Origin of the sequence: Catenulispora subtropica (assembly GCF_039531675.1) — a bacterium.
In the GTDB taxonomy this organism is placed as follows: Bacteria; Actinomycetota; Actinomycetes; order Streptomycetales; family Catenulisporaceae; genus Catenulispora; species Catenulispora subtropica.
On the sequence record NZ_BAAAQM010000014.1, the window covers coordinates 1 to 114219 of the forward strand.

98 protein-coding genes and 1 tRNA gene (1 of these 99 only partly in view) are annotated in these 114219 nt (G+C 71.8%); 42 read left to right on the plus strand and 57 right to left on the minus strand.

Going from position 1 to position 114219, the window contains the following annotated elements:
• Positions 1–298: 298 nt before the first annotated feature.
• The 4 genes from ABD466_RS14145 to ABD466_RS14160 all read right to left on the minus strand — a co-directional run bounded on the left by ABD466_RS14145 (position 299) and on the right by ABD466_RS14160 (position 2922).
• Positions 299–1405 carry a hypothetical protein gene (locus ABD466_RS14145; protein WP_344657476.1) on the minus strand — a complete coding sequence of 369 codons (1107 nt, stop codon included), beginning with the start codon at positions 1403–1405 and terminating at the stop codon, positions 299–301.
• A 17-nt stretch (positions 1406–1422) separates the two neighbouring features.
• The gene (locus tag ABD466_RS14150) at positions 1423–1992 is read right to left on the minus strand and encodes a sigma-70 family RNA polymerase sigma factor (RefSeq protein WP_344657477.1); all 570 of its coding nucleotides are present in this window, start codon (positions 1990–1992) and stop codon (positions 1423–1425) included.
• 70 nt (positions 1993–2062) lie between these two features.
• Positions 2063–2548 carry a hypothetical protein gene (locus ABD466_RS14155; protein ID WP_344657478.1) on the minus strand — a complete coding sequence of 162 codons (486 nt, stop codon included), beginning with the start codon at positions 2546–2548 and terminating at the stop codon, positions 2063–2065.
• A gap of 110 nt (positions 2549–2658) precedes the next feature.
• Positions 2659–2922 carry a hypothetical protein gene (locus ABD466_RS14160; protein WP_344657479.1) on the minus strand — a complete coding sequence of 88 codons (264 nt, stop codon included), beginning with the start codon at positions 2920–2922 and terminating at the stop codon, positions 2659–2661.
• A gap of 51 nt (positions 2923–2973) precedes the next feature.
• Here ABD466_RS14160 and ABD466_RS14165 point away from each other — a divergent pair, with 51 nt between their 5' ends.
• A complete protein-coding gene (locus ABD466_RS14165; RefSeq protein WP_344657480.1) occupies positions 2974–4440 on the plus strand; it encodes an MFS transporter in 1467 nt (488 codons plus the stop codon).
• 83 nt (positions 4441–4523) lie between these two features.
• A complete protein-coding gene (gene recQ, locus ABD466_RS14170; protein ID WP_344657481.1) occupies positions 4524–6551 on the plus strand; it encodes a DNA helicase RecQ in 2028 nt (675 codons plus the stop codon).
• An 11-nt stretch (positions 6552–6562) separates the two neighbouring features.
• On the opposite strand, the gene ABD466_RS14175 is transcribed toward recQ, so the two are convergent.
• Both ABD466_RS14175 and ABD466_RS14180 read right to left on the minus strand, forming a co-directional pair.
• Positions 6563–8056 carry a glycoside hydrolase gene (locus ABD466_RS14175; protein ID WP_344657482.1) on the minus strand — a complete coding sequence of 498 codons (1494 nt, stop codon included), beginning with the start codon at positions 8054–8056 and terminating at the stop codon, positions 6563–6565.
• A 54-nt stretch (positions 8057–8110) separates the two neighbouring features.
• The gene (locus tag ABD466_RS14180; RefSeq protein WP_344657483.1) at positions 8111–8719 is read right to left on the minus strand and encodes a DUF3885 domain-containing protein; all 609 of its coding nucleotides are present in this window, start codon (positions 8717–8719) and stop codon (positions 8111–8113) included.
• A 145-nt stretch (positions 8720–8864) separates the two neighbouring features.
• Here ABD466_RS14180 and ABD466_RS14185 point away from each other — a divergent pair, with 145 nt between their 5' ends.
• From ABD466_RS14185 to ABD466_RS14195, 3 genes are read left to right on the plus strand one after another with little or no spacing between them, the layout of a single operon-like run.
• Entirely contained in the window at positions 8865–9932 is a 1068-nt protein-coding gene (locus tag ABD466_RS14185; RefSeq protein ID WP_344657484.1) for a hypothetical protein, read from the plus strand.
• 12 nt (positions 9933–9944) lie between these two features.
• On the plus strand, positions 9945–11819 hold the full coding sequence (locus ABD466_RS14190) for an HSP90 family protein (protein ID WP_344657485.1): 1875 nt from the start codon (positions 9945–9947) through the stop codon (positions 11817–11819).
• A complete protein-coding gene (locus tag ABD466_RS14195) occupies positions 11816–14887 on the plus strand; it encodes a hypothetical protein (protein ID WP_344657486.1) in 3072 nt (1023 codons plus the stop codon). Before ABD466_RS14190 ends, ABD466_RS14195 begins: the two co-directional genes overlap by 4 nt.
• A 94-nt stretch (positions 14888–14981) precedes the next feature.
• Here the strand turns inward: ABD466_RS14195 and ABD466_RS14200 are convergent, their stop codons facing one another.
• Positions 14982–17465, minus strand: coding sequence for an ABC transporter permease (locus ABD466_RS14200; protein ID WP_344657614.1), 2484 nt, complete (start codon positions 17463–17465; stop codon positions 14982–14984).
• Complete coding sequence (locus ABD466_RS14205) at positions 17465–18199, minus strand: ABC transporter ATP-binding protein (protein ID WP_344657487.1); 735 nt, start codon at positions 18197–18199, stop codon at positions 17465–17467. Before ABD466_RS14205 ends, ABD466_RS14200 begins: the two co-directional genes overlap by 1 nt.
• A gap of 86 nt (positions 18200–18285) precedes the next feature.
• Between ABD466_RS14205 and ABD466_RS14210 the strand changes: the two genes are divergently transcribed.
• Entirely contained in the window at positions 18286–18894 is a 609-nt protein-coding gene (locus ABD466_RS14210) for a response regulator transcription factor (RefSeq protein ID WP_344657488.1), read from the plus strand.
• 10 nt (positions 18895–18904) lie between these two features.
• On the opposite strand, the gene ABD466_RS14215 is transcribed toward ABD466_RS14210, so the two are convergent.
• Positions 18905–21055, minus strand: a complete 2151-nt coding sequence (locus tag ABD466_RS14215) for a sensor histidine kinase (RefSeq protein ID WP_344657489.1) — start codon at positions 21053–21055, stop codon at positions 18905–18907.
• A gap of 133 nt (positions 21056–21188) precedes the next feature.
• Here ABD466_RS14215 and ABD466_RS14220 point away from each other — a divergent pair, with 133 nt between their 5' ends.
• Positions 21189–22457, plus strand: coding sequence for an MFS transporter (locus tag ABD466_RS14220; RefSeq protein WP_344657490.1), 1269 nt, complete (start codon positions 21189–21191; stop codon positions 22455–22457).
• A gap of 130 nt (positions 22458–22587) precedes the next feature.
• A complete protein-coding gene (locus ABD466_RS14225; protein ID WP_344657491.1) occupies positions 22588–23436 on the plus strand; it encodes a hypothetical protein in 849 nt (282 codons plus the stop codon).
• Between the two features lie 137 nt (positions 23437–23573).
• Here ABD466_RS14225 and ABD466_RS14230 read toward each other — a convergent pair whose 3' ends face one another.
• From ABD466_RS14230 to ABD466_RS14250, 5 genes are all read right to left on the minus strand, one after another.
• Positions 23574–24635 carry a hypothetical protein gene (locus ABD466_RS14230; RefSeq protein WP_344657492.1) on the minus strand — a complete coding sequence of 354 codons (1062 nt, stop codon included), beginning with the start codon at positions 24633–24635 and terminating at the stop codon, positions 23574–23576.
• Between the two features lie 26 nt (positions 24636–24661).
• Positions 24662–25294, minus strand: a complete 633-nt coding sequence (locus ABD466_RS14235) for an RNA polymerase sigma factor (RefSeq protein WP_344657493.1) — start codon at positions 25292–25294, stop codon at positions 24662–24664.
• Positions 25295–25337: 43 nt separating this feature from the next.
• Positions 25338–26033, minus strand: a complete 696-nt coding sequence (locus tag ABD466_RS14240; protein WP_344657494.1) for an HD domain-containing protein — start codon at positions 26031–26033, stop codon at positions 25338–25340.
• 69 nt (positions 26034–26102) lie between these two features.
• A complete protein-coding gene (locus ABD466_RS14245) occupies positions 26103–26453 on the minus strand; it encodes a UBP-type zinc finger domain-containing protein (RefSeq protein ID WP_344657495.1) in 351 nt (116 codons plus the stop codon).
• 48 nt (positions 26454–26501) lie between these two features.
• Complete coding sequence (locus ABD466_RS14250) at positions 26502–27209, minus strand: Type 1 glutamine amidotransferase-like domain-containing protein (RefSeq protein ID WP_344657496.1); 708 nt, start codon at positions 27207–27209, stop codon at positions 26502–26504.
• A gap of 62 nt (positions 27210–27271) precedes the next feature.
• On the opposite strand from ABD466_RS14250, the gene ABD466_RS14255 reads away from it, so the two are divergent.
• Both ABD466_RS14255 and ABD466_RS14260 read left to right on the plus strand, forming a co-directional pair.
• Complete coding sequence (locus ABD466_RS14255) at positions 27272–27979, plus strand: cytochrome P450 family protein (protein ID WP_344657497.1); 708 nt, start codon at positions 27272–27274, stop codon at positions 27977–27979.
• A 63-nt stretch (positions 27980–28042) separates the two neighbouring features.
• Positions 28043–30568 carry an ATP-dependent Clp protease ATP-binding subunit gene (locus ABD466_RS14260; RefSeq protein ID WP_344657498.1) on the plus strand — a complete coding sequence of 842 codons (2526 nt, stop codon included), beginning with the start codon at positions 28043–28045 and terminating at the stop codon, positions 30566–30568.
• A gap of 10 nt (positions 30569–30578) precedes the next feature.
• Here the strand turns inward: ABD466_RS14260 and ABD466_RS14265 are convergent, their stop codons facing one another.
• Both ABD466_RS14265 and ABD466_RS14270 read right to left on the minus strand, forming a co-directional pair.
• A complete protein-coding gene (locus ABD466_RS14265; protein WP_344657499.1) occupies positions 30579–31265 on the minus strand; it encodes a response regulator in 687 nt (228 codons plus the stop codon).
• Entirely contained in the window at positions 31265–32542 is a 1278-nt protein-coding gene (locus ABD466_RS14270) for a sensor histidine kinase (RefSeq protein WP_344657500.1), read from the minus strand. The genes ABD466_RS14265 and ABD466_RS14270 overlap by 1 nt, the downstream gene beginning before the upstream one ends.
• A 172-nt stretch (positions 32543–32714) precedes the next feature.
• Between ABD466_RS14270 and ABD466_RS14275 the strand changes: the two genes are divergently transcribed.
• The 3 genes from ABD466_RS14275 to ABD466_RS14285 all read left to right on the plus strand — a co-directional run bounded on the left by ABD466_RS14275 (position 32715) and on the right by ABD466_RS14285 (position 37566).
• The gene (locus ABD466_RS14275) at positions 32715–33521 is read left to right on the plus strand and encodes an ABC transporter ATP-binding protein (RefSeq protein ID WP_344657501.1); all 807 of its coding nucleotides are present in this window, start codon (positions 32715–32717) and stop codon (positions 33519–33521) included.
• A 79-nt stretch (positions 33522–33600) separates the two neighbouring features.
• Positions 33601–36015 carry an ABC transporter permease gene (locus ABD466_RS14280; RefSeq protein WP_344657502.1) on the plus strand — a complete coding sequence of 805 codons (2415 nt, stop codon included), beginning with the start codon at positions 33601–33603 and terminating at the stop codon, positions 36013–36015.
• Positions 36016–36183: 168 nt separating this feature from the next.
• Complete coding sequence (locus tag ABD466_RS14285; protein WP_344657503.1) at positions 36184–37566, plus strand: L-serine ammonia-lyase; 1383 nt, start codon at positions 36184–36186, stop codon at positions 37564–37566.
• A 17-nt stretch (positions 37567–37583) separates the two neighbouring features.
• On the opposite strand, the gene ABD466_RS14290 is transcribed toward ABD466_RS14285, so the two are convergent.
• On the minus strand, positions 37584–38504 hold the full coding sequence (locus ABD466_RS14290) for a hypothetical protein (RefSeq protein WP_344657504.1): 921 nt from the start codon (positions 38502–38504) through the stop codon (positions 37584–37586).
• Positions 38501–39019, minus strand: a complete 519-nt coding sequence (locus tag ABD466_RS14295) for a SigE family RNA polymerase sigma factor (RefSeq protein WP_344657505.1) — start codon at positions 39017–39019, stop codon at positions 38501–38503. The genes ABD466_RS14290 and ABD466_RS14295 overlap by 4 nt, the downstream gene beginning before the upstream one ends.
• 131 nt (positions 39020–39150) lie before the next feature.
• Here ABD466_RS14295 and ABD466_RS14300 point away from each other — a divergent pair, with 131 nt between their 5' ends.
• Genes ABD466_RS14300 through ABD466_RS14310 form a run of 3 tightly spaced genes read left to right on the plus strand, consistent with a single transcriptional unit; the run spans position 39151 to position 41056 of the window.
• Entirely contained in the window at positions 39151–39510 is a 360-nt protein-coding gene (locus ABD466_RS14300; RefSeq protein WP_344657506.1) for a GntR family transcriptional regulator, read from the plus strand.
• On the plus strand, positions 39507–40364 hold the full coding sequence (locus tag ABD466_RS14305; RefSeq protein ID WP_344657507.1) for an ABC transporter ATP-binding protein: 858 nt from the start codon (positions 39507–39509) through the stop codon (positions 40362–40364). The genes ABD466_RS14300 and ABD466_RS14305 overlap by 4 nt, the downstream gene beginning before the upstream one ends.
• The gene (locus ABD466_RS14310) at positions 40361–41056 is read left to right on the plus strand and encodes a hypothetical protein (protein ID WP_344657508.1); all 696 of its coding nucleotides are present in this window, start codon (positions 40361–40363) and stop codon (positions 41054–41056) included. Before ABD466_RS14305 ends, ABD466_RS14310 begins: the two co-directional genes overlap by 4 nt.
• Positions 41057–41070: 14 nt before the next feature.
• Here ABD466_RS14310 and ABD466_RS14315 read toward each other — a convergent pair whose 3' ends face one another.
• Positions 41071–42999 (minus strand): neutral/alkaline non-lysosomal ceramidase N-terminal domain-containing protein, encoded by a 1929-nt coding sequence (locus tag ABD466_RS14315; RefSeq protein ID WP_344657509.1) that lies wholly within the window; start codon positions 42997–42999, stop codon positions 41071–41073.
• Positions 43000–43066: 67 nt separating this feature from the next.
• Here ABD466_RS14315 and arfB point away from each other — a divergent pair, with 67 nt between their 5' ends.
• The gene (arfB, locus tag ABD466_RS14320; RefSeq protein ID WP_344657510.1) at positions 43067–43561 is read left to right on the plus strand and encodes an alternative ribosome rescue aminoacyl-tRNA hydrolase ArfB; all 495 of its coding nucleotides are present in this window, start codon (positions 43067–43069) and stop codon (positions 43559–43561) included.
• Between the two features lie 117 nt (positions 43562–43678).
• On the opposite strand, the gene ABD466_RS14325 is transcribed toward arfB, so the two are convergent.
• Positions 43679–43960: a hypothetical protein gene (locus ABD466_RS14325; protein ID WP_344657511.1), complete on the minus strand. Its 282-nt coding sequence runs from the start codon at positions 43958–43960 to the stop codon at positions 43679–43681.
• A 10-nt stretch (positions 43961–43970) separates the two neighbouring features.
• The gene (gene mca / locus ABD466_RS14330) at positions 43971–44945 is read right to left on the minus strand and encodes a mycothiol conjugate amidase Mca (RefSeq protein WP_344657512.1); all 975 of its coding nucleotides are present in this window, start codon (positions 44943–44945) and stop codon (positions 43971–43973) included.
• A 99-nt stretch (positions 44946–45044) separates the two neighbouring features.
• Between mca and ABD466_RS14335 the strand changes: the two genes are divergently transcribed.
• Positions 45045–45440, plus strand: a complete 396-nt coding sequence (locus ABD466_RS14335; RefSeq protein WP_344657513.1) for a DUF4307 domain-containing protein — start codon at positions 45045–45047, stop codon at positions 45438–45440.
• A gap of 110 nt (positions 45441–45550) precedes the next feature.
• On the plus strand, positions 45551–46045 hold the full coding sequence (greA, locus tag ABD466_RS14340; RefSeq protein WP_344657514.1) for a transcription elongation factor GreA: 495 nt from the start codon (positions 45551–45553) through the stop codon (positions 46043–46045).
• Between the two features lie 62 nt (positions 46046–46107).
• Here greA and ABD466_RS14345 read toward each other — a convergent pair whose 3' ends face one another.
• The 4 genes from ABD466_RS14345 to ilvA form a co-directional block, all read right to left on the minus strand.
• Entirely contained in the window at positions 46108–48294 is a 2187-nt protein-coding gene (locus ABD466_RS14345; RefSeq protein ID WP_344657515.1) for a serine/threonine protein kinase, read from the minus strand.
• Positions 48295–48406: 112 nt separating this feature from the next.
• Complete coding sequence (locus ABD466_RS14350; RefSeq protein WP_344657516.1) at positions 48407–49264, minus strand: ABC transporter permease; 858 nt, start codon at positions 49262–49264, stop codon at positions 48407–48409.
• Positions 49261–50277, minus strand: a complete 1017-nt coding sequence (locus tag ABD466_RS14355; RefSeq protein ID WP_344657517.1) for an ATP-binding cassette domain-containing protein — start codon at positions 50275–50277, stop codon at positions 49261–49263. The genes ABD466_RS14350 and ABD466_RS14355 overlap by 4 nt, the downstream gene beginning before the upstream one ends.
• A 129-nt stretch (positions 50278–50406) precedes the next feature.
• Positions 50407–51627 (minus strand): threonine ammonia-lyase, encoded by a 1221-nt coding sequence (ilvA, locus tag ABD466_RS14360; protein WP_344657518.1) that lies wholly within the window; start codon positions 51625–51627, stop codon positions 50407–50409.
• Between the two features lie 133 nt (positions 51628–51760).
• Between ilvA and ABD466_RS14365 the strand changes: the two genes are divergently transcribed.
• Both ABD466_RS14365 and ABD466_RS14370 read left to right on the plus strand, forming a co-directional pair.
• Positions 51761–52258, plus strand: coding sequence for a MarR family winged helix-turn-helix transcriptional regulator (locus ABD466_RS14365; RefSeq protein WP_344657519.1), 498 nt, complete (start codon positions 51761–51763; stop codon positions 52256–52258).
• Complete coding sequence (locus ABD466_RS14370; RefSeq protein ID WP_344657520.1) at positions 52251–53906, plus strand: MDR family MFS transporter; 1656 nt, start codon at positions 52251–52253, stop codon at positions 53904–53906. Before ABD466_RS14365 ends, ABD466_RS14370 begins: the two co-directional genes overlap by 8 nt.
• Positions 53907–54003: 97 nt before the next feature.
• Here ABD466_RS14370 and ABD466_RS14375 read toward each other — a convergent pair whose 3' ends face one another.
• The 7 genes from ABD466_RS14375 to ABD466_RS14405 all read right to left on the minus strand — a co-directional run bounded on the left by ABD466_RS14375 (position 54004) and on the right by ABD466_RS14405 (position 62265).
• Positions 54004–54492: a DUF6985 domain-containing protein gene (locus ABD466_RS14375; RefSeq protein ID WP_344657521.1), complete on the minus strand. Its 489-nt coding sequence runs from the start codon at positions 54490–54492 to the stop codon at positions 54004–54006.
• A 47-nt stretch (positions 54493–54539) separates the two neighbouring features.
• Positions 54540–55091 carry a histidine phosphatase family protein gene (locus ABD466_RS14380; protein WP_344657522.1) on the minus strand — a complete coding sequence of 184 codons (552 nt, stop codon included), beginning with the start codon at positions 55089–55091 and terminating at the stop codon, positions 54540–54542.
• Between the two features lie 63 nt (positions 55092–55154).
• The gene (locus ABD466_RS14385) at positions 55155–56132 is read right to left on the minus strand and encodes an ROK family protein (protein ID WP_344657523.1); all 978 of its coding nucleotides are present in this window, start codon (positions 56130–56132) and stop codon (positions 55155–55157) included.
• A gap of 25 nt (positions 56133–56157) precedes the next feature.
• Positions 56158–59430, minus strand: coding sequence for a serine/threonine-protein kinase (locus ABD466_RS14390; RefSeq protein WP_344657524.1), 3273 nt, complete (start codon positions 59428–59430; stop codon positions 56158–56160).
• Positions 59431–59532: 102 nt separating this feature from the next.
• Positions 59533–60486 carry an EamA family transporter gene (locus ABD466_RS14395; RefSeq protein ID WP_344657525.1) on the minus strand — a complete coding sequence of 318 codons (954 nt, stop codon included), beginning with the start codon at positions 60484–60486 and terminating at the stop codon, positions 59533–59535.
• A 135-nt stretch (positions 60487–60621) separates the two neighbouring features.
• On the minus strand, positions 60622–61785 hold the full coding sequence (locus ABD466_RS14400; RefSeq protein ID WP_344657526.1) for a cystathionine gamma-synthase: 1164 nt from the start codon (positions 61783–61785) through the stop codon (positions 60622–60624).
• Positions 61786–61881: 96 nt separating this feature from the next.
• Entirely contained in the window at positions 61882–62265 is a 384-nt protein-coding gene (locus tag ABD466_RS14405) for a hypothetical protein (protein WP_344657527.1), read from the minus strand.
• A gap of 276 nt (positions 62266–62541) precedes the next feature.
• On the opposite strand from ABD466_RS14405, the gene ABD466_RS14410 reads away from it, so the two are divergent.
• Positions 62542–64020 carry a hypothetical protein gene (locus ABD466_RS14410; RefSeq protein ID WP_344657528.1) on the plus strand — a complete coding sequence of 493 codons (1479 nt, stop codon included), beginning with the start codon at positions 62542–62544 and terminating at the stop codon, positions 64018–64020.
• A gap of 275 nt (positions 64021–64295) precedes the next feature.
• On the plus strand, positions 64296–64784 hold the full coding sequence (locus ABD466_RS14415) for a hypothetical protein (protein WP_344657529.1): 489 nt from the start codon (positions 64296–64298) through the stop codon (positions 64782–64784).
• Between the two features lie 36 nt (positions 64785–64820).
• On the opposite strand, the gene ABD466_RS14420 is transcribed toward ABD466_RS14415, so the two are convergent.
• Positions 64821–65657 (minus strand): DUF72 domain-containing protein, encoded by an 837-nt coding sequence (locus tag ABD466_RS14420; protein WP_344657615.1) that lies wholly within the window; start codon positions 65655–65657, stop codon positions 64821–64823.
• Between the two features lie 274 nt (positions 65658–65931).
• On the opposite strand from ABD466_RS14420, the gene ABD466_RS14425 reads away from it, so the two are divergent.
• Entirely contained in the window at positions 65932–67146 is a 1215-nt protein-coding gene (locus ABD466_RS14425; RefSeq protein ID WP_344657530.1) for a mannosyltransferase family protein, read from the plus strand.
• Here the strand turns inward: ABD466_RS14425 and ABD466_RS14430 are convergent.
• The 3 genes from ABD466_RS14430 to ABD466_RS14440 all read right to left on the minus strand — a co-directional run bounded on the left by ABD466_RS14430 (position 67118) and on the right by ABD466_RS14440 (position 69947).
• Positions 67118–67486 (minus strand): DUF2784 domain-containing protein, encoded by a 369-nt coding sequence (locus ABD466_RS14430; RefSeq protein WP_344657531.1) that lies wholly within the window; start codon positions 67484–67486, stop codon positions 67118–67120. The two genes, ABD466_RS14425 and ABD466_RS14430, sit on opposite strands and share 29 nt — an antisense overlap.
• A 77-nt stretch (positions 67487–67563) precedes the next feature.
• On the minus strand, positions 67564–69558 hold the full coding sequence (locus ABD466_RS14435) for a hypothetical protein (protein ID WP_344657532.1): 1995 nt from the start codon (positions 69556–69558) through the stop codon (positions 67564–67566).
• A 74-nt stretch (positions 69559–69632) separates the two neighbouring features.
• Positions 69633–69947: a hypothetical protein gene (locus tag ABD466_RS14440; RefSeq protein WP_344657533.1), complete on the minus strand. Its 315-nt coding sequence runs from the start codon at positions 69945–69947 to the stop codon at positions 69633–69635.
• A gap of 110 nt (positions 69948–70057) precedes the next feature.
• On the opposite strand from ABD466_RS14440, the gene ABD466_RS14445 reads away from it, so the two are divergent.
• The 3 genes from ABD466_RS14445 to ABD466_RS14455 all read left to right on the plus strand — a co-directional run bounded on the left by ABD466_RS14445 (position 70058) and on the right by ABD466_RS14455 (position 72796).
• Positions 70058–70933, plus strand: a complete 876-nt coding sequence (locus ABD466_RS14445; RefSeq protein ID WP_344657534.1) for a YihY/virulence factor BrkB family protein — start codon at positions 70058–70060, stop codon at positions 70931–70933.
• A gap of 185 nt (positions 70934–71118) precedes the next feature.
• Positions 71119–72168: an alpha/beta hydrolase gene (locus ABD466_RS14450; protein ID WP_344657535.1), complete on the plus strand. Its 1050-nt coding sequence runs from the start codon at positions 71119–71121 to the stop codon at positions 72166–72168.
• A 16-nt stretch (positions 72169–72184) separates the two neighbouring features.
• On the plus strand, positions 72185–72796 hold the full coding sequence (locus tag ABD466_RS14455; protein ID WP_344657536.1) for a DUF1990 domain-containing protein: 612 nt from the start codon (positions 72185–72187) through the stop codon (positions 72794–72796).
• On the opposite strand, the gene ABD466_RS14460 is transcribed toward ABD466_RS14455, so the two are convergent.
• The gene (locus tag ABD466_RS14460; RefSeq protein ID WP_344657537.1) at positions 72797–74074 is read right to left on the minus strand and encodes a S8 family serine peptidase; all 1278 of its coding nucleotides are present in this window, start codon (positions 74072–74074) and stop codon (positions 72797–72799) included.
• A 109-nt stretch (positions 74075–74183) separates the two neighbouring features.
• On the opposite strand from ABD466_RS14460, the gene ABD466_RS14465 reads away from it, so the two are divergent.
• Positions 74184–74399 (plus strand): FmdB family zinc ribbon protein, encoded by a 216-nt coding sequence (locus ABD466_RS14465; RefSeq protein ID WP_344657538.1) that lies wholly within the window; start codon positions 74184–74186, stop codon positions 74397–74399.
• Between the two features lie 39 nt (positions 74400–74438).
• Here ABD466_RS14465 and pruA read toward each other — a convergent pair whose 3' ends face one another.
• Complete coding sequence (gene pruA, locus ABD466_RS14470; protein WP_344657539.1) at positions 74439–76070, minus strand: L-glutamate gamma-semialdehyde dehydrogenase; 1632 nt, start codon at positions 76068–76070, stop codon at positions 74439–74441.
• Between the two features lie 54 nt (positions 76071–76124).
• Positions 76125–77051, minus strand: a complete 927-nt coding sequence (locus ABD466_RS14475; RefSeq protein ID WP_344657540.1) for a proline dehydrogenase family protein — start codon at positions 77049–77051, stop codon at positions 76125–76127.
• 140 nt (positions 77052–77191) lie between these two features.
• Here ABD466_RS14475 and ABD466_RS14480 point away from each other — a divergent pair, with 140 nt between their 5' ends.
• Complete coding sequence (locus ABD466_RS14480) at positions 77192–78343, plus strand: PucR family transcriptional regulator (protein WP_344657541.1); 1152 nt, start codon at positions 77192–77194, stop codon at positions 78341–78343.
• A 2-nt stretch (positions 78344–78345) separates the two neighbouring features.
• Here the strand turns inward: ABD466_RS14480 and ABD466_RS14485 are convergent, their stop codons facing one another.
• Positions 78346–79731, minus strand: a complete 1386-nt coding sequence (locus ABD466_RS14485; protein ID WP_344657542.1) for a cystathionine beta-synthase — start codon at positions 79729–79731, stop codon at positions 78346–78348.
• Between the two features lie 153 nt (positions 79732–79884).
• Here ABD466_RS14485 and ABD466_RS14490 point away from each other — a divergent pair, with 153 nt between their 5' ends.
• Positions 79885–81000, plus strand: coding sequence for an SGNH/GDSL hydrolase family protein (locus ABD466_RS14490; RefSeq protein ID WP_344657543.1), 1116 nt, complete (start codon positions 79885–79887; stop codon positions 80998–81000).
• 63 nt (positions 81001–81063) lie between these two features.
• Here the strand turns inward: ABD466_RS14490 and ABD466_RS14495 are convergent.
• Positions 81064–81146 (minus strand) — tRNA-Leu (locus ABD466_RS14495).
• A 300-nt stretch (positions 81147–81446) separates the two neighbouring features.
• The gene (locus tag ABD466_RS14500; protein WP_344657544.1) at positions 81447–81677 is read right to left on the minus strand and encodes a DUF4287 domain-containing protein; all 231 of its coding nucleotides are present in this window, start codon (positions 81675–81677) and stop codon (positions 81447–81449) included.
• A 172-nt stretch (positions 81678–81849) separates the two neighbouring features.
• Between ABD466_RS14500 and ABD466_RS14505 the strand changes: the two genes are divergently transcribed.
• Complete coding sequence (locus tag ABD466_RS14505; protein ID WP_344657545.1) at positions 81850–82287, plus strand: hypothetical protein; 438 nt, start codon at positions 81850–81852, stop codon at positions 82285–82287.
• 41 nt (positions 82288–82328) lie between these two features.
• Here ABD466_RS14505 and ABD466_RS14510 read toward each other — a convergent pair whose 3' ends face one another.
• A complete protein-coding gene (locus ABD466_RS14510) occupies positions 82329–83546 on the minus strand; it encodes an acetyl-CoA C-acetyltransferase (RefSeq protein WP_344657546.1) in 1218 nt (405 codons plus the stop codon).
• Between the two features lie 273 nt (positions 83547–83819).
• On the opposite strand from ABD466_RS14510, the gene ABD466_RS14515 reads away from it, so the two are divergent.
• The 3 genes from ABD466_RS14515 to ABD466_RS14525 are packed head-to-tail and all read left to right on the plus strand — an operon-like array spanning position 83820 to position 86217.
• Entirely contained in the window at positions 83820–84338 is a 519-nt protein-coding gene (locus ABD466_RS14515) for a CcdC protein domain-containing protein (RefSeq protein WP_344657547.1), read from the plus strand.
• The gene (locus ABD466_RS14520) at positions 84326–85471 is read left to right on the plus strand and encodes a sensor histidine kinase (RefSeq protein ID WP_344657548.1); all 1146 of its coding nucleotides are present in this window, start codon (positions 84326–84328) and stop codon (positions 85469–85471) included. Before ABD466_RS14515 ends, ABD466_RS14520 begins: the two co-directional genes overlap by 13 nt.
• Positions 85472–85521: 50 nt before the next feature.
• A complete protein-coding gene (locus tag ABD466_RS14525; RefSeq protein ID WP_344657549.1) occupies positions 85522–86217 on the plus strand; it encodes a response regulator transcription factor in 696 nt (231 codons plus the stop codon).
• An 88-nt stretch (positions 86218–86305) separates the two neighbouring features.
• On the opposite strand, the gene ABD466_RS14530 is transcribed toward ABD466_RS14525, so the two are convergent.
• The 3 genes from ABD466_RS14530 to ABD466_RS14540 form a co-directional block, all read right to left on the minus strand.
• Entirely contained in the window at positions 86306–88252 is a 1947-nt protein-coding gene (locus ABD466_RS14530) for a cell wall-binding repeat-containing protein (RefSeq protein ID WP_344657550.1), read from the minus strand.
• 111 nt (positions 88253–88363) lie between these two features.
• Positions 88364–89008, minus strand: a complete 645-nt coding sequence (locus tag ABD466_RS14535; RefSeq protein ID WP_344657551.1) for a LuxR C-terminal-related transcriptional regulator — start codon at positions 89006–89008, stop codon at positions 88364–88366.
• Positions 88960–90252: a sensor histidine kinase gene (locus tag ABD466_RS14540; protein WP_344657552.1), complete on the minus strand. Its 1293-nt coding sequence runs from the start codon at positions 90250–90252 to the stop codon at positions 88960–88962. The genes ABD466_RS14535 and ABD466_RS14540 overlap by 49 nt, the downstream gene beginning before the upstream one ends.
• Before the next feature lie 134 nt (positions 90253–90386).
• Between ABD466_RS14540 and ABD466_RS14545 the strand changes: the two genes are divergently transcribed.
• Entirely contained in the window at positions 90387–92318 is a 1932-nt protein-coding gene (locus ABD466_RS14545; RefSeq protein WP_344657553.1) for a serine hydrolase domain-containing protein, read from the plus strand.
• A gap of 85 nt (positions 92319–92403) precedes the next feature.
• Here the strand turns inward: ABD466_RS14545 and ABD466_RS14550 are convergent, their stop codons facing one another.
• Genes ABD466_RS14550 through ABD466_RS14560 form a run of 3 tightly spaced genes read right to left on the minus strand, consistent with a single transcriptional unit; the run spans position 92404 to position 95253 of the window.
• Positions 92404–93291 (minus strand): sigma-70 family RNA polymerase sigma factor, encoded by an 888-nt coding sequence (locus tag ABD466_RS14550; RefSeq protein ID WP_344657554.1) that lies wholly within the window; start codon positions 93289–93291, stop codon positions 92404–92406.
• Positions 93292–93338: 47 nt separating this feature from the next.
• A complete protein-coding gene (locus ABD466_RS14555; RefSeq protein WP_344657555.1) occupies positions 93339–93938 on the minus strand; it encodes an NUDIX hydrolase in 600 nt (199 codons plus the stop codon).
• A gap of 4 nt (positions 93939–93942) precedes the next feature.
• The gene (locus tag ABD466_RS14560; RefSeq protein WP_344657556.1) at positions 93943–95253 is read right to left on the minus strand and encodes an MFS transporter; all 1311 of its coding nucleotides are present in this window, start codon (positions 95251–95253) and stop codon (positions 93943–93945) included.
• Positions 95254–95347: 94 nt separating this feature from the next.
• Here ABD466_RS14560 and ABD466_RS14565 point away from each other — a divergent pair, with 94 nt between their 5' ends.
• Positions 95348–95908, plus strand: a complete 561-nt coding sequence (locus tag ABD466_RS14565) for a CGNR zinc finger domain-containing protein (RefSeq protein ID WP_344657557.1) — start codon at positions 95348–95350, stop codon at positions 95906–95908.
• A gap of 117 nt (positions 95909–96025) precedes the next feature.
• Positions 96026–97411 (plus strand): NAD(P)/FAD-dependent oxidoreductase, encoded by a 1386-nt coding sequence (locus tag ABD466_RS14570; protein WP_344657558.1) that lies wholly within the window; start codon positions 96026–96028, stop codon positions 97409–97411.
• A 137-nt stretch (positions 97412–97548) separates the two neighbouring features.
• On the opposite strand, the gene ABD466_RS14575 is transcribed toward ABD466_RS14570, so the two are convergent.
• The 5 genes from ABD466_RS14575 to ABD466_RS14595 all read right to left on the minus strand — a co-directional run bounded on the left by ABD466_RS14575 (position 97549) and on the right by ABD466_RS14595 (position 104091).
• Positions 97549–99633, minus strand: coding sequence for a right-handed parallel beta-helix repeat-containing protein (locus tag ABD466_RS14575; protein ID WP_344657559.1), 2085 nt, complete (start codon positions 99631–99633; stop codon positions 97549–97551).
• 42 nt (positions 99634–99675) lie between these two features.
• Positions 99676–100584, minus strand: coding sequence for a carbohydrate ABC transporter permease (locus tag ABD466_RS14580; protein ID WP_344657560.1), 909 nt, complete (start codon positions 100582–100584; stop codon positions 99676–99678).
• 37 nt (positions 100585–100621) lie between these two features.
• The gene (locus tag ABD466_RS14585) at positions 100622–101578 is read right to left on the minus strand and encodes a carbohydrate ABC transporter permease (protein ID WP_344657561.1); all 957 of its coding nucleotides are present in this window, start codon (positions 101576–101578) and stop codon (positions 100622–100624) included.
• The gene (locus tag ABD466_RS14590) at positions 101560–102912 is read right to left on the minus strand and encodes an ABC transporter substrate-binding protein (RefSeq protein WP_344657562.1); all 1353 of its coding nucleotides are present in this window, start codon (positions 102910–102912) and stop codon (positions 101560–101562) included. The genes ABD466_RS14585 and ABD466_RS14590 overlap by 19 nt, the downstream gene beginning before the upstream one ends.
• A gap of 162 nt (positions 102913–103074) precedes the next feature.
• A complete protein-coding gene (locus tag ABD466_RS14595) occupies positions 103075–104091 on the minus strand; it encodes a hydroxyacid dehydrogenase (protein WP_344657563.1) in 1017 nt (338 codons plus the stop codon).
• Between the two features lie 192 nt (positions 104092–104283).
• Here ABD466_RS14595 and ABD466_RS14600 point away from each other — a divergent pair, with 192 nt between their 5' ends.
• Together ABD466_RS14600 and ABD466_RS14605 are read left to right on the plus strand one after the other, a co-directional pair.
• Entirely contained in the window at positions 104284–105354 is a 1071-nt protein-coding gene (locus tag ABD466_RS14600; RefSeq protein WP_344657564.1) for a substrate-binding domain-containing protein, read from the plus strand.
• A 38-nt stretch (positions 105355–105392) separates the two neighbouring features.
• Positions 105393–106181, plus strand: coding sequence for a GOLPH3/VPS74 family protein (locus ABD466_RS14605; protein ID WP_344657565.1), 789 nt, complete (start codon positions 105393–105395; stop codon positions 106179–106181).
• 216 nt (positions 106182–106397) lie between these two features.
• Here the strand turns inward: ABD466_RS14605 and ABD466_RS14610 are convergent, their stop codons facing one another.
• The gene (locus ABD466_RS14610) at positions 106398–107060 is read right to left on the minus strand and encodes an acyltransferase (protein WP_344657566.1); all 663 of its coding nucleotides are present in this window, start codon (positions 107058–107060) and stop codon (positions 106398–106400) included.
• A 241-nt stretch (positions 107061–107301) separates the two neighbouring features.
• On the opposite strand from ABD466_RS14610, the gene ABD466_RS14615 reads away from it, so the two are divergent.
• A complete protein-coding gene (locus ABD466_RS14615) occupies positions 107302–108345 on the plus strand; it encodes a rhomboid family intramembrane serine protease (protein ID WP_344657567.1) in 1044 nt (347 codons plus the stop codon).
• Entirely contained in the window at positions 108275–109117 is an 843-nt protein-coding gene (locus ABD466_RS14620; protein WP_344657568.1) for an NUDIX domain-containing protein, read from the plus strand. Before ABD466_RS14615 ends, ABD466_RS14620 begins: the two co-directional genes overlap by 71 nt.
• 86 nt (positions 109118–109203) lie before the next feature.
• Here ABD466_RS14620 and ABD466_RS14625 read toward each other — a convergent pair whose 3' ends face one another.
• On the minus strand, positions 109204–112191 hold the full coding sequence (locus ABD466_RS14625; protein ID WP_344657569.1) for an AfsR/SARP family transcriptional regulator: 2988 nt from the start codon (positions 112189–112191) through the stop codon (positions 109204–109206).
• Between the two features lie 101 nt (positions 112192–112292).
• Here ABD466_RS14625 and ABD466_RS14630 point away from each other — a divergent pair, with 101 nt between their 5' ends.
• On the plus strand, positions 112293–113015 hold the full coding sequence (locus ABD466_RS14630; RefSeq protein WP_344657570.1) for an MBL fold metallo-hydrolase: 723 nt from the start codon (positions 112293–112295) through the stop codon (positions 113013–113015).
• Positions 113016–113239: 224 nt separating this feature from the next.
• On the opposite strand, the gene ABD466_RS14635 is transcribed toward ABD466_RS14630, so the two are convergent.
• Positions 113240–114219, minus strand: partial view of a GH1 family beta-glucosidase gene (locus ABD466_RS14635; RefSeq protein ID WP_344657571.1) — the 3' portion only. 409 nt of this gene lie beyond the right edge of the window; the window shows 980 of its 1389 coding nt (coding positions 410–1389); its start codon lies off the right edge, out of view — the gene reads right to left on this strand; its stop codon occupies positions 113240–113242.

The window sequence follows — 114219 nt, forward strand, 5'->3', positions numbered from 1 at the left end:
GCCGCTTACCCAACTCCTTGATCCGGAACGGATCCCCCGGCGTCGGATCATGGTCGAGATCCAGAACGTCCCAGTCCGTCGGACGCGACATGCTCGCACTTCCCCCCGGCCAAACAGCTACGCAGCTACCTACAGGTATCCGATGGTTTATCGCACCGGCCCACTCAAGGCGCCTTCAGTGTACTTACCGCATCAGGCGGCGAACACGCACCCTCCCTTACGGCATACGAGTTAGCAGACTGATTCGGGGGGGTGCGGTCCGACCTTCAGGACGAGCAGTAGCCACGACGCGATCGTGTCAGTGCCCGGACAGCGCCTTCGCGACCTGCTGATAGAACGCGAGGAATCCCTGGGAACCGGTGAGCGCGAGCATCTGGTCCTTGGTGTAGGGGTTCGGGACGTCGCGGTTGCCCTGGTGCACGACGCCCGTGGCGAGGTCGAGCCACTGTCCGCCGCCGCCGTCGGTGTACGTGGTGCCCAGGACGTCACGTTCGCTGTGGCCGAGCAGGAAGAAGAACTCGTTGCCGTAGGGGTCGTTCGGGATGACGATCTCGATCACGCCGTTGGGGTAGGCGACGAAGTCGCCGGCGGTGCCGTCGGCCAGGGTCACGGCGCTGCAGGGCTTGCTGGTCGTGCCTCCGCTCTTGCCGTTCTCGCACTGGCCGGTGCCGGACTTGGTACCGCTGCCGTCGCCGGGGCCGTCCGCGAACCACAGCTTCATGACCCCGGTGGGCGTCTTCACCAGAAAGTTGTTCGGGTCGACATGGTTGCTCGGGTCCTTCGGGTCGTTGAGGATCGAGACCACCGTGGCGGCCAGTTCGGGGAGCTTGGTGCCGGGCGGTCGGACATTGATGTCGTGCATCCCGGTCATGAGCTGGTCGAGCTGAGGGCCGCCCGGCTGGAACGAGTGCTCCAGGACGACGGTGTCACCGGGGAGGAGCGCTCGCAGGGCGGTGAGATTGGCGACGCACTGCGCCTTCTGCTCGGCGACCGTGGGGTGGGCCTGGCCCGTCGGGGGCCCGCTGAAGTTGCCCTGGCAGTTCTCCTCGGGCGTCCCCGGATGGGCGAACGGGTCCGCGAGCGCTGGAATGGGCGCCACCGCCGACTTGGCCTCCGGCGTGTTCACCGCCGCGGGCGTCGTGTGCGCGCCCGGCGTCCTCGTGGCCGTCGGCGAGGCGGCACTGCTCTGCTCACCCCGGCTCGGCGCGGGGACGGCCGCGTAAGCCCCCGCCGCCAGCCCGACGATCGCCAGCGGTGCGGCAACGTACGTCACCCGCTCCCGCCGCCTGCGGGCCCGGGCCCCGGCCACGGCGTCGGGAACCATGTCCAGCAGGCCGGGCTCGTCGGTCAGCGTCGCGGAGAAGACCCCTCGGATCTGCGCCGGGGTGGTCGGGTCATCGGTCATCGGGTTCACCATCCGTCTCAGGCGGCCGGTCGTGCCGGCCGGATCAGTGGTCTGTCTTCAGAGGGCTCCGCGAAGCCGTCGAGGAGCGAGTCGCCGAGGATCTCGCGGAGCCTGGCCAGGGCTCGCGACGACTGGCTCTTGACGTTGCCCGTGGAACAGCCGAGTACGGCGGCCGTGGCCTCCACGCTCAGGTCCTCCCAGAACCGCAGCACCAGCACCGCACGGCCGCGCGGCGCGAGCTGGGCGAGGGCGGTCAGCAGCGTCAGCCGGAGTTCGGGTTGCGCCGACGGCGCCGCCGAGGAGCCGTTCGCGCCCTCGACCTGTCGAGTGAAGTCGAGGGCCCGCTCGGCATCCCGCTGGTACTTCTTGCGGTGCTGCAGATACGCGTGGACGAGCACCTTGTGCGCATACGCGTCCAGCGACTCGGCGCGCCGTGCCTTGTTCCAGTGGCGGCACAGGTTGAGCAGCGCGGTCTGCGTCAGGTCCTGGGCGTGGTGCCAGTCTCCGCACAGCAGGAACGCCAAGCGCCGGAGGTGGCCCTGCCGGGCCTGGGCGAACTCTGAGAACTCGTCGAACGCGTGCGTCACGTGAAAGTCTGAGCGCGCCGAAGGCCCCGAGGTTGCATCGCGCCGGGATACGGATCCGCGACCACCCCGCCTACCGCGAAACCGTGCACTCCCCCGTCCCGCAGGCCACCTGCGCTTCGCCCTTCGCCGCGCAGTACGCCTGCCCGCCGAGCCTGGTGACGCCGAAGTCGACGCTCACCCGCACGAACTCCGTCCCGCTCAGCCGGCCGAGAGCGTTCACGTCGGCGGCGCCCTGCGCCGGTACGTGCAGTGTCGCCGTGCCCACAGCGTTGGTGACCGCGCTCCCCAACGGCGTCCCCACCGACGAGGTCTGGCCGGGCGGGCGGCCCCAGCCCCAGAAGGCGAGGTTCGCCCCGGAGACGGGATGGCCGGAGGCCGTCAGCGTGGCGCTGACATCGAAGGCCGCCTTGGTGTCCGTCACGTGTGGCGGCACGACGTGGACCGAGGCCGCGCGGCATCCGGCCCCTGATGAGCACCCGCTGGGCAGCACGACCACCGCGGCGGCGACCGCTCCCGACGCCGCGACCGCCACGATCCGTCCGACGGCGTCGGTCATCCCGGTACCCCCAGAAGTCCGCCTCACCATCGTGGGCGGGTTGACAGGATCCTGACAACCTTAGTTATGCCGCCGGATGCCTGGTATCGCTCGTTCGGGTGATGGCCGCGTCAGGCGTGCGCCGGCCCGCCGGGACCGCTGCCATGGTGGTCGAGCAAGCGAATCAGAAGCCTGACGAGCTGTTCGCGTTCCGGCGCGGTGAGCGGTGTGAGCAGATCGTCCTGGAGGCCCTCGACCAGCGTTTCCAGGCGGCGCAGCTGCCGGCGGGCCCGGGCCGACGAGGCGGAGATTCTGGACCGCATGCCCGAGCCGTTCCGGATCGCGTACCGGGACCAGTCGCGGGACGCGTACCGGCGGACGGAGATGTGGCCCACGGACGGGAGCGGTTCGCGGTCCGGGAACGCGGGCTGAGAGAGGGGCCTGACATGTCGGCCTACGACGAGGCCAGCTTCGAGCCCACGCTCGAGACGTCCGCGTCCCCCGGTCTGCCCGCGCCGTCCGGTCTCGGCGTCGCGACGTTCGTCATCGCGCTCGCACGGTTCATGGTGGTCCTGGACGGCACCATCATGATCGTCGCCCTGCCGAGCGTCGGGCGGTCGTTGCACATGGCCGCGTCGGACCTGAACTGGGTGCTCAACGCCTATGCGCTGACGTTCGGCGGGCTGATGCTCGTCGCGGGACGGGTCGGCGATCTGTTCGGGCGCAAGCGCGTCTTCCGTGCGGGACTGGTCCTGTTCGGAACGGCGTCGCTTCTCGGTGGTCTGGCGCCGACCGGGACCGCGCTGGTCGTGTCGCGCGGCCTGCAAGGCATCGGCGCCGCCGTCGCCACCCCCGGTGCGTTGTCGCTGCTCGTCAGCACGTTCCCCGAGGGCGAGCGGCGGACGCGGGCGCTCGGGCTGTACGGCGCGGCGACCGGGATGGCCTCGGTCACGGGCCTGCTGGCAGGCGGTGTGCTCACCACGTACGCGAGCTGGCGCTGGGTGCTGTGGGTGAACGTTCCGCTGGTGGTCGTGATCCTGCCGGGGATCACCGCGCTCAGCGAGGGCGAGACCGAACGGACCTCCATCGACCTGCGCGGCGCGGTCTTCGCGACGTTCGGAGTCGGAGCGCTGATCCTCGCGGTCAACCGGGTGGCCGAAGACGGCTGGTCCGACGCGGTCGTGCTCGCCTGCCTGGCCGTCGCCGCGGCGCTGCTGGTCGAGTTCGTCTACGCGCAGCGGTCCAGTCCGGCGCCGATGATTCCCCGTGGTGTGCTGAACGAACCCGGACGGGCCGCCGCGAACGCCGTCACCGTTCTCACCGCGGCGGGGACGTTCGCCACGTTCTACTTCGTGACCCTGTACCTCCAGCAGGTCCGCGGATACTCGCCTCTGCGGACCGGGCTGATGTTCCTGCCGTTCGCCGTCGGCGCCGGGCTCGCCACCGGAGCGGTCGGACCGCAACTGCTCAAGCGGGCTTCGGAACGCGTGGCGCTCTCGCTCGGGCTGTTGCTGTCCGCCGCGGGGACGGGATGGTTCTGCACTCTGACACCGCACTCCGCCTTCCTGGCCGTCCTGATGCCGGCCTCGGCCCTCACCGGCGTCGGCATCGGTGTCACGGCGGTGGCCGGCACCGCGATCGGCGTGCGGGGTATCGACAGCTCCGAGGCCGGAATCGGCTCCGCGCTACTGACCGCGGGTGGGCAGGTCGGGGCCGCGCTGGGCGTCGCCGCGTTGGCCGGCGTCGCGGTGTGGCGAAGTGGGCACGCGGCGAACGGTGCGGATCCGGGTGGCGCGCTGACGCGGGGCTATGTCGCGGGGTTCGAGGTGGCGATCGGCCTCTACGCGGTGTGCCTGGTGATCACGCTGGTGGTCGTGCGGCCGATGGTGCAGGGACCGCGCGAGGCCGAGTAGCCGAGGGTGGCTGTCCGGTGGCGCGGCGGGCCCGATCCCCGGGATCCCACCGCGCCACCGGTCCACCTCCGTAGACTCGTCGCATGGCATCCCCCGAACCGTCCCATTCCGCGCTCGAAGCCGCTGAACCAGGCGAAGCCGGCGAGGTCCTGCGCCGGGTCTTCGGTTACTCCTCGTTCCGGGGCGCGCAGCGGGAGATCGTCGACCACGTGGTCGGGGGCGGCGACGCGCTGGTGCTGATGGCCACCGGTGGCGGGAAGTCGCTCTGCTACCAGATCCCCGCGCTCGTGCGACCGGGCACCGGGGTGGTGGTGTCGCCCCTGATCGCGCTGATGCAGGACCAGGTCGACGCGCTGAACGCGGTGGGCGTGCGGGCCGGCTTCCTGAACTCGACCCAGAATGCCGACGAGCGCCGGTTCGTGGAGACCATGTTCCTGTCCGGGGAGCTGGACCTGCTGTACCTGGCGCCCGAACGGCTGCGCTCGGAGTCGACGCTGCAACTGCTGGACCGCGGCAAGATCTCGCTGTTCGCCATCGACGAGGCGCACTGTGTGGCGCAGTGGGGCCACGACTTCCGGCCCGACTACCTCGCGCTCTCGATGCTGCACGAACGCTGGCCGGACGTTCCGCGGATCGCGCTGACGGCGACCGCCACCGAGGCCACGCACCGGGAGATCGCGGAGCGGCTGAACCTGGGGCGGGCCAAGCACTTCGTGGCCAGTTTCGACCGGCCGAACATCCAGTACCGGATCGTGCCGAAGGCCGAACCCAACCGGCAGTTGCTGGAGCTGCTGCGGACCGAGCACGCCGGGGACGCCGGGATCGTCTACTGCCTGTCGCGGGCCTCCACCGAGAAGACCGCGCAGTTCCTGGTGGACAACGGGATCCGCGCCCTGCCGTACCACGCGGGTCTGGACGCCGGGACGCGAGCCGCGGCGCAGGCCCGGTTCCTGCGCGAGGACGGTCTGGTGATGGTGGCCACCATCGCCTTCGGCATGGGGATCGACAAGCCGGACGTGCGCTTCGTCGCGCACCTGGACCTGCCCAAGTCCGTCGAGGGCTACTACCAGGAGACCGGGCGCGCCGGCCGGGACGGGCTGCCGTCGACCGCGTGGCTCGCGTACGGTCTGCAGGACGTGGTCCAGCAACGCAAGATGATCGCCGCTTCCGAAGGCGACGACTCCTACCGCCGCCAGCTCACCGCGCACCTGGACGCGATGCTCGCGCTCTGCGAGACGGTCGAATGCCGCCGCGTTCAGCTTCTGGCCTACTTCGGTCAGAAGGGCGAGCCCTGCGGCAACTGCGACACGTGCCTCAACCCGCCGCAGTCCTGGGACGGCACCGTGCCCGCGCAGAAGCTGCTGTCCACCGTCTACCGCCTGAAGTCCGAGCGCCGCCAGCGCTTCGGCGCCATGCAGTCCATCGACATCCTGCTCGGCAAGAAGACGCCGAAGGTCACCCAGTTCCGGCACGACGAGCTGAGCGTCTTCGGCATCGGCACCGACCTCACCGACGGCGAGTGGCGCGGCGTGGTCCGGCAGTTGCTCGCGCAGGGCCTGCTGATGGTCGAAGGCGACTACAGCACGCTGGCGCTCACGCCGGACAGCGGCGCGGTGTTGCGGGGCGACCGCAAGGTGATGCTGCGCCGCGAGCCGGAGAAGCCGGCCCGCGCGGCCAAGGCCCGTCAGCAGGCGGCCGCGGCCGCGGTCGCGGAACTGCCCGACGAGGCCAAGCCGCTGTTCGAGAAGCTGCGCGCCTGGCGGGGGGCGACGGCCAAGGAGCAGGGCGTTCCGGCCTACGTCGTGTTCCACGACGCGACGCTGCGGACGATCGCCTCGATGGTGCCGACGACGCTGGCCCAGCTGGGGACGATCAGCGGCGTCGGCGAGAACAAGCTGGCCAAGTACGGACAGGGGATCCTGGACACGTTGGCGGGAGAACCCCCAACAGGAACGCCCCACGCGGGAGCTCCCCAGGCGGAAGCATCCCAGGCGGGAGCACCCCAGGCGGCGGCCAAGCCATCCGTCCCCGAAGAGCTCCCGCTTCCTGAAGAGCCGCTGTTCGACGAGGAACCCCCGTACGAAGACGAGCCCCCGTACTACGAGGACTGACAAGCGCGGCGCTACAGGTAGACGCCCTCCACCTCGAACGACTGCACCGTGTTCGGCGAGAACCACGACCAGAACCGCTTGCCGTGCAGGTAGGTGTCGGCCCAGTACGTGTGCGCGTCACCGCCGCCGGTCTGCGTCGCCCAGCGCCCGACCAGGCCGTCCCCGCCGGATCCGGTCACCGTGCCGAACTTCGACAGGTCGAAGTTGATCCACTGGCCGGTGCCGTAGTTGGTGCAGACGATGACCAGCTTGTGGTTGGCCACGTCGTAAGCGGCGACGGTGTTGCCGTCGCCGCTGCCGATGATGCGCATCCCCGGGCGAATGTGCCGGGTGTACTGCGCCAGCACGTAGTACTTCGGGTTCACCGCGCCGGTGACCCCGGCCGCCTCGTCGCAGTCGATCAGCCCCCAGTTGCCGCCGTCGACCACCTGCCAGTAGCACCAGGCCGTGGGGTGCAGCCAGGTGAAGTCGAGGTTCAGGTTGCTCGCCAGGGACATGCCCGAGGGATCGTTTTCGCCGTATTCGGAGTTCCACAGCGTCTTGCCGGAGTTCCTCGCGGCCCAGTAGAGCAGGTCGCGCCGGCCGCCGCCGTACGAATAGCCGTGAGTATTGATCTTCCCGACGTCGGCCTTGGTGCCCGCGCTGAAGGCGTTCCACGTCGCCGTGGCGTCGTCGTAGTGGCACTCGTCGGACGCGGTCACCAGGGCGCCGAGGCCGCGGGCGTTCAGCTCGCCGCGCAGATGGCCGATGACGGTCTGCTGCGTCGAGACGTCGAAGTGGCAGCCCTCCTGCGCGCTCTCGTCGGCTTTCCACCAGTACCCCGACGGCTCGTTGAACGGCTCGACCGAGTGGAACTGGAAACCCCAGTTGTCCTGCGCGAACTTCGCGATCGTCGCGAGATACACGGCGTGCTGCTGGTAGTTCCACGACTGGAGGTTGTCGGAGGTCCCGTCCGCCGAGCCCGAGGGGTTGTGGTTGTAGCACATCCACCACATCGGCGAGTCGGAGAAGAGCTCGAATATGTTCGCCCCGCGGTCCCGGGCTTTCCACAGCATGTTCCGCTGAGGCGCGTCGGCATACCAGTTCCAGCTGGCGGAAGCCGGGTCGCTGGAATACCAGTCCAGCCAGTAACCCTCGATCTGCCGGGTAGCCGCCACGGCTTTGCCCTGGACCATGGTGGCGCCGCCGATGGAGTTCCAGCTGCAGGCGCCGGCGTTGTAGCGGACGATGTTCAGGCCGAGGCCCGGCAACGTGCCGCCGTTGTACGGGGCGTCCTTGAGGGAGAAGAAGATGTCGGCCAGGTCGTCCCGGTTTCCGAACGCCTTGCCCCACCAGGCCAGGGAGGTCCCCCAGCCTTCCCAGGTGCCCCAGGACGTGCCGGGGTCGATGGTTGTCGAAGAGTCGGCGTGCGCGGCGGTGGCGCCCAGCGCCGAGAACGAGGCGCCGGCTGCGGTGGCAGCGGTCGCGGCGAGGATGGTACGACGACGGAAAGTATGTTCGGCCACGAATGTCAGCCTACGGATTAACGGCTCGTCCGCCATACTTCCGGGGCAGGCTTTTCACATGCCCGAGGGGTGAACGGAAAGCCAGTCCGCGTGCCGGTCCCGCAGCACATTCCGCTCCACGGAATCCGCGAGCAGAACGTCGGCGCCGCCGTCGTACGGGTGGTACAGCCGCTCCAGTCCGCCGTCGGCGATCATGACGTTGGCCGTCCGCCACTGCGCGGCCGCGCTCAGCAGCCGATCCAGACTGCCGTCCCGCCACGGCGTGTACGCGGCGTACACGTGCGTGAAGGCGATGAACTCAGGATCCGTGCCCTCGGAGGACAGGAACGACCGCCAGCGCACGGCACCCGGGTTGATCCGGACGTCGAACCGGGTCCGCGGCGGCGGGTGCGGGGCACCGGAGAAGGTCGAGGTCAGGATGAACACCTCGCGGCCGGCGAACAGCTCGGTGAGCACCAGATAGTGCCGGTGCAGGACCGTCGCCCGCTCGAAGGCGTCGGTGGCGTACCGCTTCGAGCCCGGCAGGCTGTGGAAGCGCACCCAGCGCTCCGGGAACCGGGCCGGGAGTTCGTGCGCGACCGGCGCGCGGTCCCCGAACCGCTCCCGCCACACCGTCGACAGGGTCGCGGACACCGCCGATCCCCGCTGTGCCTCAGTGCTCACGACGGCCCCCTCCCACGACCAGGGCATGGATTCCTGACCTGCGGCGAAGCACCGAACCGGTTACCGCAGCGGCGCCCCTGTCGGCTACCGTAGCCCCTGCCGGGCCGTGAATCGCGCCGGACCGGTCCAACGGAGGGGATCCACTTTGTCGTCGAGTTTCCCGACGGTGGCGGTCGCCGTCATCGCCGTAGCGTCGGCCACCCGCGCGTTCTCGAAGAGCCGCACGGGACAACGGGGAGGTGGCGCCGGACGGGCCGGCACGGGGCCGGCCGCCGTGAAGCCGGTACCGATCGACCGCACCCACGGCGATCCCGAAGCGGCCGCCCTACGGCAGGCCGCGCAGAGCGCCGACTGGCCGGGCATGGAGGCGATCCTCCGGCCGGTGCGCGAACGCGGCGACTACGACCGCCTGACTTTCCTCGTCGCCGGCGTCGACGACCTCGCCGGCGACTTCCTGCTGAAGCTGCCCGAGCAGTTGCCGCAGGACCCGCTGGCGCTCACCGTGGCCGGCGCCCGGCACACCGCCTGGGCCTGGGAGGCCCGTTCCGAGTACCGGGCTTCGAAGGTGTCGGAGGAGCAGTTCCGCGTCTTCCACGACCGGCTCCGCGCCGCCGAGGACATCCTCTACACCGCCGCCGAACTCGACCCCGAGAACGCCGCGCCCTGGTACACGCTGTGCATCGTCAGCCGCGGACTCGAGCACGGTGCCGACGTCACCCGCCGCCGTTTCGACGCCGGCGTCCGCCGCGCCCCCGGCCACCTCGGGCTGCACGGCCAGATGTTGCAGCAGCTGTGCGCCAAGTGGGGCGGCTCGCACGAGGAGATGCACGCCTTCGCCCGCGAGGCGCTGGCCGGCGCGCCGCCCGGGAGCGGGCTCGGCGCCCTGGTCGCGGAGGCGCACCTGGAGCACTGGCTGGATCTGGAGCAGGGGCTTGACGACGCGTACATCCGGAGCGGCTCCGTGCTCGAGGAACTCCGAGCGGCCGCGGACGCCTCCGTCTTCCACCCCGCGTTCGCGCCGACGTCCACGCCGTACAACGCCCTCAACGCCTTCGCGATGGCGTTCTGGCTGGGCGGCGACAAGGACACGGCGGCACGGCTTTTCGAGCGGATCGGGGACCACGCCACCAGGTCCCCGTGGCAGTACCGGGGCGACCCGGGGAAGGCGTTCGCGGTGGCCCGGCAGGACTGCGTCAAGAAGCGGAAGAAGTAGAGGATCCCGACAGTGAGCACCGAACCCGGCCACACCTTCCAAGTCGACCTGCGCGGACTGGTCGACCTGCTCTCCCACCACCTCTACTCCTCCCCCAAAGTCTATCTGCGGGAGCTGATGCAGAACGCGGTCGACGCCATCACCGCGCGCCGCCTGCTCGACGCCTCCGCCCCGGCGCGCATCACCATCCGGACCGGCGTCGACGGCGGCATCCAGGTCGAGGACTCCGGCGTCGGTCTGACCGAGTCCGACGTGCACACGTTCCTGGCCACCATCGGGCGGTCGTCCAAGCGCGCCGAGGACGGCGGCCTGGACCTGTCGGCGGCCCGCCAGGACTTCATCGGCCAGTTCGGCATCGGACTGCTGGCGTGCTTCGTGGTCGCCGACGAGATCACCGTGGTCTCGCGCAGCGCCCGGGACGCGTCCGCGCCGGCCGTCGAGTGGCGCGGGCGCAGCGACGGCACGTACCGGATCAAGACCCTGCCGCCCGGCTCGGTGGCCGAGCCCGGCACCACCGTCACCCTGGTGCCGCGCGCCGACGGCAGCGAGTGGCTGGAGCCGGGCCGGGTGCTGCGGCTGGCCCGGCACTTCGGCTCGCTCCTGCGCTACGACGTCGAGGTCGTCGACAAGTTCGGCGACGCCGCGAAGGTCAACGACACCCCGCCGGTCTGGGACCGGCCGCACGGTTCGCCGCTGGCCCGGCGCCAGGCGCTGGCCGGGTACGCGAAGGCGCTGTTCGACTTCACGCCGCTGGACACCATCGACCTGGACATCCCGCTGGTCGGCCTGAAGGGCGTGGCGTTCGTGCTGCCCACGCCGGTGCACCCGACCAAGCACGCCGGGCACCGCGTGCACCTGAAGGGCATGCTGCTCTCGGACCAGGCGCAGGAGCTGGTGCCGGACTGGGCCTTCTTCGTGTCCTGCGTCGTCGACACCACCGGCCTGCGGCCGACCGCCTCGCGCGAGGCGCTGTACGAGGACGAGACGCTGGCCGCGGTGCGCGACGCGATCGGCGAGCGGATCCGGGAGTGGCTGGTCGGCCTGGCCGCCTCGGACCTGGGACTGCTGCGGCGCTTCCTGGACGTGCACCACCTGGCGGTGAAGGCGCTGGCGCGGTACGACGACCGGCTGCTGGCGCTGCTGCTGCCGTGGCTGCCCTTCGAGACCACGGACGGCAACGTCAGCCTGGACGAGTTCGCCCGCGCGCACCCGGTGGTGCTGGTGACGCAGAGCGTCGAGGAGTTCCGGCAGGTGGCGCCGATCGCCGCCTCGGCCGGGCTGGGCGTGGTCAACGGCGGCTACGTCTACGACCGCGAGCTGGTGCTGCGGCTGCCGGAGATCCGGCCCGGGGTCACGGTCGCGGACCTGGACCCGGAGACGGTCAGCGCGCACCTGGACACCGTGGACCCGGCGGCCGAGCTGGCCGCGGCGGCGTTCCTGGCCCGGGCCCGGGCGGTGTGCGACAAGTTCGACACCGACGTGGCGCTGCGCGCGTTCCAGCCGGTCGGCGTGCCGGCCATGCTGGTGGACAACCGCGAGGCCCGGCACGAGCGGCGGCGGGCCGAGCTGTCGGCGGACGCCGACGAGCTGTGGGCCGGGATCCTGGGCTCGCTGGGCTCCTCGGCGCCGCGCGCCCAGCTGATCGTGAACCATCTCAATCCCCTGATCCGCAGGATCGCGGACATCGGGGACGCCGCGCTGTCCGAGACCGCGATCGAGGCGCTGTACGGGCAGGCGCTGCTGCTGTCCCGGCGGCCGCTGCGGCCGGCCGACCACGCGCTGCTGAACCGGTCGTTCATCGGGCTGCTGGAGTTCGCGGCGCACGCCGCGGCGGGGACGACGGACCGGGCCGGGGATCCGGACACCGACATACGGGGGGACGTGTGAGCGGGTTCAGCACCCGGGAGGAGTTCTTCGGCGCGCTGCGGGAGAACCGCGACCGGGCCGCGGGCCGGGCCAAGGCGGCGATCGCCGAGGAGATCGCGGACGCCGCCGAGTCCTTCGGCGACGACGAGGTGACCGTCACCGCCCTGGTGGAGCTGATGAGCGCCTACCACGGCAGCGGCGAGAGCGTGAAGTACCCGGTGGCGTTCGCCCGGCTGCTGCGGCTGTGGGACCGGAACCCGAAGGCGTTCGACGACTGGGAGGCGCACCGGGTCTTCTGGTATTTCAAGTGGGTCGGCTCCGGGCTGCTGGGCACGCCGGAGGTGCCGCTGGACGCGATCCGCGGCTGGATCGCCGAGATGCGCAAGCGCTACCAGGCCGCCGGGCACGGGCTGCAGCCGGTGTACGGGCAGCTGTACGCGCTCGCCGACCACGTGGGCGAGGGTGAGGAGCTGGCCTACGAGCTGTGGGCGACGCGCGGCCGGGTGCGGATGAGCGACTGCGAGGCCTGCGAAGCCCGGGCCCGGGCCGGGTACTTCTTCGACCGGGGCCAGGACGAGCGCGGGCTGGCCGAGCTGGAGCCGACGCTGGACGGCCGCAGCACCTGCGACGAGGAGCCGCAGTCCAGCCAGGCGCGGGCGCTGCTGCCGCTGGTGCGGCTCGGCAGACTCGACGACGCGCGCGGGGCGCACCTGGCGTCGTACCGGGCGGTGCGCGGCAAGGAGTCGGAGCTGGCGGAGGTGGGCCGGCACCTGGAGTTCTGCGCGCTGACCGGGAACGAGGCGCGCGGGCTGGAGCTGCTGGCGCAGAACCGGACGCTGTTCGGGTTCACGGCGTCGCCGCTGAACCGGCTGGACTTCCTGACCGGTGTCGAGGTGCTGCTGCGGCGGCTGGCCGGGGCCGGGTACGGCGCCACGCCGTGCGGCGGCCCGCTGGGGCGGGAGTGGACCGTCGAGGAGCTGACCGCGTCGGTCGCGGCCGACGCCGAGGCGCTGGCCGCCCGGTTCGACGCGCGCAACGGCAACGCGGCGGTGTCGGGGCGGCGGGCGGCGCGGCTGGCCCAGCGGCCGCTGGTGCCGGAGCTGAACCTCGGCGTGCGGTCGGCGGTGTTGGAGGGCGCCGAGACGGCGCCGGCCGTGCCGCACGCGGGCGGTCCGGCGGCCGCCGCCTCGCAGGCCCCTGCGACCGTGGTGCCGGACGACTTCGCCGAACTGGTCGCCGAGGTGCTACGGCTGGACCGGCACACGCATCCGTCCTCCAAGGAGCTGTGGGACGTGCTGCTGGAGCGGGCGGCCGGTCCGGACGCGGACAAGCTGGACGACGTGCTGCGCGGCGAGATCGCGACCGAGCGGGCCAGCCGCGCCCACGGGAAGCGGGAGTGGGACGAGGTCGGGCGGTGTTTCGCCGAGGCGGCGGAGCACTACGAGCGGGCCGGGCGGCCGGATCGGGTGATCGCCTCCGAGGCGCGGATCCTGTGGAGCCGGGCCATCCGCGGCGAGGAGGCGGACGCGGCGTCGGCGGCGGCCGAGGCGTGGCCCGCGCTGGACGCCCTGCTGGAGCGGATCGACGCGGTGCTGGCGGCGGGCGGCTTCGCGGACGCCGAAGCCCTGCAGGACGCCCGGATCCAGAAGCTGGTGGTGCGCCAGAGCCGGGTCTTCACCGCTCGCAATCCCGCGCTGCGCGCCGAGGATCCGGCCGACCGCGCGCACTGGGCTGAGATGTTCAAACAGGAGACCGGGACCCTCATCGCGGAGGCGGAGGCGTTCGCGATCCCGCAACGCGTCGCCCTGGTGCTGGAGTCGCTCGCCGAGTACGACGCCACCCACGACGACCCGGTGGCCGCCGAGGCCGCCGCGCGGCGCGCGATCGAGATCTTCCGGTCGCTGGAGTGGCCGTGGCGGATGCACCGCGCCCGGATGCTCCTCGGCCTGGCCCTGGCCGGACAGGAACGCTACGGCGAGGCCGTGCAGACGCTGCAGACCGGCATCTCCGAGGCCCACCCGGCGGTCGACCCCGAGGAGCTGACGCATCTGTACCGCTTGCTCGGCGAGTCGGCCTTGCAGGGCGGCGAACTGGCGACGGCGGTACGCACGTTCGCGGAGGCGGCCGTGCGGCTGGACCGCGAGGGCGACACGTTCGGCGCCGTGGAGACGCGGTGGCGGATGAGCAACGCGTTGTCGTTGCAGGGGCAGGTGGCCGACGCCGTGGCGGTGCTGGAGACGCTGGTCGACACGCCGATCGCGGGTGAGGATCAGGACTCTGAGGAAGCCGGTGCGACGGCGGAGGCCGGTGCGACCGCGGAAGCGGAGACGGAGGCCGACGCGGAGACGGAGTCGCAAGACGCCTCTCCCGGACCCCGCAAGCACCCGACCCGCGCCGCCATGCTCACCGTCCAGATCCGCGCCGACCTGGCGCGTGGACTGCTGGCGCTGGACGAACCGCGCGCTGCCGCGGTGGAGTTCCTCCACGTCGCCGACGCCGTCGACGGCTGGCCGGACCCGAGCCGCCTGACCGCCGCGGCGGCGGAGGCGGCCGGCGCCCTGGCGCTGGCGCGGAACTGGGACGGCGCCCGGGCCGCGCTGGCCCGGGCGCTCGCCGCCAACGAGACGGCCCCGCGGATCCCGGATCTGACCGAGGCCTTGCGGGACATGGCGGGCGAGGCCATGAACACCCACGGCGCCGAGGGCCTGGAGGAGGCGCTCGGCTACCTGGAACAGGCCGACCGCTTGCGGACCGGCAATCCGGAGGTCGCGCGCGTGCAGTTCGTCAGCGTCGATGTGGACGAAGCCCAGGTCTGCTACACCCGCGGCTGGGTCCTGAACACGGCCGGCCGCCCCGAGGACGCGATCGTGGAACTGGAGCGGTCGGTCGCCCTCTACGACCGGCCCGGCTTCTCGGAGATCCCGCCGCGCTACGAGGCGATCCGCTTCGCCGCGATCATCGAGTTCCGGGCGCTGAACCGCCCCGCCGCCGCCAAGGCCCGCCTGGACGAGGCGATCGCCGAGGCCGAGGCCGCCGGGCACGCCGACGGCGCCGCCACACTGCGGAAGCTGCGTGATGCGTTGCGCTGAGGGTGGGGCTGTGGGTTGCGGTCGTGGTGTTCACGACCCCGCCGCCGGTCGGGCCTCTTCGGGCTCGACCGGCGGCGGGGCCGGCTGAGATCTCTCAGCTCTCCTTCTTCAGAGCCAGCAGCGTGGCCCGCGCCGGCAGCCACGTCGCCACCCCGGCCAGCACCGCCCCGGCCCCGACCACCGCCGCCAGCGTCCCGAGTGGCGCCGACACCCCGGCACTGGCCCGCGTGATGCCGCTGGCGTACGTGGTCAGCACCGCGCCGGCCACAGCGAGGCCGAGCACCGTGGCGACCAGCACCGCGGTCGCCGTCTCCCACCCGAGCATCCGCTGCACCTGCCGCCGGGTCGCCCCGGTGAGCCGCAGCGCCGCGAACTCCCGCCCTCGGTCGCTGATGCTCATCGCCAGCGTGTTGATCACGGCGATCGCGGTGAACGCGATGATCAGGCCGAGCGAGACGTAGCCGATCTTGGCGCCCGCGTCGTCGTTCGAGGACTGCGCGCTCACCCGGTCCCTGATCCCCACGCCCGGGTCCGCCGCGAGCGCGGCGGCCAGCGCCGGCCGGGCCACGCCCGGGGCCTTCACCAGCAGCTCGTCGTCGAGCGGGACGTCCACGTGCGGCGCCACCAGGTCGTGCGCCACCACCAGGTCCCCGAAACCGAGCTGCCGCGTGTAGACGGCGACGACGGTGACGTGCGCGGCGGTGCCGTCGGCGAGCGTCATCGCGATCTGGGAGCCGACGTGGTAGCCCTGGCCGTAGGCGGCCGCCGCCGTGCCCGGTCCGGTCAGCGCCGCGACGGCGCCGGACGTGACGCCGAGGTCCAGCGTGCCGGCCAGCCCCTGCGGCGTCACGCCGAGCACGCTTCGCTTGATCAGGCCGGTCCGGACGGTGGTGTGCAGGACCTGCGTCACCGTCGTCACGCCCGGAACCGCCTTCACGGCCTCGGCGGCGTCCGCGGGCACCCGCGGTCCGACCACGTAGTCGGCGACATCGCCCGCCGACCGTTGCTCCGCCCCGGCGTGCGCCACCGTGGTCTGCGAGAACAGGATCATGCAGGCCATCCCGGTCAGCAGCGTCAGCGGCGTGATGACCGACGCCAGCCGGTGCGCGGCGGCCCGCAGGTTGTGCGCGGCCAGATAGCCGCCGACCCGCGAGATCCGCAGCGGCACGGTCAGCACGGCCGTCGCGAGCCGCGCCACCAGCGGCCCGAGCAGCGCCAGCGCCGTGCACCACAGCAGGACGGCGTTGAACGCCACCGGTGTCGACGCCGCGTCGGTGTGCAGCGCCGTCAGGACCGCCGTCAGCACGACCGCGCCGACCGTCGCCAGCACCCCGAACAGGACCCTGACGACCGACACGCGCGGCGGCTTCAGCTCGGCCTCGCCGAGCGCCTCCACCGGCCGGATCCGGGACACCCGGCGGGCCGAGATCCGCGCCGCCGCCCACCCGGCCGGCACCGTGGCGAGCAGCGCGGCGAAGGCCGGGAACACCGAGATGACGACCGGGACGTTGGACGGGATGACGTGCAAGGACACGAACTCGCCGTGCAGCCGGGAGCCGAGCGGGAGCCCGGCGACCGCGCCGGTGGCCCCGGCGACCAGGCCCACGGTGAGCGCCTCGCCCCCGATCATCTTGCGGACCTGCCGGCCGGTCGCCGCCACCGCCCGCAGCACCGCGATCTCGCGCTGGCGCTGCTGGATCGACAGCGCGAACGTGCCGACCACGACCAGGATCGCGACGATCAGCGAGGTGCCGGCGAGCACCGCGCCCATGCTGATCAGGCGGACCTTGGCGTTGGCGGAGTCCGGGAACTCGGCCGCGCCGCGGGAGTCGCCGGTGTGGACGACGGGCGCCGGGACCGTGCCGGCCGTCGTCGTGGCCAGCAGGGCCTGGACGTCCTTGGCGGTGGCCGCGGCGTCCGCCGCGGGGAAGACGCCGATCGCGGAGACGAGGCCGTCGTGACCGGCGAGCTGCCGGGCCCGCGCGGTGCTGAAGTAGATCGCCGCCTGGCTCGGGAAGCCCTGAACGGTGACGCCGACGACGTGCACGGTGGTCGTGCCCACAGCGGTGCGCAGCGGTGCCGAGGAGCCCACGGCGAGGTGTGTCTTCGCGGCGGTGGCGGCGTCCAGCACGATCTCGTCCGGAGCCGCGGGCGCCCGGCCGCCGGCCAGTGTGAGGCCGGACAGCGATGCGGATTCCCAGCCGTGGCCGAAGGAATCGTCCGTCGGACCGCCGGGGAGGAAGGCCGCGAACAGCACCTCGGAGGAGACCGCCTTCACGGATGGCAGAGCCTTGATCTCGTCGGCGAGCGCCGCGTCGACCCATACGTGGTCGGCGACCGGCTTGGCCTTGTTCTTGACCTTGCCGTCGCCCTTGACCTCGACGGAGTGCACGTTCTGGTCGCCGGTGACGACGATCGGCGCCGCGGCGAAGCGTTCGGGCTCGACGCCGCCGAGGATGCCGGTGGTGAGCAGCGTGCCGCAGCCGCAGACCAGCGCGGCAGCGCAGAACAGCGCGACGAAGGCGCCGATGAAATTGCCCTTGCGGTGGCGGAGCGTGGCCCAGGCCAGGGGGAGCATCACTTCGCCCACGCTCCCAGCCGGATCATGCGGTCTGCGACGCCGGCGGCGGTGGGACCGGTCATGGTGTCGACGACGCGGCCGTCGGCCAGGAACAGGACGGCGTCCGCATAGGAGGCGGCGACCGGGTCGTGCGTGACCATCACGATGGTCTGGCCGAGGGCGTCGACGGTCTCGCGCAGCAGGCCCAGCACCTCGCGCGCGGTCATGGTGTCCAGGGCGCCGGTGGGCTCGTCGGCGAAGATCACCTCGGGGTCGGCGATCAGCGCCCGCGCGATGGCCACCCGCTGCTGCTGCCCGCCGGACAGCTGCCCGGGACGGTGGCCGGTCCGCTCGGTGAGCCCGACGCGCTCGACGATGGCGGCCAGCCGCCGGGCGTCGGCCCGCTTGCCGGCCAGCCGCAGCGGCAGCGTGATGTTCTGCGCCACGGTCAGCGACGAGACCAGGTTGAACGCCTGGAAGACGAACCCGGCCCGCTCCCGCCGCAGCTCGGTCAGCTTGGTCTCGCTGAGCTCCGCCAGGTCGGTCCCGCCCAGCCGCACCCGCCCCGAGCTCGGCCGGTCCAGCCCGGCGGCGCAGTGCAGGAACGTGCTCTTCCCGGACCCGGAGGGGCCCATGATCGCGGTGAACCCGCCCTCGGGCAGCCCCACCGACACCTCGCGCAGCGCAGCCACGGCCCCGCGCCCCTTGCCGTAGACCTTGCTCACGGCTTCCAGACTGATCGCCTCGTTCATGCTTATCAGCGTGCCGACCTGCGGCTCCGTTCCCCAGAGACGCGATCATCGGGGACCCGTGACATCGTCACGGGTATCGTCGTGACGTGATCCGACTGCTGCTGGCCGAGGACCAACTCGTGGTGCGCGGCGCCCTGGCCGCCCTGCTGGCCCTGGAACCGGACCTGGAGGTCGTGGCCCAGACCGCGACCGGCGACGACGTGGTCCCCCAGGCCCTGGTCTTCACCCCGGACGTCGCCCTCCTGGACATCGACATGCCCGGCACCATCGACGGCCTGGAGGCGGCGGCACAGCTGAAGCGGAAGCTCCCCGCCTGCCGCACCCTGATGCTCACCTCCAACGGCCGCCCCGGCCTGCTCCGCCGCGCCCTCGACGCGAAGGTCGACGGCTTCCTGCTGAAGACGGCGCCGCCGGAGGAGCTGACGGCCGCGATCCGCGAGGTGGCCGCGGGCGGCCGGGTGCTGGACCCGAAGCTGGCGGTCGCGGCCTGGGACCTGGCCGACAACCCCCTGACGCCGCGGGAGAACGACGTGCTGCGCGAGTTGGCCGCCGGAGCCGAACCCCCGGAGATCGCCGCGAAGCTGTACCTGTCGACGGGGACGGTCCGCAACGTGCTGACGGCGGTCGTGACGAAGCTGAACGCGCGGAACCGCACGGACGCGGTGCGGATCGCGCGAGAGGCGGGGTGGGTGTGACGCCGGCCGGTCAGGCGATCTGTTCCAGGACCGCGTTTTCCGGGTGAGCCACGACGGACGGCACGGGGACCTCCGCCCGGACCAGCCACCACCCGTCGTCCGCGCCCGCCGTGAAGGTTCCGCCGTGCTCCGCGAGGCGCAGTGTCAGACCGCCGACACCTGAGCCCGGAGTGCCGATCGAGGTTCCCGCCCCATCGTTCTCCACGTCCAGGCGCACCGCCGCGGCCGTCACGGTCACCGCGATCCGTGCGTGCCGCGCCGCGCTGTGCCGCAGCACGTTGGTCACCGCCTCGCGCAGCACCACGCCGAGCACCGCGCCGGCCTCGGCGGGGACGGCGGCCTCGTCGCCCTCCACCTCCACGGCCACGTCGGCCGCGGCCAGCACCGCCGCGGCCGAGGCCAGCTCGTCGCGGAACGACAGCTCCCGTGATCCGCCGGTCAACGCCCGCAGTTCGCTCTCGCCCTGTGCGGCGAGCCGGGCCACGTCGCGGATCTCCGCCAGCGAACGCCCGGGATCCGCGTCCGCCAACCGGCGGGCCAGCTCCGCCTTCAGCAGGATCGCTGCGAGCCCGTGCCCCAGCAGATCGTGCAGATCACGCGCCGCGCGCAGCCGCTCGGTCACGATCGCCGCGCGGGTCAGGCCCTCGTTCGCCTGCTGGAGTTCGCGGACCAGCCGGGCCAGACGGAGGAAGCCGTACACGATGAAGCACGTCACCAGCGCGTTCAGCACCGCCGAGGCCGCGCTCGCGCCGTCCCACGCGGCCATCGCCCCGCCCAGGGCCAGCGCCGCCGTCACCGCCGGGACCGCGATCCGCCCCGGCAGCGCGATCGCCAGCGATCCGGCCAGCAGCCCCAGCGACGCGATCCAGTTCTGCCCGAACCACCGCATGGGCAGGAACGTCAGCAGCGCGAACAGCACGATCGCCGACCGGCTCCCGCGCTTCGCGTCCCGCACCGAGTACACGGCCTGCAACCCGCACAGCACCGCCAGCACCACCACCGCCGGGGCGATCAGGACCGCCGGGACGTAAAGCAGGGTCCGGAGACAGAACGACGCCAGCAGCAGGTAGTACACCAGATTCGCCCGCCGCAGCTCCGGCGTCTCCACCGGATCCACCGCCACCGGCGTCGACGGCACCACGGCCTCCACCGCGAACCAGCCGTCCGCTTCCAGCCCCGCGCCGAGCCGCCCGCCGCCGGCCCGCACCCGCTCGGCCAACTCGTCCAGCACGTCCGCGCCCAGCGCCGCGGTCGGCGCGCCGTCGCTCAGCACCCGCAGCGTCACCTGCCCGCCGGCCTCGCCGGTGAGGATCCGGCACCGCTGCGCGTCGCCGACCCGCACCACCGCCGTCACCACCTCGCGCAGCACCGTCGCGAGCACGGTCCCGGCCGGGCCCAGCGGCTCGGTGTGGCCGGTCGTCACCGTCGCCTCGATCCCCGCGGCCTGGAGCAGGGCCCTGGCACTCGCCGCCTCCGGTGCCAGCGACAGGCTGCGCAGTTCGGCAGCCGTCGCGCGGGTCGCGGCCAGCGTCGTCCGCGCGTCACCGAGCAGCCGGTCCAGGACCGAGGGATCGCCCCTGTCCGCCAGCTCCCGGATCCGCCCCAGTCCCGCGGCCAGCTCGGCGTCCAGCCCCTCGGCGATCCGCAGCCGCTCGGCGGTCACCGCGGCGGCGGCCAGGGTCAGCCGCGTCCCGTGCACGCGCCTCGCGAGCGCGGCGAGCGTGGTCACCGCGTAGACCATCATCCCGCCGAGCACGATCATCGTGACCGTGTCGGCGGTGTCGCGCACGCTTTCGGTCCGCACCGCCTGGACCCACGCCGCCGCGCCGAGCACCGGCGGCGCCAGAACCCACCAGCCCTGGAGGAACACCGCGCCGACCGGCACCGCCAGCAGCCCGACCGACGCCCCGGCCGGCACGATCGCGGCGAAACCGCACGCCAGCTGCGTCAGCACCCGCGCGAGCGAGGCCCTTCGGAACTCCAGCCCGAGGATGGCCGAGCACGCCGCGATGATCGTCACCCCGGCCGCGGGGTCCGACGGCAGCCGGCCGACCGCCTTGAAGAAGTGCACCGACACCAACGCCGCGGCCACCGCGAACACCAGGCCGTTCGCCAGCCGCGGCGCCGCCTCGTTCCCGATGGTCCGCCCGCCGCCTCGCACCTCGACATGGTAGAACCCGGCCCGGGACAAGGAGATCTTCGCCGACCGCGCTGTGAGACGGGGCCCGCGAGCGAAATAGAACGAGGTCCGCGACGGTTCCCGGCTATGGTCTACACCACTTCGGGAGGGGAACTTGTCCGCGAATCTGGAGGCGGCCGGCGCCGCCACGCTCGAACCCGCCGGTCCGGCCGCCGTCGTGCGGACGGTCGAGGACACCGTGCTCGGCCGCATCGGCGGCGCTCTGCGCGAACGCGACTTCCGGTGGTGGTTCGCCGGGCAGGTGACGTCCGCGTCCGGCGTGATGGCGCAGGGTGTGGCGCTGTCCTGGTGGGTGCTGCAGCAGACCGGCGACGCGGTCTGGCTCAGCGTCATGACCTTCGCCACCTGGGGCCCGACCCTCGTGGGCGGTGCCTGGGCCGGAGCCGTGGTCGACCGCGCGGACCGGCGCAGGCTGCTGCTGGTGACGCAGGCGGCGCTGCTGGGGATCGCGGCGACGCTGGCCGCCCTGGCCGCGACCGGGCACCTGGCGCTGTGGAACGTCGTCGTCGCCTCGGTGCTGTCCGGCACGGTCATCGCCTTCGACGCCCCCGCCCGGCAGGTCTACGTCGTCGACCTGGTCGGCGAGGACGGGGTGGCCAGCGCGGTCGGTCTGTGGGAGGTGGCGCTCAACGCCTCGCGGGTGATCGGGCCGGGCATCGGCGGCGCGCTGTTGGCCGCGTCCGGCGCCACCGCGTGTTTCGCCATCAATGCCCTGTCCTACCTGCCGCCGCTGATCGTCCTGACCCGGATGCAGGCCCGTACCCGCGCGCCGCGGGCCCGCAAGGACAAGAGCGGGACGGCCCGCGAGGGCCTGCGCTACGCGCTCCACTCCCCCGTGATGCGCGCCCTGCTCCCGATGTCCGCGGCCTCCGGCCTGATCTTCGGAATGTCGGTCGCCCTGCCGCCGCTCGTCGAACGCAGCCTGCACCAGGGCGGCGGGGCGTTCGGCGCGATGATGGCGGCGTTCGGCGCCGGCGGGCTGCCCGGCGCGCTGCTCGCCGCCTCGCGGCCGGTGCCGACCGGGCGCCGCGTCCGGGTGCTGGCGCTGTTCACCGCGGCCTCGGTCGTGGCCATCTCCCTCGCCCCGGACCTGCCGCTGGCGCTGGCGGCGATGGTGCTGCTCGGCGTCACGTCGATCTGGTTCATCGCCTCCGCGAACACTCTGGCGCAGCTGCGCTGCCGGCCGGAGATGCGCGGCCGGGTGATGAGCCTGTGGGGCATGGCGATGACCGGCGTGGCCCCGATCGCCGGCTTCGGTGTGGCGGCGGTCGTGCAGTACGTCGGACCGCGCGAGGGCTTCGCGGTCTCGGGTGTGCTGCTCGCCGCCGCGACGGCCGCCGGGTGGCGGGCTCTGCACGAGTAGGCGGACCGGCCTGGGCCGGGTGGGTGAACTTGCCCGCCCGGCCGTGTAAGGGCCGGAGACGGGTCGACAAAAAGGGTGCGCGCTGACAAGCCCACCAGACCACCCGACCACCAGACGGGAGCCCGCCTCCATGCCGACGAAGCTCCGGCCCGCCGCCCTGGCCCTGATCGCGATCCTGATGACCGCGTCCGGTCCGCTGACGGCATCCCCCGCAGCGGCCCAGGACTGCCGCACGACCTGCACCGACTACGGACCGCCGCAGGCCCTCGGCCAGGGGACCGCACGCACCTATGTCCGCGTCGAGCACTCCCGGCCGGTCGAGATCGGCGCGGTGGTCGACGCGGCCGCCCTGGCCTCGTTGCCGTATTCGCCGCCGACCGACGAGCAGCACTGCGTCGGCACTATGTGCGTGGGCGGATACGGCTTGTCCCTTCTGCTCCCTCCGCACGCCCCGACGCCTTATCGCTGGGTGCTGCTGAACTGGAACCCGGCCGGCCACGGGCCGAAGGGCGTGTTCGACGTCCCGCACTTCGACATGCACTTCTACGTCACCCCGCGCGGCACGGCCACCGCGATCCGCCCGGGAAGCTGCGCCCTGCTCGTGGCCTGTGACCAGGTCGCCAAGATCGCCAAGCCGCTGGACCAGCGCTACGTGCCGCCGGGCTATCCCACGACGCTGCCGGCGACCGCCCAGGTCGCCATGGGCGAGCACCTTGAGACGCACGACGGTTTCCAGAACGGCGCGACGTTCATCTACGGCGCGATCGGCGGCCGGCTGGCATTCCTGGAGCCCATGGTGCGCCTGGACGCGCTCCAGAACTCCGCCCCGGGCGACGACCGTCGCCGGTGCCTGCCCGTGGCCCAGCCGCAGGCATGGCAGAAAGCCGGCTGGTACCCGTCCGAATACTGCCTCGGACGGTCCTCGGCCGGCGACGCCGAAGTCAGCCTCGACAAGCTGACGTTCCACGACGCGGGCTGAGTCCGGCGGCACCGGGCGCGATGGTGGGGTGGGTGGGGACGCGCCCGGTGCCGCTGACCGGCCCGGGGGGAAGGGGCCGTCTGAGGCGGGATCTGTTGTCGGGTTCAGGCCTCGGGTTCAGGCCTCGGCTTCAGGCCTCAGTGGGATCCGGAAGACTGGTGCACCGGGTCGTTCGGGTTCTGCGGGTCGATCGGCCAGTTGGTCGGCCAGCCGGTCGGCGGGTTGGTGGGCAGCTTGCTCGGCGGGTTCGTCGGCAGCTTGCTCGGCAGCCCGGTCGGCAGCTTGGTGGGCATCCCCGGCCCGCTCGGCAGCGTCGGCCAGGTCGTCGGCCAGCCGTCACCGGGGTGCGGCGCCGGGAGCGGGAAGTGTGGCTTGCGGCCCTGCCGCAGGTCCTTCTCCGCCTGCGCCAGCCGGGTGCAGAAGTCCTGCATCCGCTTCTGCGCCTCGGTGCGCTGCGCGTCCATCCGCGTCTTGATCTTCGCCAGCTCGGTCTCCGGGATCCCGGCCGCCTTCGCCAGCTTCTGCAGCTCGGCGGCGGTCAAGTCCGCGCCCCGGTCGTCCCGGTCGCCGTTCTCGGCCGCCTTGCACAGCCGGAAGGCCTCGTCGCCGAGCAGCGCGGCACCGGCGGCGTCCAGCCTGCCCTGGTCGTCCTGATCGTCCTGGTCGCCCTGGTGGTCCTGGTCCTCCGACGGCTTCGCGGCCGGCGATCCGGTGGGCGCGGGATGCGGCGTCGGCTTGTCGGCATCGGCGCCCTTCCGGTCCTGGTCCTTGTCATGCCCGGCCTTGGCGGCGGTCTTGGGCGCCGGCACGCCGATCGGGCCGAGGGCGCTGTGCGCCGTCTGCTGCCAGCTGCGCGGCAGCGAATCGGTGGCGGCGGCGGTGGCCGCGCCGGCCACCGACACGCCGCACACCGCGGCCGCTATCTTGACCGTGACGGCCTTGGTGAGCATGGCTTTGCTGAACACGCGTCGCTCCTTGGGGGGTGTCGCGGAGACGGAGTGATGCGCGGAGAACCCGGCACGGGCCGCGTCCTCTCCGGACAGCTCGGCGGGCAGGGCGGGACCGGCGGCCGCTTCGAGCAGCCCGGCCACGTCCTCCAACCCTGATCCCGCCCGCGCGGCGCCGAACAGCGCCTCGGCGTCGCGGCGGCTGATCCGCCGGCGCCCGAGGGCTCGCTGCGAGTTCCCTGTCGTACGCATCGTGCTCCAAGGAGCGATCCCGCGCCTCATCGTGTTACACCCGCCCTCGAACCGGCCCGCGCCACTCCCTTGACCTGCGGTTCCTGCACCCCCTGCGCCTTACCCGGCGCATCGGCGGCCCCGGCCTCGTCGAGCTTCTTCTTCAGGGTCCGCAGGCCGCGCATCGCCGCCACCCGCACGGCACCGGCCCGCTTGCCCACCACCGCGCCCGCCTGGTCCGCGCTCAGCCCGGCGACCGCCCGCAACAGCACCGCCTCGGCCTGGTCCCGCGGCAGCTCGGCGATCACCGCCAGGGCCCGGCGGGTCGCCATCGCCGCGAGCGCGGCCTCGGCGGTGTCGTCGCCGGCGTGCCGCTCCGGCGGCACGGCCACCGGGTCGTCGAGCTTGCGCTGGTTGCGGCGCCCTTCGTCGACGGCCCGGTTCCGCGCGATGCGGAACAGCCACACCTGGAAGTGCCCGGCGTCGCCGGTGAAGCCGCCGAGGTCGCGGCAAGCCTGCAGCCAGGTCTCGGAGGCGACGTCCTCGCAGGCGTTCGGAATCAGGACTCGGAGATAGCGCAGCAGCGGCGGGTTCAGCGCGCGCCAGAGCACGGCGAAGCCGTCCTGGTCGCCGCGTACCGCCGCGGCCAGGGCGTCGGCCAAGTCTTGCCCATCCAGCATCGGGGTCCTTGATACGAGTTCTCGGACCCACCCCGCGGGCAGCCTACCCGAGGATCGCCCGGAACCGGACCTCCGCCTCGTCGAGCTGTTTCACGATGTGCGCCTTCACCGCGTCGGTCAGCGGCGTGTCCGGCCGGGTCGCGAAGTCGCGCAGCTGCGGCACCAGCGGCGCGTACTTCGCAGAGGCCTTGCGCACCTTCGGCCCGGTCGTGTGGATGATGCCGACGCCGTTGTCGGTGAAGTCGCTGAGCTTGACGACCCGCGCCCAGGGGTTCGCCTCCAGGCTGGCGACCACGTGCTCGCGGTACTGCTCCTGCTTGTCGCGCGCGGGGTCGTAGGCGGGGTTGGTGACGGCGTCGACGAGTTCCGCGACGCGCGGCGAGAAGGCGCGGCCGAGCACCGCCAGCGGGGCCCGGCGCGGCCCGAGGGCGCGCTCGGCGTCGGAAGCCAGGTCGGCGAGGTCGCCGGGGTGGTCCTCGACGGCGTCGTGCAGCAGCGCGGCGACCACGACCTCGGGGTCGCGCACCTGGTAGTGGCGGACGATCCGGATGGCGACGCGCAACAGATGGTTGACGTACGGCTCGCGGACCCGCTTATCCTCGGCGTGCAGCCGGGACGCGACGCGCTCGGCGCGCAGCAGCGTCCCGCGCTCGGCGTCCGGGAACGCCTCGATCTCGATCTCGAACAACGCTCGGAGCCCATCCTCGCCGTAGACCTCGGTCACGGCGTGGATGGGCATGATCTGCAGCACTTCTCTATGTCCCCGCTCTGCCCCCTCCATGAAGGCGACAGTAGCGGAAGGCGGTGTCTAGCTGTTCAGCTTGCTGCGCCAGTCCGTGGGCACGCGGCCGGCCGGTCCGGGCGTCGGCTGCTCCAGCGGGTGGCTGTCCGGGGCGGCGAGCTCGGGGCCGGACTCGTAGAAGTTGTCGTTGCCGAAGTCGTAGAACCAGGCTTCGCCGGGTTCGAAACTGGTGATGACGGTGTGGCCGGTCTCGGTGGCGTGCTTGCGGCCGTGCTGCTCGGGCGAGTTGTCGCAGCAGCCGATGTGGCCGCACTGCGCGCACCGCCGCAGATGCAGCCACCAGCCGCCGGCCGCGTCGCACTCGACGCAGCCGTTGCCGCTCGGCGGGACGCTGGGGTCGACTCCTGGGATGGACATGGTGCCGACGCTACCCGGAGCAGGCCGCGAACGCGCGTCGTGACCGCGTCAGTCCTCCGTCAGCAGCCGCACCGGGAGCCGGGTCTCGGCGATGGCGCCCTCGACGGCCTCGATGCGCAGCGCGCCACCGGTCGGCGAGGAGGAGACCGCCTCGACGAACTCGGTGCCGTGGAAGTGCAGGCCCACGAGGTCGTCGACGCCGTACCCGCCGGGGAGTTCCCCGGTCAGCAGCGCGTCGCGGTAGACCGGGCGGCGGGAGTCCTCGGCGTCGTAGTGCGGGCAGACGCTCCCGTCGAGGAAGCCGAGGCCGTCGGCCAGCACCTGGTAGGGCAGGCCGAAGGAGTCGGTGGTGCCGCCGCGGAACCAGCACAGCGCACCGGCGCTGCCGCCGGTCAGGACGGCGCCGTCCTCCCAGGCCTCGCGCAGGATCTCGTCGAGCCCTTGGCGTCGCCACACGTCGAGCATGTTCGCCGTGTTGCCGCCGCCGACGCTGATCAGGTCCATGGACAGCACGTACGACCGCAGGTCGCTGACGGTGCGATCGAACAGACGCAGATGGAACGGCGCGCAGCGGTCGGCGTTGTAGGTCTCGTAGAAGGAGACGATGGAGGCCGGGTCGTCGCCGGTGGCGGTCGGGAGGAACAGGACGCGCGGGCGTTCCTTGCCGGTGAGGCCGAGGACGAACGTGTGGAGGGGATCCCCGCGGCGCCCCATGAGGGCGCGTCCGGCACCGGTGGCAACGATATGACCAGGCATGATCGGCATGCTAGTGCCACAGTTCGGTGATCGCCGAAGCGACTCGGCCGTATCGTCGAGGCATGATCACGATCACCGCGCGCGAAGACGTCGAACAAGCTCTCGCCGACCCCGGTCTGGTGCCGCTGCCCGCCGAGACGGGCGCGGAGGGATCGATGGCGTGGCTCCGGGCGACCGTGGCGCGGTTCGCGCACGGTGCGGTGCACGCGCGCCGGCGCGCGTACGTCGAAGCGGAGCTGGCGCGCATCGACGTGGACGCGCTGCGCCGCCTGGCCGCCGGAGCGGACGGCGACGACCGGACCCGCGTCCTGCGCGCCCTGGCCCGCGCCATGGACCTGCCGGAGCTCGACGCGGCCGCCGTCGCCGCGCTGCTGGTGGTGGCCGCGAACTACTTCGGCGGGGAGGACCCGGCGGCCGACGACGCGGTACGGCTCCTGCTGCCGCTCATGCGGACCGCCGACCCCGAGCAGGCCGCCAACCGGATCGGCGTCCTCATCCAGGCCTGCGACGCCACCGCCGCCCTGATCGGCGCCGCCCGCGCCGGTTCCCGCGACGTCCACGCCACCCTCCGCGCGGCACCGCCGGTCCAGGTCATGCGCCGCACGGCGATCGTCCCGACCCGCGTCGGCGGCACCGCCGTCCCCGTGGGCGAACTGGTGCTGCTCGAAGTGGGTCCGCTCGGTCTGGCGTTCGGTCACGGACCGCGGGTGTGCCCGGGCCGGGCGCTGGCGGTGGCGCTGGCCGAGGGCGCCTTGGAGAAGAAGGAGTAGCGGCTTACCCGCTCGGCGCAGTCTCGCCATGCGAGGCGCACCTATCGGGTGTTGTCTGGATTCATGTCCACGAGCTCCTTCGGCGGCTTCTTCGACCGCTCCGACGATCCCTTCAACGACCTGCTCAACCGGTTCTTCGGGATGTCGCCGGAGTTCTCGCCGCCGCGGGTGCAGCGCGTCCCGATCGGACAGCTGCTGACCGAGTCCGCACGGGACCTGATCTCCAACGCCTCGCGCCGCGCCGCCCAGGACGGCAGCTCCGACCTCGACACCGAGCACCTGCTGTGGGCGGCGACGCAGGTGGAGCCGACGCGCGGCATCCTGGCCGCGGCCAACGTCGACCCCGACCGGCTGGCCTTGACGCTCGAGAAGTCGCTGCCGGCCTCGGGCGCCACGCCGTCGGCGGAGCCCGGCCTCACCCCGGCGGCCAAGCGCGTGCTGATCCGCGCCCACGCCCTGTCCCAGGCCTCCGGCTCCTCCTTCGTCGGACCGCAGCACATCCTCGCGGCCCTGACCGAGGACCCGGACTCCGGCGCCGGCCACATCCTGGGCAGCGGCCAGGTCGATCCCAAGGACCTCGGCCGGCGGGTCACCAAGGCCTCCCGCGCCGAGGGCCTGCCGGCCGGCCCGGAGCAGCCGTCGGACACCCCGACGCTGGACGAGTACGGCCGGGACATGACCGAGGACGCCCGCGCGGGCAAGCTGGACCCGGTGGTGGGCCGCGCCGACGAGATCGAGCAGACCGTCGAGGTCCTGTCCCGCCGTACCAAGAACAACCCGGTGCTGATCGGCGACCCGGGCGTCGGCAAGACCGCGATCGTCGAGGGCCTGGCGCAGCGCATCGTCTCCGGCGACGTCCCCAAGACGCTGGCGAACCAGCGCGTCGTGTCGCTGGACCTGGCCGCCCTGGTCGCCGGGTCCAAGTACCGCGGCGAGTTCGAGGAGCGGCTGAAGAACGTCATCGACGAGGTCGCCAGGGCCGCCGACTCCACGATCCTGTTCATCGACGAGCTGCACACCGTCGTCGGCGCCGGCTCCGGCGGCGAGGGCTCCATGGACGCCGGCAACATCATGAAGCCGGCCCTGTCCCGCGGCGAGCTGAACGTCATCGGCGCCACCACCATCGACGAGTACCGCAAGAACATCGAGAAGGACGCGGCCCTGGAGCGCCGCTTCCAGCCGGTGCTGGTGGCCGAGCCCACGGTGGACGAGACCGTGCAGATCCTGGAGGGCCTCCGGGACCGCTACGAGGCGCACCACGGCGTGAAGTTCACCGACAAGGCCCTGGCCGCCGCCGCCGAGATGTCCGACCGCTACATCTCCGACCGGTTCCTGCCGGACAAGGCCATCGACCTGGTCGACCAGGCCGGCGCCCGCGTCCGGCTGCGGAACCTGGGCAAGTCCACCGAGGCGATCGAGCGCGAGGACAAGCTGGCCAAGCTCACCCGCGAACGCGACGAGGCCGTCGCCGGCGAGAACTACGACCGGGCCAAGGACCTCAAGACGCAGATCGACCAGCTCAACGACGAGATGGCCACGATCGGGGAACGCCGCGAGGGCACGCTGCAGGTCACCGAGAACGACATCGCGGAGATCGTCTCCCGCCGCACCGGCATCCCGGTGGCGCAGCTCAACGAGGACGAGAAGACCCGCCTGCTGAAGCTGGAGGACGCCCTCCACGACCGCGTGGTCGGCCAGGACGAGGCGGTCACCGCCATCGCCGCCGCCGTCCGCCGCTCCCGCGCGGGCATGGGCGACCCCGACCGCCCCACCGGCTCGTTCCTGTTCCTCGGCCCCACCGGCGTCGGAAAGACCGAACTCGCCAAGGCCCTCGCCGAACTCCTCTTCGGCGACGAGGACCGCCTGATCCGCTTCGACATGAGCGAGTTCCAGGAGAAGCACACGGTCTCCCGCCTCCTCGGCTCCCCGCCCGGATACGTCGGCTACGAGGAGGCCGGCCAGCTGACGGAGAAGGTCCGCCGCAAGCCCTACTCGGTGATCCTGTTCGACGAGGTCGAGAAGGCCCACCCGGACGTCTTCAACACCCTGTTGCAGGTCCTGGACGACGGCCGCCTCACCGACGCCCAGGGCCGCACCGTCGACTTCCGCCACACCGTGGTCATCATGACCTCGAACATCGGCTCCCAGCTGATCCTCGTCCACAAGGGCGACACCGGCGACATCCGCGACCAGCTGATGGACCAGGTCCGGGACTTCTTCCCGCCGGAGTTCATCAACCGCCTCGACGAGGTCGTGATCTTCCACGGCCTGGGCAAGGACGAACTCGGCGACATCGTCGACCTGATGCTCGACGGCTCACGCCGCCGGCTGCGGGCCCAGGAACTCGGCCTCGAGGTGACGGAGAAGGCGAAGGACTGGCTGGTGGAGCGCGGGTACAAGCCCGAGTTCGGCGCGCGCCCGCTCCGGCGCACGATCCAGGCGGAGCTGGACAACAAGGTCGCGTCCCTGCTGCTGGCGGGCGACACCCAGCCGGGGGACACGATCGTGGCCGACGAGACGGACGACCACCTGGTGTGCACTGTGAAGCACCCGGCGGAGCCGGAGAAGGCGGGTGCGGGCGCCCAGTAGGCCCCGCGGCTCACACCGACCCGGGCTTGATCAGCCCGGTCTCGTAAGCGACCACCACGGCCTGCGCCCGATCCCGCAGGTTCAGCTTCGCCAGGATCCGCGCGACATGCGTCTTCACCGTCGCCTCGGACAGATGGAACCGGCCGGCCAGTTCGGCGTTGGAGAGTCCGCGCCCCAACAGCCCGAGCACTTCCCTCTCCCGCGGCGTCAACGTCGCCAGGTCCTTGTGCAGCGCCTCGGTCCTCGGGTTCACCGTCGGCACCGCGAACCGCTCCACCAGACGGCGCGTGATCGCCGGGGCCAGCATGGCGTCGCCGGCGCGCACCATCCGCACGGCGGCGACCAGGTGCTCCGGGCTGACGTCCTTCAGCAGGAAGCCGCTGGCTCCGGCCGTGATCGCCGAGTAGACATACTGATCCAGGTCGAACGTCGTCAGGATGATGATCCGCGGAAGATCGCCGTCGGCGCTTCCGCCGCCGAGGATCCGCCGCGTGGCCTCCAGCCCGTCCATCCCCGGCATCCGGATGTCCATGAGCACCACGTCCGGCCGGCTCTCCCGCACCACCCGCAGCGCCTCCTCGCCGTCGGCCGCCTCGCCGACCACGTCGACGCCCTCGGCCATGAGGATCATCCGGAAGCCGGTCCGCACCAGCACCTGGTCGTCGGCGATCACCACCCGCAGCGTGCCGTCGGACATCACGCACCACCCTCCCCGAGCGGTATCACGGCACTGACCATGTATCCCCCTGTCAGCCGCGGCCCCGCGCTCAGCGTCCCACCATAGACCGCCAGCCTCTGCCGCAGGCCCGCCAAGCCCTTCCCGCTTCCCCTGGCGGCCGCGGCCGAGGGCACCCCTCCCGTGTCGACCACGTCCACCCGCAGCCGCTGTGGACTGTAGTCGAGCGTCACCCGGATCAGCGCGCCGACCGCGTACTTCACCGCGTTCGTCAGCCCTTCCTGGACCACCCGGTACGCCGCCAGGTCCACTCCCGACGGCAGCGCCGTCGCCTGGCCCTCGATCGCCAGGTCCACCCGCACCCCGCCGCTGCGGATCCGCTCCACCAGCGCGGGGATCTGGTCCAGGCCCGGCTGCGGCGCCAGGTCGGCCGTCGCCGCCGGGTCGCCGCCCTGCGACGTCATCGTCAGCAGCCCCATCACGTGCCGCAGCTCGGCCATCGCCGCCCGGCCGCTGTCCTCCACCGCGAGCAAGGCTTCCCGGGCCAGCTCCGAGGACTTCGTATGCTCCGGCGCCTTCTCCAGCACCTTCCGCGCGGCTCCGGCCTGCACCACCATCACCGCGACGTTGTGCGAGACCACGTCGTGCAGCTCCGCCGCGATCCGGGCCCGTTCCTGCTCCACCGCGCGCAGCGTCTCGGCTTCGCGCTCCGACTCCAGGTCGTGGACCCGCTGTTTCCAGTTGCCGATCGCGTTGGCCCCCAGCACGACCGGCACCAGGAACAGGAACGGCAGGAAGTTGCGGGTGACGTTCGGGATGTCGCCCCCGCGCGTGACGGCCAGCACCACCGCGCCGAACCCGAGGCTGGAGACCATCGCCGAGCGGTAGGGGGTGTAGATCGCCGCGCTGTAGGCACCGATCAGGCACGATATGAACGTGAACAGCGCCGTCTGGTTGGCGTCCAGCACGTTGGCGCGCACCATCAGCGTCGCCCCGAACACCGCCCAGAACGTCGTCAGCGGGTAGCGGCGGCGCAGGGCCAGCGGCAGGGCGGTCATCACCGTCCAGAACAGGTCGCGCGGCCCCACCGAGAGCAGATGGTCGACGCCGTACATCGGCCCGTGGCCGTTCGGGTTGTCGCTGTGGTGGTACCCGCTGTTCAGCGTGCTCGCCACCATCGCCAGCGCCAGGGCGACGTCCGCGGCCCACGCCCACCGCGACGGCGGCGGCAGCGTTCCGGTGCGCCGCCGCAAGGCGGCCCACGCCCCGCGGACCGCCCCCTGATCTCCCCAGTTCACCGCACCAGTGTCGCAAGGACCGGCCGCGTCGGCATCCACCGCCGAGCCCACCGGTGTACGCCTCCGGGATACATCCACGGGATGACACGGCCGCCTTGTAGGCACACGGATGTAGCCGATTTCATGACTGCGGCCGACGCGGTCGATCACCCTCAGTTCGTAGCTTGCTGCCATGACGAATCCGCCGATGATCGACCTCGCCGAGGCCACGAAGAAATACGACGACGGCCCGCCCGCCCTGGCCGGGGTGACGCTCACCGTCGCCGCCGGCGAGTGCCTGGCGGTGCTGGGCCACTCCGGCAGCGGCAAGTCCACGCTGCTGAACCTGATCGCCGGGCTGGACCGGCCCAGCAGCGGCACGGTGACGGTCGACGGCACCCGGGTCGACCAGCTCGGCGAGGCCGGCTCGGCGCGCTTCCGGCGCGCCTCGATCGGCATGGTGTTCCAGTTCTTCAACCTGCTCGACGACCTGACCGTGCTGGACAACGTGCTGGTGCCGGCCCAGCTGGCCGGGATGGGCAAGGCCGAGGCCCGCCGCCGGGCCGCGGACCTGCTCGGCTCGCTGGGCATCGACCGCCACGCCAGGGCCTACCCGCAACGCCTGTCCGGCGGCGAGCGCCAGCGCGTAGCCGTGGCCAGGGCCCTGATGAACCGCCCGGCGCTGCTGCTCGCCGACGAGCCCACCGGCGCCCTGGACTCGCGCTCGGCCGCCGACGTGCGGCAGCTGTTGCTGGACCTCAACGCCGAGGGCCAGACCATCCTGCTGGTCACGCACGACGTGGACCTGGCCGCGAGCACCGCGCACCGGACGATCGAGCTGGTGGACGGCGCGGTGGTGCGGGATGTGGCGAACGGGGTCCGCGGCGGCGTCCCGGGCGACGGTGCGGCGCGGGGGCCCGCACCGCTGCCCGGGGCCGGGCACCTGGCCGGCGCCGACACCCGCTCCGGTTCCGGCGGCCCGGCGGGAGCCCTGCGATGAGCCTGCGTCCACCGCTGCCCCGCCGCCTGTTCGAGGCCGCCTTCCGTGCCGTGGCCCGGCTCCTGCTGGCGGTGACCCGGTGAGCGCCCTGGGCAAGGTCGTCCGGTCCGGCGTCGGCCGGCGCCGGGTCCAGTCCTTCGTCATGGCCCTGACCACCCTCGCCGCCGTGACCTCGTCGGTGCTGTCGCTGGGGCTGCTGACCGTGGTGCAGGCCCCGTTCGACCACGCCTTCGCCAGTCGCGACGCCGCGCATCTGGCCGTGCAGTTCGACGGGACCAAGGCCGGCGCGGCGCAGGCCGCGGCGACGGCGCACGCCGCGGGTGTCACCGAGTCCGCCGGCCCCTACCCGATCACCACCAACCTCGACGCGACCGTCGGCCCGGACTGCACCGCGACCATGGGCCCCGGCCTGCCGTTCGCCGGGTCCGACGCGCCGCCGGCCGCCGTCACCACCCGGCCGGATCTCGCGCACTCGCCGATGGACCAGCTCGTCCTCGACGACGGCCGGTGGCCCACCGCCGCGAACGAGATCGTGCTGTCGCAGTGGCCGTACGACTGCCGCGGCAAGTCGGTGGTGTTCAGCACGCTGCCGGGCAAGCCGGCGTTCGTGGTCGTCGGCCGGGCGAACTCGCTGACCTCCACCGCCACCGGGTTCGTCACCGGCGCCGGATTCGACCGCCTCACGGCCGCCGGGGCCCATGCCGACTCGCAGATGCTGTACCGGTTCGCGCACGCCGGCACCGACGCCGAGATCGCCACGGACAAGCAGGCGATCGCGGCCGCGGCTCCGGCGGGGGCCGTCGAGGGCGCGCACTCCTACCTGACGGAGCGGGAGCGCGCCACCGGCAATGCCAAGGTCTTCGTGCCCTTCCTGGTCGTGTTCGGCGTGCTCGGCCTGTTCCTGTCGGTACTGATCATCGCGATCGTGGTCAGCGGCGCGGTGGTGTCGGCCATCCGGCGCATCGGGATCCTGAAGGCACTCGGCTTCACGCCGTCCCAGGTGGCCCGCGCCTACGCGGCGCAGGCGCTGATCCCGGCGTCGGTCGGCGTGGTGTTGGGCACCGTGTTCGGCAACCTGCTGGCCGTGCCGGTGCTGAACGGCACCAGCCACGAGGTCGGGGCGGCCGGGACGCAGCTGCCGGTCTGGGTCAGCCTGCTGGTCCCGCTCGGCACCCTGGTGATCGTCGGCGTCACCGCGCTGATCCCGGCGCTGCGGGCGGGGCGGCTGCCGGCGGCGCAGACCCTGGTCGTCGGCCGGGCGCCGAAGGCCGAACGGGGCCGGGCGGCGCAGCGGCTGGCGGCCCGGCTGCCGCTGCCGCGCGCGATGTCCCTGGGCCTGGCCCAGCCGTTCGCCCGGCCGGCCCGCGCCGCGCTGGTCGGCGGGGCCGTGCTGTTCGGCGCCGTCAGCGCCACCTTCGCGATGGGTCTGGAGACGGCGTTCGCCCACTTCCAGGACCAGCGGACCGGCGGGTTCAACGCCGGGTCGCTGGTCGTCGTGCCCAGCGACCAGACTCAGTCCGGGCCGGGACCGGGCCGGGTCCGCAACCCCAACGACCCCGACGCCCCGCACCTGGACCCCGCCAGGGTCGCCGCCGCCATCGCGTCGGTGCCCGGCACGAAGGCCGCGTTCGGGTGGGGCGACAGCGGCGCGACCGTGGTCGGCACGCCGGCCCAGACCGAGGTGGACACCGTCTACGGCGACTTGTCATGGACCGGTCTGGAGCTGATCGCCGGCCGCTGGTACGCGGCGCCCGGCGAGGCCGTGGTCAGCGACCGGCTGGCCACCACCGCCGGGATCCACGTCGGCGACACGGTCACCGCCGTGCAGGCGGGCAAGTCGCTGCCGCTGAAGGTGGTCGGCATCGACTTCGACACCCACGACGGCGGCCAGATCGTCACGACCGACGCCGCCTCCTTCACCGCGGGCGGCCTCACGCCGCGCATCGACCAGTTCAACGTCCAGCTCGGCGCGCACGTCAGCGGCCAGACCTGGTCCGCCTCCGCGGCCGCCGCGCTGAGCCCGCTCGGCGCGGCGCCGGACCACAACATGGGCGGCAACATGTCCGACGTGGTGATGGTGATGAGTGCGCTCGTGGCCACCCTCACGCTGATGCTGGTCCTGGTCGCCGCGCTCGGCGTGCTGAACACCGTGGTGCAGGACACCCGGGAGCGGATCCACGATCTGGGGGTCTTCAAGGCGCTGGGGATGACCCCGAAGCAGACGATCGCCATGGTCATGACCTCGGTGGCGCTGAGCGGCCTGATCGCCGGGCTGATCGGGGTGCCGATCGGCGCGGCCCTGGAGCGGGCGACGTTGGACCCGATGCAGAACGCGGTCGGGATGCATCTTCCGGCGAGCGTGACGCACTCCTACACCCCCGGCTTGGTGGGCCCGCTGCTGGCCGGCGGAATGGTGATCGCGCTGCTCGGGGCGTTGCTGCCGGCGGGCTGGGCGGCACGGTCGCGGACGGCGACGGCGCTACGCACCGAATAGACACGCCCACCCGTCTCCCGCCGCCACCCGTCATCGGGCCGCTACGCGACGCTGTATTCACCTCCTGGGCGTCTTTCCGTTAGGAATGCCGGCCATCTGCGGTTGATACCCTCAGATGGTCGGCGTTCCGGCATCCCCTCAACACAAAGGCGTGAGAGGCACCCACCCATGGCGGTCAGTGTTTTCGACTTGTTCTCGATCGGCATCGGCCCGTCGAGCTCGCACACCGTCGGCCCGATGCGCGCGGCCCGGATGTTCGTCAAGCGTCTGGACAACGAGGACCTGCTGCCCAAGGTGGCCCGGGTACGCGCGGAACTGTTCGGCTCCCTCGGCGCGACCGGTCACGGCCACGGCACCCCCAAGGCGGTGCTGCTGGGGCTGGAGGGGCAGATGCCGGCCACGGTGGACGTGCGCGGCGTGGAGCCGGACCTGGAGCGGATCCGGACCAGCGGCCGGCTGCGGCTGCTGGGCGCCGAGCGCGGCGACGCGACCGAGGTCGCCTTCAGCGAGGACCGCGACCTGGTGCTGCACCGCCGCAAGTCGCTGCCGTACCACTCCAACGGCATGCAGCTGTTCGCCTACGACGAGGACGGCGAACCGCTCATGAGCAAGACCTACTACTCGGTCGGCGGCGGGTTCGTCGTCGACGAGGACGCGGTCGGCGCCGACCGGGTGGTGCTGGACGACACCGTGCTCAAGTACCCCTTCCGCACCGGTGCCGAGCTGTTGGAGCTGACCGGCCAGACCGGGTACAGCGTCAGCGGCCTGATGCTCGAGAACGAGCTCGCCTGGCGGACCGAGGACGAGGTGCGCGCGGGACTGCTGGAGATCTGGCGGGTGATGCGCGAGTGCGTCGCCTCCGGCATCGCCACCGAGGGCATCCTGCCCGGCGGGCTCAAGGTGCGCCGCCGCGCCCCCGGCATCGCGCGCACGCTGCGCGCCGAGGGCAACCGCGAGATGCACGCCAACGAGTGGGCGACGTTGTGGGCGATGGCGGTGAACGAGGAGAACGCCGCCGGGGGCCGGGTCGTGACCGCCCCCACCAACGGCGCCGCCGGCATCATCCCGGCGGTGCTGCACTACTACGTGAACTTCGTCCCCGACGCCGACGAGGACGGCGTGGTCCGCTTCCTGCTCGCCGCCGGCGCCGTCGGCATGCTGTTCAAGGAGAACGCCTCCATCTCCGGCGCCGAAGTCGGCTGCCAGGGCGAAGTCGGCTCGGCCTGCTCCATGGCCGCCGCCGGCCTGGCCGAAGTCCTCGGCGGCACCCCGGAGCAGGTGGAGAACGCCGCCGAGATCGGTATGGAACACAACCTCGGCCTGACCTGCGACCCGATCGGCGGCCTGGTGCAGATCCCGTGCATCGAACGCAACGGTATGGCCGCGGTGAAGGCCGTCACCGCCGCGCGCATGGCGCTGCGCGGCGACGGCAAACACCACGTCTCCCTGGACAAGGTCATCAAGACCATGAAGGACACCGGCCGCGACATGTCGGTGAAGTACAAGGAGACCGCACGCGGCGGACTCGCGGTGAACGTCATCGAATGCTGATCATCGGGTCCTGAGGGTCAGCCCCCGGGGGTCACGGTCACCGTCACGTCGCCCCACTCGGGGAGTGCCATCGGCTTGGTCAGGATCACGGCGAAGTCCTTCGCCTGCTGCTCGGTGAACACGGGCTCGCTCACGATGACGCCGGTCTGCGCGGGCTGCGGCTGTCCGGGGACCCACTGGGCCACGGGGTACCCGTCGATGGCCACTTCCCCCGGGTCCTGCGCCTTCGCCACGGTGGCGAGGAACGACGCGTAGCGCACGGCACCGGCGGCGTCGAGCCGGGCGACGATCGCCCAGCCGCCGGGACCGGGGCGCCGCTGCTCGGCGTGCGCCTCGGTCACGTGCAACGAGTCGCCGGCCTCGATGAAGGAGCTGTACACGTGGCCGTTCTCGTCACACACCGGCACGGTGATGCCGTACTCCAGGCCCCCGCCGCCGCAGAACTTCGCATCCATGACCGGCGCGGTCGTCGAGTCAGCCGGCGCGCTGCGCTCCATCTCGATCAGAGACATGGCGCCGGGCAGGCGCAGCATCCGCAGCCGCGGAAGGTCCGCGGCGTGCCCGCTCACGACGATCGTCGGCGGATCCTGGCTGGGCATCGAGACCTTGACGTCCTTCAGCCCTTCCGCCCGCACCCGGCTTCGCACCCAGCTCAGCACCGCGTCCACCTTCGGCGGCGTGTGGCTCACCCAGATCCCGCCGCCCTTGAAGGTCACCGTCACCCGGTCCCCGTCGCCGTGGCCGCCGGCCGCGACCACCGCCCCGGTCGCCCCCGCCGCGCCGGCCAGCCCGATCGCCGCGAGCAGCAGCACCGGCCGCCGCCGGAACCCCTTCCGTCCCGCGTTCTCGGCGATGGCGCGGGCGCTGAAGACCGGCACCTCGTGCCGGTCGGCCTCGGCGCCGAGGATCGCCGGCAGTCGCTCTTCGATGTCCGTCATGCCGTGCGCTCCTCCTGCTCCTGGGAGGCCATCGCCTCGCGTAGTTTCGCCAGCCCGCGGGCGGCCTGCGACTTCACGGTCCCGACCGCGATCCCGAGCACCTCGGCGACCTGCGCCTCGGTGAGGTCGTCGAAGTAGCGCAGCACCAGCACGGCGCGCATCCGCGGCGGCAGTTCCCGCAGGACCCTGATGACGGCGTCGTGCTCGTCGACGTCCGGGGAGTGGTCCGGCGCCACGCCGTCGTGGTCCAGCAGCCGCACCGGACGACGGTTGACAGCCCGGAAGTGGTCGACGGCCAGGTTCGCCAGGATCCGGCGGACATAGGGCTCCGGCGTCTCCATCGCCGAGACCCGCCCCCAGTGCCGATAGGTCCGCTCCAGCGCGCTCTGCACCAGGTCCTCGGCGGCGTGGCGGTCGCCGACGATGAGCACCGCGGTCCGGAACAGGGCGGCCGCGCGCGAGGCCACGAACTCGGCGAAACCCGGTTCCACCGCGGGTGGAGGTCTCCGTTTCATGAGGAGCTAACCCCGGGGCGCCCCGAAATGGTTGCACGGCCGCGGGAATCGACGATGCCCCCGCCCGCTTGACAGCGCCGTCCACCCGCTTGCATGGTTAGTTACATGAGTAATGAACCCAGGAACCCTTGATGGACGAAGGCCGCCCGCTCTTCCAGCAGATCGCCGAGCAGATCGAGGCCGCGATCCTGGACGGCTCGCTGGCCGCGGACACGCAGGTCCCGTCCACCAACGAGCTGGCCGCGTTCCACCGGATCAACCCGGCGACCGCGGCCAAGGGCGTCAACCAGCTGGTCACCGACGGAATCCTCTACAAGAAGCGGGGCATCGGCATGTTCGTGGCGGGGGACGCGCGGCAGCGCGTGCTGGATCGGCGGCGTGAGGCGTTCGCCCGGGATTACGTGGAGCCGCTGCTGGCCGAGGCCCGGCGACTGGGGCTGACCGCCGAAGACGTGAAGAGCCTGGTCGAGAAGTGGGGAGAGGGACGATGAGCGCCGTGCTCGTCAAGGACCTGACGATGCGGTACCGGGGGCACACCGCGCTGCACGGTATCGGGCTGGAGCTGGCGCCGGACACCATCCACGGTCTGCTGGGCCGCAACGGCGCAGGGAAGACCACGCTGATGCGGATCCTGACCGGGCAGGAGTTCGAGAGCTCCGGCCGGGTCGAGGTGTTCGGGCAGCCGCCGCGCGAGAACGACGCCGTGCTGCGACGTGTCTGCTTCATCCGCGAGTCGCTGAAGTACCCCACGTACTTCAAGCTGCGCGAGGTGTTGGCCGCCGCGGCCGTCGCCTGCGACAACTGGGACGCGGCTTTCGCCCAGCGTCTGGTGCGCGACTTCGAGGTGCCGTCCGACCGGCAGCTGAAGAAGCTGTCCCGGGGCCAGCTCTCCGCGGTCGGCATCGTGATCGGCCTGGCCTCGCGCGCGCCCCTGACCCTGTTCGACGAGCCCTATCTCGGCCTGGACGCCGTGGCCCGGCAGATCTTCTACGACCGGCTGCTGGAGGACTTCGCCGAGCACCCGCGCACCATCGTGCTGTCCACGCACCTCATCGACGAGGTGGCGGACCTGATCGAGCACGTGGTGCTGATCGACGGCGGCCGGGTGGTGCTCGACGAGGACGCCGACGAGCTGCGCGGCCGGGCGGTCTCGGTCTCCGGCCCGGCCGAGGCGGTCACCGCCTACGCCGAGGGCGTGGCGCCGCTGCACCGCTCCGAGCTCGGCGGCCGCCTCAAGGTGGCGCTGCCCCGGCGCCCCGAGCGCCCGGCCGACGGCGTCAGCGTGGACCCGCTGTCGCTGCAGGAACTGATCGTGTTGACCACCAACCAGGGGGACCGGAAGTGAGCCCGACCGAGAAGGCGCTGCGCATCCAGACGCTGAAGCTGAAGCAGACGTTCGCGATCCAGTGGTACAGCATCGGGATCGCGATCTGCCTGGTGGCCGTGATCTTCGCGGTCGCCCACGACACGCCGTACGACCGCCGCGTCAGCGGCGCCCTGAGCGCCTTCTACCTCTCCAGCGCCGGCATGCAGCCCTGGCTGGTCAACCACGTCTTCCCCTTCTCGATGGCCCTGTCGGTCACCCGGAGCGCCTTCGTGCGCGCCACCATGGTGATCATCGCCGCCGAAGCCGTGCTGGCGGGTGTCGGGCTGACCGTGCTGAGCCGCGTCGAGCACGCCACCGACGGCTGGTTCGTCCACATGCGCCTGATCGACCTGCCGCACATCCACCAGGACAACGCCTTCACCCAGGCGCTGGTCTACGGCGTCCCGATGGCCGCGCTGTCGTCGATGACGGCCTTCATCGCCGCGGTCTTCCGCACGTTCGGCCAGATCGGCCTCTGGGTCCTCGCGGTGGGCATGGCGGTCCTGGGCGCGCTGGTCGTCGTCCTGCTGACTCTGACCCACAGCGTCGGCGCGTTCGCCGACTTCTTCAGCTCGCAGCCGATGCTGGCCGACCTGGCGGTGTATCCGCTGGTGCTGGTGGTCCTGTTCGGCGGCGGATGGGCGGTGCTGATGAAGCGGGCCCGCGTCTAGCCGGGGAAGGGGAATCAGGACTCGTCGTCGGTGACGTCGAACTCCTGACTCTTGCCCTGGAACCTCGCCAGGCCGGTGTTGCCTCGATACACGAAGCGATACCGGCCGGTCGGCGTCTCCGGCGGCACGTGCCACTGGATGCGGACGGTCGACCGCGTGGTCCCCCGCGCCGAGGGCAGGCGCGTCCAGTACATCCGCGTCGACCAGTCGCCGTCGTCGGCGACGCGGCGCCAGTAGAGCCCTTCACGCTTCTGGACCTCGAAGTACGTCCCGCCCCGGCGCGGATCGTTGCCGGGGTGCACCCCGACGAACTCCGCGATCGCGGTCCGGCCGTCCCACATGAACGTCAGCTGCTGCCCGATGTCCCGGTGCGAGTGCGGCTCGTCGGCCCCCGGACGCGCCGGGTGGTGCCGGCGCCTCGCGGACAGATCCGGAGCCGGCGTACCGGGCTCCACCCGCCGGCCGTCGCGCATGGCGGTGGCCAGCATGGCGGCCGTCTGCTGGACCGCGGGGAGCTGCCACCGCCCGAACAGCGTGCTGGCGCCCTCGTACATCTGGGCGTCGTACTCCTCCGGCGTCGTGAGGTAGTGGCCGTAGGCGTTGGCGTAGCCGACGACCAGCACGTGGTCCACGTCGGAGCCCACCACGCCGGCGACGGTGCGCCGCAACCGCAGCCCGGCGACGATCGTCACCTCGAACGGCAGGCACAGCAGGTACAGGCCGCCGATCCGCACCAGCTGGACCGGCAGGACCTCCTGGCCGAACGGTACGACGCGGTTCATCAGGCTCACGGGCCCGGCCAGCGACTTCGGGGCCTGCGCATCCCGCAACCGCCGCGACACCCGGTAGATCGCCTGCTGGGACACGACGTCCAGCACCACGTTGCGCTCCGCGCCGACGAACCGCCATCCCGTCGGCCCGTCCGGCAGCGCGCCGGCGAACGCGGTCGCGCCCGGTACGGCGTGCGAGGTGTGGTGCGGCAGCCCGTCGCCGCTGAACGCCGCGCCGACGCCGACCGAGGCCATGTCGACGTGCACCAGGCGGGAGTCCAGGCCGCCCTCCAGCACTTCGGCGTCCGCACGGGACTCCAGCAGCCGGGCCGCGGCCTCATACTGCCGCAGGCCGATGATCCGCGTGTTCTCGAACTCGTCCTCCGTCGGACCGCTGCCCGGCCGCAGGTTCAGGTTCGGCGACAGGTCGCCGGCGTTCGTCTGGGCGAAGGCGGTGATCAGGCCGGGGTCGTCGCTCTCCCCCAGATAATCGATCCCTGATACCTGCCGCTCCCAGTGATAGGCGGCGTAGCCCTTGTTGTCCGCCGAGACCAGCCGGTTGCGGTTGGTCATGCTCGTCCCGTGCACGGCGAAGAAGTTCACGACCCCGACCGGCTCACCGTCCCGCTCCACGGTCAGCAGCACGGTGGCCGCGTCGACGGCGTCCGGGAAGAAGACCTTGTCGGCCTCCGGATTCCGCTCGAAGGCCCGCCGCGCCCGGTTGACGCTCGCGTCGCGCAGCTCCCCGCGGCCGAGCCGCAGGGTGGACGGCTCCAGATCCGCGATGGCGCGCCGTGCCGCCTCCAGGATCCCGTCGACGATCGCCCGGAACGTCTGCGGCCGGAACCCCCCACAGTTGCCGTTGTAGACGGCGTGGTGCGAGTAACCCCCGGGGCCGCAGTGAGTGTGCGTCGCGGTGATGACGACGTTCGCCTCGGTGTAGGCGGCGGGCAGCCGCGCCACGACGGCCTGCGTCACGCTGCTGAACACCAGCGGCAGATCGCAGACCACGAGCAGCAGGCGCCGGCCGCCGTGCGCGAAGGCAAAAGCCCGGGCCCGCAGCCGGGTGTGCAGGCCTTCCGCCTGCTGGTCGGGCAGGCCATACCCGAGGAGCCCGATCTCGGCGATCTCACCGGTGATGTCGGCGATCCCACGCCCCGCCAAGAAGGTCATGGAGGCCAGCGTCCATACGCCCGATAACCGCTGTCAAGCGCCCCGCCCCGGGTGAGACCATCGAAGCATGGCCGACGAGACCACCACCGGAGTGAGCGGACCCCTGACGGTCCGCTATCTCGCCGCGCCCCCGGCCGCTCACACCCCGCGCCGGTTCGCCGAGCTGACGATCCCGGCCGCCGAACTGCTGTGGCGTTTCTCCCGCTCCTCCGGGCCCGGCGGCCAGGGGGTGAACACCACCGACAGCCGCGCCGAGCTCTCCTTCGACCTGGCCGCCACCGAGGCGATACCGGAGTGGCTCAAGAACCGCGCCCTGGACCGCCTCGCCGGCCGCCTGAGCAACGGCGTCCTGTCGGTGACCTCCAGCGAGCAGCGTTCCCAGCTGCAGAACCGCGAGGCCGCCCGCGACCGCATGGCCTTCGCGCTCGCCGAGGCGCTGGCCCCGCCGCCTCCGCCGCGTCGTGAGAAGAAGACCCCGGCGGGCGTGACGCGCCGCCGCCTGGAGAGCAAGGCCCGGCGCGCGCAGGTCAAGCAGAACCGCCGCCGGGTCGACGACTACTGACGTATCGCTGCCGCTGCCGCTGCGGCCACCGCGTCCGCTGACGATCAGCGAGCGGCGGCCGGACGCCCCGCCAAGTGCCGAGGAGCACGGGGACGACGCCGCGACGCGACGCCGCGACTACTCGGTCGCGGCGTCCCGCTTCTTCGCGGAGTCCTGCTGGGGCACCTCTGCCACCGCCTCCGCGGTCCCGGCCTGCGTGGCCAGCGCCGCGTCCTCGGCGTCGAAGTGCTCCTTCGCCCGGCCCAGCTGCTTGCCCATGTTCTTGAGCAGGGCCCACAGTGCCAGGCCCATCACCAGGATGATCAGGAACGCGACCAGCCCCGGCTTGGTCTTGTCGAGGCTGTTGCCGTCGGCGAGGACCGTCGAGGCGGGGGTGAGCAATCCGGACACAGCGTTCATGCCAGGCAGTCTACGAGCCCACTCCGGCCGGCTCGTGCGCGCCCTGCTCACAACCGCCGTCGGCACCGCAGTCCGGGTCCCGGGCGGGGATGCCGAGCGCTGCCGCCTCGTACTCGCGCACGCCGGCGAAAAGGTCGTCCTCCGGCAGCGTCGTGTCGATCAGCGACCGGGCCAGCTCGAAGTCCTCGGTCGGCCAGATCGCGCGCCGGATCTCGTTCGGCGTGCGGAAGAACGGCCCCTCCGGGTCGATCTGGGTGGCGTGCGCCTTCAGCGCGGCGTCACGGACGTCGAAGTACTCGCCCACCGGGACCCGGGTGGTGATCTCCCGCTGCGGCCAGCCCGCGCGCTCCTTGAGCAGCTCCCAGTACGGCGACTCGAGCCCGCGGTCCAGCATCCCCTGGTGCTCGGCCTCGATCCGCGCGATCGACCACATCACGTCGTAGTACAGCTTCAGAGGCTGCCACGGCTCGCCGGCGTCCGGGAACCGGTCCGGGTCCCCGGCCGCGTCGAAGGCGGCGACGGTGATCTTGTGGGTCATGATGTGATCGGGGTGCGGGTAGCCGCCGTTCTCGTTGTACGTGACGATGACCTGCGGCCGCTGCTGCCGGATCAGGCGGACCAGCGGCTCGGCCGCCGCCTCGACCTCCTGCAGCGCGAAGCAGCCCTCGGGCAGCGGCGGCAGCGGGTCGCCCTCCGGCAGCCCGGAGTCCACGAAGCCCAGCCACTCCTGGCGCACCCCGAGGATGGCGCGGGCCGTGTCCATCTCCCTGCGGCGCACCTCGGGCAGGTTGGCCTCGATCTCGGCCTGGACCGCAGGGTCCTTCTTCAGCTGCGGGTTGAGGATGTCACCGCGGGAGCCGTCGGTACAGGTGACGACCAGCACGTCGACACCTTCGCGGACATACCGCGCACTGGTGGCCGCACCCTTGCTGGACTCGTCGTCCGGGTGGGCGTGGACGGTCATCAGCCGCAGTTCGTGCGTCACGGTGTTCCTCCATCAGTAGCCGCCCGAATATAGTGGCGTATTGGTCCGACACTGCGCACATCCGAAGCGCATCGTCACACGAGAGCCAGGTGAGCCGGGTTGGCGTCCGAGGAGCAGGACGAGGTGGTCGCGCGTTACGCGCGGTCTTCCCGCCTGTCCAGACGCGGCCGGATCGCCCTGGGGACGTCGGGCGTACTGGCGCTGACCGGCGTGGTGTCGTACATCGGCCTGAAGCAGGCCACCCCCCCTCTGACCGCGACGGTCCTGGGCTACCAGGTCGCCTCCGACCACAGCGTCGACGTCCGGTTCCAGGTGGACAACCGCAAGGACGACCGGGCCGCGACCTGTACGGTGCGGGCCCGCTCCTCGAACGGGGACGAGGTGGGCCGGCTGGACGTGCCGGTCCCCGCCGCCCGGACCCAGGAGCTCACCGCGACGGTCAAGACCAGCAGCCGGGCCATCACCGGCGAAGTGGTGGAGTGCCGGCTCACTTAGCCGACAACCGTCGATAACCCGGCGTTATCTGTCCGTGCTCCTTGTTACGATCGCCATTCTGTGCGTGACTGAAGCACGGCCCCTCTAATCAGTAGAACCTAGGAGTACCCGTGACCCAGACCAACGACAGCGTCACCTGGCTGACCCAGGACGCCTACGACCGGCTGACCGCCGAGTTGCAGCACCTGTCGGGACCGGGCCGCGTCGAGATCGCGCAGAAGATCGAGGCCGCTCGCGAAGAGGGGGACCTGCGCGAGAACGGCGGCTATCACGCGGCCAAGGAGGAGCAGGGCAAGATCGAGCTGCGGATCCGCCAGCTCACCCAGCTCCTGGAGCACGCCAAGGTCGGCGACTCGGTGGAGTCCGGCGTGGCCGTGCCCGGCGCGATCGTCACCATCGCGTTCGACGGCGACGAGGACGACACCATGACCTTCCTGCTCGGCTCGCGCGAGGACGCCGCCGACGGGATGGAGGTGTACTCGACGCAGTCGCCGCTGGGCGGCGCGATCAACGGGAAGAAGGTCGGCGAGCAGGCCGAGTACGAGCTGCCGAACGGCAAGCCGATGATGGTCAAGGTGCTCGACGCGAAGCCCTACACGGGGTGAGACGGACCGTTCCGGCGGCCCCCGCGTGACGGTGTCACGCGGGGGCCGTGTGGTTTCGCGCGTCAGCTGCAGCTCAGGTTGATGGTCACGGTCGATCCGTAGGGGGCGCTGGCCGAGGGGCCGGGACTCTGCGAAGCGACGGTGCAGCCGGTGCCGGTGCCGTCCTTGGTGCCCACCACCACCTGGAACCCCTGTCCGGTGAGCGTGGTGCGGGCCTGCGACTCGGTCTTGCCGGTCACGTCCGGGACCCCGACGGTCGACGCGCTGCTCGGCGTCGAGGTCGGCGAGCTCGGCTGGGTGAGCGTCGGCGTCGAGCCCGCCGCCGTCGACGACGCCACCGTCGACGGCCCGGTGAGCGAGCTGTAGGGAGCGGTGGCCGCCGAGGTGCGGGTCCCGGTGACCGACTGCGAGAACGAGCCGGACGCCGACGTCCCGGTGCCGTGGCCGCGGGGGGACGAGTGCCCGTAGCCGGCGCTGGAGCTGGACGAGGGCGGGTACGCCTTGCCGGCGTCGCTGCTGGTGTCGTACGAGGTCGGCAGGTCGGCCTGGTGCGCGGCGCCCGGGCCGGTCCCGGTGCCGCCGGACGACGGCGAGGACCCCGATGCGTTCACCACCAGCGCGACGGTCAGCCCGAGCAGCGCCGGCGCGGCGACGGCCGCCGTCACCAGGGTCCGCCGCCGCGCGGCGTCGGTCCGCGACGCGGGGGACGCGCCGCGGCCGCTCGAAGGAGCCGCCACACCCGCGAACGCTCCCGGCTCGGCGGCCCGGCGCCGCAGCGGGATCTCGGACGTGGGGCTCGCGTGCCGCCCGCCGGGCTCCGCCTCGAAGACCCGGGTCGCGTCGGGGAGGTCGGCCGGACGCGCGGTCGCGTCCGGCGACGGACGGCCGCGCCGCCCGCCGGACTCGGGCAGCGTGGCGGTCTCGTCGAGATCCGGCCGACCGGGGCGGCCGCCGATGTCGGACGCGGCGTCCTCCCCGAACGCCGCGGCGCGACCATGGCGACCGCCTGAATCACCCAGCGGATCGGTCCGGTCCAAGGGGTCGCCGAAACTGTTCTCGAACGGCGACCGGCCGTGTCTCCCGCCGGGGTCGGCGGTGCCGTCGCCGTACAGGCCGTCGCCGAAGCCGCCCTCGAACCCGCCGACCGGGGTCGCGAACCCCTCGCCGTAGGCCGGCCGGCCATGTCGGCCCCCGGAGTCGGTCAGCGGATCCAGCGGATTCAGCGGATCTCGGCCTTCGAACGCCCCGGCCGGCTCGTACCCGCCCGCCGCGGCGGCCGCCCCGCCGACTCCGCGCCGCGCCCGCCGCCGGAGGCCGGACTCGGGCAGCGTGTCCTCGTACCCGCTCGCGTTCCCGGCGTGTCCGCGTCCGTAGTCCAGCCCGGCCGCGTACTCCTCGCCGACCTCGACCGGCCCCTCCAGGACGCGGCGCATCGCGGCGGCCATGTCGGCGCCGTCGGTCCAGCGGAGGGCGGAGTCCTTCTCCAGTGCGCGCCAGAGCACCTCGGCCGCCGGGGCGGCGACGTAGTCCGGCAGCGGCGGCGGCGGTTCGTGCATGTGCTGGTACATGACCGCGGCGGTGCTGGCGGCCTGGAACGGCTGGCGGCCGGAAAGCAGTTCATAACCCAGGATGCCGACCGCGTAGACGTCGGCGGCCGGGGTCGGGGTCTCGGCCTGGAACAGCTCCGGCGCCAGGTAGGGCACGGTGCCCATGAGGGCGTCGGCCGCGGTCAGGCCGAGGGACTCGGCGGAGCGGGCGATGCCGAAGTCGGCGAGCACCACGCCGCCGGAGGTGAGCATGACGTTGGCCGGCTTCACGTCCCGGTGCACGACCCCGGCGCGGTGCACGGCGGCCAGCGCGTCGAGCAGGGAGGCCAGCACCTTCAGCGCGAAGCGCGGCTCCAGCGGGCCGGTGCGGGCCAGGACCTTGTCCAGCGACTCGCCCTCGATGAACTCCATCACCAGGAAGGCGGCGCCCGGGGTGTCGGGGTCGTCGGTCTCGGCGTAGCCGTAGTCGAACACGCCGACGATGCCGGGGTGGTCCATCATCGCCATCACCCGGGCCTCGGCCACGAAGCGGGCCCGGAAGGTCGGCGTGTCCAGCAGCGCGGGCAGCACGACCTTGACCGCGACGGTGCGGCCCAGGACCAGGTCCCGCCCGCGCCAGACCTCGCCCATCGATCCGCCGCCGATGCGTCTGCGCAGCTCGTAGCGGCCGTTCAGCACCTGGCCCGGTGTCGGCCCAGCCATCGGTTCCCCCCAAACTTCCCTGCTAGCTGCTCCCCCTTTCCCCAAGAATAGGACGTCTGAACATCGCGATCGGTTGCTCCCATGATCGAATCGGCGGCGGTTCTGCGCGTTCTCAGGCCGAAACCGACCGGTATTTGCGCACCGAGAGCGGGACGAAGACGGCCAGGATCAGCAGCGACCAGAAGAGCGAGACCCAGGTCGCGTGCCGGATCGGCCACGGCATGTTCGCGGTGCCGATGTAGCCGTCGGGGTTTCCCCATAGGTGCCGCAGGGCCTGCACGGTCGCCGACACCGGGTTCCAGTCCGCGACGGTCTGCAGCCACTGCGGGGAGATCTTGCGCGCCGGGACGAAGGCGTTGGACAGGAAGGTCAGCGGGAAGATCCAGATGAAGCCGATGGTGTTGGCGGCTTCGACCGTCCGCACCGACAGGCCGATCACGGCGCCGATCCAGCTCATCGCGTAGGCGAACAGCATCAGCAGCGCGAAAGCGGCGACCGCGTTCAGGAAGCCGTCGTTGATCCGCCAGCCGACGATCACGCCGCAGGTGGCCATGACCAGCAGCACGAACAGGTTCTGCATCCAGTCCGCGGTGGTGCGGCCGGCCAGCACCGCCGACCGCGAGATGGGCAGCGAGCGGAACCGGTCGATCAGGCCCTTGTGCAGGTCGTCGGCCAGGCCGACGGAGGTGGTGGCGGCGGTGAAGGCCAGCGTCTGCACGAAGATGCCGGGGAGCAGGAACTCGCGGTAGGCGGTCTTGCCCTCGGCGCCGGGCACCGGGATCGCGCCGCCGAACACGAACGAGAACAACAGCACGAACATGATCGGCTGGATGGAGGAGAAGACCACGATCTCCGGGATGCGGGTCATGCGGCGCAGGTTGCGCAGGGTCACGACCCAGGCGTCGTGCAGCGCGGTGAGCGGCCCGCCGCCGCCGACCGGGACCGGGGGTGCGAGGGTGTCCGAGCTCATCGTGCGACCTCCTGCCGTGCCATGTCCGCCTCGGGCTCCTCGTCCGTCTCCTCGCCGGCCTCCACGGCCCGCCCGGTCAGCTGCAGGAACACGTCGTCCAGCGTCGGCCGGCGCAGGGCCACGTCGTCGATCCCGATGCCCACCGCGTCCAGCTCGCGGATCGCCTCCATCAGCAGCTGCGCGCCGCCGGTCACCGGGACCAGGATCTCGCGGCTCTGATCGTGCACCCGGGCCTCGCCGGTGCCCAGCCGGCCGAGCAGTTCGGCGGCCTCGGCCAGCCGGAGCCGGTCGGAGACCACGATCTGCAGCCGCTCCCCGCCGATCTGCGCCTTGAGCTCGTCGGCGGTGCCGCGGGCGATCACCTTGCCGTGGTCGACCACGGCGATGGAGTCGGCGAGCCGGTCGGCCTCCTCCAGGTACTGGGTGGTCAGCAGCAGCGTGGTGCCGCCCTTCACCAGCCCGGCGATCACGTCCCACATCGCGATCCGGGTCCGCGGGTCCAGCCCGGTGGTGGGCTCGTCCAGGAAGATCACCGGCGGCTTGACCACGAGCGCGGCGGCCAGGTCCAGGCGCCGGCGCATCCCGCCGGAGTAGGTCTTGGACGGCCGGTCGGCGGCGTCGGTGAGCGTGAACTCGTCCAGCAGCTCCACCGCGCGCTTCGCGGCCGCGTCCTTGCCCATGTGGTAGAGCCGTCCGACCATGACCAGGTTCTCCCGGCCGGTCAGGTTCTCGTCGACGGCCGCGTACTGGCCGGACAGGCCGATCAGCCGTCGCACCTGGGTGGCCTTCTGGACGACGTCCAGCCCGAGCACCGACGCCTGGCCGGCGTCCGGTCTCAACAGCGTCGTCAGGACGCGCACCGCCGTGGTCTTGCCCGCGCCGTTCGGGCCGAGCAGACCCAGGATCGTCCCCTCGGGCACGGCGAGGTCCACGCCGTCCAGGGCGCGGACCTCCTTGGCTTTCTTGTTTCCGCCGTAGATCTTCACCAGACCTTCGGCCTCGATCGCTGCCATAGCTTCGACCGTAGATCAGACCGCCGACAATCTGTGCCGATATGATCACCGACGGTGCGCCGTATGGGGGATTCGGCCCAGGTCAGAAGACAGATGAATGATTTTCCGGGCGAAGCCTGGCGCGGCCGTTCAGAAGGACGTCGGTTCCGGCTGATACCCGGCCGCGCGCAGCCGCGAGATCAGGGTCTCGGCGTGCGCGATGCCCCGCGTCTCCAGTTGCAGCGCGACCTCCACCTCGCCGAAGGCCAGCGAGGGGCGCGTCCACAGATGCTCGATGTCCATGACGTTGGCGTCCGCCTCGCCGAGCTCGCTGAGCAGTTTGGCCAGCGCGCCCGGGCGGTCCGGGATCCGCAGCCGCAGGGACAGGAACCGGCCGGCCGCGACCAGGCCGTGCCGGATCATGCGCATCATCAGCAGCGGGTCGATGTTGCCGCCGGAGAGCAGGGCGACGGTCGGGCCGTCGAAGGCGTGCGGATCGTCCATGATCGCCGCCACCCCGGCCGCGCCGGCCGGCTCCACCACCAGCTTGGCCCGCTCCAGGAGCAGCAGCATGGCCTTGGACAGCGACTCCTCGGAGACCACGCGGACGTCGTCGGCGGCGGCCGCGATGAGCTCGAACGGCACGTCGCCGGGCCGACCGACGGCGATGCCGTCGGCCATCGTGGCCATCCCGGCCAGCTGCACCGGCTCGCCGGCCTCCAGCGAGGGCGGGTACGCGGCCGCGCCCGCGGCCTGCACGCCGATCACCCGCACGTCCGGCCGCGTGGCCTTGACCGCCACCGTGATCCCGGCGAGCAGCCCGCCGCCGCCGGTGGCCACCACGATGGTGCGCACCTCCGGGCACTGCTCCAGGATCTCCAGGCCCACCGTGCCCTGCCCGGCGATCACGTCGGGGTGGTCGAAGGGGTGGATGAAGGTGGCGCCGGTCTCGGCGGCGAAGGCCCGGGCCGCGATCAGCGCCTCGTCCACGGTGTGCCCGGCGAAGCGCACGTGCGCGCCGTAGGCCTCGGTCGCCGCCACCTTCGGCAGCGGGGCGCCCTCCGGCATGAACACCGTCGACTTGCTGTCCAGCAGCGACGCCGCCAGCGCCACGCCCTGCGCGTGGTTGCCGGCGCTGGCCGCGACCACGCCGTGCGCGCGCTCGGCCGGGTCCAGGTTGGCGATCCGCACATAGGCGCCGCGGATCTTGAACGACCCGGTCCGCTGCAGGTTCTCGCACTTGAAGCGCACCGGGGCGCCGCACCGCTCGGACAGGGTCCGCGACCCCTCCAGCGGAGTACGCCGCGCGACGCCCTCCAGCAGCTCACGAGCCCGCTTCACGTCGTCCAGGGTCACAGTCGCCGTTGACATGATCCCAGTCTCGCAGGTCACCGGACGTCCCACGAGAGGCGTGGGGTAACTACTTGCATGGCGCATGCATCTAGCTATATGCTTGCAGCAACCAAGCATCTCCCCCGACACCTTCCCGGAGAGAAGACGACCGATGAGCGGCGACCAGCGTCCCGGCGAGCAGCTGAGCGATGAGGAGTACAGCGAGCTCGGCAAGACCATGGGCATGCTCTTCCAGCGCATCATGCGGGCTCGCAAGGAGCCCGAGGGCGGTCAGATCTCCGCGCTGTTCATGCTGTCCAAGTGCGGTCCGGTGCGGTCCAGCGACCTGGCCAAGGAGCTGTTCCTGGACCAGTCCACGGTCTCCCGGCACGTGGCCCACCTCGAGGCCGACGGCCTGGTGGAGAAGGTCGCCGACCCCGACGACCGCCGCGCCACCCAGCTGCACCTGACCGAACTCGGCCGGCGGCACGTCGAGGACTTCTGGCAGAAGCGCATGGAGGCGATGCGTGAGGGTTTCGCGCACTGGGACCCGGAGGATCTGCGGACCCTGTCCCGCCTGATGGTCCGGTACGTCGAGGACTTCAGCGCCATCGTCGCGAAGAGGAACGAAACGAAGAGCCCCACAACGGAAGACGGAACACATGAGTGAGACCACCGAAGCCCCCGAGAACATAGCGAGCCCTCAGGCACCACAAGTGGCCGAGGGCTCCACCATGAGCCACAAGCAGATCCTGGTGGTCTTCGGCTCCCTGATGCTGGGCCTGCTGCTGGCCTCGCTCGACAACACGATCGTGGGTACCGCGATCCGCACGATCATCGGCGACATCGGCGGCAAGGACGGCCTGGCCCGGATGCCGTGGGTGACCACCGCCTACGTGCTGGCCTCGACCGCCGCCACCCCGATCTACGGCAAGCTGTCCGACCTGTTCGGCCGCAAGCCGCTGTACATGACCGCGATCGGGCTGTTCCTGCTCGGGTCGTTCCTGTCCGGGTTCTCGCAGAACCTGGACGAGCTCATCGCCTTCCGGGCGCTGCAGGGCCTGGGCGCCGGCGGCATCCTGGGCCTGACCTTCGCCATCGTCGGCGACGTGGTCCCGCCCCGCGAGCGCGGCAAGTACCAGGGCCTGTTCGGCGGCGTGTTCATGCTGGCGATGGTGGCCGGCCCGCTGCTGGGCGGCATCTTCACCGAGCACAGCTCGATCATGGGCGTGACCGGCTGGCGCTGGGTGTTCTACGTGAACCTGCCGATCGGGATCATCGCGCTGTTCGTCATCAGCGCCGTGCTGCACCTGCCCAAGCGCCGGGTCAAGGCCGCCATCGACTACATCGGCGCGACGCTGGTCGTGGCCGGCGTGGTGTGCCTGCTGCTGGCGGCGCAGATGGGCGGCCAGCAGTACGCGTGGGGCTCCCCGGTCATCATCGGGCTGGCGGCCGCCGGCGTCGTGGTGCTGGCGCTGTTCGTGCTCTGGGAGATCCGCACGCCGGAGCCGATCCTGCCGATGCGGCTGTTCCGCGGCTCGGTGTTCCGGGTCTCCAACATCATGGGCTTCCTCATCGGCATGGTGATGATGGGCGCGATGATGTACATCCCGTTCTACTTCCAGGTGGTGGACGGCGACAGCCCGACCAAGGCGGGCCTGCGGATGCTGCCGATGATGGTCGGCCTGCTGACCACCTCGATCGGCTCCGGGCGGGTCATCAGCAAGACCGGCCGCTACCGGATGTTCCCGATCGCCGGCATCGCGATCACCACCGTGGGCCTGGGCCTGATGACCACCATGGACGAGAACACCGACTCGCTGCTCAGCTCCCTGTTCATGTTCATCGTCGGCCTGGGTCTGGGCGCCACGATGCAGGTGCTGGTGCTGGCCGTGCAGAACTCGGTCGAGATGAAGGACATGGGCGTGGCCACCACCTCGTCGACGTTCTTCCGCTCGCTCGGCCAGACCTTCGGCGCGGCGGTGATGGGCGCGATCCTGACCAACCAGCTGACCAGCCACCTGCGCAGCGCCGCGGGCGGCGGCGCGTCGGCGGCCGCGGTGCGCGACCACGGGATGCAGACCCTGCAGAGCAAGGACGCGATGAGCAGCCTGCCCGTGGACGCGCAGCACATGCTGGTGCACGCGTTCACGCAGGCACTGTCCACCGTGTTCCTGGTGGGCGCCGGACTCGGGATCCTCGCCTTCGTGGCCAGCTGGTTCCTGAAGGAGCACCGGCTGCGCTCGATGGCACCGACGGCGGTGGCCCGGCCGGAGGGCGCGGGCACGGACGTGGAGTCGCCGGCGCTGGCGCACTGAGGCCCGGCTGCGGCACAGCTGACGCACTGAAGCACGACGGAAACGGCGGCCGCCCGGGTGATCCCCGGGCGGCCGCCGTTGTGATGGGGATGCTGATTCAGCCCTCGCCGGGGCCGGCCTTGCTCACCTCGCGACCGCCGCGGAACTCCAGCAGCAGGCCGCGCTCGCGGTCCCAGTCGCAGCCGCACTGCACGGTGACGCACACCTCGTCGCCGTCGGCCTCCCGGGCGATCGTCGCCTCGACGCCGAGCTGGACGTGCTCCCAGACGTCGTCCGGACCGGCGATGTCCACGATCTCCGCGGGGTCGTCGTCCGGGTCCACCTGCTCGTGGGGACCGTCCGCCTCGAAGGCGGCGCGGACGTCCTCGTAGTACGCGAACACCGTCTTCGAGGCGGCTTGCAGCGCGGACTCGTCGAGCGCGAGGAAAGCCTCGATCGCGTCGTGGAAGTCCTCGGGGGCGTCGTCATCGTCGTAGCCCTCGACGAAGAACTCGACCTCGTTGTAGTCCAGCACCGGCACCGTGACCGGATGGCTGATGTAGGTTTCATCATCGGCTTCGACAGAGCCGAGTCCGGGGATCTCCATGGCGCGACGATATCCGGCGGCCGGACGCGGAGACCAACCCGTTGCCGTCAGATGAGATGCCCCACCGAGGCCACGGTGAGCGGCTTGCCGTCCTGGATCGTCGTGATCGCGCAGGACGGGACGCCTTCGATCAGCAGTTCGGTGCCGAGGGAAGCGCCGCCGAGGAGACTGCGCAGCAGGTCGACGGTGACGCCGCCGTGCGTCACGATCACCGTGTGGCCGCTCAGGCCTGCGAGTTCGGAGACCAGGTCCCGGAGCCTCGCGGCGGCCGTGAAGGACGAATCGCCCCCGATCGGCGTGTAACCGCGGTCCTCGACAGTACGCTGCCATTCGGCCGCGAAGACCTCGAACGGGATGTCGCCGTTCCAGTTCAGGCGCTCGGTGGCCCGCACGTCCTCGATCGGCCGCAGCCGGAGCGGCGAGGCGATGATCTCCGCGGTCTGATGCGATCGCAGCAAAGGGCTGCAATACACACGCCGCACACCGACGCGGTGGGCCCAGGACGCGGTACGCGCCGCATGCTCACGCCCGCGCGCGGTGATGCCCGGGTCGCCGGGCTCGCGGACCTTGTCGGCGTGCTGGACCAGGAAGACGGCCATGTGTCCACCCTGCCGGTCCAGCCCTGCCGCGGTCACCCGGATATCGGCGCCGCCGGCGTCCCCTCAGTCCACCCGATCGGCCGACCAGTAGGCGTCGCCGCGCAGGATCAGCGCCGCGGCCCCGACCAGGCCGGCGTCCTGGCCCAGCTCGGCCGGCACCACCTTCAGGTTCTTGGTGAAGTCCAGGCGGGCGTGCCGGTACAGGGCGCTGCGAAGCGGCTCGAAGAGCAGCTCGCCGGCCTGCACGATACCTCCGCCGATGGTGACCAGCTCCAGGTCGCACAGAGCCGCGGCGCCGGCGATCGCGACGCCCAAAGCGGTGCCCGCGCGGGTGAAGGCGGCCTCGGCGATCCCGTCGCCGGCCCGGGCGTCCTCGGTGAGGTCCTTGCCGGTGCGGCTGTCCTGCCCGGCGCGCCAGCCCTGCGCCGCCGCCCACGCGGCCATCCGCGGCCCGCTGGCCACGGCCTCCAGGCAGCCCGTGCCGCCACACGCGCAGGGCGTCTCCTGGTCGACGACGATGTGGCCGATATGGCCGGCGTTGCCCTTGGCGCCGTCGATCAGCCGGTCGCCGAGGATGAGGCCGCCGCCGACCCCGGTCGAGACGACCATGCCGAGCATGTTCCCGGTGCCCCGTCCGGCGCCCTGCCAGTGCTCCGCGGCGGCGAGGCAGATTGCGTCGTTGTGCAGCCGCACCTCCCGCCGGAAGTCGGCCTCCAGCCGCCACCTCAGCGGGAACCCCCGCCACCCGGGGATGTTCAGCGGCGAGACCTCCCCCGCCGGCCACCGCATCGGCCCCCCGCAGCCGACACCGACGGCCCGGTAGGCGGTGCGGTCGTAGGGCAGGTGGTCGACGGCGTCGATCAACGCCGCGTACAGCGCCTCCCCGTCCGCGTCCGCCCCGGCCGGCGTCGGCACCCGGTACGCGGCCAGCACCTCGCCGCCGGCGTCCACCGCCCCGACCGCCATCTTGGTACCGCCGATGTCGATCGCCAGGACCGGGGCGTCCGGAGCCGCGCCCCCCGAGGTGTCTGTCACGGTCATGGCAGACACCTTAGGGGGTGCGGTATCAGCTTCCAGAGAAGCTCAGAAGATAGGTCACCTGCTGGTGCAGCGCCTGCGCGACGGCCGGACTGATGACCCCCTGGTTCGCCTCGCTGTTGATGAGGCCGTTGAGCGCCGCCACCGCCTGCGTGTAGCTGCCGGAACCGACCGGCGCCGCCTTGACCCGCGAGAGGGACTGGGTCAGCGCCCCCTTCGCGGTGGTGTCGGTGACCTGCGTGTTGATGATGGTCGAGGTCTGCGACTCGGCCTGCTGCGCGGACGTGGGCTGGGCCGGGGGCGGGGTGGTGGGGGCGCCGGGAGCGGCGGGTGTCGTGGGTCCCGTGTTCGGGCCGCCGTTGGGGGCGCTGGGCGAGGAGCCCGGGACGCTCGGGGAGGCGGAGGCGCCGGGGGTGCTCGGGGAGGCGGCGCTCGACGTGTCGGTTCCGGGAGCGGTGGACGTGCCGGCCGTGCCCCCGGCGGAGGTCGCGGACGCCGTCGCCGTCGCCGTGTCGGTCGCCGAGCCGGCGGTGCTGCCGGAGCTGCCCCCGGAGGGCGTGGGCGCCACCGCACCGGCGATGTCGGAGGTGCTGGCGCTCGACATGCCGGAGCTGGCGGCGCCGGCGGAGGTGACGCCGTTGGTCGGGCTCGCGACGGGAGTCGAGGAGTGGCTGGAGCCGTGGACGCCGTACCCGATGCCGATGCCGACGGCGATGCCGAGCACCGCGCCGCCGGAGGCGACGAGCCAGGGCTTGGGCTTGGGGAAGGAGGAGCCGGGGGTGGCGGCGGTGGGAGTGTTCGGAGCGGAGGGGGGTGCGGCGGCCGCGGACGCGGCACTCGCGGCTCCGGCGGCAGCGCCGACCGCGACGCCGGCCGCACCGGCGGCGGCCGCGTGCGCTGGTAGCTGTTGCGTGTCGGCGTTGGCGGCGGCGGCCTCAGCCAGCGCCGCGGCCACAGCCACCGCGACAGCCGCTTCGACCGCGGCAGCCTGATGCCGCTCAGCGGCCAACGTCGCCTTCCGCGCGGCCTCCGTCCGCGCGGCCTCCACCTCGATCTCATGCGCGGCAGCGGCCTCCGCCAACGCGGCAGTCACGGCCGCCGCACACGCGGCCTCGACAGCAGTGGCCTGCTCCGCCTCTGCGGCCTCCCGCTCCAGGCGGTACCGTTCCTCGACCTCCGCGATCGCCGCCACGACCGCCGCGCCACTCGCCGCGGCGATGGCCTCTTCACCGACCGAGGCGTGCTCAGCCCGCGTCGACTCCAGTTCGGAGGCGTGCCGCTCCTCGATCTCGGCGATCGCCGCCGCCACCGCGGCAGCACTCGCCGCCGCGATCGCCTCTTCGCTCGCTGCGGCGTGCTCGGCTCGCGTCGACTCAAGCTCCGCCCGGTGCCGCTCCTCGATCTCTGCGATCGCGGCCGCCACCGCGACGGCACTCGCCGCCGCGATCGCCTCTTCGCTCGCTGCGGCATGCTCGGCCCGCGCCGACTCAAGCTCCGCCCGGTGCCGCTCCTCGGACTCCGCGATCGCCAGCGCGACCGCGGCTCCACTCGCCGCCGCCAAAGCCTCCTCGCCGACCGAGGCGTGCTCAGCCCGCGTCGACGCCAGCTCGGCCCGGTGCCGCTCCTCGATCTCGGCGATCGCGGCCGCCACCGCGACGGCACTCGCCGCCGCGATCGCTCCTTCGCTCGCTGCGGCGTGCTCGGCTCGCGCCGTCTCCAGTTCCTCGCGGTGCGCCGCCTCCGCTTCGGCGAGCGCCAGCGCCACCGCCGCCTCCGACGCCGCCACGATGGCGGCCTCGTTCGACGCCGCGTGCGCCGCCTCGGCCTCGGCGAGCGCCAGGGTCACCGCCGCGGCGATCGCCGCCTCGGTCAGTTCCGCGGTCGTCGACTGGTGGTCGGCCAGGGCCGCGGCGACCGCCGACTCGCGTTCGGCCGCGTGCCGCTCCTCGGCGACGGCCAGCGCCTCGGCGATCGCCGCCGCCGACGCGGCCGCGACCGCCTCCTGGTTCACGCGGGTGTGCGTGGCCTCGGCCTCGGCCAGGGCCGCCGCCACCGCGGCCGCCGTCGCCAGCGACACCGCTTCCTCGGTCGCGGCGGCGGTCCGGGCCTCCGCCTCGGCGAGCGCCGCCATGACCGCGGCCTCCCGGGCGGCCTCGCATTCTTCGAGGGAGATCATGCCCTTCTTCAGGGCACCGGCGGTCGGGCTCACGGAGGGGGTCCACATCCCCGAATCCGCGTCCTCGACGCTCGCGCCCAGCGATTCGCCCGCCGCCTCCGCGGCCAGGGCCAACGCGGCGCTCGCGGCGGCGGCGCGTTCGACGACGATCGGAGGCGCGGGCAGCGCGGCGACCGCCTCCTCGCGGCCGCGCAGCACCGCGACCACCTCGGCCATCGACGGTCGCGCCGAGACCTCGCCGGACATGCAGTTCGCGAACAGAACGGCCAGCTCCGAGCCGTCGCCGAAGTACTCGACGACGCGTCCGATGGCGATCTCGCGGCGGAAGGCCAGGAGGGCGATCATCTCCTCGACGCTGAGCGCCCCGACCGCGAGGCCCGCGGCGCCCGTGCCCCCGCCGTGGGCGACGCCGGCCTCGGCGCGGGCCCGGGCCAGGTCTTCGCGCACGATCTCCCAGCCGAAGATGCACACGTACAGCAGCCACGAAAGCGCGTACACGTCGTCCGCCGTCGAGGCCGCTTCGCCGCCGAGGCGGGCCGCCGTCACGAAACCGGACTCGGCCTCCAGGGCCAGCGTCGCGGCGTCGCCCTCGAACGCCAGGCCCAGGGCCAGGTCGACGAAGACGTTGCCCTTGGTGCCGAGCCAGATCGAGTCGGTGTGCAGCCAGCCGTGGACCAGGCCGGCGCCGTGCACGGTCTCGAAGACCTCGGCGACGTTCAGCGCGACCGCGGCGAGTTCCGCCGACGTCAGCGCGCCCTTCATCAGCCGCGCGGTCAGCGACGTGCCCTTGTCCTGGTCGTAGACCGCGAACTCGATGTAGCTGTCGCTCTTGTGGATCAGCTTGTGGGAGTGCGAGGCGTGGTCGGTGACGACCCGGTCCTCGTGCGCGATGCGCTTCTGCCCGGCCTCGCGCACCACGGCGATGGCCGGGTGCTGCACACGGGTCAGGGAGGAGACGGCGTTCTCCAGTCCTCCGCTCGCCGAGACCTGGATCCACACCCGGCGCCGGCGCACCGCGTCGGAGGCGAGCCACAGCTCACCGATCCCGCGGTGCCACAGCCGCCGGGAAAGGGTGTAGCGACCTGCGAGGACGACGCCCGCGGAGACTCCCGATATTCCTGCCACGGCGGCTAATTGTGCACGGCGCCCGAGCCCTTGCACAGCGGGTGTACCCCGGCATGATACGTATTTTCGTCTAGTCCCCCCGAGCGTTCACCGGACTGCCTCTCACCTGCGCTCCGTCGCTATCACCACGGCCACTCCGAGCACGACGATCAGTCCGCCGGCAACTACCGCGAGAGTGATCGACTCACCGAGGAAGAGAGCCCCGAACGCGACCGCTACAACAGGGTTCACATATGCGTATGTTGAGACGAGGGATATCGGTGCGTTGTTAAGCAGCCATACATAAGACGAGAACGCCACGAGCGATCCGGCGCCGATCAGATAGAGCGTCGCCCACGCCGACGTTCCGGTGATCGCCCCCGGGTGGAAGCTCTCGCCGTGCAGCGCCGCCGCGACGGCACAGCCGAGGCCGCCGAACACCATCTGGTAGGCGGAGGCGACGAACGGGTCCTTCGGCGGCGTCAGCAGCGTCTTCGACGCCACCGAGCCGAAGGCCCAACTCACCGACGCCACGACGACCAGCGCGACACCCAGGAAGTAGTTGTGCGCGACCCCGCCGCCGGGCTTGATCAGGACCACGAGGCCGACGAAGCCGATCAGCACGCCGACCAGCGTCCGCGGATTCGGCCGGTCCTTGGCGACCAGGCGCCACACCACGATCCACAACGGCACCGACGCCACCAGCAGCGCCGACATCCCGGTGGGGATGTACTGCTCGGACAGCACCACGCCGCCGTTGCCGCCGGCCAGCAGCAGGACGCCGATCAGCGCGGCGGAGGCCAGCTGACGGCGGCTGACGCGCAGCGCGGCCGGGCCGCGGCGGATCGCGAGGAAGGCGGCGAGGATCAGGCCCGCGAGGGTGAAGCGGAGCGCCGCCGAGGAGAGCGGCGGGATCGATTCGATGGCGTAGCGGATGGCCAGATAGGTGGAGCCCCAGATGAAGTAGACGGCGCCGAGGGCCGCCCAGGCGGCCGAGGACATGCGGGGACGACCTGGCAGGACGGCCGGCTCCGGCGCCGCCGCCTCGAATCGCCCCTCGCTCGCGGCAAGTGTCATACCCCTGATCCCTCCGCGACCCTGACAGTACGCAGCCAGGCTGCGGGATCCACGGCACCAGCGACAAGGGCCACTCCGTGGGGAGTGGCCCTTGAGCGACTTCGGGGTGACGGCTACGGCCAGGGCCGCCGGGCCTCAGCCCAGAGCGCGCAGCAGATCCGCCAGCAGGTCGTCGACGGACTCGATGCCGACCGACAGCCGCACCAGGTCGTTCGGCACCTCCAGCGGCGAACCCGCGGCACTGGCGTGCGTCATCCGGCCGGGGTGCTCGATCAGCGACTCGACACCGCCGAGCGACTCACCCAGGATGAACAGCTCGGTCCGCCCGCAGAGGTCGACCGCCTCCTGTTCGCCCCCGGCCACCCGGAACGACACCATGCCGCCGAAGCCGGACATCTGCTTGGCCGCGACCTCATGGCCGGGGTCGGTGGGCAGGCCCGGGTAGTGCACGGCCGTCACCTTCGGATGCGCGGCCAGCGCCTCGGCGATGCGCTGCGCGTTCGAGCAGTGCCGGTCCATCCGCACCGCGAGGGTCTTGATCCCGCGCAGCACCAGCCACGCGTCGAACGGCCCGGCCACCGCGCCCATCGCGTTCTGGTGGTACGCCAGCTCCGCGCCGAGCTCCTCGTCGGCCACCACCAGGGCACCCCCGACGACGTCGGAGTGACCGCCCATGTACTTGGTGGTGGAGTGCACGACCACGTCGGCCCCGAGCGCCAGCGGCTGCTGCAGGTAGGGGGTGGCGAACGTGTTGTCGACGACGAGCAGCGACCCGGTCTCGTGCGCGATCACCGCCAGCGCGGCGATGTCCGCGACGCCGAGCAGCGGGTTGGAGGGCGTCTCGACCCAGATCGCCTTGGTCTTGCCCGGCACCACCGCCGCACGCACCGCGGCCGCGTCCGACATGTCGGCGGCGGTCCAGGCCAGACCCCAGCGCGTGAGCACCTTGGAGAACAGCCGGAAGGTACCGCCGTACGCGTCGGCCGGGATCACCACGTGGTCGCCGGGCACGCAGACGGTCCGCAGCAGGCAGTCCTCGGCGGCCAGCCCGGAGGCGAAGGCCAGCCCGGTCCGGCCGCCCTCGATCGCGGCCAGGCAGTCTTCCAGCGCCTTGCGGGTGGGGTTCGCGCTGCGCGAGTACTCGTAGCCGTTGCGCAGGCCGCCGACACCGTCCTGCTTGTAGGTCGAGACCTGGTAGATCGGGGGGACGACGGCGCCGGTCTGCGGGTCCGGGTCCTGGCCGGCGTGGATGGCCAGGGTCTCGAAGGCGGCGTGGGCGTGGGCGTCAGATGCGGACATGGGCTTAGGTTACGCGTTCGGGGCTGGACGGCTGGGAGTGGAAGGCGTGGTGCGGGGTGGCGTCGGGGTGGGGGGTTGCTTGGGCGGGGGTCTGGTTCAGGACTTCGGGGCGGGTTCGGGAGGTTGCTGGGGACCGGCTCGGGCGGAGATTCTCGCGGCCGACGTGGATGACGCCTGCGTTTCTGGTGGCGTTTCCGGCCTCGGCGCCATCCCCGCCGACGTCGCCGCTTCAGCCATCCGGCGTAATCGCCGCCGCTCCAGAAGCCGGTGCCGCTGCCGGACGACGTACATCAGCACCGCGGTCCCGATGACGATCGTCGATATGATCATCACGATCAGCATCCGCCAGGAGCCGATCTCCGCGTGACCGTGCCGCGCCCCCGGGGTGCCGATGTCGACGGGAACACTGGGCGCGTTCGGCCCACCGTCGTTCCCGACCGTGGCCACCATCTCCACCGCCCGCGCGATCAGCGAATCCATACACGCCTCCCGGGCCCGGTCGTACTACCCGAAAAGGACAATACCTACCTTTCCGCCCGCCGCATCCCGACCCGGGTGCGCGACCGTCCACACGTTGTGGACCTGTCCGCGGTGCCAGCGGCCCCAGTTCAGCGACAGGGCCGACCCGGCTCGCTGTTCCAGACGGGTGAGGTCGAGTCACGCATACGGTGTGGCGGGGCCGGTATGAAGTTCAGCCTCGATATGAGTACTGCCATGATTCAGCACTTTCTGAACCGACCTCGAGTATTCCTCGCGTTGGCTGCCACTGCGCTGCTGGTCACGCCCAGCACGACGGCGGCCAAGGCTGCGTCGGCACCGCATTTGAAGGCTTCTCCGACCGCCTCGGCCGCGAGTGACGGGCAACGCCCGGGAGACGGCACCGACCAGCAGGTGGCGCGGTTCGAGCGTCAGCTGGCGAGGGCCGACTACGCGTCCCAGCAAGGATCCGAAGAAGTGTTCATCCTGAACCAGAAGTACTGCACCGGTGCCGTGTTCAGCGCCATGTGGCCGAACCCTCAATCGCCGTACATCATCAGCAGTCTGCCGGAGGTGCCGGGGCAGGCCCCGAACACCAATACGCCGAGGACATGGCGTATTCGTCAGGATGAAGCGGTCGTCCTGATCGGTACGACACCGCCGCCGGTCGAGTACTTCTCGTTCGACCTCACCATGCTCAAGGGGTCTCTGCCGGTCGGTCCGGTTCTGTGGACCTCCGTGGGGGACCCGGTCAACCTCAAGACGATTCACACGCGCGGACGGACGCCGTACAGCCGGCAGTTCGCCCTGGTGATCACCGGCAACCGCCGGACCAGGGACGAGGTGAACCAGATGCTGGCCGCCTCCGGGCTCGGCGGCGCGACGACCGACATGACGATTCCGCCGGCCATGTTCCGGCTCGGCCTGGAGGCGGGCACCGACGAGTTCCTGCTCGGGATCCGCACATCCGTCCCCAAGGCGGGCTTCGAGCAGGCCCTCGAGGACTACCGCGCCACGCCCCCGCTGCAGGTCTTCCGAGTGCGGCCGGGGAGCGGCGCCGCAGACCAGACACAGCCGGTCTATCAGCCCGACCCGCTGCGGGTCCCCCCGCTCCGCACCTCCGGCAACGGCGAGAACGAGCTCAACCTCAACCCCACGCTGCAGACGCTGCGTCAGCGGATCATCGACGCCCACCCGGGATACGACGTGCACGAAGAGGTGGTCCAGCGCGGCTTCGAAGAGTCGTACCCGGGTCTTCAGAACAACTTGGTGATCGATCCTCCGACCACCGGTGTCGGCGCCCTCTCGTACGACGCCGACGACCCGATCACCGACAACATCTCCCTTCCGGACGGCTCCTTCGCCGTGGCGTACGGCACCAACCACGTGAGCACCGGGCAGGCGACCTACTCCAGCATCACTCTCAACGCGGACACCAAGGCCGCTGTGGCCGTGGAGGCCAAGGACAACGTCGCCCTCTTGGGCAGCGCGCGCGACTTCATCCCGGACCAGAAGAACGCGGACAAGTTCTACGCCTGGACCTTCAGCCGCGCCGACAACGGGCCCACCGGGCCGCACGTCACCCAGCTCCCGTCGACCACCACCGACTTCTGCGCCCAGTACAACGGCACCAGGTCCGTGGATCTCAGCACGGTCCGCTTCGTGGCCCGCGCCTACATGCAACCTGACACCCTCACCCGGCCCGCCCTCTCCGCGCTTCTCCTGGACCGAGTGCTCGTGTTCACGCCGAAGAAGTAGATCGCCAAGAAAGTAGATCGCCAGGAAACGTGAGCCCGTCTCGCTCGAACGCCGAGCGAGACGGGCTCCTTTCATGGGCAGGATGATCACGCACCACCAACGAAGACGAAGAAAATGGCCCGGACGCAGCAGATGCCGGGTTCCGAGTGCGCGGGAATCCGGAACATCGATAGCTGGATCGATCGCGTTCAGAGCGAAGATCAGCTGGGTTTTCCGCGGGCATGGACGCAGCTAGACTGCCTTGCCATTTGCGGGGCACGTGCCGGGAGGGTCGCATGCAGGGAACCGTGACGATCGTGGCTGCGCGGCCCGGCTTGGGGCGCGCGGGGCGGATGAAGGTCAGTGTCGACGGAGCCGTCGTCGGCAAGGTCAAGCAGGGTACGTCGCTCGATCTCGAGCTCGGGCCCGGCGACCACGCCGTTCGCGTCACCGGCGGCGGCTCGCGCTCCAAGACCGTCACCGTGACCGTCGCCGACGACAGTCACCACTACCTCGACGCGGGCGTCCACCAGGGGCTGCTGCCTGCCGCCGGGCTGTTCGGGGCAGTGGCCGGCTACCTCGCGGGCGTACTGTTCGTCCTTCCCGTGGTCCTGATCTTCATGGTGGTGCCAGGCTGGTGGTTCTACCTGCGGCCCGCACCTCCGCACCTGGCACCCAGCCCCTTGGACGATGCGGAGGAAGCCGCCGCCACGACTGCGGCCGCTACCGGCGAGATGTGGTGGCACAGCGATCCGAATCTGGCGAAACGGTATCGGAAGCCTTAGAAACTCGACACTGGCGTCGGAGAAGCCGAGCCCCGTTCAGAACAACGTCGGCGGCTCGACGGGCATCGGTTCCGGCAACGGCTCGACCTCCGGCACCCTGCGCCGCACGTCGTCGTGGAACCGCCGGGCCAGCACCAAGGCGTCATCGTTGTCCGGCGTGTGGATGAACACCGTCGGAGACCGGCCCTCGCGCAGCCAGTCCGCGGTGATGTCCGCCCACGGCTGCCAGCCCTCCACGGTCTGATCGGCATCGTCGCGGCCGATGTACCGGACGATCGGGAAGCGGGTCAGGGCACGGGTTCGGCGCGGCAGGCGAGGCTTCTTACTCCACGCTTCGCGTTCGGCATCCGTGACCGGCGGGGTCGCGTACAGCACCTGTGTGTCGAAGGGCACCCACTCCACGTCCGCCTCGGTCAGCAGCTTCTCCAGACGCTGCTCGGCCACGGGGTCTTCGAAGAAGGCGGGGTGCCGCACCTCGACCGCGTACCGATAGCCCTTCGGGACTCGTCCGAGAAACGCGGCCAGCGTCGGCAGGTCGCCGGGGCCGAACGACGCCGGCAACTGGATCCACAGCGCGGCCTTTCGGCCGAGCGGCTCGATCGCCGTGAAGAAGACGTGTAGTGGGCTGCCGGTGCTGAAGAGGTCGGCCGCGAGGCGCCGTTCGTGCGTCACTGGCTTCGGAAGCTTGAGCAGGAAGCGGAAGTCGTCGGGGGCCTGGGCGGCCCACGTCTCGACGGTGGCGCGGGAAGGCGTGGCGTAGAACGTGGTGTTGCCTTCCACCGCGTTGCAGTGTGTCGCGTACGCGCGCAGGCGCTCGCGCGGAGGCAGGGGATGCGGCAGCAGACGGCCGTTCCATGACGCATACGTCCACATCGCGCAGCCGACGTGTAGCGAACCCTTCACCTGGCGACTGTAACAAGCTGTAACAAGGCACGACGGGCGAACTCTTGGAAGCCACCTGTTGAGCAGAAGGCGAGGACAGACTCCTGACTTTCCACTTTCTGAACGGAGTTTGCGGCCCGTCGTGACGTCCTCTTAAGCTCGTATCGCCTGAAAATCGCGGAAAGCCACGCCGTGAGCAGGGTTGACCGAAGACCGACATGGGGGTTGCGGTCCAGCACACAAAGCATTAACCGGGGGGGGTACGGTGTCCACTGCCGTCGAACACGAGGCCGTCGAAGCCGAGAAGACCGTCGAGGCGATCAGTGAGATCGCAGAACCCGAAAACGAGCGGTTCTCGCTCCGTGGCTTCGCCTCACACCGCCGCTCCATCGTGGTCGCTCTCGGTGTCTACAACGGCCTGCATGTCGTGGCTTTCCTCGCGCTGTTGTGGATCCTCCACGCGCGCGGCGAACCGCTGAACAAGTTCCTGCACCAAGGCTGGGACTCGAGTTTCTACCTCGGCATAGCACAGGACGGTTACCGTCACAGCACCGACTACGCCTTCTTTCCGCTCTACCCGATGCTGGTCCGCGGGTTCCAGGCGATCACCGGAACCAGCTTCAACTACGCCGGTGTCCTGGTCTCGCTTCTCACCGGCTCGGCGGCTGCCGTGGGCATCCGCTACGTCGGCGAGCGCATCACCAACGGCCGGACCGCGCTGATCCTCGTCGCCCTGTGGGCCGTCGTGCCGAGCGCCATCATCCAAGTCTGGGGGTACGCCGACGGCCTGTTCACGGCCCTTGCCGCCTGGACGCTCCACGCGCTCCTGCGCCGCGCGTGGCTCACCGCCGGCATTCTGACGTTCTTCGCAGGTCTCACCCGTCCCTCGGCATCCGCCCTCATCGTCGCGGTCGGTCTCGCCGCCCTCGTCGCGATCGTCCGCCGGGAGGATGGGGGCGGCCAAGGAGACGGCGACGCCCGCTGGCGCCCCTGGGCCGGTGCCGCCATCGCCCCCCTGGGCCTGCTCGCGTGGGTCCTGAGCGTCGGGCACCACTTCGGAAGCCTCACAGGCTACTTCCGCATGCAGCACGACGTGTGGAGCAACTGGTTCGACGGCGGCCGCACCACCTACGAGGACCTGACGTCCCTGTTCGACGGCCGCGGCGACAAACCGCCGGTGGTGTTCCTGATCGCGTGCGCGACGATGGTCGCCGTCCCGTTCCTGCTCGTCCTGGCGCACCGCCGGCTGCCCTGGCCGCTGCTCGTCTTCTGCGCGGCGCTGACCGTACTCGTTCTGGGCAGCCACCGCCAAAGCTTCATCGTTCCGCGGGAGCTCATGCCGGCCTTCCCGTTGCTGCTGCCGATCGCGCAGACGCTGGCGTGGGCGAAGACACGCGGTCTGGTCGTCGCGATGGTGGCGATCGCGGCGATGTCCGGTTGGTACGCGTGGTTCATGCCGCTGACCTACGGCTCCCCGTGAGCCGGGCCAGCAGGAACCACGAACCGGCGATCGCGACGCCGACCAGCGTGCGGAACAGCCATTCCATGTCCGACGGGTAGAGCGTGCCGGTGAGGTGGGCCTCGACGAAGCCCTGCGGGATGCCGCCCTCGCCGCCGCGTTCGCGGGCCCAGTTCTCGACGGTGGTGAGCGGGCATGTCACGTTCAGGCCGACCATCAGGAGGCAGACCCAGGCGACGGCCGCGACGTGCGCGTAGAGCACGCGCGGCCAGCGCAGGCTCAGGAAGCCGCCGACCACCACGAACGCGACGAAGGAGATGTGCACCGCCACCGTGATGTCGGCCAGGAGTCGGTATCCCATGCCGACCAGCCTGATCGGCGCAGCAACCGGGCACAAGCGCGAAGGTACTCAACCGAGGGCTGAGTACCCTGCGATGCTCAGGAGTAGTAGCGGCGGTCGGTCGAGCGCTCGTCTTCGAGGAGGACGCCGCTGGAGGCGACGGTCTGGGCGGGATGGTTAGGGGCCTCGCCCGAGAAGGCGCCGGAGGGCTGATAGACGTCAGCTGCGGGCTGATAGGCGTCAGCCGCCAGATGGCCTACTCGCTCGAAGACTCCGGCGGCGGCCCCGGCCTGGAGGGGCTGGAAGACGTCGGCCCCGGGGTGGTACGACCCGGCGGCGGCATGGGCCACCTGCTCGAAGACTCCCGGCGCGCCGCCAGGGGAGAACGCGCCGGCCGCCACGCCGGAGTCCATGCCGACGCCGTCCCGCAGCGAGTGGCCGCTGGAGAACCAGAAGTCGGCGCTGGTGCTGGCGTCGATGCGCGGAACGTGCGCACCGGCCGCCCACTGGTCGGTGTCCATGCCCAGGTCGGCGTGCGGGGCGTTCGCGCCGGGCAGCCACACCGCCGCGTCCGGGGCGGCGACCTCCTGGTACGCGGAGTGCGAGCCGGTGCGCCACAGGTCGGCGGGCGGTGCGGTGTGGTGCGGCGACGAGTGGTGCGGCTCGCTGGTCACGTGGTAGTCGGCGGCGTGCGGATGCGGCTCCACGACCGGTGCCGGCATGCTGATCCGGACGCCGGGATCGGGCGCCGGATCCGTTGGCGAGAACGGGTTGTGGCCGCTCGGGTCGGAAGGCTGCGCCGGATCGTTGGGCGGCGTCTGGTTCGGCGGGACCGGCGGACCGCCATGCCGCCGCCCCGGGTCGTCCGGGCGCTTCGGGCTGGTGTCATCGTGCCCCGGCGCACCCGGCTCGTGCCGCGGGTCGTGGTCGCCGGCCTTCGGATCCCCGTCGTGAACCGGCTGGTCCGGCTGGTCCGGCTGGTCCGGCTGCGGCCGATCCTCCTTGGGCGGCTGGGCGGGCTGGTCCCCGCCGCCCCGATGCCGCCCACCCTGACCGTCCCCCGCACGGTCCCCCGAATGATGCGCCGTGTGGTCACCGTCTCCGCTCTTCGCGTGCCGCCGCCGGCCGTTTCCGTCGTCCCCGTGATGCGGCGTGTGCGGCGTCGGGTGCAGCACCCGGTACGCCTCGTCCCTCGCCTCCTGCGGAATCCCGTCCAGGCCCGCGATCTCCGCCGGGTGGTCGTGGACGTACCGGTCCCGCGCCGCCGGGTCGAGGCCGTTCCACCACGCCGCGACATCCTGCGCCGAGGTGCCGGTCGGCGGCATGCCGGCGGTCTCGACGTCCTGTCCCGCGGCCGGGTCCAGCACCAGCTTCGAGATGTCGCCGCCGGCGTTCTTGAACCGTTCGTCGAACGTCACGCCGGGGGTCGAGGCGCCGGCGCCCGTGATCCTCGTCAGGGCCGCCGCCAAGTGCGCGGCGTCCTCCAGAGCCTGGTGGCACGCGTTCGCCGCGTTGGTGTTGTCGGTCTGCGCCTGCAGCGCCGACGCCCGGGCGGCCAGCAGCGAGCGCTGCTCCGGCGCCCACGCGTACGGTCCGACGAACGTCGTGTGCTGCGACGCCCCGTTCGGATCCGCGCTCTTCTGATGCTGCAGGATCAGGTCGCGGCCGAGCTTGTCGACCCACCGCTGGTACTCCGCGTCGTCCATGCGGTGGCAGGGCGGGGCGTCGCCGAGGCAGCTGTACGTCCCGTACGCCGTCACGCCGTCCGCGACGGCGGCGCCGGACATGGTCCGCGCGTCGGTCAACGCCTTCTGGTACTTCTTCAGCGCCGAGGCCGCGTCCTCGTACGACTGCCGCAGCTTCTGCAGATGGTCCGGGAGTGGCTCACAGGCACTGCGGAAGGCGTCGCCGGAGGCTCCCAGCCAGCCGTCCAGCGCCCGGTCGGCGAGCAGCCCCACGACCCCGCGCCGCGCGCGGTCGGCGTCGTCGGCCAGGTTGTGCATGCGCGAGATGAGGTAGTCCAGCTTCGCCGGGTCGCCGGGCACCGGATCCACGTCCAGCCCGAGCAGGCCCCACTGTGCGCCGCGTGCCACGTAGTGCGCTCCCGTCCCCGTGACCGGGCCGGCGGCCGGCCCGGTGCGTCAGCCTTCGATTCCCCGGGTGTGGCTCAGATGTCCGGCCGGTGGTGCGGCGTCGGCGGCACCAGCGAGTGGTCGAGCTGCCGGATCCGGGCGACGGTGTCGTCGCACATCCTGGACAGCGCGCTCATGTAGGAGTCGACGACCGCGCGGCCGTCCTTCCAGGCCCGGTCGAAGTCGGCCAGCGCGTTCTGCACGGCCATGGACGCGGGGTCGGTGCCGAGCTGGTCGTCACACGAGGAGAACTCCACCGGCTGGTCTATGCCGGAGCGCACGTTGTTCAGCGCGTTCCCCCAGTCCTGGATCCCCTCCAGGTCGATCGCGAGCTGCGCGTGGCTGGCCACGGCGAATCCACCCCCTGACAATCCCCGGCTCCCGGCGGCCGGCTCGCATCTTAACCTAGCCCGGCGTGGTGGGGAGGGGCCCCCGTCGCCTCAGTGCTTATATGAGTTCCATGGCCCCACTGTCCTGGCTGCAAGGCGCGGCCCGCAGCCTCGACCGGTTCCAACAGCGCCACACCGTCCTCGCTTTCCCGGTCGCGGTGTGGCGGGAGCTGCAGAAGTCCAAGGTCGGCTATCTGGCCGCGATCATGACGTTCTTCGCCTTCGTCTCGCTGTTCCCGCTGCTGCTGATCCTCACCACGGTGCTCGGCGCGGTCCTGCGCCACTACCCCGGGGTGCAGGAGCGGGTGCTGAACTCCGCACTGGTCGACTTCCCGGTGATCGGCGACCAGCTGAAGACCAACGTCCACGGCTTCTCGCGCAGCGGCGTGGGGCTGGCGATCAGCATCGTCACCACGGTGGTCGGCGCTCTCGGCCTGGCCAACGCCGCGCAGTACGTGATGAACATGCTGTGGAGCGTGCCGGACGAGCGGCGGCCCGGGTTCCCGGCCTCCTGGCTGCGCAGCCTGGGGATCATCGCCACGATGGGGCTCGGCGTGCTGTCCACGACCGTGTTGACCTCGGTCGGCGAGTGGGCCAGCGGCCGCGCCTTCAGCGCCGGCAGCCGGATCGGGCTGCTGGCCGCGTCCTTCGTCCTGACCGGGCTGCTGTTCTGGCTGGGGTTCCGGATCGCCACCGCGGCCGAGGTCCGCACCCGCGACCTTTTCCGGGGTGCGCTGCTCACGACGGTGTTCTGGCAGGGCCTGCAGTACCTCGGCGGCGCCATCGCCGCGCACCAGCTGCGCCACTCCTCGGCGCTGTACGGGGTCTTCGGTCTGGTGCTCGGACTGCTGGCGTGGATCTACCTCCAGGCCCGGCTGACGCTGATCGCGGTGGCGACCGACGTGGTGAGGGCCCATCGGACGTGGCCCCGGTCGCTGTTCGACTGATCCGATCGTCCGTCAGTTGTCGCAGGGCCAAATACGCCGCCGGCCCCTCGACAAAGCGCGATCAACCGCAGATGATCTGTCAAGCACCGATCATCGCAAGAAGCGATCAAGCGAGCCGGTCCCGGCGGGTCCGGCGGATCGCGTAGGATCGCCTGAATCCCCCCAAGCTGTTAGGAACCGATGCGATGCGCCCGCTCGACTCCGCCCGCATCGGGCTAGGCTTTCTGCTGCCGCACAAAGCCCGGCACCACCTGAACCGCCTGCGCCCCGGGAAGATCATGCCCAACGGGATCCGCCGCAAGGCCCTGGCGGTCTCGATCGCGGTCGGTGCGACGCTGATCACGAGCGGACCCGCGCACGCGAGCATCGCCTACAGCCCGATGCCGAAACTACCTACTCTGAGTGTCTCGACGCTGACCGAGCGCTACGACCTGAACCGCGCCGCACTGGTGAAGGCCGCCGACGAAGCCGAGCACGGCGGGGACGCCATGCTCGCGCACACGCTGCGCAACCTCGCGCTTCCGAGCCGTGACTTCCTGTCCTTCGACCCCTCCGGCGACGGCCGCGGGATCGAGGTGGTCGGCGACCTGGTGCACGCCAAGCGGATCGCGGTCGTGGTGCCCGGCGCGGGCAACACGCTCTCCAACTTCGACAGCGTCAAGGGCCCCGGCGGCGGCGCGGAGTCGCTCTTCACGCAGGCCCAGGACCTCGGCGCCCACGGCTCGCTGGCGGTCATCGGCTGGCTCGGCTACGACCCGCCGTCCGTGGACAGCATCCACGTCACCACCCTCGGCCACGCCGAGTCCGGCGCCCGGGCGCTGAAGACGTTCCTGAACCAGCTCCGCTCGGTGAACAACGCGCCGGTGACGCTGCTGTGCCACAGCTACGGCTCCGTGGTCTGCGGCCAGGCCGCGCACTCCGTCAAGGCCACCGACATCGCGGTGTTCGGCTCGCCCGGCATGGGCGTCGGCTCGGTCGCCGACCTGAACACCGGCGCCCGCGTCTGGGCCGGCCGCGGCGGCAACGACGGCATCGCCGACGTCCCGCACGTCCAAGTCGACCTGCTCGGGGTCGACCTCGGCTTCGGCGACGACCCGGTCGACCCGGCCTTCGGCGCCCGCCGCTTCGACGCCGGCAACGGCGGCCACAGCGACTACCTGCGCACCGGCGACACCGCTCTGCGGAACCTGGCGCTGATCGCGCTGGGGCGCGCGGACGAGGTGACGGCGCGGTAGCGGCGTCACGGACGCCATGACGCCCCGTTCCGGCGACGCCACGCCGGACCCGGACCCGCGCCCGGACCCGCATCCGCATCCGCATCCGCATCCGCATCCGCATCCGGGCGACGTCGCGATCGGCCCGGTTCCGGACGGTTACCGGTACTTCCGGCGCTCCATCCCGATCGCGCACGCCTTCCACCCCGACGACTCCACAGCGGACCGCGCCTTCGAGCGCGCGCGGGCGATGCTGCGCGCGTGGGGGCCGCAGATCGGGGCGGGGATGCGGGTGGAGGTGAGGGATACGCCGGACGGCCTGCTTCCCGCACCGGAGGTCGGTCTTGAGGGGCGGCTGACGGCTCGGGTGGCCGGGGTGGTCCCGCTACGGGCCCCGTTCCGGATCGTGGCGGCGGACTTCGACAGCGCCGACTGGGCCGGGTTCGCTTACGAGGCGTTGCCGGGACACCCGGAGCGCGGACGCGAGGCCTTCTATGTGACGCGCGCGGAAGGGCTCGTGGAGTTCACCGTGATGGCGTTTTCCCAGCCCGCGGTCTGGTACTCCCGGTTGGGTGGACCGGTCACACGGATCATCCAGAACCGCTATACGAACAAGTACTTGTTGGCGATGGCCATAAGGCCCCGCTGACTAGTGCCAAGCTCGGTTACGCCGTAGTTCTCTCCGCTTCAGCCCGCGGTTCAGCAGTAGCAGCAAGAACCCGAGCACGGCGACTCCCGCGCACGCCGCGAGAATCTTGTTCCGCCGCGAGGACAGCAGTCCGGACTTCTCTGTAGCGGCCGCCTTCGCAGCGTTTTCCACAGCCTGTGTATTAGTCGGCGGCGCAGTGGAAGGGGTCGGGGCAGGCGACGCGCTGCTACTTGAGACGGGAGCCGGTGTAGACGGAGAAGCCGACGGAGCGTTGGCAGGGAGCGCCGCCGCCAGTGCGGCGGCCCCCGCCACCAAGGGGTTGTCCTTTGCCACAGGGGCCCCGGCGTTGAGCGCAGCCAGAGGGTTGACGATCCCGTAGCCGTACTGGTCGTTCCGCGTCAGGCCACTGGCACCGCCGGCTTTGGTAGCCGTCGCCAAGAGGACGCGGATGGTCTGCCCCGCCGTCCAGTCCGGATGCAGAGCACGCACCAGCGCGGCCGAAGCCGTCACATAAGCGGTCGCGTTACTAGTGCCGCGCACCGTCTTGGGTACTCCGTCCGCGTTCTCTACAGGGATCTCGACACCCGGCCCCATCAGAGCGACCTGCGGGCCGTAGCTGGAGGACGCCCACCGCGTGCCGGTCGAGTCCACCGCGCCGACCGCCACCACGCCCGGGTACGACGCCGGCGTGATGACCTTGCCCCCGCCGTTGCCCGCCGCGGCCACCACCACGATGTCAGCGTCCTGTGCCGCCTTCACCGCGGCCGCCAGCTCCGGCGTCGGCGCGGTGCCCAGCGACATGTTGATCACCTTCACGTGCTGCGCGGTCGCGAACTTCACCGCGTCGGTGATCTTCACCGGGTCCTCGCCGGTCTGCTTCTGCATGCGGACCGGCAGGATCTTCGCCTCCGGCGCCAGGCCGCGCAGGCCCGCGCCGCCGCCGGTGCCGGCGATGAGGACGGCCATCGTGGTGCCGTGGCTGTCCGTGTCGGTGTCGATGTGGGCGATCCCGGAGCTGGTCGCGCCCTCCGAGAAGTCGGCGCCGGAGAGCAGGTTCGCGCGGGTGTCGCCGAGCGGCGAGACGCCGGAGTCGACCAGGCCGACGGTGACGCCGCTCCCCTTGGTGAGCTGCCACACCTGGTCGGCTTTGAGATAGGTGAGCGGCCACTGGACCGCCGGTTTCACGGGGGCGGGGTCGTCCGCGTACGCCGAGGGGGGCAGGGCCGCCAGGGAGACCACTGCGCAGGCACCTAAGAGCGACGTCCAACGGCGCGACATGCGCACTAGCATCGCGCCTCTATATCAGACGACGCAAACCAGCCCGATGATCATAAATAAGACTTCCCGCTGCTGGGCGGGCCTGCGGTCGGCGTCTACACTGCCGAGCATGGCCCGTTACGAATACCGCTGTCGCGCCTGTGGCGACACCTTCGAACTGTCGCGCCCGATGTCCGAGGCGTCGGCCCCGGCGACCTGCCCGGCGGGCCACGACGACACCGTCAAGCTGATCTCCACCGTCGCCGTCAACGTCGGCGGCGCGAACAAGCCCGCCGCAGCATCCGGCAACGCTGGCGGATGCTGCGGCGGGGGCTGCTGCGGTTAGGCAGCCGGTCGGCGCGGGCTGGGAACCGGGTGCGGTTCCTCAGCCCATGTGCGGGTACCGGTGGTCGACCGGCGGCACGAAGGTCTCCTTGACGGTGCGCGGGCTGAGCCAGCGCAGCAGGTTCTGAGCGGAGCCGGCCTTGTCGTTGGTCCCGGAGGCCCGGCCGCCGCCGAACGGCTGCTGCCCGACCACCGCGCCGGTCGGCTTGTCGTTGACGTAGAAGTTGCCCGCGGCGAAGCGCAGCGTGCGGTGCGCTTCCTCGACCGCGGCGCGGTCCGTGGCGAACACCGAACCGGTAAGCGCGTAGGGCGTGGAGCCGTCCACCAGCTTGAGGACCTCGCTGTAGCGCGCGTCGTCGTAGACGTGCACGGCGAGGATCGGGCCGAAGAACTCCTCGGTGAACACCTCGTGGTGCGGGTCGTCGCCGACCAGGACCGTGGGCTGGACGAAGAAGCCCTGTGAGTCGTCGGCGGTGGCGCCCGCCAGGATCTCCAGCTTGCCCTCGGCCCGCACCCGGGCGAACAGGTCGCTGTGCTTGGTGAAGGCCCGCCGGTCGATGACCGCGCCGCCGAAGAAGGAGAAGTCGGTGACGTCGCCGTAGGTGATGGTCTCCGTGACGCCGGCCAGCTGCTCCCGCACACCGGACTCCCACAGGGAGCGGGGGATGTAGGCGCGCGAGGCCGCGGAGCACTTCTGCCCCTGGTACTCGAACGCGCCGCGGACCAGCGCGGTGACGAGGGCGGCCGGGTCGGCGCTGGGATGCGCGACGACGAAGTCCTTGCCGCCGGTCTCGCCGACGATGCGCGGGTAGGAGCGGTAGACGTCGAGGTTCTCCGCGGTCTGCCGCCACAGCGCCTTGAACGTCCGGGTGGAGCCGGTGAAGTGCAGGCCGCCGAAGTCGCGGTCGGCCAGGGCCACCTCGCTCACCGCCAGACCGTCGCCGGTGACCAGGTTGATGACGCCGGCCGGCAGCCCGGCGGCCTCCAGCAGCTCCATGGTGAGCTGCGCGGCCAGCTGCTGCGTCGGCGAGGGCTTCCACACCACCGTGTTCCCCATCAGCGCCGGGGCGGTCGGCAGGTTGCCGGCGATGGCGGTGAAGTTGAACGGGGTGATGGCGGTGACGAACCCGTCCAGCGGCCGGTGGTCGGTGCGGTTCCAGACCCCGGGCGCGTTGGCCGGCGGCTGCTCGGCCAGGATCTGCCGGGCGAAGTGCACGTTGAAGCGCCAGAAGTCGATCAGCTCGCAGGCGCTGTCGATCTCGGCCTGCTGCACCGACTTGGACTGGCCCAGCAGGGTGGCGGCGTTGAGGGTGTCGCGCCACGGGCCGGCCAGCAGGTCGGCGGCGCGCAGGATGACCGCCGCGCGCTCGTCGAAGGGCAGCGCGCGCCACGCCGGGGCCGCCGCCTTGGCCGCCATGACGGCGTCCGAGACGTCGGCGGCGGAGGCGTTGGCGGTGTCGCCGAGGACGTGCTTGTGGTTGTGCGGCTGGACGACCTCGATGCGCTCCCCGGAGGCCATCCGGCGGCGGCCGGCGATGGTCATCGGGAGCTCGTGGCGCTCGGCCGCGAGCTCGGCGACCCGGCGCTGCAGGGAGACGGTCTCGGGGCTGCCGGGGGCGTAGGCCCGGACCGGCTCGTTGACCGGGGCCGGGGTGTGCGTGATGGCGTCCATATGGTGCGGGGGATCCCCTCTGGTAGCTGCTCGGGTTGGCGCTGGGTGGCTCGGTTAACGCTTGACGAGCGAGTTCAGGAAGAACATGACGTTGGCGGGGCGCTCGGCCAGACGGCGCATGAAGTAGCCGTACCAGTCGTCGCCGAACGGCACGTAGACCCGCACTGTCTCGCCGCCGGCGACCAGCGCGCGCTGCTCGGTGGTGCGGATGCCGTGGAGCATCTGGAACTCGTAGCTGTCCGGCTGCCGGCCGGTGTCCGCGACGAGGGTGTGCGCGATGTCGATCACGCGCTGGTCGTGGCTGCCGATCATCGGGTACGCCGAGGAGCGCATCAGGGTCTTCATCGCGCGGACGTAGGCCTTGTCGACCTCGTGCTTGTCCTGGTGCGCGACCGAGGCGGGCTCCATGTACGCGCCCTTCACCAGGCGGACGCGCGAGCCGGCGGTGGCCAGATCGGTGATGTCGCCCTCGGTGCGGAACAGCATGGCCTGGATCGCCACACCCACCCACGGGAACTCGCCGCGCAGCTCGCGCAGGGTGCCGAGGGTGGCGTCGACAGTGGTGTGGTCCTCCATGTCCAGGGTCATGGTGGTGCCGGCGTCGCGGGCCGCCTCGGCGATGGCGACGGCGTTCTCCAGGGAGATCTGCGCGGCGTCCTTCGGCAGCTTCTGGCCCAGGGCCGAGAGCTTCAGGGAGACCTCGACGCGGTCGGCGACGCCCATCTCGGCGAACCGCTTCAGCATCGCCAGGTAGGCGTCGCGGGTGGCGGCGGCGTCCGAGGCGTCGACGGTGTCCTCGCCGAGCCGGTCCACGGTCACCGTCAGCCCCTCGCGGACCAGGTCGCCGATCACCGCGCCGGCCTGGTCGAGGTTCTCGCCGGCCACGAACCGGTCGACGACGCGCCGGGTCACGGGGACCCCGGTGACGAGGCCGCGCATCCTGCGGCTGCGGGAGGCGGCGAGAAGCGTGCGGCTGAGCATGGCGGGCCTGGCTTTCCTGGTGGCGCACCTGGTGGCGCAGCGGTGGCGGAGTCTTCTGGGAGGACGGTAGATCCGGGTCGAGCCCCGAGGATATGGACGACTGCCACGATCTTCGCCCGAAATCGTCATACACTTGTCTGATGGCGACGTCGGCGACCGACCACTTCCAGGACCTCGTGGATGGCATCTCCCGCCTGGCCGCCGCCTCAGCGACGCTGGAGGACCGGGACTTCAACCTGGTGGCGTTCGCCTCCCAGTCCGGCGGTCTGGACGTCATCCGGCAGCGCTCGATCCTCCAACGCCGCTCCTCACCGGAGGTGCGGGCCTGGTTCGAGGGGTTCGGGATCGCGCGCAGCGACCGCCCGGTGCGCACCCCGGCGGACCCGGAGCACGGCGTCCTGCCGCGGGTCTGCCTCCCGGCGCGCTGGAACGGGGTGACCTACGGCTACGTGTGGCTGCTGGAGGCGGACGGGCGGCTGGACGACGAGCTGCTCAACGGCGCGATGCACGAGGCGTCGCGCGCCGGGGCGCTGCTGGCCCAGCAGGCGCGGGTCCGGGAGCGGATGGAGGAACGGCTCCAGAACCTGCTGTCCCCGGAGCGCGCGGTGGCCGAGGAGGCCGCGGAGGAGATCGCCGCGCTCGGGTTGGTCGAGCGGGACCGGCCGGTGGCGGTGTTGGCCCTGGAGACGGTGCGCGGCGAGGACTGGCAGTCGGTGCCGCTGAACCTGTGGCGACTGCCACGCTCGGTGCTGGCGGCGGCGGAGACCGATCACATCAGCCTGCTGGTTCCGGGGCCGCACTCTGTCGCGGATATCGCGGACCGCGCGCTGGAGCTCTATAGAGAACGTCTGGGTGCGGATGTCCGGGACGGCGTAATAGTAGGAGTGGGGGCACCGCGCGAAGACCTGGCCGAGGCGCGGGCCAGTTGGCGGGAGGCGCGGCTCGCTGTGCGGGTCGGCCGAGCCGTCCCGGCGTTCCGGCCGACGGCGGCATGGGCCGACCTAGGTATCTACCGGTTGCTCGCTTGTGGGCCGCAGCGGGAGCTCCGCGATGCCGTCGTGGACCCCGCCGTGCGGCGCCTGCTTGAGGAACCGGAGTTGCTTCTCACCGCGCAGACGTATCTGGACCACGCGGGCAGCGCACAGCAGACGGCCGCGGCGCTGAGCATTCACCGGCAGACGCTGTATCACCGGCTGGAGAAGATCCAGCGGATCACCGGTCTCGACCTGAGTGACGGTCGAGACCGGTTGCGGCTGCACCTCGGTGTGTCGCTGGCACCGCTGGTGGGTTAGGGCTACGCGCTCAGCGAGGGGTTCGTGCTGAGGAAGCCGAGCAGGTCCTGGCGGCTCACCACACCCTGCGGCTTGCCCTCGACCAGCACCACCGCGGCGTCCGCCTTCTCCAGCGCCGTGGCCAGCGCCGACACCGGCTCGCCGGAGCCGACCTGGGGCAGCGGCGGGGACATGTGCTGGTCGAGGCGGTCCTCCAGCGAAGCCTTCTCGTAGAACAGGGCACGGAGCAGGTCCCGCTCCACGATGGAGCCGATGACCTCGGCGGCCATCACCGGCGGCTCCTCCTTGACGACCGGCATCTGCGACACGCCGTACTCGCGGAGGGTCTCGATGGCCTCGCCGACGGTCTCGTGCGGGTGCATGTGGACGAGCTCCGGCAGGCCCTGGCCCTTGCGGGCGAAGACCTCGGCGACCGTGGGCTCCTCGGTGCTGGGGGTCAGGAAGCCGTAGTCGGCCATCCAGTCGTCGTTGAAGATCTTGGACAGGTAGCCGCGGCCGGAGTCGGGCAGCAGCACCACGACGACGTCGTCCGGGCCCAGGCGCTCGGCGTACTTCAGGGCCGCCACCACGGCCATGCCGCACGAGCCGCCGACCAGCAGGCCCTCCTCGCGGGCCAGGCGGCGGGTCATCAGGAAGGAGTCCTTGTCGGAGACCGCGATGATCTCGTCGGCGATCTCGCGGTCGTAGGCGGTCGGCCAGAAGTCCTCGCCGACGCCCTCGACCAGGTAGGGGCGGCCGGTGCCGCCGGAGTAGACCGAGCCCTCGGGGTCGGCGCCGATCACCTTGACCGCGCCGTCCGAGACCTCCTTGAGGTAGCGGCCGGTGCCGGAGATGGTGCCGCCGGTGCCGATGCCGGCGACGAAGGCGGTGATCCGGCCGTCGGTCTGCTCCCACAGCTCCGGGCCGGTGGAGTGGTAGTGCGAGGCCGGGTTCTCAGGATTGGAGTACTGGTCCGGCTTCCAGGCGCCCGGGATCTCGCGGACCAGGCGGTCGGACACGTTGTAGTACGAGTCCGGGTGCTCCGGCGCGACCGCGTAGGGGCAGACGACGACCTCGGCGCCGTACGCGCGCAGGACGTTGATCTTGTCGGTGGAGACCTTGTCCGGGCAGACGAAGACGCACTTGTAGCCCTTCTGCTGCGCCACGATCGCCAGGCCGACGCCGGTGTTCCCGGAGGTCGGCTCGACGATGGTGCCGCCGGGCTTCAGCGCGCCGGAACGCTCCGCGGCCTCGATCATCCGCAGCGCGATGCGGTCCTTGACCGACCCGCCGGGGTTGAAGTACTCGACCTTGGCGAGGACCGTGGCCTGGAGTCCCTTGGTCACGTTGTTGAGTTTCACCAGCGGGGTGTCGCCCACCAGATCGACCATGGACTCGGCGTACTTCATCTGCGGTGTCTCCGCTTTCTCTATAGGGCGGCTCTTTACGGTGGCCACTAGCCTACGGTGCGAAATCTTCACGTCGTAGCCGACACCGTGCACGGTAAGGTCGCTGGAACGGCGGTCATACTTCAGGTGAGGGTAGTAGGAGGTGTGCCGACGATGACCGGGCTCACAAGGCTGAGGGTCGCCAAGCGCGTCGCCGCCGCTGCCGCACTGAGCGGCGGGGGGATCGGCGTCCTCACGGGCGGCGCCATCGGGCTGATCGTCGCCGAGGCGAAGCTCGCCCGGCGCGCCATCGGCCCGCCCAAGGGCGACCCGCCCCGGGCCGACGGCGTCTACGGCGCGTGGTATGCCGCACCCGGCGTCGAGGTCCTGCGCATCGCGGTCCTCGGCGACAGCTCCGCGGCCGGCTACGGCGTGACCGAGTCGGCCCGCACCCCGGGCGCCCTGCTCGCCTCCGGCCTGGCCGAGGCCGCCGGCGCCCCGGTCCGCCTGCACAACGTGGCCAAGGTCGGCGGCCAGTCGTCCGACCTGGGCTGGCAGCTGGAACGCGTCCTGGCCGCGGGCAACGCCCCGCACCTGGCCGTGATCATGATCGGCGCCAACGACGTCACCCACCGCGTCAAGGTCGCCGAGTCGGTCCGCTTCCTGGGCGACGCCGTCCGCCGCCTCCGCGCCGCCGGCACCGAGGTGATCGTCGGCACCTGCCCGGACCTGGGCACGATCCGCCCCGTGGCCCAGCCCCTGCGCCGCCTGGCCCGCCGCTGGTCCCGCCAACTCGCGGCGGCCCAGACCATCGAAGTGGTGTCGGCCGGCGGCCGCACGGTGTCCCTGGGCGCCCTGCTCGGCCCGGAGTTCGACGCCCGCCCCGAGGACATGTTCGGCCCGGACCGCTTCCACCCGAGCGCCGAAGGCTACGCCACCGCCGCCATGGCCCTGCTCCCGTCCATCGCCGCCGCCGTCGGCCGCTGGCCGGAGGCCGAAGCCGGCCGCCCGGACACCCTGGAACCGGCCCGCGGCGAGGCCAGGATGCCGCTTGCCCGCGCCGCGGTACTCGCCGCGAAGCACGGCGGCACCGAGGTCGGCCGCGAGGTCGGCGGCGCCGCCCGCGCCGGCTGGAGCATCCTGCGGCACCGGAGACGGCGGCAGATCACGGAACCGGCGGAGCCGGTGGAGGTCGCCGAGGTCGAGGGGGCGACGGACGCCACGGGCGCCGGGTCGGCCGGGTCGTCGGCGTCGGCGAGCGCCGCGCGGATCGAGGCGACCGGCGCCTGATCGCGCTCGTGGGCGCGTCACGGTAAGGACGCACGCAACAGGTCGGAAAAGCGGTCACATGGGTGCCCAGAGCGGGAGTCGAACCCGCAACGCCCGAAGGCCGCGAGGTTTAAGCTCGCTGTGTCTGCCTGTTCCACCATCTGGGCCGGAGGCCCATCCCGCGGGTTCGCCGCTCCGGATGATCCTTCGGGCTTCAGCGTAGCGAGATCTCGGCGCGAGCGTGATCGAGTTCCAGCGCGGGTCCGCTGGAGGTCCGCTTCGGATGCAGGTCGGGGTGGGTGGCGCGGCAGTGGTGGGAGAGGACTTTCACCGGACTCGGGGGCGGTGTTCCTGCGGTGTTCGCGCGGTCATCCGGGTGAGGGGCGGGCCGGATGGTGCCGGGGCGCGCAGCTACAGAGCCCGCGGCGGCACACGCCGGGGGCTCTGTGATTCCGGGGTGGGGGGAGTTATCCGAATGCGCGGGCGGCGCGCTTCAGGTCCATCTCGTGGACGATCGCGTTGGCGTAGCCACGCGGGAGGTCGTGCTCGGCGCGGAGCCAGTTGACCCGCTCTTCGAAGCGGGGGAGGGAGGGGCCGGCGTCGACCAGCCGGAACCAGGTGTCCAGGCTGCGGCCGGTGGCGGCGGGGATGCGGGCGAGCAGGTTGCGATGGGTCTCTTCGGAGTGGTGGATCGTCATACGGGCGCCTCCGGTATGGACGTGGAATACGGTCCGTGAGCGCCAGCGTGCCTGACGGCGGGGCCGCTGGCAAGGGGAACGAGTCCTGGCGATTGCGTCGCCAGGGATGGTCCGGGCGGTCGGTGACGTGCCGCATCGTTCGGACGGCATTCGTCCCCCGTATCCTTCCCGGATGGATTCCCGCACCAAACCGGCCGACCAGGAAGCGGACGCGGATCCGTCGCTGCCGGAGGCGATGGCCGGGGAGCTGACCCGGGTCGCCGAGGCCTACCGGCGGCTGCCCCACTCCAAGTTCGCGCTCCGGCTGGAGCCCTACGGGGACCGCGCGCAGGCCGGTTACTGGCTCGCGACGCAGGTCACGCTGCTGGCCCAGGGCATGGAGAGCTGGGACAGCCCGCGGCCGCCGGCCTGGCGCGAGCTGCCGGTGCTCGGGGTCTTCGCGCTCGGTGACCAGATCGCTGTGGTCGGGAACGACTTGTTGTCCGCCTACCTGGCCCTCAAGGACCCCCGGGAGACCCTCGTCTGGACGCCCGGTGAGGGCCGGGTGCCGGCGGACAAGGCGATGGCGGCCGTGCTGGACAGCACGACCGCCTTGCGTAAGGCACTCTGACCACTCTGCGGAGGGCCCTCCGACCGCCCGAGGAGGGCCCGCTAGCTCAGGCGCTCCAGGATCAGCGCCATCCCCTGTCCGCCGCCGACGCACATCGTCTCCAGGCCGAACTGCTTGTCGTGCCACTGGAGCGAGTTGATCAGCGTGCTGGTGATCCGGGCGCCGGTCATCCCGAAGGGGTGGCCGACGGCGATCGCGCCGCCGTTCACGTTCAGCTTGTCCAGGTCGATCCCCAGGTCCTGGTACGACGGGATGACCTGCGCGGCGAACGCCTCGTTGATCTCCACCAGGTCGATGTCGCCGATGGACATCCCGGCGTTGCGCAGCGCGTTCTGCGTCGCGCCCACCGGGCCGATGCCCATGATCTCCGGGGACATCGCGGTCACGCCGGTGGCGACGATCCGGGCCAGCGGCGTCAGGCCCAGCTCGCGGGCCTTGGTGTCGGACATGATCACCACGGCCGCCGCGCCGTCGTTGAGCGGGCAGCAGTTGCCGGCGGTAACGGTGCCGTCCGGGCGGAACACCGGCTGCAGCGTCGAGGTCTTCTCGTAGGTCACGCCCGGCCGCGGGCCGTCGTCCTTGCTGACCACGGTGCCGTCCGGCAGCGTGACCGGCGTGATGTCCTTCTCCCAGAACCCGTCGGCGATCGCCTTCTCCGCCAGGTTCTGCGAGCGCACGCCGAACTCGTCCTGCTCCTGCCGCGAGATGCCCTTGAGCTGCGCCAGGTTCTCGGCGGTCTGGCCCATCGCGATGTAGATGTCCGGCAGCTCGCCGTCCTCGCGCGGGTCGTGCCACGTCTGGCCGCCGGCCGCGAACAGGTTGGTCCGGTTGACCGCGTCCGTGAACAGCGGGTTCTGGGTGTCCGGCAGGCCGTCGGAGGAGCCCTTGGCGTACCGCGAGACGGTCTCGACGCCGGCCGAGATGAACACGTCGCCCTCACCGGCCTTGATGGCGTGGAAGGCCATGCGGGTGGTCTGCAACGAGGACGCGCAGTACCGGGTGATCGTCGCGGCCGGCAGGTGGTCGTAGCCGAGCAGCGTGGCCACCACGCGGCCCATGTTGTAGCCGGACTCGCCGCCGGGCAGGCCGCAGCCCAGGTACATGTCGTCGATCTCGCGGGGGTCGAGACCGGGGACCTTGTCCAGCGCCGCGCGCACCATCTGCGCGGTCAGGTCGTCGGGCCGGATGGAGGTCATCGAGCCCTTGAAGGCGCGGCCGATCGGGGAGCGCGCGGTGGAGACGATCACAGCCTCGGGCATGGGGGTCACTCCTAGCGAAAGGGTCCGGGTCGTCGCCTGCCGGCTTCAGGGCCGCGCGGTCGGCGCCGCTTCGTGTGTGTGGGGCCAGCGTAGTTCGGAAGCTACCGCTTGGTAATGCCGGGTGTGGGAGAACTCACGGCCTTCCCGGACGCCGCTGTCCCTCGTACCCACCCTAAGTCCATCCCTCTTGACGGCGAATCCGCCCCCGCACCTCTTAGAACGTGAGCAATGGAGGGAAAAACCACATATAGGCCAATAGGGGAGGAAGCCACCATGGAAGCCAGTGTCTGGATCGTGAATCTCGTCGTGCTCGCCGCCGTCCTGCTGACCGACCTCGGCTTCCGCGAGGTCAGTGGCCTGCGGCTGCTGCGCCCGGTCATCGTCGCGGTGGTGATCGTCCCGCTGTACCTCAAGCATCCGCAGAGCGACGGCACCGGGCTGGCGCTGGAGGTCGGCGGCGCCGCGGTGGGCGCGCTGCTGGGCCTGTACGCGGCGTCGTTGATGCGGTTCGAGGACTCCCGCCAGAGCGGCCGGATCCACTCGCGGGCCGGCGCCGGCTACGCGGCGCTGTGGACCGCGGTGATCGGCGCCCGGTTGGCCTTCGCCTACGCGGCCCAGCACTGGTTTCCCCAGCAGATCGGCCGGTGGATGGCCGCGCACCGCGTCACCGTCGCCGGCCTCACGGACGCACTGCTCCTGATGGCGGTCGCGATGCTGCTCGCCCGCACCGGCGCCATGGCCTCCCGCCGCCGGCAGCTGATCCGCGAGAGGATCGAGGCATGGGAACGCTGACGGAGACGCTGCGGGACCGCCGCTACGTCTGGGGGATCCAGGGGATGCGCCTGGGCGGCCTGTTCGCCCTGGGCGTGACGATCGCCGGGGTCCACCCGCAGCCCGGGCTGCACGGCCGGGGACTGGCGTTGTCCGTCACCCTGATGGTCGCCGCGCTGGCCTGGATCGGGCTGGTCGTGTTCGACGTCAGGAAACTGCCGCTGGTCGCGCCGCTGGCGGTGATGGCGGTGAGCGGCGGGCTGCTCGGAGCGCTGCAGCCCGGCGGCCCGGCGATCGCCGTCGCCGCGGTCGCGTCCTTCGCCGCCGGCTCGAACCTGGCGCCGCCGGCCTCGACCGCGGTCACCGTGCTCGGGATGTTCGCGCTCACCGTCGGCGGCCTGGTGCTCGGGGCCCCGGCCACCGCCGTGATCGGCTTCGTGGTGATCCTCGGGACCGCCCTGGGCATGGGCATGATCCGCTACGGCGTCGCACAGCGCGCGGACCAGGCCGAACTGCTGCTGGAGCAGACGCGGCGGGCGTCGGCGGCCGAGACCGAGGCCGCCGTGCTCGGCGAGCGGACCCGCATCGCGCGGGAGATCCACGACATCCTCGCGCACTCGCTGGGCGCGCTGGCCATGCAGGTCGAGGCGGCCCAGGCGCTGCTGACCCAGCAGGAGCCGGACGTCGCCAAGGCGGTGCGCTGCGTGGAGCGCGCCGGGCAGCTGACCCGCGAGGGGCTCGCGGAGAGCCGGCGCGCCGTGCACGCCCTGCGCGACGACCTCGGGCCGCTGCCGTCGATGATCGGCTCGCTGGTGGAGGCGGACGGCGGCGCGATGGCCACCGTCGGCGGGCCGCGCCGGCTGCCGGCCGACGCGGCGCTGGCGCTGTACCGGACGGCGCAGGAGGCGGTGACGAACGCGCGCAAGCACGCGCCGGGCCAGGCTGTCGCGGTGGAGCTGCGATACGACACCGACGTGGTCCGGCTCTCGGCGTCGAACTCCCTTCCCGACGCCGGAGCCGACCGGCCGCTGACGGCGACCGGCGGCGGGTTCGGCCTCGACGGGTTGCGCGAACGGATCGAGCTCGTCGGCGGGACGCTGACCGCGGGGCCGGACGGGGACCGGTGGGTGGTGCGCGCGGTGGTTCCAGGATGACCGCGACGAGGAACGAGCGCGGCCGCCCCCGATTGCGGGACAATCCCCGGATGACCGACATCCGAGTCCTGATCGCCGACGACCAAGCCGCGGTCCGCGAAGGCCTGGCCCTGCTGCTGGACACCATGTCCGGCGTGACGGTGGTCGGGCAGGCCGCGGACGGGCTGGAGGCCGCGGAACTGGCCGCGGAGCTGACCCCGGATGTGGTCCTGATGGACCTGAACATGCCGCGGGCCGACGGGATCGAGGCGACGTCGCGCGTCCTGGCGGAGAACCCTGAGATCCGCGTCGTCGTGCTCACCACGTACGAGGACGACAAGTCGATCGTCGGCGCCCTGCGCGCCGGAGCCCTCGGCTACCTCACCAAGGCCGCGACCCGCGCCGACATCGAGCGCGCGGTGAAGGCGGCCGCCGCCGGGCAGGCGATCCTGGACCCGGCGGTGCAGCGGCAGCTGCTCGCGGCGGCGACCGCGGCTCCGGCGGCCCAGGCGGCTCCGGCAGCAGGGGCGGCCCCGGCCAGGTCAGTCCTCGAACCCCCCGGCGACGACCTCAGCCCGCGCGAGGCCGACGTCCTGCGCCTGATCGCGGCGGGCCACTCCAACCGCGAGATCGCGAAGAAGCTGTTCGTCGGCGAGGCCACCGTGAAGTCGCACATCAACCGGATCTTCACGAAGACCGGCTGCCGCGACCGGGCGCAGGCCGTGCAGTACGCGTTCACCCACGGGTACGCCGAGCCGGCCAACTAGCCGCGGGGCCGCGCAGGGCCACGGGGCCACGGGGCTCGGCGGGCCACCGGTCGCGCCGAGGACGCGACCGGTGGCGCCGCATGGCGCGTCAGGGCCACATCCGCCAGTCGCCCGGCGACCAGATCGCGTTCGCGGCCGCCTTCAGCGCGCTGTCCGGAACGGCGGCCGGACCGCCGAACACCGCGAGCGTCCCGATCCCGGTGCCCTGGCCGTGCAGCCAGCCCAGTTCGCCGGCCGGGACGGAACCGCCGTCGCTCAGCAGGATCGGGCCGTGCATCAGGCCGACGAAGGCGCCGCCGGCCAGCGCGTCGGGGTAGTTGGCCCCGGTGGCCAGGCCGACGGTGGCCGGGTGCGGGAACAACGTCTTGTTCGACGCGACGGCGAGAGTGGTGGCGTACCGGTCGGCACCGCGAAGCGGCGTGTAATGCCCGCTCAGGGCCGGGATCGCCGCCATCGCCGAGGTCGCCTGGCCGCCGACGCTGTAGACCGCCGTGGTCGCGGGGTTCAGCGCACGGAGATACTCGGCCGTCTCGGCGGGCATCGCCGAGTCGGACGTCAGGACCACGACACCGCCGGCCGGGTCCTGCGCCGCGGCGGCGCCGGCGGCCAGTGCGTCGGGGAAGTTCGTCCCGGTGGCGACCATGACCGTGTGCGGCTGAGAGCTGATCGCCCGGGCGATCCCGGTCGCGGTCTGGAAGCGGTTCATCCCGCCGATCCGGTTCACCACATATCCGGCGGCCCGCAGCTGGTCCTCGGTGTGCTTGCTGACAGCGCTGGTACCGCCGAGGACGTAGACCACGGAGCCCTGCGGCAGGACCCGCCCGAGTTCCTGGGCCACCCGGGGGTCCAGGCTGTCGCTCCCGGTCAGCAGCAACGGCCCGCGCTTCTGCGCCGCGAGCGCGTTGCCGGCCAGGGCGTCCGCGTAGCCGTCGGAACGCGCGATCACCGCGACCGCGGCCTTCGGGCGGCCGTCGCCGAACGCGAAGTCGGCGGTGGCGATCGCGGACAGGATGCGGTCCTGTCCGCCGAGCCGGACGGCGGCGTGCGTGCCGGCCGGGATCGAGGCGATCGGCGGGACGACCGGCGCCGGGTCCGGCGGCGCGGTGTAGAGGGGACCGTTCAGCCAGCTGGCCGCCTCGTCTTCCGGCTTCTGTGTGGTGTTGGGGATCAGGTGCGGCGTGGCGCCGGGCGTGGCGGCGGTCAACGCCATGCCGCCGGCCGCGCTGCCGGTCTCATTGCCGACGAACACCAGCTGCGTTCCGTCCGGCGACCAGGTCGGCGCCTTCAGATTGATGTTCCAGTTCGCCGGGTTCAGCAGCACGGGGTTCGCACCGGTGATGTCGAACTCATAGAGCCCTGAAACGTAGCCGGAACTGCCGGAGGGCTGGATCGTGGCGACCGCCGCGACATGCTGGCCGTCCGGCGAGACCGCAGCGTGGTCCGTGCCGGTGATCGTGCCCTTCAGGGTCTGCGCGACAGGGTCGACGATGAAGGTCCCGCCCTGGGGCTGATAGTCGGTCCCGACCGCCATGAGCCCGGAGGCCGACGTCTGCAGCGACATGATGTTGCCCTGCAGCGGCAGGGACGCCAGGATCCGAGTCGCTCCGGTCCCGTCGGCCTTCACCGTCCAGACCTGGAAGTCACGGATGAAGTAGAGCGCCGACCCGTCCGCCGACCACGCCGGGTGCTGGGCGTTCTGAACCACCGGATGGGCGTTGGTGCCGTCGGCGTCCGACACCCAGATGGCGAGGTCCTGGTCGTTCCGGAAGGCGACCTTCTTGCCGTCGAAGGAGAACTGCGGACTGGTCGGAAGGACGTTCTTGCCGACGGTGGCCGGACCGCTGGGCACCACCTGGTGCTGGCCGCTGCCGTCGGGATTGACCTCCTGCCAGGTCCATCCGAAGGAATAGGCCAGGACGCCGTTGGCCGGCGCCGAGGCGGCGTGCGCCTGGGACGCGGCCATGACACCGGTCACCGCGATCGCGCTGACCGCGCTCAGCGCCAACGAGACCCGGCGGTTGAAGGTTCTGGGCAAAGGGATCCCTACCTTGTCGACAGTGGAAGCTGCGCGATCGTATGCGCCATGAGTTTCCCGTCGACAGGTACGAGAGTATGAGAACCCTTCGTCCAAACGGCCGTGCTTCGTTCACCCCTTCAGATAAGCCAGCACCGCCAACACCCGCCGGTTGTCGTCCGCCGACTCCGGCAGCCCCAGCTTCATGAAGATGTTGGACGTGTGTTTCGCGATCGCCCGCTCCGTCACCACCAGCCGCTCGGCGATCGCCGCGTTGGAGCGCCCCTCGGCCATCAGGCCGAGCACCTCGCGCTCCCGGTCGGTCAGCTCTTCCAGCGGTTCCTTCCGCGCGCCGCGGGCCAGCAGCTTCGAGATCACCTCGGGGTCCATCACGGTGCCGCCGCCGGCGACGCGGCGGACCGCGTCGACGAAGCTGTCGGAATCGAAGACGCGGTCCTTGAGCAGGTAGCCGATCGCGCCGGCGCCGTCGGCGAGGAGTTCGCCGGCGTAGAGCTGCTCAACGTACTGCGACAGCACCAGCACCGGCAGACCCGGTACCACCCGCCGCGCCTCCAGCACCGCTTTCAATCCCTCGTCGGTGAACGTCGGGGGCATCCGCACGTCCACCACCGCCACGTCGGGCCGCTCCTCGATCAGGGCGGACACGAGGGCGGGGCCGTCGCCGACGGCCGCCGCGATCTCGAACCCGTACGCCTCCAGCAGGCGGATCATGCCGTCCCGGAGGAGGAAGAGGTCTTCGGCGAGGACGACGCGCACGGCAGCTCCATGGTCACGACGGTCGGGCCGCCCTGCGGGCTGCTCAGGGCGAGGATCCCGTCGAAGGTAGCAAGGCGGCGCTCGATCCCGCGCAGTCCGCTGCCCGCGGCGAGGTCGGCGCCGCCGACGCCGTTGTCCGTGACCGTGATCTTCAGCAGGCCCCCGGCCAGGCGCATGTCGATCCAGACCCGGGAGGCGTGGGCGTGCTTCGCCGTGTTCGCGAGCGCCTCGCTGACCGCGAAGTACGCCGCCGACTCCAGCGGCGCGTCCAGCCGGCCCGGGACCTCGGCCTGCACCTCGACGTCCAGCGCCGCGTCCAGGGCCAGCGCCCGCACCGCGTCCACCAGGCCGCGGTCGGCCAGCACCGGCGGGTGGATGCCGCGCACCAGATCGCGCAGCTCGGACAGGGCCTTGGCCGAGGAGTCCTTGGCCTCCATCAGCAGCTTCTGCGCCGCCTCAGGGTTCTTCTCCAGCAGCTGCGAGGCCGCGTTCAGGTGCATGCCCATGGCGACCAGCCGGGCCTGCGCGCCGTCGTGCAGGTCGCGCTCGATCCGCCGCAGCTCGGCGGCCTGGGTGTCGAGGGCGTCGGCACGGGTGTCGGTCAGGTGCTTCATCCGGGCCTCGACCTGCGCCGGCGTCGGGGCGAGCAGCACGCGGGACCAGCGGGCGTGGGCGTTCAGCAGCGCCGGGGCGATCGCCACGCCGAGGGCCGCCTCCAGGACGCCGACCGCGGCCGGGGCCCAGCGCAGGCCCTCGTTGCCGGTGTGCACGTGGATGAACAGGTACCAGTCGTGGAAGCCGTGCCGGGTCAGGGTGGGCCAGATCGCCGTGATCACGACGCCCCACAGGCCGTTCAGCACCAGGCCCAGCGGCACGATCGCGAGGAACGCGCCGACCACCGGGTCGACCGCCACCCACGCGCCGTCCCGCCAGAACGCCGGGTCGGTGCCGTGGAACTTGATCTTCTGCCAGTAGCCGGACCAGCCCCCGCCGAACTCCGGCGCCGCACGGTAGGGCTCCGGGATGTCGATCCCGCGCCACTCCCGCACCTTGGTCCGGCGCATGTCGGCGAGCCAGCGCAGGTACGCGGCGGCCGGCGGGACCATGAGCAGGCCCAGACCGATGCCCGCCAGGCCGACCACCAGGGTCAGCGCGATGTAGCCCACGAGCATCGGGAGCAGCATCACGAAGAACCAGAACCCGCCCTCGGCGACCGCGCTCAACCGCTTCTTGGTGTTCGTCATGTCCTCAAGTCTTCTGGAGCGCCCCGCTGGGAACGATGGTTCTACACACCCTGTTCCGGGTGTACCTAAGTACACCCTGATCATGGGACTTAGGGCCAATGACCACGACCGGTTTCCCCGGGCACGCTGAAGACATGTGGACGAACATCATCTCCGGCGTCACCATCGCCGCCTCGGCCTTGTCGGGCACTGCGACGCACGCGGCTCCGGCCGCGGCTCCCGTGACCTCCGCGGCCGGCGCGGCGGCCGCGCCGGACCTGTCGGGCATCGCTCCGCTCATCGACCGGACCGTCGGCGCGCAGCTGGCGAAGGACAGGATCCCGGGTGCGGCCGTCGTGGTCGTCTCCGGCGGGCAGACGGTCTTCTCCAAGGGATACGGCTTCTCGGACGTCGCCAAGAGGACCCTGGTGGACCCGGCCCGCACCGAGTTCTTCACCGGCTCCGTCGCGAAGGTCTTCACCGCGACAGCGGTCGCGCAGCTGATCCAGGAAGGCAAGCTCGATCCTGAGGCGCCGGTGAACACCTACCTGAAGGACTTCCAGATCCAGGACACCTTCCCGGGCAAGCCGGTGACCGTCGAGAACCTGCTGACCCACACCGGCGGGTTCGACGACGAGCCGCTCGGCGTCGCCGTCCGCGATCCGAAGGACGTGCCGCGGCTCGGCGCATACCTCGCCGGCCACCAGCCGTCGCGGGTGCGCCCGCCGGGCACGCTGACCGCGTACGACAACTACGGCGTCGCACTGGCCGGCCACCTCGTCGAGACGGTCTCCGGCGAGCCGTTCGCGCAGTACATGCAGGACCACCTCTTCGGTCCGCTGCAGATGGCGGACTCGACCTTCGCCCAGCCGCACCCTGCTGCGCTCGACGCGAACCTCGCGAAGGGCTACCGCCCCGAGGGCGGCGGCCAGACCGCCGAGGCCGGACAGTACGGTGCGTGGGCGCCGACCGGTGCCGGCACCGTCGCCACCGCGACCGACGTCGCCAAGTTCATGGCCGCGCAGCTGGCCGCCGACCCGCGCCTCGGCGCCGGCGTCGCCGACCTGGTGCAGAAGCAGCACTTCACGATGGACCCGCGCCTGCCCGGCATGGCCTACCTCTTCGAGGAGCGGCCGCGCGACGGCCAGCGGATCCTGTTCAAGGACGGCGACGTCCCCGGCTTCCACACGAACATGGCGCTGCTGCCGAAGCAGGGCCTCGGTATATACGTGGTCTACAACGGTGACGGGACCGGCGGCCGCGCCGCGTGGGACGGCAAGGACCTGATCAACCAGATCGTCGACAAGACCTTCACGGGCTCCGGCGCCGTCCCGGTCCGGGGCACGCCGGTCCCGGGCCCGAAGGCGGACGCGTACGCGGGGACCTACCGCAGCGACCGCGTCAGCCGCGGCGACGTCACCCGGGTCGCCGGGCTGGTCAGCGCGGTCACGGTCGAGGCGCACGGCGACGGCACGCTGACCACCGACGGCCTGTCCCAGAACCCCGACGCCGGCGAGCAGCGCTGGGAGCCGCTGGGCGACGGCGAGTTCCGCGAACGGGGCGGCCAGGACCGCCTGGTCTTCGACGGCCACGGCCACCTCGCGACCACCATCGACCCGACCATCGCCTACTACAAGCTGGACTGGTACGCCTCCCCCGCCCTGCACCTGCCGATGTTCTTCACCGGCGCCGGCATCCTTGCGCTCGCCTTCCTCGGCTTCCCGATCCTGGCGCTGGTACGCCGACTGCGCGGCCGCGAGGCCCAGCCCCGCTGGGCGGGCTACGCCCGGATCCTGGCCGCGGTCGCCGGCGGACTGGCCACCGTGTTCACCTTCGGGTTCCTGAGCATGACCGGCGACAGCAACGCGTTCAACGAGACCGTGATGCTGGGCTCGGGCCGGCTGACGACGCTGCTCGTGCTGAACACGCTGCTGGCGCTCAGCACGGTGGGGCTGATCGCCGGGACGGCCGCGGCCTGGAGGCTGGGCTGGTGGCGGCCGGCCGGGCGGATCGCGTACACGCTGACCACCCTGGGCGCCGTGGCCTTCCTCACCGTGGCCTCCGCCTACAACCTGGTGTGGCCCTGAGCCTGAAGATCGGCGGCTCGGGATCGGCGGCTCGGGACCGGGCTCCGGGACACGACGAATCGGGGGCCGGCCGGCCCGGAGCGGATCAGGCGTCGAGGACCGTGAGGTCCACGTCGGCCAGCCGCTCCGGGTCGGCCAGGATGTCGATCTCCTTGATCCGGCCGTCCACCACGGTGAAGCCCATGACCGCCATCGGCCTGCCGTCCACGATCGTGACCCGGCCCGGCGCTCCGTTGACGAGCGCGGGGCGCGCGTGCATCGCGAACCGCGCGAACATCAGCGCCTGGCGGGCCACCGCCTCGGCGCCGCGGACCAGTTTCAGGCCGGCCGGCAGGCTGCCGTAGTCGGCGCGCAGGACCACGTCCGGGTCGAGGACGGCGACCAGGGCCGCGAAGTCGCCGCCGCGCGAGGCCGCGGAGAAGGCCCGCACGACCTCGCGCTGCCGTCCCAGATCCGGATCCGGGACCGCGTCGGCGCCCTGCACGCGGCGGCGGGCCCGGCTGGCGAGCTGGCGGGCGGTCGCCGGGGACTTGCCGACGATGGTCGCGATGTCCTCGAAGGGGACGGCGAACATGTCGTGCAGGACGAAGGCCAGGCGCTCGGCCGGCTGCAGCGTCTCCAGCACCACCAGCAGCGCCAGGCCCACGGAGTCGGCGAGCAGCGCCTCGTGCTCGGGGTCCAGGCCGTCCTCCGGCGAGACGATCGGCTCGGGGATGTGGACGGACTCCAGCGAGTCCTCGCGGCCGCGGTTCTTCAACATGGTGAGGGCGACCCGGGCGACGACCGTGGTCAGCCAGCCGGTGAGGTTGTCGATGCCGTCGACGCGCTCGGAGTCCTGGCGGCTGAGGCGCAGCCACGACTCCTGGACGGCGTCGTCGGCCTCGGTGAGCGAGCCGAGCATCCGGAAGGCGACCGCGCGCAGGTGCCGCCGGTTCTCCTCGAAGCGGTCGGCGAGCCATGCGGTGTCGTTCATCGCGGTCCCCATTCCCCTGTGTGCCGGCGTGTCCGGCGCGTTCGGAGTCATGACCTCCGGGCGGCGGACTTTGTGACAGGAGCGGCGAGGGCTTCGGCCAGGGCGTCCGTGTCCGGCCCGAGTCCCGCTTCCTCGAAGGGGATCCAGCGGTGGTCGTCGACTTCTTCGAGCTGGAGCTCGACGGCGGCCGTCCCGGCGGTGCCGGCGAGGCGGAAGGCGTAACGGAAGTCGAAGTGCCAGTGTTCGGGCTCTGCCTTGGCGGGATTGGCGGGGATGCGGTGCACGTCGATCCCCAGGGGAAGCTCCGCGTCGCCGAGCGGCGTCACCTGGTCGGCGCCGAGGCCGGTCTCCTCGCGGAGTTCGCGGCGGGCGGCGTCGATCAGGGTGGCGTCGCCGGGCTCGGTGTGCCCGCCGGGGTTGAGCCAGCGTCCCAGGGCCTTGTGCGCGATCTGGAGCAGGCGGCCTTCGCCGTCGACGACGAAGGCGCCCACCGTGACGTGGCCGGGCAGGGTCCGGCGATCGGTCATGCGCTCGCCGTCGGCCAGCGCCTCGGTGAAGACCGCGAGGCGCTCGGCCTGGTCGGGGTGGACCGCCAGGTAGCCCGCGACGAGACGACGGATGTCCTGGTCCGAGACCGATGCGTTCATGGGGTCATGATCGCACCTCGTCCTGCGACCTCAGGCGGGACACCGGGGACAGCGCCAGCGGCACCAGCATCAGCAGCGAGGCGGCGGCGACGACGGCGAGCGCCTCGCGGGCCCCCACCGCGCCGGCCAGCAGCCCGCCGGCCAGACCGCCGAGCGAGCCGCCGCCGAACAGCAGGGTGCGGAAGGCCGCGGTCATGCGGCCCATCAGCGGCGCCGGCGTCGCGGCCTGCCGGATGCTGATCACGACGATGTTGGCGACACCCAGGCCCAGGTAGGAGAGGAAGAACGCGGCGACGAACACGCCGAGCTGCACCAGGCGCGGTCCGGCGGCCAGCGGGATGAGGGCGGGGCCGGCGAACATCGCGGCCATCGAGACCGCGTACACCAGGCCGAAGCGGTACCGGGCGATGACGCGGCGGGACAGCGAGGCGCCGAGCAGACCGCCGACCGAGGACATGGAGAAGACGAGGCCGATCTGCGCAGGGGACAGACCGCGGTCGCGGGAGGCGTAGACCAGGAACATGGTCCAGACCGAGACCAGGGAGAAGTTCGAGAACGGCGCCAGCAGGGCCAGCGGCCGCAGGACGCGGTGGCCGAAGACGAAGCGCAGGCCGTCGCGGACTTCGGCGGCGATGTTCCGGCGCCTCCCGTCTTCGGACGCCGGACGCCCGGGCTTCGCCTCGGGCGTGCGGATCCACAGCAGGGTGACGAGCGAGACCAGGTAGGAGCCGGCGTCGACGGCCAGCGCGGTCGGGGCGGTCAGCGCCCCGATCACGGCGCCCGCCACGCCGGGTCCGGCCACGTCGGCGGTCGAGGAGGTGACGCCGGTCTTCTGGTTCGCCTCCACGAACCGCTCCGGGTCGCGGACCACGGCCGGCACGAAGGACATCCAGCTGACGTCGAAGAGGACGGAGAAGACGCCGATGGCGGTGGCCAGGGCGAGCAGCAGGCCGAGGTTCAGGCGGTGGGTGGCCGACAGCAGCGGGATCAGGCCGATCAGGACCAGGCGGGCGCCGTTGGCCACCAGCATCACGCGGCGACGGCGCATGCGGTCCACGAGCGCGCCGAACAGCAGGGCCAGCAGCAGGTACGGGACCAGTTGCAGGAACCGGAGCAGGCCGACCTGGCCGGCGGTGGCGTGGAAGACGGTGACCGCGGTCAGCGGCAGGGCCAGGGCGGTGACCTGGGTGCCGAACAGAGAGATGGTCTCGCCGAGCCAGAACTTCAGGAAGTCGGCGTTGTGCCACAGGGAGGGCGGCGCGTCGCCGTCCCGGGTCCCGGACGGATGGGCGGTCTGGACGGCGGCAGACGTCACGGCCGAAGCCTTTCTAACGGATGGATGCGCTTGGATGCGTTAGATCATGGCCGAAGGCTTCTAATGGATGCAACCCTGGATTACCATTAGATCCATGCCGCCCTCCCCGACCTCCCCGACCTCCCCGACCGCCGCCCCCGCCGCCCCCCTGGCCCTGGATTACGCCAACACGCTGAGCGCCTCCCGCGGGCGGGCCAGCGACCACCTCGCCGCCTGGCTGGCCGACCACGGCGTGGAACCCGAACCACGCTTCGGCCCGCTGCGCGACGCGATCCGCACCCTGATCGCCGCGGCGGCCGACGAGGAGCCGTATCCCGCGCCGGCACTGGCGACGGTGAACGCGGCGTCGGCGTCCGCGCCTCAGTGGCTTGAGCTGACCGGCTCCGGTGAGGTCGTGGCGCACGCGTCGGCGTCGGAGACGGACCGGATGCTGGCCGACCTCGCACGCTCCGCGATCGCACTCCTGTCCGACGACCACCATGCGGGCCTGCGGGCATGCCAGGCGCCCGGCTGCGTACAGTTCTTCGTGCGGACGCACCACCGGCAGGAGTTCTGCGGCGCGGCCTGCGGCAACCGGGCCCGCGCGGCTCGCCACTACCAGCGCCGCAAGGAGCAAGAGGACCCCGCCGTACAGAAGGGGACGAACCGCCGCTAACGTGATCATCTCACCTGTTCGGCACAATTCCTCCCCATCGAAATGCGCTGGAGCGGTTTCCGCACCACGCTGGACGGAAGACCGGCCGGCACTGCCACGGGAGATGAGACCACCGCCATGAGCCGCCCCAAGATCCTCGTCGTCGGCAGCGGCTTCGCGGGCACCGAGTGCGCGCACAAGCTGGAGAAGAAACTCTCGATCGACGACGCCGAGATCCGGCTGGTGACGCCGGTCAACCACCAGCTGTATCTGCCGCTGCTGCCGCACGTCGCCTCCGGGGTGCTGACGCCGCAGGCGGTCGCGGTGTCGCTGCGGCGGATGCTGAAGCGCACCGTGATCATCCCCGGCGGCGCGATCGGCATCGACACCGAGACCCGCTCCGTGGTGATCCGCAAGATCGACGGCGAGGAGACCGTCGAGCGCTACGACTACCTGGTGCTCACCCCGGGCAGCGTGACCCGGCAGTTCAACATCCCCGGCGTGGACCGCCACGCGGTCGGCGTGAAGACCCTGGCCGAGGCGGCGTGGATCCGCGACCACGTGATCGCCCAGCTGGACCTGGCCGCGGTGGCGGACACCGCGGCCGAACGCGAGTCACGCCTGCAGTTCGTGGTGGTCGGCGGCGGCTACGCGGGCACCGAGACCGCGGCGTACCTGCAACGGCTCACCACCGAAGCGGTCAAGCGCTACCCGGCGCTCGACGGCAGGCTGGTGAAGTGGCACCTGGTCGACATAGCACCGAAGCTGATGCCGGAACTCGGCGACAAGCTGGGCCAGAAGGCCCTGAAGATCCTCCGCAAGCGCGGCCTGAACGTCTCCCTGGGCGTCTCGGTGGCCGAGTGCACCGAGGACAGCGTCACCCTCACCGACGGCCGCAAACTCCCCTGCCGCACCCTGATCTGGACCGCGGGCGTCGCCCCCAGCCCCCTGATCGCCACCATGGGCGCCCCCACCAACCGCGGCCGCCTGGTGGTCGACGCCGACCTCACCGTCCCCGGCCTGCCCGGCGTCTTCGCCTTCGGCGACGCGGCCGCCGTCCCGGACCTGCACAAGGGCGGCGACGCCGTCTGCCCGCCCACCGCCCAGCACGCGATGCGCCAGGGCTGGACCGCGGCGGAGAACGTGATGTCGGCGGTCCGCGGCTTCCCGCTGAAGGACTACCACCACAAGGACCTGGGCCTGGTCGTCGACCTCGGAGGGGTCAAGGCGGTGTCGAAGCCACTGGGGATCCCGCTGTCGGGGCTGCCCGCGCAGATCGTGGCGCGGGGATACCACCTGATGGCACTGCGGACGTTCAGCGCACGGTTCCGCACCGCGGCCGGGTGGATGCTGAACTCGCTGGTCGGGGACGAATTCGTGCGGACCGGTTTCCAGGCGGAGCGGGCGGCGTCGCTGAAGGACTTCGAGTACACGGATGTGTATCTGACGCGCGAGGAGATCCTCGAGCGGACGCGCGGGGTTTCGGGGGCCGGGGGCGAGGCGGTGGCGGCACCGGCGGCTTGATGGAGGCCGCCTGCCGGGCTCGAAGACGGACGCGCGCTCGACGCGCGCTCGTCGACCGGCGCGCTTCGGAACGGAGGCGGCGGGCGCCGAGGCCGAGTGACCCGGCGCCCGCCTCCATACTACCGCTCAGCGACCGCTCATCCCACCGCGATCCCGAACAGATGCTGCGACGTCGCGTTCGACGCCGCCAGGTTCGGCAGCGTCACCGACGCCAGCGTCTTGCCGCTCGGCAGCGCCACGCTGTACGCCCACACCGAGAACGAGCCGCTCACAGTCGTCGTGCTCCCGTTGTACGTCGACGTGTGCTGGTTCGCGTACGTCGCCTTCGCCACCAGGGTGTCGCCCGCCGCCGGCGTCGTGTCGTTCCAGTCCGACAGGGTCAGGGTGAACGGCTGCGACGTGCCGTCCGTGAAGTTCAGCGTGCCGGCCTCGTTCACGCCGTGGGTGGTGCTGAAGCCCAGGAAGCCCACCTTGGTGCCGGTGCCGGTGACCGCGATGGTCTGGCCCGAGGCGATGACGCTGTCGGTGGTGTCGAAGTCCTGCGGGTGCCACGGCCCGAAGTCCACGCCGGCGGCGGTGACATCAGACCCCTGCACGAGTCCGGCGTCGGCCAGCGCCGTGACGGAGAAGCTCTTGCCGCTCTGGGTGGCCGAGTTCAGGCTGCCGGCCCAGGCGTTGGCGTCGACGGTGACCGCGGTGTCGGTCAGGGAGGCCGCGAACGGCAGCGCGCTGCTGTCTCCGGCCCCGTTGTACGCGCCGCGGTTGGGGGGCGCGGTGGCGGAGACGGCGTTGCCGAAGAAGTCCTCGCCTCCGTTGTTCGCCACGACCACGCCGGTGCCGAGGTCCGGGGAGCCGGCGCGGAGCTTGATGGCCAGGGTGCCGGCGGCGTCGTTGGTCAGCAGGGGGTCGCCGGTGTGCGCGTGGGCGTCGCCGGAGGACGGTGCCGTGATGCCGCCGAAGTAGGTGTTGCCGTCGAACGTCGCCGAGGCGTCGGTGGCCCAGGAGGCCGTCGGTGCCACGAAGATGTTGTTCTGCCACACCACGTTGCCGCCGAGGGTGTCCGTCACCGGCTTGCCCGGGCAGTAGAAGGTGTTGTTGTAGATGTAGTGCACGCCGGTGCCGGTGCTGGAGTTGGTGAACCGGCAGTCGTCGCGGGAGATGTTGTAGCGCAGCACCACGTTGGTGGATGTCGCCGCGCCGCCGCAGCCGGACAGGCAGTCCAGGTAGAAGCCGCCCGCGTTGCCGTACGAGTAGTTGTACTGGTACGTGCACGTCCCGGTGTTGTTGATGTCGCAGTCCCACGCGGTGGCGTCGTTGACCACGCCGCGCTGCGCCCCGACGGTGTTGTACTGGAACGTCGGGTTCTTGCTGTGGTACGGCCACATCCCGGCGAAGTTCCCGGCCACGAACGGGTACGCGCCCAGGCCCAGGTCGACCGCCGTGTTGTACTCCACCAGCGGGGTGTCGCTGTCGTGGATCACGATGCCGTCGCCGCCGGCCTTGGTGATCGTGTTGTGCCCGATGTAGACGCCGGTCAGCATCGCCGAGGCCTCGCCCTCGATCTTGATGCCGCCGCCGCCGACGTCGTGCACGGTGTTGTTCGTGATCGAGACGCCGTTGAAGACCCCGGAGCCGGACGCGACGCGCACCGCGATGCCCGCCGAGTTCGAGAACCACCCGGCGTTGGTCCCGGTCTTGTCGCCCCAGCCGGCCACGTTCGCGACCTCGTTGCCGGTGATGGTGATCCCGGCCTGGTTCGCGGCGCCGGACGCCTCGACCAGGATCCCCTCGCGCTGGGCCCGCGTCGACGAGGTGTTCTGCACCTTCAAGCCGCTGATCGTCCAGTAGCTCTGGTCGACCAGGTGCACCGTGTACTCGCCGGAGCCGCCGCCCTCCAGCACCGGCTTGGCGCCCGAGCCGTAGGCGTTGACGGTGATCGGCGAGCCGGACGTCCCCGAGCCCTTGGGCGACAAGATGCCGTTGCACGTGGTCCCGGCCTTGAAGGACAACGTGTCCCCCGCCGCGAAGGTGTGCCCGCTCGGATCGCCGAGGCTGTTCCAGGGCGAGCTGGACGTCCCGGTGCCGTCACTCGCCGCGGAGCAGTCCACGTAATAGACCGTCCCGGCCGCGTGGGCAGCCGGGACGGTGACGGCCATCAGGCCGACCGTGCCGAGGGCCAGAGCCCCCAGCGCGGAGAGGGAAGAGCGTATGGGCGCTCTCAAAGTACGTACCTCCAGTGGGATGGTGGTGCGTGGATGGAAGAACTACTTCCCCGCTCCGAGGGTCAGGCCCTCGGTGATGCGCCGCCCCAGCCACGCGTACAGCGCCAGCATGGGGAGGACAGCGATGGAGACCCCGGCGAACATCACGCCGAAGTCCTGACCGGTGAACTGCTGCTGGGTCAGGAAGTTGACCAGCGCCAGCGGCAGTGTGAAGTTGTCGTTCGTCTGCAGGAACATCAGCGCCAGGAAGGTCTCGTTCCAGCACGAGATCGCCACCAGGATGAGCGCGGTCACCAGCCCGCCCTTGGCCAGCGGCAGCATGATCCGCCAGAAGGTCATCGCCGGGCCCACCCCGTCCAGCGCCGCGGCCTCCTCCAGCTCCCCCGGCAGGGTCGCGAAGAACGACATCAGCAGGTAGACGGTGAACGGCAGGTTCACCACGATGTAGAGGACGATCAGGCCCGCCAGGTTGTCGATCAGGTGCAGCCTGGCCATGATCGAGTACAGCGGCAGGACGATGATCTGCATCGGGATGCCCAGGCCCAGCACGAAATACAGGCTCACCCCGCCGGACACCCGGCCCTGGTTGCGGCCCAGCACGTAGGCCGCCGGCGAGGCGATCAGCACGGTCCCGCTCGCCGCCACCGCGACCACCAGCACCGAGTTCGCGAACGCCGGCCCGAACCCGCCGTCGTGCCAGGCCTGCGACCAGTTCGAGAACTTGAGCTCGGTGGGCAGCCGGAACGGGTGGTTCAGCACGTCGAAGCTCGACTTGAGCGAGCTGAGCAGCATGAACAGGAACGCGAACGCGCAGAACGCGACGAACAGCCAGATCAGGGCGGTCCCGGACAGGCGGGCCCAGGGGATCCGGCGGCGCCCGGCCGGCGGCGCGGCCGGGGTCTGCGGATCCTGCGCGGCCGCGGCGCGGGGGCCGGTGGTGGCGGTACTCATGGGGGTCCTCCCTGTCGCTTCCGTGGTGGCGGGTGTCTCAGAGCTCGAGCCGGTCGCGGCTGGTCGCACGGCGCAGCACGACGACCACCAGCACGACCGCCACCAGGGTCACCACGGCCCCGGCGCAGGCCCGGCCGAAGTCGTAGATGGGGCTGGTGCCGCCGATGGTCTCGCCGTAGACGTACAGCGCCGACGTCCACTGGTTGGTGGTGGGCAGGTTCCCCTGGGACCCGGAGAAGGCCAGGATGAACTCGAAGATCTTCACCGTGCCGATGGTCCACAGCACCGCGGCCGTCCCGATGACGTCCCAGGACATCGGCAGCGTCACGTGCCGGAAGCGCTGCCAGGCGTTGGTCCCGGCGAGCTTGGCCTCTTCGTAGTAGTACGGCGGGATCCGGTCCACGCCGGCCATCAGGATGGTCACGTAGTAACCGGTGTTGATCCACACGATGGCGACCAGGATCGCCTTGAACTGCCACTCCGGCTTCAGCCAGTCCACCGGCCCGACGCCCAGCGAGTGCAGCGCCTTGTTGGCCATCCCGTCGTGGCTGAGCAGGAAGCCCCAGAACGCGGCCAGCGCCACGCCGGAGACGATGTGCGGCAGGAAGATGAAACCCTGGACGAACTTGCGGCCCTTCATCTCGCGCAGCAGCAGCATGAACGCGAAGCTCAGGACGAACAGGAAGATCCCGCACCCGAACAGCAGCTTCAGGGTGTTGAAGAAGGCGTCCTTGAAAGCCGGATCGCGGGTCAGGTGCTCGTAGTTGAACGTGCCCTTCCAGCGCGGGTCCGAGAACCCGTCCCAGCTGGTGAAACTGGCGTAGAACGAGTACACGGTCGGCACCATGAACAGCACCGTGTACAGGATCAGCGCCGGGGCCAGGAACGGCCCGAAGACGCGCCGGCGGCGCCGGGCCAGGGGCGACCCGCTCTGCCCCTGGACCCGGCCCCGCCGGGCACCGAGCGTCGCGCTCGTCACGACGCGGACTTCCAATAGTCGATGGTGCCCTGCTTGCCGTTGGCGACGAACTTCGCGGCGTCGTCCTGGCCGGTGACCAGGCGGATCATCTCCGGGTTGAACATCTTGTTGGTCCAGTCCGCGTAGTCCACCGACAGGTGCGCCTGGTCGGCGTAGACGGTGCCGCCCAGCGCCTTGCTGATCGAGGCCAGCTGCGCCGGCGGGTCGATGTCGGCGCGCGGGGTCAGGTTCACGGCCTGGGTGGAGATCCCGGCCAGCTCTTCCTTCTTCATGAAGAAGGCGATGAACTTCTCGGCCGCGTCGGAGTGCGAGGCGGTCTTGGGGACCGCGAAGCCGAAGAAGTTGATGCCGGTGTCGGTGTTGCCCGCGTCCAGGGCCGGCAGCTGGATGCTGTCGAACTTGAAGCCCGGGGTGGTGTTCGGGGCGGCCTCCGAGGGCACCCAGGTGCCGGACAGGTAGAAGGCGGCCTTGCCCTTGGCGAAGTTGCCTTCCTCATCGATGCTCTTGGAGGACTCGTAGCCCTGGATGAAGTAGCCCTTGGTGCGCAGGTCCTGGACCTTCTGCGCGGCGGCGAGCACCTTCGGGTCGTCCCAGGCGGCCCCCGTCTTGTCGCCGGCCAGCTTCTTCAGGCCGTCGGTGCCCAGCGTGCGCTGCAGGGTCAGCAGCGTCCAGTACTTGTCGTCGCCGGGCAGCGCGACCGGGGCCATGCCCTGGGACTTCGCCTTGTCGAACAGGGCGATCAGGTCGTCCCAGGTCTTCGGCGGGTTGGCCGCCAGGTCGGGGAACTTGGAGGCGTCGAACCACAGGCCCTCGGAGGAGACCTCGTACGGCGCGATGAACGGCTTGCCGTTCTTGTCGTTCAGGAACGTCTTGTAGCTGGCCGGGATGACCTCGCCGACGGTCTTGTCCTCGCCGGTGACCTTGGTGGCGTACACGCCGGACAGGTCCGAGGTGGCGTCCTTGGCGACCAGGGCGCCGAGGGCGTTCACCGACTGGTCGACCAGGTCGGCGGCGGCGCCGGTCTTCAGGGTCGGCGTGAGCTTGGTGATCACGTCGCGGCCCTGCCACTGGATGTTCACCTTGATGCCGGTGGCGGCGGTGAAGTCGTCCGCGGCCTTCTTGATGACCTTGGCCTGCGGCTCGTTCTGCTGCCACATCGACCAGTACGTGAACTCCTTGCTGCCCTTGTCCGCGATGCCGGCCGGGGCGGCCGCCGCGGCGCCGGACGCCGAGGTCGAGGAGGAGGAGCCGGGCTTGCTGGCGCTGCCACAGGCGGACAGGCTCGCGGCGGAGACGGCGACCGCGGCGGCTATGACGCCCGCGCGGTAGACGTTCGTGCTGGTTCGCATATCGGGACTCGCTCTCTGGGGTTGTAGGCGGTGAGGGCGGAAGCAGGGGGTGGCTCAGGCGGGAAAGCGGTCGGTCTGGTCCGGCCGGATCCGGTCGGATCCGGTCTTCACACGGTCATCAAGCGTCATGGTCGCTCGGCATCGGAGTCTGTCAGGTCTCTGTCACGCTATGGAGGGCAGGGTCTCCGGCAGCACCCGCCCGAGCAGGTCCCGCCCCTCGGCCAGGCGCTGGAGCTCGTCCAGCACGAAGGCGCCCAGCCGCCGCAGCTCGCCGCCGATGGAGCCGGCGACGTGCGGGGTCAGGGTGAGGTTCGGCAGCTCGAACAGCTCCGAGCCGGCCGGCAGCGGGTCCGGGTCGGTCACGTCCACCACCGCGTACAGCCGCCCCGCGCGCAGCTCGTCGGCCAGGGCCCCGGTGTCGACGAGGGCGCCGCGCGCGGTGTTGATCAATGTAGCGCCGTCCCGCATCAGGCCCAGGCGGCGGCGGTCCATCTGGTGCCGGGTCTCGGCGGTGGACGGCGCGTGCAGGGTGACGACGTCGCTGGCGGCCACCAGGTCGTCGAGCTCGGCGGGTACGGCGCCCAGCTCACGGACCAGCGCCTCGGGCACGTAGGGGTCGTGGACCAGGACGGTCGCGTCCAGGACCCGGAGCAGCTCCACGACCCGGCGGCCGACGCGGGACAGGCCCACGACGCCGATCACCCGGCGGTGGTTGCCCACCGGGCCGAAGGCCTCCGACCAGTACTGCCAGTCGCGGCCGTCCCGCTCCGCGCGGAAGGCGCGCTCCATGGCGGGCAGCCGCTTGGCGGCCGCGATGACCATCGCCAGCGTGTACTCGGCGACCGGGATCGCGTTGTCCGCGACGGCCGAGGAGACCGCCAGGCCGCGGTCCCAGACGGCGTCCGTGACGTGGTGTTTGACGCTGCCGCCGGAGTGCAGGACCGCCCCGAGCCGCGGCATCCGGTCCAGCGCGGCGGCGTCCAGGGGCGGGCAGTCCCAGCCGGTGATCAGCACCTCGGCCCGCGCCAGCGCGCCGGCGGCGCGCGGGTCGGCGAAGTCCTGGACCACCAGCGCCGCGTCCTGGTCGGCGAGCGCGGCCAGGCGCGCCTCCGCGGCCGCGTCGAACAGATGCGGACGCAGCGCGGGCCTCATGGCCAGCACGACGACGGGACGGGACATGCTCGGGGACGCCTCTCTGATCGAACAACGGTGACCAGTGTCAGAAGGAGGTAACCGGAAGTCAATAGGTTCGATGAAAATCGATGAGAAACAAACAAAAACGTAACTACGGCTTGCGATGATCGCCGGGACGGCCGATGCTGTGAACGGTTCTGACTGATAGCTTTCGCTCACTGCGAGGGAGGTGGATCGTTGCTCGCCGCACGACGGCACGCGTTGATCCTGCGGCTGGCGCGCGAGCGCGGGTCCGTGCAGGTCGCCGAACTGGTCGGGATCCTCGGCGTCTCCGACGTGACGGTGCGCCGCGACCTGGACCAGCTGGCGCGCTCCGGCCAGCTGGAGAAGGTGCACGGCGGGGCGGTGCTGCCGCCGGGCGCCGAACCGGCCCCCACCGGACGCGGCGCGGACTCGGCCGAGGACGCCGAGCTGCCGGTCATCGGCGCGCTGATCCCCAAGTCCTCCTACTACTTCAACCGGGTCGTGGACGGGATGCGCCGCGTGCTGCGCGAGCGCGAGCCCGAGGGCCGGCTGCTGGTGGCCGTGTCGGACTACCAGTCCGGGCAGGACCTGTCGCTCGCGATGGGCCTGGTCGACTCCGGCGCGCAGGCGGTGCTGCTGGCCCCCGCCGACGAGGTGGAGTGGGCCGGGGCGCTGGGGGTGCCGGCGGTGCTGGTGGAGCGGCGCTCGCACGGCCCGTCGGCCTCGTCCACGTCCTGGGTGCGCACCGACCACGAGACCGGCGCCGGCCTGGCCGTCCGGCACCTGCACGAACTCGGGCACCGGCGGATCGCGGTGTTCGCCCGCGGCGAGACCCCGACCTCGCGCAGCGTGCTGGCCGGCTTCGAGCAGGCCGCCGACGCGCTGGCGCTGACCGGCTGCCCGCGGATCGTCGGCACCGACCTGCCCGGCTGGCCGACCTGGGGCCCGGAGCAGATCGACGAGCTGGCCGACCGGCTGCGCGCGGCCGAGTCGACGGCCCTGCTGGTGCACTCCGACGAGGACGCGCTGGCCCTGCTGCAGAACGGTTTCGCGACCCGCTTCGCGGTGCCGCGCGAGATGTCGGTCGTGGCCTACGACGACGAGTTCTCGGCCCTCACCCGCCCGGCGCTGACGGCGGTGTCCCCGCCGAAGGAGGCGGTCGGCGAGATCGCCGTCCGGACGCTGCTGGACCTGGTGCGCGATCCGGCGGCGCCGGCGCGGCACGTGGACGTGTCGCCGCGGCTGATCGTGCGGGAGTCGACGGGGGTCGCGCGGACGCTGTAGGCGTGTACGGCGCGGGCGGCCGCGGTTATCGTCGAAGTGTGCTGACACTCGGGGAACAGCTCATTCTGATCGCGTTGGACCCGCGCAAGGGGACGATCCGGGGATCGCAGGTGCTGCGCTACGGGCTCGGCGCCGCGACGCTCGCCGAACTTCTGAACTCGGGACTGATCACGCTGCGGCGACCGGACGGCCGGTGGGGCGTCACGGCGGTCGCGGGAGTCGAGGAGACGGAATCGCCGCACGAAGTGCTGGCGGACACCTGGAGCCGGGTGAAGGCCTGGCCGGAGGACCGCGAAAGCCATCCCGACGGCTGGGTCCGGAACGGGGCCGGGCCGTCGTTGGACTCCTACCTCGAGGCGCTCAGAAGCCGGGGCGTCATCGACTGGGACGAGCCGAAGGAGGCGAAGGAGCCGAAGGCCCGCCATGGGCGGTTCCGGCTGCTGGACCCGGCGGCGGCCGCGGCGGCCCGGGCGCGCGTGGACCGGGTGGTGCGGAGCGGGGCCGCGCCGGACGCACCGGACGCGCGGGATCGGGACCTGGCCGGGATCGCCGGGATGCTCGGCTACGGAAAGGTGCTGTACCCCGGCCTGCTCGGCCGGCCGAAGCGCACAGCCCTGGCCCGGGCGATCGAGAAGCAGCGCTTCGCGGCGATGCTGGCCCGGGCACTGCCCTCGGTGCCCGAGCTCAAGTTCACCTTCAACTCCTCACGCGACCTGGCCATGGCCCGCGCGATGGTCGCGGCTGTGAACTTCGACAGCCACCACTCCGGCGGTGGCCACGACGGCGGTATGGCCGGCGGCCATGGCGGCCATGGCGGCCACCACTAGTGTCCTGCACCGGAAATCCGGTGCCCGACGGCTGAGGCGAGCTTGTGGTGTGAAGGAGATGGAAATCGGCTTCAGGGTCGGGCCTGGCAAGTCGGATGAACTGCCTCGACCTGGTTGGTCGTGGCTGTTCAGCTTGGCCGCGCAGCGGTCAAGGCACCGGCGCCGCCAGGGTCGTTCCTGGAGTCGATCTCCGCAGCGGTTTTCCGGCGCAGAACACTAGTCGCCGATGTCCCCCACCGGCCAGACGTCCGCCGCGCGCCAGCCCTCGTCGGCCCGGTAGCGCCGCAGGATCCGGGCCGGCACGCCGCCGATCAGGCAGTGGTCCGGGAACGAGCCGCGCACCACGGCGCCGGCGGCCACCGCGACGTTCCGGCCGAGCGTCGTGCCGGGCAGGATCACCGAGCCGACGCCGAGCCAGCAGCCGTCGCCGATGGTCACGGCCTTGTCCTCGGCCTCCTGGCGGCCGATCGGGATGTCGAGGGCGGTGTAGCCGTGGTTCTGGTCGGTGACGTAGACGTAGGGGCCGAAGAACACGTCGTCGCCTATGTCGACACGGAGGTGGGCGACGATGTGGCTGCCCCGGCCGATGGAGCAGCCGCGGCCGATGCGGATCACGACGTCCTCGCCGAAGTCCTCGCCAGGCCAGCCCACGGCCAGGCTCACGCCCTCGCCGACCAGCGTGCCCTCCCCGATGGCCATGTACTGCTCGTTGTACAGCGCGCCGAGCGGGAAGGAGAGCGCGGCGCCGGGGCCCAGGTGGGCGAAGCGGTAGCGTCCGGGATCGGCGGCGGTGATGCGGCCGCGCACACGGGCCCAGTCCCACACGCCGCGGATCGCTGCGGCGGTGAGGCGGTCGAGCCAGCGGGGATGGCGGGGCACGGGCGAGGTCGCTTTCGCATGATCGCGGTGGGGTCGGCTCAGCATACGGCCGTGTCGGGCCCGGCGCGTGCGGGGGCCCGGCGCCAGGTCGGACCGGCCGCCCCGCACCGTCCTCGCCGGGGGCCCCGGGATCCCCTCCGTGACGCCTCGGCGACGGTCCGGCGCAGGACGAGCGCCGCGCGGTAGGGTGTCCCGTCCCGTTGCGCCGTCCGCTGCATCCGCGTGAAGGATCCCCCAGTCGATGACCGTCTCCGACCCCGCCAACCCGGTCACCACCTGTTACCGCCACCAGGGGCGGGAGAGCCTCATCCGCTGCACCCGGTGCGACCGCTTCATCTGCACCGACTGCATGCGCAGCGCCGCCGTGGGGTTTCAGTGCCCTGAATGCGTGCGGAGCGGGAACAGGGACGTGCGGGAGGCGCGGACCGTGTTCGGGGCCCAGGCCGCGGCGGGCGGTGCCGTGCCGGTCGTCACCATCGGCCTGATCGTCCTGAACTTCGCGGTCTACGCGGCCGAGCTGATGCGGCACTCGGTGGTGAAGCAGCTGTCGCTGCTCCCGGACGCGCTCGACGGTCCCGGCGAGGGACTCTACGAGCCCATGGCGTCGCCGCCTCCCGGCTATCACCCGATCGGCATCGCGCACGGCGAGTGGTACCGGCTGTTCACGTCGGCGTTCGTGCACGCGCTCCCCACGGATCCGCCGTTCGGCCCCGCGCACATCCTGTTCAACATGCTGACGCTGTGGATGTTCGGCGTGGTGCTGGAACGGCACCTCGGGCGGGTGCGGTTCCTGGCCGCGTACCTGCTGTCGGCGCTCGGCGGCGCAGTACTCTGCTACTTCCTCGTCACGCCCTACACCCAGACGATCGGCGCGTCCGGCGCCATCTTCGGGCTGATCGGCCTGTACTTCGTGCTGAGCCGCAAGCTGCACTTCGATCCCCTCGGCGCGCAGCGGCAGCTGATCTTCGCGGTGGTGTGGCTGGTGGCGGCGTCCCGGGTGACGTCGTGGCAGGGCCACCTCGGCGGGCTGGTGACCGGCGTCGCGGCGGGCCTGGTGATCGCGTACGCGCCGCGCGCCAGGCAGGGTGCCGTCCAACTGGCGGGGCTGGCCGCGATACTGGCCTTGTTGATCGGGGCCACGGCGGTGCGGACCGCGACGCTGCACGGCGACGACACCGCCGACCCCCAGGGCCGGGACGCGAAGGGCGGTACCCATGGACGCACCGTTGTGGTGGCAGGTGATCGCCCAGCAGAAGGCGTGGCTGGACGGGCATCCGAACACTGACCAGGCGCTGGCGGTGCCGCTGCGGGTGCTGAAGGTGGCCGAGGAGGCCGGCGAGGCCGCGGCCGCGCTGATCGGCGTCAGCGGCCAGAACCCGCGCAAGGGGACCAGCCACACCACGGCTGATCTGGCGGCCGAGCTCTGCGACGTGATCACGGCGGCGTCGGTGGCGCTGGCGAGCGTGGTGCCGGACCCGGAGCAGGTGCTGAAGGAACACATCGGGCGGATCTACATGCGGTCGGTGAACGCCGGCGCCCCGCGGATGGAGGACCTGGGCCTGGGCGCGGACTACGTCGCCTGGGCGCTGTCCATGCCGAAGGTCTCCGTCGGAGCGGCCGTGATCTTCACCGACGAGGACGGCCGGGTTCTGCTGGTCCGGCAGCCGTATCGCGCGGACGGCAAGTGGAGCTTCCCGGGCGGCGTGGTCGAGGACGACGAGTTCCCGGCCGACGCGGCCCGACGGGAGGCGCTGGAGGAACTCGGGCTGGAGGTGGCTCCCGGGGCGCTGCTGGAGGTCGACTGGCGGCCGCGTATGGGCGACCGCCTCCCCCTGATCCAGTTCGCATACGACGGCGGAACCCTGTCGGCGGACGACATCGCGCGGATCCGGCTGCAGGAGGCGGAGATCGCGGAGATCGGGTTCTTCGATCTCGACGGCGCACGGGAGCGGCTGAACCCCCACATGTACGCGCGCTTGGAGCACATCGTGGCCGTGCGCGAGGGACGCGAGACGGTTCAGGGGCTCCGGGAAGGACAGGCGCGGTCGATCGGCTGAGGCGCGGCAGCCCCGCCGCCCGACCGCCTCGCCGCCCCCGCGCCGCCCGACCGCCCCGCGCCGCCCCCGCGCCGCCCCCGCGCGCCCTACGCCGACCCCGCCCGCTGCCGCGGAATCGCCGCCAGCCGCTGCCGCACCAGCTCCGCCTCCGGCCGCCGCAGCTCCTCGAACGCGTTGAGGGCGTCGCGCCAGCTGAGCCGGGCGCCGCAGTGGTCGCCGAGGTCGTGCAGAACGTCGCCCAGGCGCATGGCCGCCAGGGCGACCTGGTTGTCGTCGCCCTCCGACAGGCAGGCGTCGATGGCGCGGCGGTAACAGGACACGGATTCGTCGTAGTCGCCGAGGCGGTGGTGGATGTAGCCCAGGCTGTCCCAGAGCACGCCGATGTGCTCGTGGCGGCCCGTGGCCAGCTTGAGGTGCAGGGCACGGCGGCAGCAGGCCAGGGCCTCGGGGAGGCGGCCCAGGTGGGCGTAGCTCCAGCCCAGCGAGTTCAGGCCCTGTGCCTGGGCGTGCAGTTCGCCGGTGGCCTCGACATGGTCCAGGAAGTCGCGCAGCAGCGGCAGGGTGGCGGCGATGTCGCCTTGCAGGAAGCGGACGTTGGCCATGGTGCGCTTGGTCTCGGCGGCCCCCGGAGCGTGGCCGGCCTCCTCGTAGAGCCGCAGGGCGAGGTCCAGGTGGTGCATGCCGGCCTCGGGGTCGCCGAGGCGCGGCAGATCGCGGCCGAACATGCGGTGGACGTGGGCCTCGGCGACACGGTCCCCGAGCCGGCGGGCGGCCTCGAGGGCCAGGCGCGCGGCGGTGACGTCCTCGTCCCAGCGGGCGTTGCGGCCCAGGCCGATGGAGCGGGCGCAGGCCAGCTGCCACACCTCGGCGTCCCGGCCGGCGGCGGCGAGGTCGAGCAGCAGCGCGGCCAGGACCTCGCGTTCGGCGTCGAACCAGGCGATGCCGCCGAAGGAGTCCTCGACCGGAGTCGTCAGGGTCCCGGGCGGCATCGGGGCGAGGTCCTCGGGGGTCGGCAGGCCGGTCGTGGCGTGGAGCATGTTCACGGTCACGAGGGTGCGGAGGTAGTGGTCGACGAGGCGGTCGTAGGCCGCCTCGCGTTCCGCGACGTCCTCCTCGGCCGCGAGGCGTTCGGCGGCGAACGCCTCCAGGAGGTTGTGGCGGTGGTAGCGGCCGCGGCCGTCGACCGAGGCCATGTTCATCGCGACCAGTTCCACCAGGGCGGCGTGCGCCTCCACCGGCGGGAGCGCGGCGAGCGACGCGGCCGCCGGGACGGCGATGTCCGGGCCCGGATGGAGGGCGAGGAGCCGGTAGAGCCGCGCCGCGCAGACGCTGAGCTGGCAGTAGGACCACGACAGCACGGTGCGGACGCTGACCGCCGCGTCGCCGCCGTCCAGGGCGCCGAGGTTCCCGCCGGCCTCGCCGAGCTGCGCCGCCAGGTCGTCCAGCGGGATGTCGGGCCGCACCCAGGCGCGGCCGGCGGCGACCACGAGGGCGAGCGGCAGGTGGGCGCAGTGCTCGGCGATGGCGGCGACGGCGTCCTCGCGCCCGGCGGTGCGCTCGGGGCCCAGGCGCAGGTTCAGCAGCTCGCGCGACTCCAGGGCCGACAGCGGTTGCAGGGCCACGGTCCGCGCGAAGTCGATGGTCACCAGCGATGCCAGGGCGTTGCGACTGGTGGCGAGCAGCTGCGCCGGCCCGGCCGGCGGCAGCAACGGCCGGACCTGGTCGGCGTGCCGCACGTTGTCCAGCAGGATCAGCACGCGCTTGTCCGCGATCACCGCGCGGTACAAGGCGATCCGGCCGGCGGCGGTGGCCGGCAGTAGGTGGTCCGGGACGCCGAGACAGTCCAGGAGGATGCGGACGGCCTCGTCGGCGGATACCGGTGCGCCGCGTTCGGAGAAGCCCTTCAGGTCGAGGTAGAGGCGGCCGTCCGGAAACGCCGCGGCCGACCGGTGGGCCCAGGTGAGGGCGAGGGCGGTCTTGCCGATGCCGGCCATGCCGACGAGGAGGGTCAGGCCCGGCAGCTCCGGCGGGTGGTTGCCGGCCATGGCCTCGGTGAGGCGGGCCAGTTCGGCGACGCGGCCGACGAAGCGGCGAGGGGCGGACGGGAGCTGGTGTTCCAGGGGCGGGAGCAGCGGGTGGGCGGGCTCAGGGACCGCTGCCGCGGACGTCGCGGCGGGCGACACCGCTGATGCCGATGCCGCCGAAGCCGCGGGTGTTCCCGATGTCCCGGGCGTTCCCGATGTCCCGGGTGTCCCCAACGTCCCGGAAACGTTGTCGCCGAGCCGGTGCGGGCGACGTGGCCCGAGCAATTCCTCGACCAGATCGGCGGCATCGACGCCGCGCAGCGTCTGGTGGTAGAAGCGGCGCAGCAACGGGGACGGCTCGGTGCCGAGCTCCTCGCGTAAGCGGATCCGCACCTGGCGGTACCACTCCTGCGCGTCGGCGTGGCGGCCGGCGCCGTAGAGGGCCAGGAAGTTGCGTTCGTGGAAGGGCTCGTTCAGCGGATGGGAGCCGGACAGCGCGCGCAGCGCGGGCAGGATGGCGTCGAACTCGCCACGGGCCAGGTGGGCGTCGATGCGGAGCTGCTCCAGGCGGAGCCGCAGCTCCTCCAGATAGGGCAGGAACTCCGCGCGCAGGACGTCGGATTCCAGATCGGCGAGCGCCTCGCCGCGCCACATCCCCAGCGCCACGGCCGCGGCCTCGCCGACGGCGCTCCAGCGCCCTTCCTCCGCGGCGATCCGGGCTCTGCCCTCCAGTTCGGCGGCGCGGACGTGGTCGATCTCGTCGCCGGGCTCGGGCGCGAAGAGGTAGCCGCGGCCCTCATACCGCACGCGGGAGGCGGTCCCGGAGCCGAGCACGGTGCGCAGCCGGGAGACGTACGTGGCCAGCCCGGACCGCGCGCTGGCCGGCGGGCGGTCGCCCCACAGCGCCGCCACCAACGTGTCGAACCCCACCACCTGCTCCGGCCGCAGCAACAACGCTGCCAGCACAGAGCACTGCTTCCCCGCCGGCACCGAGATCTCGGCGCCCGTGTCGTCCCAGACCTTCAGCGACCCCAAGAGCGCGTATCGCATGTCGAGCCCCATCCCTCCGACCGCGCCGCGGCGCAATCGGCACGCAATGCGGTGCCGCCATCATGGGCAAAAACCTTGTCGAATGTCGAGGAGGGCCCACGATGGCCAGCGAGCCCGCATACAGATTGACCGACCGGATCTGGCGTATCCCGGCCGGACCGTTCGACTTCGTCAACAGCTTCGCCGTCCTGGAGGACGACGGCGGCGTGACGCTGGTCGACACCGGCATGCCCAGCTCGCTTTCCCGTATCGAAGCCGGTCTCAGCGCCATCGGCAAGGCATTTCCCGATGTCCACCGCATCATCCTGACCCACGCCCACGGCGACCACGCGGGCGGCGCCGCGAAGGTCAAGGCGAAGAGCGACGCCGAAGTCGCCATCAGCGCCATCGACGCCCCGTTCGCCCGCGAGGGGTACGCCCCGCCGCGCGACGGCTCGACCCTCGGCGGCAAGTTCCTCAACCTGTTGGGCAAGAAGGGCAACAAGTTCGCCCCGGTGGTGATCGGCGAGGAGTTCGCCGACGGCGACGTCCTCCCGGTCGCCGGCGGCCTGCGCGTGGTGCACACGCCGGGCCACACCCCCGGCCATGTGGCGCTGCTGCACGAGGGCGACGGCGTGCTGATCACGGGCGACTCGATCTGGAACGTGCGGAAGATGAAGTGGTCGGTGCGCTCGTTCTGCACCGACTTGAAGCTGAACCAGCAGACCGCTGACGTGCTCGGCGAGCTGGAGTACGAGATCGCCGCGTTCACGCATGGGAAGCATGTCTCGCAGAACGCGCGGGAGACGGTGCGGCGGTTCTTGCGGGAGGCGAAGCGGGATTAGGCAAGGGGATGGCGCCGTCCCGGCCCGCGAGGACCGAGGACGGCGCCACCGTGATCCGAACGCTCAGCGCCGCTGAGGACTCATGACCCCAGGGCGTTCAGGAACGCCGCGCCGTTCGGCGTGCCGATACCGGTCACGTCAAGGGGCGGGGAAGCCCGCGCACACGGCTTCCCCGCCCCGGCGCCCCCGGACCGGCTGCGATCGGTCCGCGGGCGCCACCCGCGTCACTCCTGGCCGTCCCCACGGCGGACGCGGGCGATCACGTCGCGCAGCCACAGGGCGCTGCGCTTGGGGGTCCGGAGCTGGGTGGCGTAGTCGACGCGCACGATGCCGAACCGCTTGTCGTAGCCGTAGGCCCACTCGAAGTTGTCCATCAGGGACCACGCGAAGTACCCGCGGACGTCCGCGCCCCGGCGGCGAGCCTCGACGACGGCGCCGAGGTGCGCCTCGAGGTAGGCGGTACGGTCGGCGTCCTCGACGAAGCCGTCGGCGTCCGGGCTGTCGTCGTAGGCCGCGCCGTTCTCGGTGATGACGATCGGGTAGCCGGGGTAGTCCCGTCCGACGCGGGCCAGCAGGTCCGCGAAGTCGTCGGGCATGACCTCCCAGTCGATGTGGGTGCGGGGGCGGTCGCCGAAGTCGATGGTCCGGGTGACCGGCCGGCCGTCGGCCTCGGCGGTGGAGCCGTCCTCGGCGTAGCCGGTCGTCTTCTCCGAGCGGTAGTAGTTCACGCCGATGGTGTCGAGGGGTTCGGCGATGGCTGCCAGGTCACCGTCCTGGACCGGGATCTCCACACCGATCGCGGCGAGGTCGGCGACCAGGTCTTCGGGGTAGGCGCCCTTGAAGACCGGGTCCATGTACATGCGGAAGCTCAGCGCGTCGCCGCGGCGGGCCGCCTCGACGTCGACCGGGTCGTCGGAGGCCGGGATCGAGTTGCCGAGGATGTGGGTGATCGCCAGGTCCACGGTACGGCCGGCGGAGGCGGCGGCGGCCCGGAGCCGGCCGGCGGCCAGGCCGTGCCCGAGCAGCAGGTGGTGCACGGCGCGGACGCCGTCGGCGAAGTCCCGGCGGCCCGGCGCGTGCACGCCCTTCACGTAGCCCAGCCACGCCGAGCACCACGCCTCGTTCAGCGTCGTCCAGTGCTCCACCCGGTCGCCGAGCCTGGCGTAGACGAGCTCGGCGTAGTCCGCGAACCGGTAGGCGGTGT

Bases quoted from the DNA above. Each gene is read 5' to 3' on its own strand.
- ABD466_RS14590 (WP_344657562.1), bottom strand. From the start codon at position 102,912: ATGCGAACCAGCACGAACGTCTACCGCGCGGGCGTCATAGCCGCCGCG.
- ABD466_RS14460 (WP_344657537.1), bottom strand. From the start codon at position 74,074: ATGTCGCGCCGTTGGACGTCGCTCTTAGGTGCCTGCGCAGTGGTCTCC.
- ABD466_RS14325 (WP_344657511.1), bottom strand. From the start codon at position 43,960: ATGAACGCTGTGTCCGGATTGCTCACCCCCGCCTCGACGGTCCTCGCC.
- ABD466_RS14375 (WP_344657521.1), bottom strand. From the start codon at position 54,492: ATGGAGATCCCCGGACTCGGCTCTGTCGAAGCCGATGATGAAACCTAC.
- ABD466_RS14545 (WP_344657553.1), top strand. From the start codon at position 90,387: ATGTGGACGAACATCATCTCCGGCGTCACCATCGCCGCCTCGGCCTTG.
- ilvA (WP_344657518.1), bottom strand. From the start codon at position 51,627: ATGTCAACGGCGACTGTGACCCTGGACGACGTGAAGCGGGCTCGTGAG.
- ABD466_RS14510 (WP_344657546.1), bottom strand. From the start codon at position 83,546: ATGCCCGAGGCTGTGATCGTCTCCACCGCGCGCTCCCCGATCGGCCGC.
- ABD466_RS14615 (WP_344657567.1), top strand. From the start codon at position 107,302: ATGACCGTCTCCGACCCCGCCAACCCGGTCACCACCTGTTACCGCCAC.
- ABD466_RS14565 (WP_344657557.1), top strand. From the start codon at position 95,348: ATGCCGCCCTCCCCGACCTCCCCGACCTCCCCGACCGCCGCCCCCGCC.
- ABD466_RS14250 (WP_344657496.1), bottom strand. From the start codon at position 27,209: ATGCCTGGTCATATCGTTGCCACCGGTGCCGGACGCGCCCTCATGGGG.
- ABD466_RS14525 (WP_344657549.1), top strand. From the start codon at position 85,522: ATGACCGACATCCGAGTCCTGATCGCCGACGACCAAGCCGCGGTCCGC.
- ABD466_RS14620 (WP_344657568.1), top strand. From the start codon at position 108,275: ATGGACGCACCGTTGTGGTGGCAGGTGATCGCCCAGCAGAAGGCGTGG.
- ABD466_RS14570 (WP_344657558.1), top strand. From the start codon at position 96,026: ATGAGCCGCCCCAAGATCCTCGTCGTCGGCAGCGGCTTCGCGGGCACC.
- ABD466_RS14230 (WP_344657492.1), bottom strand. From the start codon at position 24,635: ATGCGTACGACAGGGAACTCGCAGCGAGCCCTCGGGCGCCGGCGGATC.
- ABD466_RS14480 (WP_344657541.1), top strand. From the start codon at position 77,192: ATGGCGACGTCGGCGACCGACCACTTCCAGGACCTCGTGGATGGCATC.
- ABD466_RS14550 (WP_344657554.1), bottom strand. From the start codon at position 93,291: ATGAACGACACCGCATGGCTCGCCGACCGCTTCGAGGAGAACCGGCGG.
- ABD466_RS14350 (WP_344657516.1), bottom strand. From the start codon at position 49,264: ATGAGCTCGGACACCCTCGCACCCCCGGTCCCGGTCGGCGGCGGCGGG.
- ABD466_RS14365 (WP_344657519.1), top strand. From the start codon at position 51,761: ATGAGCGGCGACCAGCGTCCCGGCGAGCAGCTGAGCGATGAGGAGTAC.
- ABD466_RS14145 (WP_344657476.1), bottom strand. From the start codon at position 1,405: ATGACCGATGACCCGACCACCCCGGCGCAGATCCGAGGGGTCTTCTCC.
- ABD466_RS14200 (WP_344657614.1), bottom strand. From the start codon at position 17,465: ATGCTCCCCCTGGCCTGGGCCACGCTCCGCCACCGCAAGGGCAATTTC.
- ABD466_RS14395 (WP_344657525.1), bottom strand. From the start codon at position 60,486: ATGACACTTGCCGCGAGCGAGGGGCGATTCGAGGCGGCGGCGCCGGAG.
- ABD466_RS14580 (WP_344657560.1), bottom strand. From the start codon at position 100,584: ATGAGTACCGCCACCACCGGCCCCCGCGCCGCGGCCGCGCAGGATCCG.
- ABD466_RS14380 (WP_344657522.1), bottom strand. From the start codon at position 55,091: ATGGCCGTCTTCCTGGTCCAGCACGCCGACAAGGTCCGCGAGCCCGGC.
- arfB (WP_344657510.1), top strand. From the start codon at position 43,067: ATGGCCGACGAGACCACCACCGGAGTGAGCGGACCCCTGACGGTCCGC.
- ABD466_RS14625 (WP_344657569.1), bottom strand. From the start codon at position 112,191: ATGCGATACGCGCTCTTGGGGTCGCTGAAGGTCTGGGACGACACGGGC.
- ABD466_RS14595 (WP_344657563.1), bottom strand. From the start codon at position 104,091: ATGTCCCGTCCCGTCGTCGTGCTGGCCATGAGGCCCGCGCTGCGTCCG.
- ABD466_RS14235 (WP_344657493.1), bottom strand. From the start codon at position 25,294: ATGCTGGATGGGCAAGACTTGGCCGACGCCCTGGCCGCGGCGGTACGC.
- ABD466_RS14275 (WP_344657501.1), top strand. From the start codon at position 32,715: ATGACGAATCCGCCGATGATCGACCTCGCCGAGGCCACGAAGAAATAC.
- ABD466_RS14155 (WP_344657478.1), bottom strand. From the start codon at position 2,548: ATGACCGACGCCGTCGGACGGATCGTGGCGGTCGCGGCGTCGGGAGCG.
- ABD466_RS14405 (WP_344657527.1), bottom strand. From the start codon at position 62,265: ATGGATTCGCTGATCGCGCGGGCGGTGGAGATGGTGGCCACGGTCGGG.
- ABD466_RS14630 (WP_344657570.1), top strand. From the start codon at position 112,293: ATGGCCAGCGAGCCCGCATACAGATTGACCGACCGGATCTGGCGTATC.
- pruA (WP_344657539.1), bottom strand. From the start codon at position 76,070: ATGGACGCCATCACGCACACCCCGGCCCCGGTCAACGAGCCGGTCCGG.
- ABD466_RS14260 (WP_344657498.1), top strand. From the start codon at position 28,043: ATGTCCACGAGCTCCTTCGGCGGCTTCTTCGACCGCTCCGACGATCCC.
- ABD466_RS14465 (WP_344657538.1), top strand. From the start codon at position 74,184: ATGGCCCGTTACGAATACCGCTGTCGCGCCTGTGGCGACACCTTCGAA.
- ABD466_RS14370 (WP_344657520.1), top strand. From the start codon at position 52,251: ATGAGTGAGACCACCGAAGCCCCCGAGAACATAGCGAGCCCTCAGGCA.
- ABD466_RS14450 (WP_344657535.1), top strand. From the start codon at position 71,119: ATGCGCCCGCTCGACTCCGCCCGCATCGGGCTAGGCTTTCTGCTGCCG.
- ABD466_RS14240 (WP_344657494.1), bottom strand. From the start codon at position 26,033: ATGCCCATCCACGCCGTGACCGAGGTCTACGGCGAGGATGGGCTCCGA.
- ABD466_RS14555 (WP_344657555.1), bottom strand. From the start codon at position 93,938: ATGAACGCATCGGTCTCGGACCAGGACATCCGTCGTCTCGTCGCGGGC.
- ABD466_RS14385 (WP_344657523.1), bottom strand. From the start codon at position 56,132: ATGACCGTGACAGACACCTCGGGGGGCGCGGCTCCGGACGCCCCGGTC.
- ABD466_RS14300 (WP_344657506.1), top strand. From the start codon at position 39,151: ATGGACGAAGGCCGCCCGCTCTTCCAGCAGATCGCCGAGCAGATCGAG.
- ABD466_RS14285 (WP_344657503.1), top strand. From the start codon at position 36,184: ATGGCGGTCAGTGTTTTCGACTTGTTCTCGATCGGCATCGGCCCGTCG.
- ABD466_RS14505 (WP_344657545.1), top strand. From the start codon at position 81,850: ATGGATTCCCGCACCAAACCGGCCGACCAGGAAGCGGACGCGGATCCG.
- ABD466_RS14485 (WP_344657542.1), bottom strand. From the start codon at position 79,731: ATGAAGTACGCCGAGTCCATGGTCGATCTGGTGGGCGACACCCCGCTG.
- ABD466_RS14540 (WP_344657552.1), bottom strand. From the start codon at position 90,252: ATGACGAACACCAAGAAGCGGTTGAGCGCGGTCGCCGAGGGCGGGTTC.
- ABD466_RS14205 (WP_344657487.1), bottom strand. From the start codon at position 18,199: ATGAACGAGGCGATCAGTCTGGAAGCCGTGAGCAAGGTCTACGGCAAG.
- ABD466_RS14490 (WP_344657543.1), top strand. From the start codon at position 79,885: ATGACCGGGCTCACAAGGCTGAGGGTCGCCAAGCGCGTCGCCGCCGCT.
- ABD466_RS14520 (WP_344657548.1), top strand. From the start codon at position 84,326: ATGGGAACGCTGACGGAGACGCTGCGGGACCGCCGCTACGTCTGGGGG.
- ABD466_RS14430 (WP_344657531.1), bottom strand. From the start codon at position 67,486: ATGGGATACCGACTCCTGGCCGACATCACGGTGGCGGTGCACATCTCC.
- ABD466_RS14295 (WP_344657505.1), bottom strand. From the start codon at position 39,019: ATGAAACGGAGACCTCCACCCGCGGTGGAACCGGGTTTCGCCGAGTTC.
- ABD466_RS14400 (WP_344657526.1), bottom strand. From the start codon at position 61,785: ATGTCCGCATCTGACGCCCACGCCCACGCCGCCTTCGAGACCCTGGCC.
- ABD466_RS14245 (WP_344657495.1), bottom strand. From the start codon at position 26,453: ATGTCCATCCCAGGAGTCGACCCCAGCGTCCCGCCGAGCGGCAACGGC.
- ABD466_RS14265 (WP_344657499.1), bottom strand. From the start codon at position 31,265: ATGTCCGACGGCACGCTGCGGGTGGTGATCGCCGACGACCAGGTGCTG.
- ABD466_RS14345 (WP_344657515.1), bottom strand. From the start codon at position 48,294: ATGGCTGGGCCGACACCGGGCCAGGTGCTGAACGGCCGCTACGAGCTG.
- ABD466_RS14515 (WP_344657547.1), top strand. From the start codon at position 83,820: ATGGAAGCCAGTGTCTGGATCGTGAATCTCGTCGTGCTCGCCGCCGTC.
- ABD466_RS14415 (WP_344657529.1), top strand. From the start codon at position 64,296: ATGCAGGGAACCGTGACGATCGTGGCTGCGCGGCCCGGCTTGGGGCGC.
- ABD466_RS14500 (WP_344657544.1), bottom strand. From the start codon at position 81,677: ATGACGATCCACCACTCCGAAGAGACCCATCGCAACCTGCTCGCCCGC.
- recQ (WP_344657481.1), top strand. From the start codon at position 4,524: ATGGCATCCCCCGAACCGTCCCATTCCGCGCTCGAAGCCGCTGAACCA.
- ABD466_RS14255 (WP_344657497.1), top strand. From the start codon at position 27,272: ATGATCACGATCACCGCGCGCGAAGACGTCGAACAAGCTCTCGCCGAC.
- ABD466_RS14445 (WP_344657534.1), top strand. From the start codon at position 70,058: ATGGCCCCACTGTCCTGGCTGCAAGGCGCGGCCCGCAGCCTCGACCGG.
- ABD466_RS14355 (WP_344657517.1), bottom strand. From the start codon at position 50,277: ATGGCAGCGATCGAGGCCGAAGGTCTGGTGAAGATCTACGGCGGAAAC.
- ABD466_RS14305 (WP_344657507.1), top strand. From the start codon at position 39,507: ATGAGCGCCGTGCTCGTCAAGGACCTGACGATGCGGTACCGGGGGCAC.
- ABD466_RS14315 (WP_344657509.1), bottom strand. From the start codon at position 42,999: ATGACCTTCTTGGCGGGGCGTGGGATCGCCGACATCACCGGTGAGATC.
- ABD466_RS14420 (WP_344657615.1), bottom strand. From the start codon at position 65,657: ATGTGGACGTATGCGTCATGGAACGGCCGTCTGCTGCCGCATCCCCTG.
- ABD466_RS14475 (WP_344657540.1), bottom strand. From the start codon at position 77,051: ATGCTCAGCCGCACGCTTCTCGCCGCCTCCCGCAGCCGCAGGATGCGC.
- ABD466_RS14165 (WP_344657480.1), top strand. From the start codon at position 2,974: ATGTCGGCCTACGACGAGGCCAGCTTCGAGCCCACGCTCGAGACGTCC.
- ABD466_RS14290 (WP_344657504.1), bottom strand. From the start codon at position 38,504: ATGACGGACATCGAAGAGCGACTGCCGGCGATCCTCGGCGCCGAGGCC.
- ABD466_RS14455 (WP_344657536.1), top strand. From the start codon at position 72,185: ATGACGCCCCGTTCCGGCGACGCCACGCCGGACCCGGACCCGCGCCCG.
- ABD466_RS14225 (WP_344657491.1), top strand. From the start codon at position 22,588: ATGCCGACGAAGCTCCGGCCCGCCGCCCTGGCCCTGATCGCGATCCTG.